Consider the following 91,740-nt stretch of genomic DNA (forward strand, 5'->3'; position numbering starts at 1 on the left):
GCAGCCCGGTCCCCTTACTTCAACCAGCCTTTGCGCTGCGCATCCCGCAGATGTTGCTCCATGTGGTGCCACAGCTCGGGGTGCACGTCAGCGATCGATGCATTGCGCGCCAGCACCTGCTCCAGGCTGATGCCGTTTTCTACCCAGCTCTGGCCTTCGTTGTGCAGGTTCATCAGCATCGGCATGGTGCGATCCAGCAGTAAGGCAAAGCGCGCATCGGCGCTTTCGCCGTCTTCATATTCCTGCCATAAAGCGGTGAAATACTCGCGCTGAGCCTCCGGCAACATGCCGAACAGACGGTGTGCCGCCGCCACTTCCTGATCGTGGATCGCCGCGCGGGCCGCCAGATCGTAGACCAGCACGTCGCCGGCGTCGATTTCCACGATGTCATGCAGCAGCGCCATCTGGATCACGCGCTGAATGTCTACGTCATTACCGGCGTAGGGTGCCAGACTCATGGCGGCGATGGCGAAATGCCAGCTGTGTTCGGCGGAGTTTTCCTGGCGCTGGGTGCCCAGTACCTTGGTGCGGCGTTGTACGCCTTTCAACTTATCGATTTCCATCAGGAACTGGATGACCTGGGTCATTGAACCGAAATCTAACGCGGGTACAGCGGATGACATGGTGTAAACCTCAAGGTGGGTGGGTTGAAGCCTGACGATTGTAGACCAGCGGGCGGGGGATTTCGATGGTTACACGCGTTCACATTTTTATTTTAGCGTACACGTGTACACTGGAATTATTCTCAGTTAAGCTGCTTTGCGTTAATTTCGCACAAAGCAGGGCATTTTGAGGGGTTGCGCGTTATGGGGAAAACGGACGTAGTGAAAACCGGGGCCGATAAGATCGTCGCCGCGGCTTATCCGTGGGCGGAAGAGATCGCCAACAGCATCAGCCACGGCATCGGGCTGGTGTTCGGTATTGTCGGCCTGGTGTTGCTGCTGGTGCAGGCGGTGAATACCGGCGCCGATGCGACGGCCATCACCAGTTATAGCCTGTATGGCGGCAGCATGATCCTGCTGTTTCTCGCTTCTACGCTGTACCATGCGATTCCGCATCAAAAGGCCAAGCATTGGCTGAAAAAATTTGACCACTGCGCCATTTATCTCCTGATTGCCGGCACTTACACCCCGTTCTTGCTGGTAGGGCTGGATTCGCCGCTGGCGAAGGGCCTGATGGCGGTAATCTGGGGGTTGGCGCTGCTTGGCGTACTGTTCAAGCTGGCCTTCGCCCACCGTTTTGAAGCGTTGTCGCTGGTGACCTACCTGACGATGGGCTGGCTGTCGCTGATCGTGATTTATCAGCTGGTTACGCGGCTGGAGGCCGGCGGCGTCACGCTGCTGGCGATCGGCGGAGTGGTCTACACCCTGGGCGTGATTTTCTACGCCTCCAAGCGCATTCGCTTTGGCCACGCCATCTGGCACGGCTTCGTGCTCGGCGGCAGCGCCTGCCACTTCATGGCGATCTACCTGTACGTCTAAGCGTTGCCGCTACATCTGAATGCGTATTGAACAGGCGCCTCTTTTGTTTTAAAAAAGAGGCGCTTGCTTCTTTCGGGTATCCAGCAAGCCCGTTCTTTCATTTCTGAGCCCGCATACTCTTTCTCTAACCTGTTCAGGACTCATTACGATGATCGTTCGCTTATCCAAAGCGCTGCTGGTCTGCGCTATCGCCTTGTTTGCTTCGCTGGTGGCCTTCGGTAACCTCACCGACTACGGCTCCAATTTCGCCTTCGTGCGCCACGTCTTTATGATGGACACTCTTTTCCCCGACGCCACTATCGGCTACCGCTCGATACAGACGCCGTGGCTGCATCACGCCGGCTATATTTTCATCATTGCGCTGGAGAGTCTGACCGCGCTGCTGTGTTGGATTGGCGGCCTGCGCCTGCTGGGCGGCCTGAAACTGCCTGCCAAAGCTTTCAACGGCCGAAAACAATGGGCGGTAGCGGGCCTGACGCTGGGCTTCCTTACCTGGCAGGTCGGTTTTATGTCGATTGGGGGGGAGTGGTTCGGCATGTGGATGTCGCAGCAATGGAACGGTGTGCCGAGCGCGTTTCGCTTCTTCGTCACCATCATCCTGGTGCTGATCTACCTGGTGCAGCGCGATGGGGAGTTGGACGAGTAGTTAAGACGGCCGCAGGCAGGGCACCTGCGGCCGGCGGGTTATTTCTCTTCGGCCAGCGAGTAGGGCAACGGTTTGATCGCCAGCTGGCTGGCGGCATCGTCGCGTACCCGCAGCTTGCTGTCGGCATCCAGATCGTTGTTCATCACCACCTGCACCCACAGCGTGCCGTCGGCCAACTGACTCGACGCCAGTACGGTGCCGGTGCGGCGCCAGTTTTCCCCCAGCTGCAGCTCCAGATCTTCCGCCGCCTGCGGGGCGCGGGCGGCTTTACCTTCCAGCCAGTAGAGCGCACGCTTATTGGCGCCGCGGAACTTGGCGCGCGCCACCATCTCCTGACCGGTATAGCAGCCCTTGCTGAAGCTGATGCCTTCCAGCGCCTGGAGGTTGGTGGCCTGTGGGATCAGCTGCGCGCTGTTGGCGGCGTCGATAACCGGATAACCGGCCTCGATCTCCAGCGCCAGCCACTGGCCGCTGTCATTCAGCTCCGCCTGATCGTGCAGTTTGCCGATCAGCTGTTCGGCAACGGCGGGGCGAGTCACCAGCAGAAAACGCTCCGCCGGCGCATTGAAGTGCAGCAGCGTGGTCTCGCCTTCCTGCACCACCGGGTGCTCGGCGCTCGGCAGCGTGGCGAACAGGCCCGCCAGCGCGGCGCGCGCCTGGAAACCGGCGACGCCCAGCAACACCGCGTCATTGTCGGCGGCGATGGTGACTTTGGAGAACACCGCATATTTTTTGATTTCAGCCAGCTGGCTGTCCAGCACGCTGCGGCGCTCCAGATAGGCGAAGCCTTCGCCACGGCGGAACAGACGCAGGTTGCTCCACATTTTGCCCTTGGCGTCGCAGTGGGCGCACAGCACGTGTTGATCGGCCGCCAGCGCGTCGATGTCCGCCGTCACCTGGCCCTGAAGATATTTCACCGTGTCCGGCCCGTTCAGCGTCACCAGCGCCCAATCTTCCAGCGAGATCAGCGTCAGGGGAAGATGGGTGGAAGCGGAGGGCTGACGGGGTGGGAATGGAATGTTATGCGCCATAGTAAGTTCCTGCTCAACGTTTAGCTTACCTGAAGGGTATTGAACCCATGGTAAAAGAGGCGGCGGGCTTTGCAAACTGTTATTCGCGCCGCGGTGCCGGGGGGCGCTTTTTTTGGCATTTTGCGCTTTATTGCGTTTTCCACCTCCAAGCGGCTTCCCGGCGTGTATGTCAAATTGTTACTCTATAGGCTTGCGGCCAGGGCGCCCTTGCAGACAGATCCCCCGGCTGATGGAATTATATTGCGACGGCGTTGCCATACAGTGTGTCATTTGAACCCTGCGCTGGCGCTGCCGCGCTGAAAAGAGGTGAGTCATAACAACATGGATATTAACAACAAAGCACGTATTCACTGGGCTTGCCGCCGTGGCATGCGCGAGCTGGACATCTCCATCATGCCGTTCTTCGAATACGAATACGACAGCCTGAATGACGCGGACAAGGCGTTGTTCATCCGCCTGCTGGAGTGCGACGATCCCGATTTGTTCAACTGGCTGATGAATCATGGCGCGCCGCAGGACAGCGAGCTGCAAAGAATGGTGACCCTGATCCAAACGCGAAATAAAGACCGTGGCCCAGTGGCGATGTGATATCCGCATTTCCTGGCGCACCCAGCTGTTTTCCCTGTTGACCCACGGGGTTCTGATCCTGCTGATCCTGATTTCGCCCTGGCCGGAAGGCTTTGGCCCGCTCTGGCTGGTGCTGCTGACGCTGGTGGTGTTTCAGTGCATTCGCAGCCAGAAGCGCATCGCGGCGGTGCAGGGTGAACTGCGGCTGCTGGCCGACCGGCGCTTCAGCTGGCACGGCCGCGAATGGCAGCTGGCGAAAAAACCCTGGATGCCGGGCTACGGCATGCTGTTGACGCTGCAGCCGATGGAGGGCAAAAAGCGCCGCCGGCTGTGGCTGGCTTCCGACTGCATGGGTAAGGAGGAGTGGCGCCATCTGCGGCAGCTGTTGCTGTATCCTCCGGCGGGTGACGGCGAGGAGCACTGATGAAACCCGTACTCTGGTTGGTGGAAGATGAACCCAGCATTGCCGATACGCTGGTTTACACGCTGGAGAGCGAAGGCTTCGAGGTGCGCTGGTTCGAACGCGCAGAGCCGGCGTTGCAGGCGCTGGCGCAGGGCGCGCCCGCGCTCGCTATCCTCGATGTCGGTTTGCCGGATATCAACGGCTTTGAATTGTGCCGCCGCCTGCTGGCTCAGGCGGCCGATCTGCCGATTCTGTTTCTTACCGCCCGCAGTGATGAAGTGGATCGCCTGATCGGGCTGGAGATCGGTGCCGATGACTATGTTGCCAAACCGTTCTCCCCTCGCGAGGTCAGCGCCCGGGTGCGTACCATTTTGCGCCGCCTGCATAAGCAGCAGCGCCTGCACCAGAGCGCGCTCTACCATTTCGGCGCTTTCGTCCTCGACGAAGACGCCGCCATCATCTGCTATCACCAGCGGCCGCTGCCGCTGACCCGTTACGAATACCTGCTGCTGAAAACTCTGCTGTTGGCACCCGGACGGGTGTTCTCGCGGCAGCAACTGATGGAAAGCGTCTGGGCGCAGGCGGAAGAAAGCCTGGATCGCACCGTCGATACCCACATCAAAACGCTGCGTGCCAAGCTGCGTGCGGTTGAGCCGGGTGAACCGCCGATCCACACCCACCGGGGATTGGGCTACAGCGTGAGCCGCCAGCCATGAAAATTGGCCTGCGTCTGCTGCTGGGATATTTTCTGATCGTGGCGGTGGCCGGGTATTTCGTGCTGAGCATTTTCGTCCAGGAAGTTAAGCCCGGCGTGCGGCGCGCTACCGAAGGCACGCTGGTGGACACCGCCAACCTGCTGGCGCAGATCGCCCGTCAGGACATGCAGCGCGGCGATGCGGCGCATGGCCAACTGGCGCAGGCGTTTATGCAGCTGAATCAGCGGCCGATCGGCGCCAACATTTCCGGCATCCGCAAGGATCGCAGTGAATACCACGTCTATCTTACCGATGCGCGGGGCAGGGTCATCTTCGATTCCGCCGGTCGCGCGCTGGGGCAGGATTATTCGCGCTGGAATGACGTTTATCGAACGCTGCGCGGCCAGTACGGCGCCCGCAGCACCCGCAGCGATCCGCAGGATGAAAACAGTTCGGTGATGTATGTGGCCGCGCCGGTGATAGAACAAGGGCGCATTATCGGTGTGCTCACCGTGGGCAAACCCAACAGCACCATGGCGCCGGTGATCAAACGCAGCGAACGGCGCATTCTGTGGGCCGGTGCATTGCTGCTGGGGATCGCGTTGCTGATCGGGGCGGTATTTGTGTGGTGGATCAACCGTTCGATAGGCCGGCTGGTGCGCTATGCAGACGGAGTGGCGCAGGGGGAAAACGCGCCGCTGCCCAAAGTGGGCGGCAAGGAGCTGACGCAACTGGCGCAGGCGTTGGAGAGCATGCGCCTTAAGCTGGAAGGCAAAGCTTATATCGAACAGTATGCGCATACCCTGACGCATGAGTTGAAAAGCCCGTTGGCGGCGATCAGGGGCGCGGCGGAGCTGTTGCAGGAACTGCCGCCGCCGGAAACCGCCCGGCGTTTTCTCACCAACATCGAGCAGCAAAGCGCGCGTATCCAGCAGCTGGTGGATAAACTGCTGGTGCAGGCGCGGCTGGAGAGCCGGCCTGAAATGGAGACGGCGCCCATCGCTATCGCGGCGTTGATCGACCAGGCGGTGGCGGGCAAAGAGGCGCAGGCGACGCAGCGCGGCGTCAGGTTGCAACTGGAGACGTTGGCGGAGGTGACGCTGAACGGCGATGCGTTGCTGATCAGCCAGGCGCTGACCAACCTGCTGGACAACGCGATCGACTTTACCCCGCCGGGCGGTTGCGTCAGCGTGCGAGGCGAACGGCGGGAACAGCATTACTGCATTAGCGTCTGCGACGACGGCAGCGGCATTCCTGACTATGCGCTCGATAAGGTGTTCGAGCGTTTTTATTCGCTGCCGCGCGCCGAACGCCCGAAAAGCAGCGGGCTGGGCCTGAACTTCGTGCAGGAAGTCGCCCGTCTGCATCATGGCGGCATTCACCTGCGCAACCGCCGGCCGCACGGGCTGGAAGCGACGTTCATGTTATCGCTGTGACTTCACCTTCCCTTCACATAACCACATTCTGATTTCACCTGCGGGTTTTATCGTGACCTCATTACCTACAAGGAGTGAGCATGATGAAATCGGTACTTTTCTGGAAAATAACCACGTTGCTGGGATTGATGTTGGTGATGTTGATTCCCATCGCCCAGCTGATGAGCGTGATCGACGAACGCAGCGGCTATCGGCAAAGCGTGGTCGGGCAGGTGAGCGACAGCACCAGCGGGGCACAGCGCGTGCTCGGCCCGTTGATTGTCATTCCTTATGTCGAACGAGAAGAGAAGAAAGACGAGAAAGGGCAAACGGTGGTGCAGCGGGTGCAGCATTACCGCTATTTGTTGCCGGAGTCGCTTCAGGTGCAGGGGGCGCCGAATGTGGAGGTGCGCAAGCTGGGTATTTATCAGACGCAGGTTTACCAAGGGCCGCTGAACTTCAAGGTGCGTTTCGGTCAGCCTGAGCTGACGGATTTGCAACGCGCCAACGTGACCGTCGGCCAGCCGTTCTTACTGGTAGCGCTGAGCGACTCTCGCGGCATCAAGAGCATTTCCCCGCTGGCAACACCGCAGCCGGTGGCCTTTGAGCCGGGCACCGGTGTGGGATCGTTGCGCCAGGGGATCCACGCACCGCTGACGCTGGCGGCGCTGCAACAAAAAGAGGGACTGAACGCCGATTTCACCCTGACGCTGGCGGGCACCAGCAGCCTGTCGCTGGTGCCGCTGGGGCGCAGCAGCGAACTGCAGTTGCAAAGCAACTGGCCGCATCCGAATTTCCTCGGCAACTTCCTGCCGGACGAACGCAAGGTGACGGAGCAGGGGTTTAGCGCTCGCTGGCGCAGCACCTGGTTTGCCAACAACATCAACAGTGCGTTCTATTACGATGATGGCATTATCGACGAGGATAAGCTGCCGGCCTTCAGCGCCAGCCTGGTCGAACCGGTCGATCACTATCAGCTGACCGAGCGCGCAGTCAAATACGCGCTGCTGTTTATCGGGCTGACGTTTATGGCGTTCTTCCTGTTCGAAACCCTGACCGGGCTGCGAGTGCACCCGATTCAATATCTGTTGGTCGGTGCGGCGCTGGTGCTGTTCTACCTGATTCTGCTGGCCTTTTCCGAACACCTGGGGTTCGCTCTCGCTTACCTGGCGGCCAGCATCGCCTGCAGCGGGCTGATCGCCTTCTATCTGAGCGCAGTACTGCGCGGCAAGTTGCGCGGTGCGCTGTTCGCCGCGAGCTTATTGTTGTTGTACGGCGTGCTCTATTTGCTATTGCAGTCGGAGGACAATGCGTTGGTGCTGGGGGCAGGGCTGCTGTTCGCCATTCTGGCGGGCATCATGCTGTTGACGCGCAAGTTGGACTGGTATCAGGTGGCCGATCCGGCGCGTCTGACAAAGGAAATGCCTGCCAGCGAAGAAGAACCACGTTTCCGGCTGTGGAAATAAGCGGGGAAATCGGGCGCGTTGAGCGCCCGATAGCGGTTACAGCAGCGGCTCCATTTCCAACAGGATCTGTTCGCACCATTGCTGCAGGCGCTCTTCGCTCAGATCGTATTGGTTGACCTCATCGAGCGCCAGGCCGACGAAGTGTTTGCCGTCGGCGCTCAGCGGTTTGGGGCTGGTGAACTCGAAGCCCTCAGTCGGCCAGAAGCCGATGAACTGTACGCCCAGCGGCGCGATGTGATCGTGCAGCATGCCCAGCGCGTCGAGGAACCATTCACCGTAACCGAGCTGATCGCCCATGCCGTACATGGCGACGATCTTGCCTTTCAGATCCAGCGCCGGCAGCTGCGGCCAGATCGCTTCCCAATCTTCCTGCAACTCGCCGAAATCCCAGGTTGGGATGCCGAGGATCAGAATGGAATACTCCTCCATCAGCTTGGGCGAGACGTCTTTCAGGTTGTGCAGGTCGACCAGGTCCTCACCCAGAATCTCACGGATTTTTTCCGCCGCCATCTCGGTGTAGCAGGTGCTGGAGCCGTAAAACAGACCAATCTTCATGTGTAAACCGTTACGTTGCTGTTTAGAGAATTGCAGCGAGTATACCTGATTTGCGCCGGCTTAAGGCATAATGGCGCGGGTGGAAATGCAACAAAGAGAGGACCGCGTGCAACAGCAAGACAATGCGCTGATTGAACAATTCCTGGATGCGCTGTGGCTTGAGCGCAATCTGGCGGAAAATACGCTGGCCTCTTACCGGCTGGATTTACAGGCCCTGGGCGCCTGGCTTGGCCAGCAAAACACCACCTTGCTGCAGGCGCAGGCGTTGGATCTGCAGGCGTTTCTCGCCGAGCGGGTGGACGGCGGCTACAAGGCCACCAGTTCCGCGCGCTTGCTGAGCGCCATGCGTCGCCTGTTTCAGTATCTGTACCGCGAAAAACTGCGTGCCGACGATCCCACTGCGCAGCTGGCTTCCCCCAAGCTGCCGCAGCGTTTGCCGAAGGATCTGAGCGAGGCGCAGGTCGATGCGCTGCTGCAGGCGCCCTGCGTCGATCAGCCGCTGGAGCTGCGCGACAAGGCGATGCTCGAAGTGCTGTACGCCACCGGGCTGCGAGTTTCCGAACTGGTGGGGCTGAGCATCAGCGACGTCAGCCTGCGCCAGGGCGTGGTGCGGGTGATCGGCAAGGGCAACAAGGAGCGGCTGGTGCCGCTGGGCGAAGAGGCGGTTTACTGGATCGAAAATTATCTGGAGCATGGCCGCCCTTGGCTGGTCAACGGCCAGACGCTGGATGTGCTGTTCCCCAGCACCCGCTGCCAGCAAATGACCCGACAGACGTTCTGGCATCGCATCAAACACTATGCGATCCTTGCAGGCATCGACAGCGAGCGTCTGTCGCCGCACGTGCTGCGGCACGCGTTCGCCACCCATTTGCTGAACCATGGGGCCGATCTCCGTGTCGTACAGATGTTGTTAGGGCACAGCGATCTCTCGACCACGCAAATTTATACTCATGTAGCGACCGAACGACTGAAACAGCTACATCAACAGCATCACCCGCGCGCCTGAGCGGCGGGTTCGAAAGGATTGGAACAATGAAAAAAGGTTTAATGCTGCTTTCTCTGCTGGTGGCTTCGGTGGCCGGCGCCGCCCATGCCGATGATGCAGCGATCAAAAAAGCGCTCGCCGGTCTGGGCATCCAGCAGGCGGACGTGCAGCCTTCGCCGGTCGCCGGCCTGAAAACGGTGCTGACCGACAGCGGCGTGCTGTACGCTTCCGAAGACGGCAAGCACATTCTGCAAGGCCCGCTGTTCGACGTCAGCGGCAAAGAGCCGGTCAACGTGACCAATCAGCTGCTGAGCACCAAGCTGGACGCGCTGAAAGATCAGATGATCGTTTACAAGGCGCCGAAAGAAAAACACGTGATCACCGTGTTCACCGACATCACCTGCGGGTACTGCCACAAGCTGCACCAGCAGATGAAAGAGTACAACGATCTGGGCATCACCGTGCGCTACCTGGCGTTCCCGCGCCAGGGGCTGGCCTCCCAGGCTGAAAAAGACATGAAGTCAATCTGGTGCACCGCCGACAAGGCCAAGGCGTTTGACGCCGCCATGAAGGGCGACGCCATCTCCCCGGCGACCTGCAAAACCGACATCAGCAAGCATTACGAGCTGGGCGTGCAGTTCGGCATTCAGGGCACGCCGGCGATCATCCTGGAAAACGGCATGATGATTCCAGGCTATCAGGGGCCGAAAGAGATGGCCGCCATGCTGGACGCGCACCAGGCCGCTACCAAAGCCGGTGGTTAATCGCCGGTGAGTATCAAAACGCAACTACGCCGCCGCCCGGCGGCGGACGACACGCATCTGCCCGCCAGTTTGCCGCCGTTGCTGCGGCGGCTTTACGCCCTGCGCGGCGTGCAGGCTGAGCAAGAGCTGGAGCGCGGCGTCAAGGGCATGCTGCCCTGGCAACAGCTGGACGGCATCGACGCCGCGGTCAGCCTGCTGCAACAGGCGCTGGCTGACGGCCGCCGCATCATGGTGGTGGGCGATTTCGACGCCGACGGCGCCACCAGCACTGCGCTGACGGTGTTGGCGCTGCGCAGCATGGGCGGCGCTGCCGTCGACTATCTGGTGCCGAACCGCTTCGAAGACGGTTACGGCCTGAGCCCCGAAGTGGTGGAACAGGCGGCGGCGCGCGGCGCGGAGCTGATCGTCACCGTCGATAACGGCATCTCTTCCCACGCCGGCGTCGACGTGGCGCACGCCAAGGGCATGCAAGTGCTGGTGACCGATCACCACCTGCCGGGCGAGACCCTGCCGGCGGCCGAAGCGATCGTCAATCCCAACCTGCGCGGCTGCGCCTTCCCGTCCAAGTCGTTGGCCGGGGTGGGCGTCGCGTTCTATCTGATGCTGGCGCTGCGCGCCCGCCTGCGGGAGAGCGGCTGGTTCGAGCAGCGCGTCCTGGCGATGCCCAATCTGGCGGAACTGCTGGATCTGGTGGCGCTGGGCACCGTGGCCGACGTGGTGCCGCTGGACGCCAACAACCGCATTCTGGTGTACCAGGGGTTAAACCGCATCCGCGCCGGCAAATGCCGCCCAGGCATCCGCGCGCTGCTTGAAGTGGCCAACCGCGACGCCCGCCAACTGGCAGCCAACGATCTCGGTTTCGCCCTCGGCCCACGGCTCAACGCCGCCGGCAGGCTGGACGACATGTCGATCGGCGTGGCGCTGTTGCTGAGCGACGACATTGCTCAGGCGCGCATACTGGCCAACGATCTCGATGCGTTGAATCAGACGCGCCGCGAAATCGAGCAGGGCATGCAGGTGGAGGCCTTGCAGCTGTGCGATCAGCTGGAGCGCACCAGCACCGAGCTGCCTTACGGGTTGGCGATGTATCACCCGGAATGGCATCAGGGCGTGGTGGGCATCCTCGCTTCGCGTATCAAAGAGCGTTTCCACCGTCCGGTGATCGCGTTCGCGCCGGCGGGCGACGGCATCCTGAAAGGCTCAGGCCGTTCGGTGCCCGGCCTGCACATGCGCGACGCGCTGGAGCGGCTGGATATGCTGAACCCTGGGCTGATGATGAAGTTCGGCGGCCACGCGATGGCGGCCGGGCTGTCGCTGGAAGAAGCCAAATTCGACGAGTTCCGCCAGCGTTTCGGCGAGCTGGTGGGGGAGTGGCTCGATCCGGCGATGCTGGAAGGGGTTATCTGGTCTGACGGCGAACTGGCGATGCAGGAGCTGTCGCTGACGACGGCGGAGCTGCTGCGCGAGGGCGGCCCGTGGGGCCAGGCGTTCCCGGAACCGACCTTCGACGGCAAGTTCCGCATTCTGCAGCAGCGGTTGGTGGGCGAGAAACACCTGAAGCTGATGGTGGAGCCGCTCGGCGGCGGCCCGCTGCTCGACGGCATCGCTTTCAACGTGGACACCACGCTGTGGCCGGACAGCAGCGTGCGCGAAGTGGAATTGGCCTACAAGCTCGACGTCAATGAGTTTCGCGGCAACCGCAACGTGCAGCTGTTGATCCAGCATCTTTGGCCGCGCTGAAGTGAAATTGCGTTCATGCGCCGGCAAGTGGCCGGTGCATGAACGCACCATCAGTTTCGTGGCGAGATGATCAGGCTGGCGACCCCTTTCTGCTCTATAATTTCCAGCATTCTTAGCGCGGAACCCTGAGGTTTTACCGCGTTGCGTTCCCATTTTTGTACGCTGGTGGTCGACATGTTGACCACGGCCGCCAGATCGGCCTGGCTTAGGCCAAGCCGCTTGCGCAGCATTTTGATGCGTGCACCGTCCATTTGCTCACGCTGTTCACGCTGGGTATTTTGCTCTTGCGCCTGTACGCGCGCATCGATGTTGCGCATCGTATCGTCTGACACGGCGCCTACCTCATGGAAACGTTGCGCCATTTTTTGCAGCCTGAGCAGGCGATTTTCAGTCATCGCATTTCACCTCTCGCAGGTAACCGCTATCGATGGCTCGTTTGATAATTTCCGGCGGCATGGCGAGAAAGTCCCTGAGAGTCATCGTGGTGACTATAGTCTTAATGGCTACCTTGCTCAATACTTGAACAGCTTAGCGGCGTAGTGGGCATAAGTAATAAAACGCTGACGAAATTCCAGCTCATCCTGCCACCCGCTTTGCTACCCGATCGCCACAAAAACTGACCAACTCGCTATAAACTGCCGCCCGGATCCGTTAGAATTAGCGGTTCCAATGGCATTCCGCCATCGACGACATCAACGTAAAAGAACGAAACCATGTTTGAAATTAATCCGGTAAAAAACCGAATTCAGGACCTGTCCGAGCGGACTGCGGTTCTTAGGGGGTATCTTTGACTATGATGCCAAGAAGGAACGCCTAGAAGAAGTCAACGCCGAGCTGGAGCAGCCGGACGTTTGGAACGAGCCTGAGCGCGCACAGGCGCTCGGCAAAGAGCGCGCCGCGCTGGAAGCCATCGTTGAAACCATCGATCAACTGCAGCAGGGCGGCGAAGACGTCAGCGGGCTGCTGGAACTGGCGGTGGAAGCCGACGATGAAGAGACCTTCAACGAAGCGGTCGCCGAGCTGGATCAACTGATCGCCAAGCTTGAGCTGCTGGAATTCCGCCGCATGTTCTCCGGCGAATACGACAGCGCCGACTGCTACCTGGACATCCAGGCCGGCTCCGGCGGCACCGAGGCGCAAGACTGGGCCAGTATGCTGCTGCGCATGTACCTGCGCTGGGCCGAAGCCAAAGGCTTCAAAACCGAAGTGATCGAAGAGTCCGACGGCGACGTCGCGGGCCTGAAATCGGCCACCATCAAGATCATCGGCGACTACGCGTTCGGCTGGTTGCGCACTGAAACCGGCGTGCACCGCCTGGTGCGCAAGAGCCCGTTCGACTCCGGCGGCCGTCGCCACACCTCGTTCAGTTCGGTGTTCATCTACCCGGAAGTGGACGACGATATCGATATCGATATCAACCCGGCGGATCTGCGCATCGACGTGTACCGTGCCTCCGGTGCGGGCGGTCAGCACGTCAACAAAACCGAATCCGCCGTACGTATTACTCACCTGCCAACCAACATCGTGGTGCAGTGCCAGAACGATCGTTCTCAGCATAAGAACAAGGATCAAGCGTTTAAACAGCTGCGAGCCAAGCTGTACGAGTTTGAGATGCAAAAGAAAAATGCTGATAAACAGGCGATGGAAGACAACAAGTCCGACATCGGCTGGGGCAGCCAAATCCGTTCTTACGTGCTGGATGACTCCCGCATCAAGGATTTGCGCACCAACGTCGAAACGCGTAACACGCAGGCCGTACTGGATGGCGACCTGGATAAATTCATTGAGGCAAGTTTGAAAGCCGGGTTATGAGGAATAGAAATGTCTGAACAACAAGTACAGGGCGCCGATCAGGCGCTGGATCTCAATAACGAACTGCAGTCCCGCCGCGAGAAACTGGCCGGCCTGCGCGAGAACGGCATTGCGTTCCCGAACGACTTCCGTCGCGATTCCACCTCCGACAAACTGCACGCCGCGTACGGCGATAAAGACAACGAAGAGCTGGAAGCGCTGGGCGTAGAAGTGACCGTTGCCGGCCGCATGATGACTCGCCGCATTATGGGCAAGGCGTCCTTCGTTACGCTGCAGGACGTGGGCGGCCGCATTCAGCTGTACGTCGCGCGCGACGACCTGGCTGAAGGCGTGTACAACGACCAGTTCAAAAAATGGGACCTGGGCGATATCCTCGGCGCGCGCGGCAAGCTGTTCAAAACCAAGACCGGCGAACTGTCGATCCACTGCACCGAACTGCGTCTGCTGACCAAAGCGCTGCGCCCGCTGCCGGACAAATTCCACGGCCTGGCGGATCAGGAAACCCGTTACCGTCAACGTTATCTGGATCTGATCGCCAACGAAGAATCGCGCAACACTTTCAAAGTGCGTTCGCAGGTGATGTCCGCTATCCGTAACTTCATGGTGGAACGCGGCTTCATGGAAGTCGAAACCCCGATGATGCAGGTGATCCCGGGCGGCGCGTCCGCGCGTCCATTCATCACGCACCACAATGCGCTGGATATCGACATGTACCTGCGCATCGCGCCGGAACTGTATCTGAAGCGTCTGGTGGTCGGCGGCTTTGAGCGCGTGTTCGAAATCAACCGCAACTTCCGCAACGAAGGCGTTTCTCCGCGTCATAACCCAGAGTTCACCATGATGGAACTCTACATGGCTTACGCGGATTACAAAGACCTGATCGAACTGACCGAGAGCCTGTTCCGCACCCTGACCGAGAAAGTGCTGGGCACCTCTCAGGTGCAGTACGGCGACGAAGTGTTCGATTTCGGCAAGCCGTTCGAGAAGTTGACCATGACCGAGGCGATCAAGAAATACCGTCCGGAAACCGATCTGGCTGATCTGGCCGACATGGGCAAAGCGGTGGCCATCGCCGAATCCATCGGCATCAAGGTTGAGAAGAGCTGGGGTCTGGGCCGCGTCGTGACCGAGATCTTCGAAGAAGTGGCGGAAAGCCATCTGATTCAGCCGACCTTCATCACCGAGTACCCGGCTGAAGTGTCGCCGCTGGCGCGCCGCAACGACGTTAACCCGGAAATCACCGACCGCTTCGAGTTCTTCATCGGCGGCCGTGAAATCGGCAACGGCTTCTCCGAGCTGAACGACGCCGAAGACCAGGCGCAGCGTTTCGCCGATCAGGTGAACGCCAAAGACGCCGGCGACGACGAAGCGATGTTCTACGACGAAGACTACGTCACGGCGCTGGAGCACGGCCTGCCGCCGACTGCCGGCCTGGGCATCGGTATCGACCGCATGGTGATGCTGTTCACCAACAGCCACACCATCCGCGACGTGATTCTGTTCCCGGCGATGCGCCCGCAGAAGTAATCGCGTTTAGCGTGCAACAACCGGTGCAGGCAGCTGCGCCGGTTTTTTTTCGCCCACGGGACTTAACCGCTTAAAACATCGACAGTTACGCGCCATCTCCGCTTGCCCGCCGCCGATAACCGGTTATAATGCCTGTCGCACACCGATGCGGGTGTAGTTCAATGGTAGAACGGCAGCTTCCCAAGCTGCATACGAGGGTTCGATTCCCTTCACCCGCTCCAAAATCTCCTTATGTATCATTTCATTAAGTTATAACCACTTTCAGAAAAGACGATTTCTCACCGAACCGCATTACCGTTTGGGTGTCGAGTTGGCTTGTGATCATCTCACCCCCTGGTCCTGCGTTTTGGCGCGATAAACAATGCGCCACCCAAGCCTGACGCGGGTGTGAGCCGCCGTCGCTGCCCACAGAGCGCTATTGCCGCTTAACTCCACTTCTGTTTAGCCCCTGATGGCAGGCGGTCGTCGGTTTCTCCGCCGGCGCGATCGCACTCTTTCGGCAGCAGGAAGGTGATGGTGCCTGCCAGCAGCAGCGATACGGCCAGCGCGCAAACCGCGACATTCTGCCCATACAGATAAATCATGACGCCCACCAGATAGGGGCCGCAGAACCCACCGAGATTGCCCAGCCCGTTGATCACCCCGCGTGCGCTGCCGGCGACTTCTGCCGACGCAATACGCCCGGGAATGGACCAGAATGGACTGGTTGCCGCTTTAAGGAAGAAGCCGCATACCACCAGCGCGATATAAGCGGCCACCACATGCTCATGCAGAATTACCGAGGCCACCAGCGCCGCCGCAAAACAGTACAGGGAGATCCTCACCCATAAACGGCGTTTACCGCTGCGATCGCTGAACAGCGAAATCACATAAATCCCCGCCAGAGTGGCAATAAACGGCAGGATCGCCAGCACGCCAACATTAGCCATGCTGCCGCCGGTCAGGTTCTTCAAGATGGTGGGCAGCCACAACGTATAACCATAGTCACCGGTTTGGTAGAAGAAATTCAGCACGACCAGGCGCATCAATCCTTTGTTACGGAACACGGCTTTGAGCGGCGCTTTGGCCGCCGGCGCCATCCCTTCTCGCGCTTTGCGCTCCCGGGCCAGCTCGGTCAATAGGTATTCGCGTTCCTTGGCCGGTAGCCAACGCGCTTCTTCCGGGCGGTCACTGATCACCAGCCACCAAATAGTCAACACCACGATCGACAATAAGCCTTCGATAATGAACAGCCAGCGCCAGTCGAGGGCGGCAATAATCGCGCCGGAAACCGGGGCGGTCAGCATCCCTCCCAATGGCGCAAACATCATGACAAAGGCATTGGCCCGGCCCAGTTCTTTTTCCGGGAACCAATTGCTTACCATGGTCAGCACCACCGGCAACATCCCACCTTCGGAGACCCCGAGAATAAAACGCAGCGCGAGCAACTGATATTCATGGGTGACAAACCCGGTAGCGATAGAGACAATCGCCCAGGCCACGAGCGACCAGGCAATAAAACGTTTGCCGCTACCGTAAACCGCCAGCCGTCCGCCGGGAATCTGCAGAAATAAATAACCAATAAAAAAGATACCGCTGGCCACGCCAGCCATCTGGCTGGTAATGCCTAAATCCTGTTCCATGCCGCCCGGCAGAGCAAAGCTGATATTAACGCGATCCATAAATGAAATAATGCAGGTGATAAGGATCGGCGCGATAACCCGCAGCCAGCGAGTTCCTGGTATTTTATCGGTCATAGTAACGCCTCGATGATATCCGCCACGATAAGCGGATATTTTGTTAGGCTGAATAAAAATGATGGTTCGCCATTCAGGCGATCATTTTTATTGAATTAAGCCAGGAATATCCTGATGGGAAAAATAACCAGCCAGATTATCCAAAACGGATTGGCTCATTCCCTGGCGGGTTTCTACGGTAGCGCTGGCCACGTGGGGCTGCAGCAGAACATTCTCGAGAGCCAAGAGCGCCGCCGGTACATGGGGTTCGTTTTCAAATACGTCCAGAGCGGCCCCGGCGATAACATGATTTTGTAACGCCGTTATCAGCGCCGGTTCATCGACCAGGCTGCCGCGGGCGATATTGATAAGCCAGGCGCGATCGGGCATGGCGGCAAATACGCTAGCATCAATAATCCCGCGGTTCTCCGCACTGCCAGACGCCGCGATCACCAGAAAATCACTCTGTGCTGCGAGTGCGTGCAGATCGGCGCACCACTGATAGTCCAGGCCGCCTTTGCGCTGGCGATCGGTATACAGGACGGTCATATCAAAGCCTTTGGCTCGTCGGGCGATGGCTTGGCCGATGTTCCCCATGCCAAAAATGCCGATGCGTTTGCCGCTCACTTTGGTCGCCAGCGGCGGCTGCGTCGTTTCCCAGCGGCCTTCACGCACAAAGCGGTCCCCTTGGCACAGGCGGCGGCTGGCGGACAGCAGCAGCCCCATCGCAAGATCGGCCACATCATCGGTCAGCACGCCGGCGGTGATCCCGACGCGGATATCACGCTCCCGGGTGTAGTTGAGATCGATAGCGTCTGTGCCCACCCCAAAGACGGCAATCATGCCGGCCTGCGGCAGCTGTTCCAGCGTCTCTCGGGTGACCCCCACATCGCCACGGGTGACCACCGCCCGAACCTCTGCGCCATGGCGAGCCAAAAAGGCCGGAATGTCAGATTGTTCATAGAGACGGAATACCCGGTAACTGGCGTCCAACGCGATCTGTAAAGCGTCCATGACCGGCGCGATAAGTAAAACGGTAGGTTGAGTGTCAGTATGCATGGTTGCGATCCTGTCTGAAAACAAAATGGGATATCCTGTATCAGACGTTTTTTTACCGCTTGTTTTTGCGATCTGCATCACGCCAAAGAGTGTTAAAAAACCGTGTTACTGCTGGCGTGATCTGGTGTGCAATTTCATTATTTCTGTCAGTTATTATCAGGGGAAATAAGCACATTATGCCGGTGGCCGGGTCAGTGAAACCTATCAACCCTGTTGGAATCGGTGAATATCCAGCGATTATCTGCTGTGGATCACAGGATAGGTAACGTCGTTTCGTAACATGCCATTAAGTGATTTTTGTCATGTTTTTAAGCAGCTAAAAGCCGTGAGATAGGCCGGCGCTTATTCCGTCATGTCAAAGACGATCCCGCAACGGCTCAGACTGCCGGCGGAAAACCTCCCTCATCTACCACCTGAATAATGGTGCACGAGTGCTATTTCAGATGTTGCACAAGGGCTCGCCCCTCTCGTAAATACGGCTAACGTTTGGCGTTTAAATATTGCGTCGGGTCGAATCCATTTACGACATAAATTACGCCGAGTTATTTTCCGGGTAATTCGTCGCGCGTTTTTATTATGTCATTAATGCACCGTGAGTTTATCGTCGGTGCAAAAAACGGCAACGCCATAACACCTTGATCTTTTAATGCTATTCCTCATTTAGATGCCATTTTTCATTTTGGTTTGCATGCATTCTGATACATATTAAAAAAAACTATACAGAAACATAATTATTTTGGAGCTAACTATGTCGTTGCAAACCGTGCTTACCCGCAGGGAGGCGCTGGCAAAAATGGTGGGCGTAATCGTCACCGCCAGCCTGTTACCTTATTCAAATATCACCTATGCGGAACGGGCTCAGATTGCCGCTTCGCCCATTGAATACGCGCAATTCTTGCAAATTTCGAGGAAGATTACGGCGTTCGACGATCTGGACGTCACGCTCTCCGCCCGCTATTTTTCTGCACTGCGCGAGCATTTTCCGCAGCTGAACCCACAGCTCAACGCCCTGTTCATCCTGAGCCAACAAACCACAGATGCGGAAGCCTTTAACCGAAAGGCGATCGAGCAGGGGCAGAGTGAGCTGATCCAGGCAATTGTGACCGCGTGGTATACCGGAACCGTAGATCCTTCAAACGCCGAACATGGCCAGCTGATCGCCTATAAAGAGGCGCTGATGTACCGCACGGTGCAGGATGCTTTGATTGTGCCGACCTGGTGTAATTTTGGCCCCCTGTGGTGGACCGGCCTGCCGCCGGGCGTGACCCGCCAGCCCGCCATTCCCGCAACAGATTTGCCTGCCTTATTTGCCGAAAAAGATAAGGAGCCCGCGTGAAAAGCCCAATCATAAATGCTGCCGGCGATGCTGAAGCCGATGTCGTCATCGTCGGTTCCGGCATCGTGGGCGGCCTGATGGCGGATACTTTGGTGAGCCAGGGATATTCGGTGCTGGTGCTTGAAGCCGGCCCGCGCATTGAGCGTGCTCAGGCGGTGGAAAACTGGCGCAATATGCCGCTGCACAACCGTGCGGGGTCGGACTTCCAGGGACTTTACCCTCAATCGGAGTACGCCACCGCACCGCTCTATTTCCCGGAAAACGACTATATCAAGCTGACCGGCCCCAATGGATCTGGTTTTAAGCAGGGCTACTTGCGCGTGGTGGGGGGAACCACCTGGCATTGGGCCGCCTCCTGCTGGCGCAATCACCCCAATGACTTTCGCATGAAATCCCTCTACGGCGTAGGGCGAGACTGGCCGATTTCCTACCAGGAAATCGAACCGTGGTACGCCAAAGCCGAAGAGGAGATCGGCGTTGCCGGCCCGAACAACCCGGAGTGGCAGTCCCCTGCGGAACGCAGTGGGCCTTACCCGATGGACATGGTGCCCTGGGCCTACGGCGACCGGCGTATCGCGGAGATTGTAAATCCTCACGGTTTCAAATCGGTGCCCATTCCGCAAGGTCGCAGCACTCGGCCCTGGAATGGGCGGCCCACCTGCTGCGGTAACAACAACTGCCAACCGATCTGTCCGATCGGAGCGATGTACAACGGCATTCACCACGTTGAACGGGCCGAACACAAAGGGGCGAAGGTGATCCCCGAAGCGGTGGTGTACAAAATCGACACCGACGACAATAACCGCGTCACTGCCGTCCATTGGTACGACACCACACACAGCTCTCATCGGGCGATCGGCAAAGCGTTCGTTCTGGCCTGCAATGGGATTGAAAACCCGCGCCTGCTGCTGCTGGCGGCCAACGAAAAGAACCCGAACGGCATCGCGAACAGTTCGGATCAGGTGGGGCGCAACATGATGGACCACTCCGGCCTGCACTGTTCCTTCCTGGCGCGTGAGCCTCTGTGGGTTGGCCGCGGTCCGGCGCAGAGCAGCTGCATGGTGGGGTATCGCGACGGCGCCTTCCGCAGCGACCATTCCGCCAACAAGATCATCATCAATAACATCAATCGGGTGATCCCATCCGCCCTGGAGGTGCTGAAAACGGGCAAGGTCGGCAAGGCGCTGCAGGAGGAAGTGCGCGACCGCGCCAGCCGCTCGGTGGATCTCTCCATCAGCCTGGAACCGCTGCCGGATCCGAATAACCGCCTAACGCTGAGCCCAACCCGCAAAGACAAACATGGCCTGGCTTGCCCGGACATCCACTACGACGTCGGCGACTACGTGCGCAAAGGGCTGGAAGTGGTCAAAACTCAGCTGCGCCAGATCGGCGACTTGTTTGATGCGCAAGAGTTTGTGATTAACGACAAGCTGAATGCCAACAACCACATTATGGGCGGCACGATCATGGGCAGCGATCCCAGCAACTCGGTGGTGGACGGTAACTGCCGTGCTCACGATCATGACAATCTTTGGATCCCGGGCGGAGGCGCGATGGTTTCGGCCAGCGTCGTCAACACCACGTTGACGATGGCGGCGCTTGGGCTTAAGGCGGCCAATGACGTACTGCGCGCCCTGGAGAGCAAATGAATAAAGTAACCCACTCGTTGGCGGCGGCGCTGCTGCTGGGATGCGGCCTCGCGGCGCACGCTCGGGACGGCGATCTGATCGCTAAAGGGCAGGCGCTGGCTATCGCCTCGGACTGCATGGCCTGTCATACGAATGCGCAGCAGCAGGGCAAACCTTTTGCCGGGGGATATGGCATCGCTTCCCCGATGGGCACCATCTACGCCACCAATATTACCCCATCGGTGAAATACGGCATCGGTGGCTATTCCGAAGCTGAGTTTGCCGACGTGCTGCGATCCGGGATCCGCAAAGATGGCTCGCATCTCTACCCGGCAATGCCTTACACCGCCTACACCCGTCTGAGTGATGACGAGATCCATGCGCTGTATACCTACTTTATGCATGGCGTCGCCCCGGTTGATGAACCGGCCGAGCACTACACCGATCTGCCGTTCCCGTTCAATATCCGTCTCTCCATGGCGGTGTGGAATATGCTCTATTTGGACAATCGGCGCTACGTCGCGGATCCGACAAAGGATGACGCATGGAACGAAGGGGCCGCGCTGGTGCAGGGCCCGGCTCACTGCGGAACCTGCCATACGCCGCGTAATGTGCTGATGGCGGAAGACAACTCGCGTTTCCTGATGGGGGCTTCGCTGGGCGCCTGGTACGCGCCAAATATCACCGCCGATCGTCAGGAGGGCATCGGCAGCTGGAGCGAGCAGGAGTTGATGGACTATCTGAAAACCGGCCGGGTGGAAGGGCGCGCGCAAGCGGCGGGGCCGATGGCCGAGGCCGTTGAGCACAGCTTCCAATACCTTACCGACCGGCAGCTGCGGGCGATAGCGATTTACCTGAAGAGCGTGCCTGCGCAGGGCGACGATCGTCAGAGCGCCAGTCTTAGCCTGGCGCACTACAACGTCGAGCGCAACCTGCGCGGCGTGAACTCGCCCAACGCCAACCACACGCTCAATAGCGGCGAGGCGCTTTACAGCGGTTACTGCGCCAGTTGCCATCAGCCGGACGGCAGCGGCAGCCTTAACCAGGCCTACCCATCGCTGTTCAATAACTCCACCACGGCAGCGAGCAACCCGTCAAATTTGATAGCCGTTATTCTGCAGGGGGTCGATCGCCGGGTTGACGGTAAGTATGTGTTGATGCCGAGCTTTGGGGCCGGTTCTTACATCGGCGAGCTGACGGATAAGCAGGTTGCCGATATTGCGAACTTCGTGCTGCAGAAATACGGCAACAGTAGGCTGAGCGTGACCGAGGCCGACGTGGGTGAAGTGCGCGCCGGGGGGCCGAAACCGCTGTTGGCACGCGCGCAGCCGATGATTTTGCCGGGTATGGCCGGCGGCGCTATAGTCGTCATCCTGCTGATACTATTTTGGCTCCGTCGCCGTAAGGCGCGTTAAGGGGAGGGAACGGCCAGGTGGGCGACGCCGCCTGGCTGAAGTTGAACGGCGCAAGGCGGGCTTTTCCGCAGACGAAACCGGCAGGGCAAGTTATATCGTCTCCCCCATCGACAGGCGATAGTGGAGATCGACGTGCTCAATGGTCGGCAGCCCTTTGATTTTCTTTATGATGATCTCTGTCGCCACTTTCCCCATTTCATACCGTGGCGTCAGTACGCTGGCCAGTTTGGGAGTAATGACCTGCCCGATCTCAAGACCGTGAAATCCGGCAATGGCGATTTGCGCGGGGACGCGGATGCCGTTTGCCAGGCACTCCTGCAGCACCCCCACGGCCAGATCGTCATTGGTGCAGAGAATACCGTCCATATCCGGGTACATTTGGCTCGCGAGCGTCATCATGCCTGTCCCGATCGAAATGGAAGAGACCTTATTGGGGGAAATGCGCCCGGTAGGCAAATCCTGATTCGCCATCGCCTGGCAGTATCCCGCATAGCGCTGTTCATCGCGGATATCAGACATTGAACCAAAATAGATAATGCGCTTTTTACCGCTAGCCAGCAGCATGGTGGTCATGTCATAGCCGGCTTTGACATTGTCAAAACCCACGTTAATTCGATCTGCGTTGCCCGATAGCCCCATAATTTCGGCAACGGGTATCTTCGCCGCCCGCAGGAATTTTTCCGCCCGCAGGCTATGGACCGACTCGGTCAGCAGCAGCCCTTTGATCTTAAAAGCCAGAATGGCGGCAATTTGCTCCTCTTCACGTTTGCTGTTGTAGTCATAATTGACCACCAGCGTCTGATAGCCCTGCACAGACGACACGGATTCAATGCCCGCAAGCACGTCAGCAAAGATCAGATTGTTAAAGGAAGGGACCAGAACGCCGATCAGGGGAGGGCTGTTGGCAGAGAGGGTCGGGTTGTCAGGATCGGCCTGATAGCCGACGTCCTCGATCACGCTGGCAATGCGCGCCGCCGTTTCTGGTTTCACCCTCTCCGGCGTGCGCAGATAGCGACTGACCGTCATTTTGGTGACACCCGCCAGTACAGCTATGTCATTTAACGTAATTCGCTGCGACTTCACCATTGATTCTCATCTGACCCAGACCGTGTTTGTCATTATGCCGACTGCCGAGTCAAAAGAGAATGAGTGCAATGTGCTGTCTCCGGGCGTCGGGCGGCTACCGCAAGATGCGCCGTTCTCGCTATCTTTTCCATGCCATACCGGCATTAATAGGCTCTTTTCCTCGCAGATCATGACGGTTTGATATCAAGGGAGGAAAAGGCCATTTACCCCTTTGCGGCCCGCCCAATGGGGTGAGCGAGCCGATGCTGCGGTTAACTGAGGATATCTTCGGCGATCGTCTCGAACAGCGTGTCGATCTCGCCCTGGGTGTTGTAGTGCATCATGCCGATGCGCAGCACGCCGCCCTCTTGCAGCCCCAACTGCTGAACCAGGCCCAGCGCATAGAAATGCCCGCTGCCGGCGCAGATATTGTGCTGTCCCAGGCGGCGGGCGATCGCGTCAGGCGTATGGCCATCGAAGGTCAGGGCGAAGGTCGGCGTGCGACGTGTGCTGTCCGCCTGCGGATTACCGTAGAGCCGGATGCCGTCGAGCGTCTCCAGCCGTTGCAAAAAGTGGCGGCACAGCGCCTCTTCGTGCCGGTGGTAAGCGGCGAAGCTCTCCTGTAGACGCTGTCTTAACGGCGCGCCGGGCGTGCCCCATTGCGCCAGATAATCGATCGCCGCCGTGACGCCTGCCAGCGCCTCGAAGCTCTGCGTGCCGGTCTCGAAACGGCCGGGGCCGACGTCGGTGGCCGGTTCGACTTTGTACGGCTGCAGACGCTGCAGCCACTGCGGCGCGATATAGGCCATGCCGACGTGCGGGCCGAAGAACTTGTAGGCGGAACAGACCAGGAAATCACAACCCAACGCCTGTACGTCGATCAGGTTGTGCGGCGCATAGTGTACGGCGTCGACATACACCTGCGCGCCTACCCGATGTGCGGCTTCGACGATGGTTTTGATATCGACGATGCTGCCGGTGACGTTGGAGGCGTAGCTGACCGCCACCAGGCGGGTGTTGGCGTTGATGCGTTCACACACTTTCGCGGCGTCGAGGGAACAGTCGGCGTGCTCCAAGGCTATCTGATGCACCACAGCGCCTTTATCGGCGGCGGCTTGCCGCCAGCTGGAGACATTGGCGTAGTGATCCAGCGCGGTGACGATGACCTCATCGCCGGCCTGCCAGTCACGGCTGATAGTGCGGCTGAGGTGAAAAGTCAGCGTGGTCATGTTCATGCCGAAGACGATGTTGTCGGGTGACGGCGCATTTAACAAGGCGCGCACCGATTCCCGCGCCTGGTCCATCACCTCGCCGGTGACGCGGCTGGAGAAGTAGTGGCCGCCCAGGTTGGCGTTGTATTTCCCCAGGTAGTCCGTCATTTTTTCCAGCACGCCCCGTGAAACCTGCGCACCGCCGGGGCCGTCGAAAAAAATCACCGGCTTGCCGTCGATCTGCTGAGACAGGGCGCTGAACTGGCTTCGGGCGAGCTCGGGCGTAAAGATCATGCTTTCTCTCCCCGGGCGGTGAGGACGAAGAGATCCAGGTAGCCTTCTTCTTGCGGGCTCACGGCGTTGATCGGCGTGGCGTTATGCCACAGTTTGCTGTCCGCCAGCAGCACGGCCTCGCCGTCCGCCAGCGCTTTTTTAAAGAAGGGATCGTGATGGCTGTCGTCGTACAGCATGATTTCGCCGCCGACGATGTTGTGCCGGTGAATGGCGATCATGGCGATATGGTCGAAACCGTCCTGGTGGATGCCTTCCGGCGCCACCAGCGTATCTTTCTGGATGGCGACCACGCGCATTTGGTGGATCTCTATCTCGGTGCCTTCCGGCAGCTCGTTATTTTCGGCGAACAGGTTGCACATCTCCGCCATGCCGGCGCTCTGCAGCACTGCGCTGTCGATAGGTTCGAAGCGGCGCACCACGTTGCCCTGGAAGTGGTTGATCTGATCGGACTGCATGAAGGTGCGCGGCCCCACTTCAGCGACGTTGGGGTTGAGATATTTGACGACCGAATAACGGCGCAGGCGATATTTGCCATCGGCGTGTTGCGTGTGGGGCAAGAAGGAAAACGAAGGCATCAGTTGTTGGGTGGCTTGTGGGCTTAGTACAGTCATACTTATTACGTTTTCGTGTTTCTGTAACATAATCACCTCTAATAATAATAATTTCTGATGTTGTAGGGGGTAATTCGATTGAATTGTAGACGACTCTATAACCAACGCAATTTGAGGTTGGCGAGGTGTGATGGCGGTCGTAAAGCTGGATGAACGCGAAGAGCGGAAGGGGCGTACCAGGAGGGGGCGACACGGCGCGGCCTATTCCCCGCGCAGCAGCTGGCACGGGGTGACTGCATGGTCGAAACGGTCAGAAGGTTTCGAAATAGAGCTCGCGCAACAGCCAGGAAATTTCATTATTGGTGCGGTTCAGGGTATCGATTCTGTGAACCCCTTTCGCTTCGGCGCGCAGATCGAGCAGCAGATTACGAATCTGCTGAAACAGTGGGGTTTGCGGGCTCGGCTTGGCTAACTGTTGTCCGCACAATTTGATACCGGCGTCGCAACCGGTGGCGATGTCCGCCAGGCAGCATGGGCAGACGGTTTGTTGACGCGCCATATTGCGGCATTGCTGCCCGATTACCTGATTGAAGTGGCGCAATTGCAGGCAAACTTCACGTGAGTTCAGCGGGTTGGAATGGGTAGTCATCGGCTTCAGCTCCCTTGTCTTCACCTATATTGGCACTTACCGATGAAGATAACCACGGACAAGCTGCGGGGGTATCGCGTTGTTTTGCCTGGAAACGGCGGAGAAGAGGAGGCGAAGTGACGGCCCGCCGGCGGCGGGCCGGTAGGGTCAGGCGCGTTTGAACAGGTTCGCCGCCTGGAACAGCGCAAAGGAGCTGACCAGCATCTCGATGCCGACGATCGCCGTCACCAGCGTGACCGATGCCGCCGGGCCTGAGCCGATCAGCATCCAGGCGATGATCAAATCGAGTACGCCAATGACGTACTGCAACCAGTTGCCCGGCAATCCGCGGCGCATATAGCCGGCCACCAGACGCGCGATGCCGCCGAGCGCGAACAGCACGGCAAGGTACACCGCCAGCGCCAAAATACCCGCCAGCGGGCTGGTGATGAACACATAGCCGATAATCAGGTAGGCCACGCCCAGTAAAATGCCGCCGATCATCGGCCAGGTATTCTGCGCCCGATTGGCGATCATGGCGATAATCAGCCCGGCGCCGCTCAACAGCAGCAGGACGCCCACCACGATGCTCAACGCCGCGCCGGAGGCGAAAGGATTAACCAGACACAGTATGCCGCCGGCCAGCAGCAGGAAGGCGATGATCAGCAGGGTGGTGCGTTGCTTTTTGAGCAGATCTTCGCTCAGGAGAGGCAGATTATTGCGGTCGAGGTTCAACATGACAGTACTCCATTTCGTCGTTGGGTAATAAATCAGTCATCCTTACCTGTTTAGCATAGACCGTCTGGGGGTTTTTGACTGACCCGGCGCAAATGTTACACTGTGCGGCTGACGCGCATCAGAACCGAAACGACGACCGAGGACAGGATTTGAGCACAGGAAGCAAACTGGCAGGGTGGCGCCGCATCGCGGTGTGTCTGACATTGGGGCTGCTGTTGGCCGGGTGTTCGGGTAAAAACACCTACAACCGCGACTACGACAAACTGCCGAAGGGCAGCTACACCGGCAAGTCCTACACCGTCAAACGGGGCGATACGCTGTATTACATCGCCTGGATCACCGACAGCGAAGTCAGCGATCTGGCCAGAATCAACAAGATACGCGCGCCCTATAATCTGGAAGTGGGGCAGAAACTGCGGCTGAGCGGCGGCGCGCCGACCAAAACCGCCGCCACGCGCCGTAAAACCTCTTCTTCTTCTGCCGCGATTGCCAAGCAGACGCCGCCGCCGGGCGCCGCTCGCTGCTGGCGCTGGCCGACCAGCGGCCGAATCGTGCAGGCATACTCCAATTCAGATGGCGGCAACAAGGGCATCGACATTGCCGGCAAACGCGGCCAGCCGATCTACGCTTCCGCCAAAGGCAAAGTGGTGTACGTCGGCAACCAGCTGCGCGGCTATGGCAACCTGATCATGATTAAGCACGGTGAAGACTTTATCACCGCCTATGCGCACAACGACACTACGCTGGTGCGCAACGGCCAGGATGTGAAAGCGGGGCAGAAGATCGGCACCATGGGCAGCACCGGCACCGATTCGGTGTTCCTGCATTTCCAGATTCGCTACCGCGCCACCGCGCTCGATCCGCAGCGTTATCTGCCGCCGCAGGGTTCGTCGCCATCCTGTTAACGCCAATCAGGCTCCTTGCGGAGCCCTAGCCTGTTGACCAGGGAGGAAAAAGCGTGGTTTTTCCTCCCTGGTGGTGATCAGCCGAAAATCAATACATTGATTTTCCTTATTTTTTATAGGTTGTCTTCTGTAAGCCCGGCAACGGCATCAGATTTGCCATTAATTTCAGGCTCCTTGCGGAGCCTGAGATGAGTTATTTCAGCGGCAGATAAAGATCGGTCACCAGTTCATATTCCGCCACCTCGTGCACGAAGTTGTGGTAGTGGAAATAGAGCGGGAAATCGCGCAGTTCCTCGCCGCTGGCCGGCAACCACTCGCGGTACAGATAGTGGGCACTTTCCGAGAGCCCATCCAGCGAGCCGTGATGGCGCAGCACCGCGCAGCGCCCGGCCGGCAGCGTGCCGTTCACCACGCCGAAGGCGTTGTCCTCCGGGATCGGCGTAGTGACTTCGCCGCAAATGAAGAAGTGGAAGTCCTGCGCTTCGGTGATGGCCGGATCGTGCGGCGCGATGCCGTAAGTGCGGCTGCTTCTGACCGGCGACAGGCCGCTGGTTTTGCGCCACTCGATAAAGCGTGCGGCGGTTTCGTTGACCAGCGCGGGTGGGCCGCTATGTTCGATCATCGCCACCGGCGTGGCCGGAAAATCGACAATATCTACCTTCATGGGTTGTTTCCTTTTGTGTTTCGGTTCGGGAAAGCGCTGTTGCCAATCGATCCAGGCCGGCTGTTTGCGAAACTGGCTCGGCGTTTGGCTGAACGCCTGTTTGAAGGCGCGGCTGAAGGACTCCGGGTTCTGAAAACCGGCGTCCAGCGCGATGTCAATCACCGGCTCCAGCGGGTTATACGCCAGGCGGTACGAGGCGCGTTTAAGCCTCATCCACTGGATATAACGCCACACCGAGATGCCACAATACGCGCTAAACTGGCGTTGAAAATGAAAGCGCGAAAAATGGGCCACTTCGCTCAGTTTTTCGACGGTGAGCGCCTCGTCCAGGTGGCGGTCGATATAGTCAAAGACCTGCGCAAAGCGTTTTGCATACGAGTGGGTCATGTGATTGTCTCCTCCATGCCTGAACTTTGCCCGAACCGCCGCCGCGTCTCCTGACGGATGATGCTGAGTTGCCATTGCAGGAAAACGGGATGGCCGCGGCGTTCGCTGCCGGCCAGGCCAAAATCATAACCCCGCGCGGCCGTGCGCCGCGAGCCCGACCGAGAAGATGAATATTACATGATGGATCGTTCCCGTTTGCTGAAATTCCTGCTGCCCTATCTGTGGCCGAAAGACAACCCGCGGCTGCGTTGGTATCTGGTGGTGGCCTTCGTGTTCATGGTGGCGGCCAAGGTCAGCACCACGCTGGTGCCGCTGGCCTACAAAGCGATGGTCGATGCGCTGAGTGGCGAGACGGCGAAAATGCTGGCGGTGCCGCTGGGGCTGATCGTCGCCTACGGCGTAGCGCGAGTGGGCGGCGCGCTGTTTGAAGAGCTGCGCAACGTGATGTTTATCCACGTCAGCCAGAACGCCACGCGCCTGTTGGGCGTGCGGGTGTTTCGTCAGCTGCACGCGCTGAGCCTGCGCTTCCATCTGGAACGCCAGACCGGCGGGCTGTCGCTGTCCATTGAGCGCGGCACCCAGGCGGTGTCCACCGTGCTGTCGCGGCTGCTGTTTTCTATCGTGCCGATCCTGTTCGAACTGACGTTGGTCACGGCGATTATGTGGCACATGTTGAACGGCTGGTTCGCGTTGGCGATCCTGACGACGGTCGGCTGCTACATCCTGTTCACCGTGCTGGCGGTGAGCTGGCGCACCCGCTTTCGCCGCGAGCTCAACAAGGCCAATGCCGACGCCAACAGCAAATCCATCGACAGCCTGCTGAACTATGAGACCGTGAAGTACTTCGGCAATGAAGAGTTCGAGGCCGAGCGTTTCGATCTGTCGCGCAGGCTGTATGAATACGCCGCCATCAAGAACCAATTCAGTTTTACCGCGATTAACCTGGGGCAAACCGCCATTATCTCGATCGGGCTGATCGTGATGATGACGATGGCGGCGCAGGGGATTACGCGGGGGACGATGACGGTCGGCGACTTCGTGCTGGTTAACGCTTACCTGTTGCAGCTGTATCAGCCACTGAACTTCTTTGGTTTCATCTACTCGGAGGTGCGTCAGGCGCTGATCGACATGGAGAACATGTTCGATCTGCTGCAGGAGAAGCGCGAAATCGTCGACAGTCCGGATGCGCAGCCGCTGCGGCTCGATCGCGGCGAAGTGCGGTTCGATGCGGTCAGCTTCGGCTACGACGTGCGTCGGCCGATCCTCAAACAGGTGAGTTTTGCCATACCGGCGGGCCACACGGTGGCGGTGGTCGGCGCCTCCGGCGCGGGCAAGTCCACGTTGTCGCGCCTGCTGTTTCGCTTTTACGACGTGCAGGGCGGCGCCATTACCCTCGACGGCCAGGACATTCGCCAGCTGACCCAGGCCAGCCTGCGGCAGGCGATCGGCATCGTGCCGCAGGATACGGTGCTGTTCAACGATACGCTGCGCTACAACATCGGCTATGGCAAAACCGGCTCCAGCGATGAAGAAATAGAGCGGGCGGCGCGGCTGGCGCATATCCATGATTTTATTGTCGGTCTGCCTGACGGTTACGATACCCGGGTGGGCGAGCGTGGGCTGAAGCTGTCGGGCGGTGAAAAGCAGCGGGTGGCGATCGCGCGCACCATCCTGAAAAATCCGGCCATTCTGGTGTTCGACGAGGCGACCAGCGCACTCGATACCCAAACCGAGCGTGAAATCCAGGGCCATCTGCGCGAGGTGAGCCGCAACCACACTACGCTGGTGATCGCCCATCGGCTCTCCACCGTGGTGGACGCCGATGAGATCATCGTGCTGGAGGCGGGAGAAATCGTCGAGCGCGGGGGGCATGAGGCGCTGCTGGCGGCAAACGGCCGCTATGCTGCGATGTGGCAAACCCAGTACAGCGAAGATCCCGAACTGAGCTGACGCCGCCGTTTACTCCGCCGACGGAGCGGCCTGCAGCCGTTGTATCACGTAGTCGCAGGCGATGCGGTAATCCTGCTGCAGATCGGTTTCATCCCCGGCCAGGCTGCCGCGCAGCCAGAGGCCATCGATCATCGCCGCCAGCCCGCGCGCTGCGTCGCGCGCCTGCTGCAGCGGCAGCTCGCGGCGGAACTGGCTGCAAATATTGGAATAGAGCCGCCGATCGTTGGCGCGCTGCAGGCGGCGCAGCACCGGCTGATGCATGCTGGCGGCCCAGAAATCGAGCCAGGCGCGCATGGAAATGGCGTTGGTTTGGCTGGGGTGGAAGTTGCCCTGAATGATGGCGCACAGCTGCGACTGGCTGTCGCTCGCCGCCTGAGCGCGGCACTCGGCCACCGCGTCGCGCAAATCGCGCAGGATCTTGCGCATGGTGGCGCTCAGCAATCCCTCCTTATCGCCAAAATAGTGGCTGACGATGCCGGTCGACAGTCCGGCTTCTTTCGCCACCTGCGACAGGGTGACGCCGGCCAGTCCCACCACGCTGATAGCCTCGAAGGCGGCGTTAATCAGCTGTTCCTTGCGCTGCTCAGGAATGTCTCTGCGGTACATATTTTCCTCAACTGATAGGCCAATCACACTTTGGATTTGATTGATTGAACGGTCAATCAATACTCTATATGCTGCAAAAATGTCAAATAAATGACGATTAAATGCTAAATAAAAGTTGCATTTAAATCGTCAGTCTTTCGCCTCATGGAAGCCTGCCAATGACAATAAAAACTCCTCCATCGCTTGACGAAGAACCTGTCAGATTGAACGCCCCGGTATTTTTCGGCTCTGCAGCGGTGATATTGCTGCTGGGGGCGTTGATTGTGCTGTTTCCCGCCGCCAGCAAACAGTGGCTGAATGTTGCGCAGAACTGGGTGGCCGACGTGTTCGGCTGGTATTACATGTTGTTGATGGTCGCCTGCATGGCGTTCGTGTTCTGGCTGGCGCTGTCGCGCTTTGGCCACATTCGCCTCAGCCAGGATGACGAGCCACCGCAGTTCAGCTACCCCTCCTGGGTGGCGATGCTGTTTTCGTCGGGCATCGGCATTGCGCTGGTGTATTACGGCGCCTATGAGCCGCTGGATCACTTCCTGTCGCCACCGGAAGGCAGCGGCGGCAGCGTGCAGGCGGCGCGACAGGCGATGGCGCTCACCTTCCTGCACTGGGGGCTGCACGGTTGGGCGCTGTATGCGCTGATCGCCACTGCGCTGGCCTATTTCGCCTATTGCCGCGGTTTGCCGCTGGCGCTGCGTTCCGCACTGTATCCGATCTTCGGCGAGCGCATCCACGGCGGCGTCGGCCATCTGGTGGACAGTTTCGGCATTCTGGTGACGGTCATCTCGATGGTAACCAACCTGGGGATCGGCGCGCTGCTGGTGAACTCGGGGCTGTTTTACCTGTTCGATATCCCGCAAAGCACCGGCGTGCTGTTGGCACTGATCGTGGTGATGATGGTGGTGGCCACGTTGGCGGCGATCACCGGCGTCGAGAAGGGCATTGCCATGCTGTCGAACATCAACGTCGGCTTCCTGTGCCTGCTGCTGCTGTTCGTGTTTCTGGCCGGCCCGACGCTGAACCTGCTCAACGGCATGTTGCAGAACGTCGGGGATTATCTGACTTCGCTGGTCAGCCGCAGCTTCGATATGTACCTGTACGGCAAGGCGCGCCAATGGCAGGGCGCCTGGACGCTGTTCTATTGGGCCTGGTGGGTGGCGTGGGCGCCGTTCGTCGGGCTGTTTATCGCGCGCATTTCCAAAGGGCGCACCATCCGCGAACTGATCTTCGGCGTATTGTTGATCCCGCTGGGATTCACGCTGGCGTGGCTGTCGATCTTCGGCAATACCGCCATCAGCCTGGTACTGGAGGGCGGGCAGGCGATCCTGGGGCAGGTGGCGCAAAGCGATCCGCCGATGGCGGTGTTCAAGCTGTTCGAATACCTGCCTTATACCCAGCTGACCGCCGGTTTCGTGGTGGTGATAAGCTTCGTGCTGTTTCTGACGCCGGTCGATTCCGGCACGCTGATGATAGCCAACCTCTCCTGCCAGGGCGGTTCCGCCCACGATGACGCGCCGGCCTGGCTGCGGGTGTTCTGGGCGGCGGTCACCACGCTGGTGTGCGCCGGGCTGTTATACGCCGGCAGCTTCAGCGCGATGCAGACCGCAGTGGTGCTGTGCGGCCTGCCGTTCTCGGCGGTGATCGTGCTGTATATGCTTAGCCTGCGCAAGGACCTGTGCGGTTACGCCATGAAGCCGGCGCTCCCCTGAGGCGGATTATTCGTCCGCGCGCGGCCGGTGATGCACGTACTCGACAATCGTGCCGTCCGGCAGGCGCGCATTGAAACAGGCGCCGGTGGGCACCTCCACCGGGCCGAAGAAGATCTCGGCCCCGGCGGCCAGCAGCCGCCGGTGGTAAGGATAAATGTCATCGACCAGCAGCGTGCCGACGGTGCTGCGGAAAGGGCGCAGCTGCTCTTCCGACCCTTCCAGAATCAGAAACGGCCCCACCGCCGCCAGCACCAGCCGATGCTCGGGAAAGTCGAAGCGCATATCCGCTTCCACGCCGTGCAGCTGCTCGTAGAACGCGATGGCACGGTCAATCTCGCCTTCGTCGACGTAGACCCGAATCAGCACGCGCGGCTCGCGCCGCGATGAAGAGTCGGCGGTTTTGCGCCAGAAACCGGCTTCGGTCAGTTTTGCCGTCATGTTCATCTCCTTGCGGGGTGTCTGCCGCTTATCATGCCGCCATTTTCCATCCGAGTTTGGATCGAGTTGGCATAAGCTAGCCGCGCCGGTAATAACCTGTTCACTGGGCATGAAAGAGGGAGCTCTGTTTGTGATTCTTGTCACGGCCTGCGCTTTTATTATTATTCAACATTGATAATGTCATCGCGTGATTATTGATTAACACAATGGAGTTAATCGTTCGCATCATGGTCGCTATAAAGCAAACAGATTCAAATAATAAAGAGGATGGGATTGTAAGGCCGATGAAAGGGAAGATACCGACTATTTATAAGAAAGGATTAAGTTTTGTTTATTAACGTATTTATAAATCACGTGGCTTTGGTTTCTTTTATAAAAAGAAAAAGTGCCGAATAAATTTGGTTTATTTATTAAAAACAAAAAGTTGATTTATTTTCATGTCGTTCACGCGCGGTGAAAAATGCCTGGTTCGTTCTCCCGGCGCCGTTTTCAACGGCCGTTTGACATGTCCGCAGCTTGCGATAATTTTATGTCATTAACATGTTAATGAGTTGTTGTTGTGACGGATGGCCAAATTCTCCCTTGGCCGAACGCTTAACGCACTTATGCCATGGCGGGTCGCCATTCATAAGTTAACTTATGGACCAATGACGCTATGAATACATCGCCAGGGCCACGCGGAACATTAAGTGAAGAGAACCGGTTGCTGATTATTTTATTTTTTGTCTTCGGCTGCGTGTTCGTCGATCGCCTCACCATCTCGTTTCTGTTTCCGATGATTGCCGCCGACCTTAAGCTGAGCAACGTGCATCTCGGCACGCTGTCGGCGGTGTTGGCGTTAACCTGGGCGCTGTCCGGCGCGGGATTGGGGGCTATCGCCGATCGCTTTAATATCCGCAAACCGATGCTGATCCTGTCGATCCTGGTGTTTTCGCTGTTCTCCGCGCTGTCGGGGCTGGTCAGCGGCTTTGCCATGTTATTGATCTTCCGAGCGCTGATGGGGATCGCCGAAGGGCCGGTGTTGCCGATCGCCCAGTCGCTGATGGTGGAAAAATCGCAGCCGCAGCGCCGCGGTTTCAACATGGGTTTGATCCAGGGCGCGGCGCCGGGGCTGCTGGGCGGCATTATCGCGCCGCCGCTGATCATCTATCTGGCGCAGAAGTGGGGCTGGAGCATGGCGTTTCATCTGACCGCCGTGCCGGGCATCATTCTGGCGTGGCTGATCTATCGCTATGTGAACGGTAAAAAGGATCCCGCCTTTATCGCCGCGCCGGCGGCCGGCAAGGCGGCGGACAAAGCCGCTTACGGCGAGCTGTTCAAAATCAAGAACGTGGCGCTGTGCATTCTGATCTCCTGTGTGTTCGTCACCTGGTTCATGATCATCATTACCTTCACCCCTAACTTTTTGGTGACCGACCGCGGCTTCGGCGAAGGCACGATGGGCGGCATCATGAGCGCCATCGGCGCCGCCTGGGTCTTCTGGGGCGTGGCGGTACCGGCGATCTCCGATCGCCTCGGCCGCAAACCGACGCTGATCTTCTTTTCGCTGTTGGCGGTGTGCTGCCCGCTATTCCTGAGCTACGTCGACAACCCGTGGCTGCTGGGCGTACTGGTGTTCCTGTCTTATACCGGCCTTGGGTGCTTCACGCTGTTTATGGCCACCATCCCCTCTGAAACGGTGTCGCCGGCCCGTATCGCCACCGCGTTGGGGCTGGTGATGGGGATCGGCGAGGTGATTGGCGGCTGTCTGGCGCCGTTCATCGCCGGGCTGATCGCCGATCGCTACGGGTTGGTCAGCGTGATGTGGCTGGCGGCTGCCGGCGCCGTCTGCGCCGGCGTACTGAGTTGTTTTCTCGATGAAACGGCTCCTGCCGTGGTGAACCGCAGAGCGGTGAAACCGGCGGGCGTCGTCGACGTTTAAAGCGGCTTTCATCCCATTAATCAAGGAGAGCGAAGATGTCAGCAGAACCATCCGTACTGAATCAAAATGCCGAACCGGACTGGAAGAATTACGACGATTTCGCGCGCGGCATCGACACCAACCGGCTGCCGGGCACTCAGGACTGGCGCGGCAAAACGTTGCAGATCGCCTTTGAAGACCGCGGGGAAATCACGCTGCGCTTCAGCGCCGATCGGCAGCGGGTGCTTTGGGCCTGGGGCGGGGAGAGCGGCGAGGACGCTTATGAAGAGGTGCAAACCTCCGCCGCACGCTATTTCTTCAATATTCCGCTGCAGTCGCCGGGCAACGAGTGCCTGACGCTGGTACTCAATCGTGACAGCGGCCGGGCGCTGCTGGTGCGCAGCACGCTGTTGCCGGAACTGACGGTGGAAAAGGGCTCGCGCCTCAAGCAAAGCTTCCACGTCGGCCGGATTGCCGGCATCGCACCGGGCGGCGTTGCGCCGCATCTGACCCGCGAGCTGATCGGCTATCGTACGCTGAACGTCTACAGCCCCAACCATTACTACGAACACTTCTACGTCAACACCGAGCGCTATGCCTGGCAAAACCTGCGTGGCGAACAGTTCGGTCACGGCGACATGGACTATGCCACCTACTACAAGTTTGAGGACGAGATGTTCCTGTTCACCTTCCGGGAAAAGATTATCCCGGTGTGCTCGGTATTCTTCTTCGATTTTATCTCCGGGCGCTGCACCGGCACCTTCCTCGGGCTGGACGCCGCCGGCCGGGTGTTGGTGTCCCCGGCCGGGGCATTCATCAGCAAGATGAGCTACAACGCCTACCCGGAGGGCGTGCAGCCGCTGTGAGTCAGGCGTTTCTGACCAGCGATCCGGCGTTGATCTCCGCGATGGATTTCGCGCCGGTGAGCGTCATGGCCACGCGCATTTCCTTGTCGATCAGATCCAGCAAGTTAGCGACGCCGGCTTCGCCGGCCGCCGCCAGCGCATAGACGAAGGCGCGCCCCAGCAGCACGCTGTCGGCGCCCAGTGCGATCATGCGTACCACGTCCAGGCCGCTGCGGATGCCGGAGTCGGCCAACAGGGTAATGTCGCCTTTCACCGCGTCGGCGATCGCCGGCATGGCGCGCGCGGTCGACAGCACGCCGTCCAGCTGGCGGCCGCCGTGGTTGGAAACGATGATGCCGTCGGCGCCGAAGCGCACGGCGTCTTTGGCGTCCTCCGGATCCAGAATGCCTTTGATGATCATCGGGCCGTCCCAGAATTCGCGGATCCACTCCAGATCTTTCCAGGAAATCGACGGATCGAAGTTGGCGCCCAGCCAGCCGATGTAGTCTTCCAGGCTGGTCGGTTTGCCGCGGTAGGCTGAAACGTTGCCCAGATCGTGCGGCTTGCCGAGCAGGCCGACGTCCCAGGCCCACTGCGGATGGGTAAACGCCTGCAGCACGCGGCGCAGGGCGGCGTGAGGGCCGCTCATCCCCGAATGGGCGTCGCGATAACGGGCGCCCGGCACCGGCATGTCGACGGTGAACACCAACGTTTTCACGCCGGCGGCCTTGGCGCGCTCCAGCGCGTTGCGCATAAAACCGCGATCTTTGAGCACGTAGAGCTGGAACCACATCGGCCGATCGATCGCCGGCGCCACCTCTTCGATCGGGCAGACCGACACGGTGGACAGGGTGAACGGAATGCCTTTTTGGGCAGCGGCGCGCGCGGCCTGCACTTCACCGCGGCGGGCGTACATGCCGGTCAGCCCCACCGGCCCCAACGCCACCGGCATCGCCAGCTGCTCGCCGAACAGCGTGGTTTCCAGGCTAAGTTCGGACATATTGCGCAGTACGCGCTGGCGCAAGGCGATATCGGCCAGGTCTGCGGTATTGCGCTTCAGCGTATGCTCCGCGTAGGCCCCGCCGTCGATATAGTGAAACAGAAACGGCGGCAGTTTGGCCTGGGCGGCAGCCCGGTAGTCGGTTGACGCGGAGATGATCATAGTGTTTACCTTCTTGTCTTGCTTGCGATAACGAGTTGTCGGTCAGAGCGTGAGGATCGCCGCCATACCGGCCGCAATCCCGCCGTACGCCAGCATCGGCAGCACGGTCTTTCTGATGATTTTTCCTTCGGCGTTGCCGATCCCGAGAATCGAGCAGACCGCGATAATATTGTTCAGGCACACCATGTTGCCCATGGCGCCGCCGACGGACTGCAAGGCCAGTGTCAGATTGACGTCGAGGCCGCTGCTCTGGGCGATCGACTGCTGAATGCCGCCGAACGTCAGGTTCGAGACGGTATTGGAACCTGAGAAGAACGATCCCAGCGCGCCGAGGAATGACGAGAACAGCAGCCAGCTGTCGCCGGTCAGCGCCGCCAGCGCTTTGCCGATCAGGATCACCGGCGCGTTGTCGCCGCCCTGCATCATCAGGTTGACCATCACCAGCGCGCCGAACAGGGCGATAAAGGGCCGTGCGATGCGCCCGCCGGTTTCACTGAACATCTGCCGCACCTGGCCGCCATTCAGCCGGAACAGCGGAATGCACAGCAGCACCACCAGCAGGAACGGGATCAGCGCCGGGACATACAGCGTTTTGTAGCCGGCGGCGGCGGAGGTGCCCAGCACCTGTTGCAGTTCGACGATCAGCGCCCGGCTGACGCGCAGCTCCCCGAGCCAGCCGAGATTTTCCTGCCACAGCAGCGCGGTGTTGTTGAGCAGCGCCTTGAGGCCCAGTTGGTGAACGCGTGTCACTATCAGAATAGCAATCAGCAGCAGGGTCGGGGTCATGGCCTTGACCACCTGCAAGAACGGCACCGCTTGCTCGGTGCTCTGCGGTTTGTCGCTGCTGGCGAGGCCGATGCCGCCGCGCGCCAGCAGCACCGACAGCGCCAGGCCGATCGCGCCGCCGACCAGCGCCGGGAACTCATAGTTCACCTGGGCCAACAGCAGATAGGGCACGGTGCAGCTCAGTACGCTGAGCAGGATAAACGGCAGATTGCGGCGGATATCCCGCCAGGAAACGATAAAGCGCAGCGCCAGCAAAGGAATGACGAAACCGGCGACAAAGTGGATCAGCGCGGTTTGTCGGCCGATCTCCAGCAGGCTGGCGTCCGACAGGCCGAGATTGGCGAAGCCGAACCAGGTGGGGGTGCCCACGGCGCCGAAGGAGACCGGCACCGAGTTCATCACCAGCGTCAACAGAGCGACGCGCAGCGGGTTGAAGCCCAGCCCGACCAGAATCGGCGCGGCGATGGCGGCCGGGGTGCCGAAGCCGCTGGCGCCCTCAATCATAAAGGCGAACGCCCAGCCGATAATCATCAGCTGGGCCACGGGATTGGGGCTGATGGTTTCCAGCCAGCGGCGCACCACGTTTTCCGCGCCGCTTACCTGCATCAGTTTGTTGAGCAGGATGGCGCCGGCGATGATGGTGATCGGCGTCAGCGTCGACACCAGCGCGGTGATGATATGGGCATGCAGCAGCCGCAGCGAGGCATCGAACCACAAGAGCTGTACGGCGTACACCACGGCGGCCGTCAGCGGCAGGGCGAGGTAAGAGGGCACGCCATTCCTTTTGGTCATCATCCAGATCAGCAGGATGATGGGCGCAATACTGAAAAGCAGGGGCATAAGATCCTCAGGGTTATTATTTTTATGGGCAGAGAGATGTAGCTGAAAGGTTAATTACCGCAACATTTTTATTCTAATCACAACGTTGGCGACGATGCCATGCGGTAATTTTTTAACATCAGCGAACGGCGCCGCCGGCGGGGAAAACGTCGGTGTGAGGGGTTAAATTAATGTGTTTAAAATCAGACTAATAGAAGTGGTTTTTGTGTGATGAATGCGCGAGTTCACATTAATTAAGCGGTAATGTTCAATAGATTATGTCCAAAAACGCCGTAATCCCCATGGCATTTTCCGGCCATGGAGAAATAATCAGAGCAGAAAACTCAAAAGTAATGGCTGATATTTTGGTAGGAACCGATGATATGTTCGATCAGCAGGCGAGTTTTTAACGGCAGATTGCGGGTGTAAGGATAGACGGCGTAAATGCCCAGCACCTTGCCGCAGTGGCCGGCCAAAATCTCCGTCAGTTTTCCGTCCTGCAAGTCTTCGTACACCATGCAGCGCGGCACCATGGCGATGCCGTGACCGCCGATTACCGCTTTGCGGATCGCTCGCGCATTGTTGGCCGACAGGTTGCCGTTAACCTGCAGCTCGTAGATGTCGTTGCGCCCTGGCCGCTTCATCAGCCAGTTGGCGGTGCCGCTCTCCTGGTAGGTGTAGGTCAGGCAGTTGTGGCTAAGCAGATCGTCGGCGCTGCGCGGTTCCGGGTGGCTTTCCAGGTAGCCCGGCGAGCAGACGATCACCCAGCGGGAATCGAAGATCGGCCGGGCAATCAGGCTGGAGTCCGGCATGGTGCCGGTCCGGATCGCCAGATCGATGCCTTCTTCCACCAGATCGACGAAGCGGTTTTCCAGCCGCATTTCGACCTTTAGGCTGGGATGCTGGGCGCAAAATTCCGCCACGCTTTCGCTCAGCAGCAGCTCGCCCGAAATGGTTGGCACCGACATGCGGATGGTGCCGGTCAACTCTTCGCTCTTTTCGCTGACGGCGTACAGCGCCTCCTGCACTTTGGCGCCGATCTCTTTGGCCTGCTGGTAGAGCGCCTGGCCGCTTTCGGTCAGCGTCAGGCTGCGGGTGGTGCGGTACAGCAGGCGGGCACCCAGCGATTTTTCCAGCCGCCCGATGCGTTTACTGACCACCGAGCTGGTGATGCCGGCGCTCTCCGCGGCCTTGCTGAACGACCCGCAGTCGACAATCAGGGCAAACAGAATCAGGTCGTTGGCGTATTCGTGAGTGGCGAGCATAATCGGCTGTTCCCTTCAGCGGCAAGTGGCGCCAGTGTAAGTCTCTCGTTTCAATAAGCAATCATCAAAATGCCCCCGACGCCGAAATCAGAGGCTGCGCGAACAATGAGAATTCGTCTTGATCTCATTCTCGCGCCGCTTACAATGCCTGCCAGATCGCGACTTCAGAGGTTTTTTCATGGAACTGCTACGGGTGGTTTATCACCAGTATCGTTGGCCCTTTCTGGCGGTGATGGCATTGACCATGACCAGCGCTGGCTTAGGCATCGGTATCATTGCATTTATCAATCAATACCTGATGGACGCCGGCGGCGATGCATTGGCCGTGCTGCCGATGTTTCTTGCCCTGCTGGCATTGCTGATGGCGGTCACGCTGGGCTCGCAATTGGCGCTGACGACCTTGGGCCATTACTTCGTCTACCGCCTGCGCGGGCAGTTAGTGAAGCGCATCCTGGATACCGATATTGAACGTCTCGAACAGCTAGGCAGCGCTTCATTATTGGCCAGCCTGTCCAGCGATGTGCGCAATATCACCGTCGCCTTCGTGCGCTTGCCCGAACTGGTGCAAGGGGTGATTTTAACCCTGGGATCGGCGGCCTATCTGGGATGGCTGTCACCGAAAATGCTGGCGGTGACGGCGGTTTGGGTCGCCATCACCGTGGTGGGCAGCGGTTGTCTGGTCTCGCGGGTTTATCGCCATATGGCCAGTTTGCGCGAGTCAGAAGAGCGTCTCTATCATCATTATGAATCGGTGATTGACGGTCGTAAGGAACTGACGTTGAACCGCAAGCGAGCGCAGGCGCTGTACGAACAGGCCTATCAGCCTGATGCGCAAGCTTACCGCTACCATATCATTCGCGCTGATACCTTCCATCTGAGTGCGCTCAACTGGTCAAATATCATGATGTTGGGGGCGATCGGGCTGGTGTTCTTTATGGCCAACAGCCTGGGATGGGCGAACTCGACGGTAGCCGCCACGTATTCCCTGACGTTGCTGTTCTTGCGCACGCCATTACTGCAGGCGGTCGGAGCGTTTCCGACGCTGGTCAGCGCCGAAGTCGCCTTCAACAAGCTGAAGACGCTGCGCCTGGCCGAGTACCAACCGGCGTTCCCTGCCGCCACCGGCCGTGCCTGGCAGACGCTGGAACTGCGCGACGTGGTTTTTCACTATGCGGATACGGAACAGCAGCCCGGTTTTGCCGTCGGGCCGCTCAATCTGACGCTGCGGCGTGGCGAGCTGGTCTTTTTGATCGGTGGCAACGGCAGCGGCAAGTCAACGCTGGCGATGCTGCTGACCGGGTTGTACCGGCCGGTGAGCGGGCACATCGTTGTGGATGGCATCGCCCAGACCGCAGCGGATATGCCGGATTATCGTCGGCTGTTTTCGGCGATTTTCACCGATTTTCATCAGTTCGATCGCTTGCAAGGGCCGGAAGGTGGCGAACCCGATGCGGAGTTGGTCGCCGTCTGGCTCGAGCGCTTGAATATGAAAAGCAAACTGCAGTTCGACGGCGACAGGGTGACCAACCCGCAGCTGTCGCAAGGGCAGCGCAAACGTCTGGCCCTGCTGCTGGCGGTGGCGGAACAGCGCGATATCCTGCTGTTGGATGAATGGGCCGCGGATCAGGATCCGCAGTTCCGGCGTATTTTTTATCGCGAGCTGTTGCCAGAGTTGCGCGCGTTAGGCAAAACGGTATTCGCCATCAGCCATGACGACCACTATTTCGAACACGCCGATCGGTTGCTTGAGATGCGCTCCGGCCAGCTGCGCGAACTGACCGGCTGCGAGCGTGAACACGCCAGCCGAGACTCCGTCAGTCGAATTGGCTAATCCTCGCCGGCCCGGGCGAAACCCAAACGGGCCGGCGCTTCTCCTCATGCGATTCAGTACGTCGCTTCATTTTCATCCTCTTCTTCAGCGTCGCCTGTTGCCGATTTGGCTTATGACCAGTCAAATGATTTAGTGACTAATTATTTACCAGTGGTTTAATTTTAGCCATTAAAGGTGTGACACACTGTATGTTCGTTCGCCTATCAATACGCGTTATCGGCTGCCGATAACAGTGGTATCCACGGTGCCGTGCTCATTGATACTGCAATGCAGGTATTTGGGTAGCAGTGATTTTTTAAATATCCATAGGAACAAACTACTTTATCGATCGTTAAAACAGATCAATAATCATCGTTTGAATGGTTTAATCTATTGGTTAGGGGCGCTGTGGTGAGCAAGGATGGATCAAATATCAAACGTAAGGCATGGCTATGCGTGTTTATCGGTTGTGGGCTGTTCTGGCTGCTAACCGCTGCCGTGATTTACTGGCTACTGATTAAGTAAGCTGAGCAGGAAGACGATTGGTGAACAAAAAGCAGGCTAAAAATCGTGAGGGCGCTCGGCGTCGCGCGCAGTCCAAAATTCCGCCTTCATGGGTGCTGAGCGATGAGCAGCGCGCCTTCATTGAAGATTTGTGGCAGGATAACGCCCCTGAGGCGGAGCGACCTATCGCCCAGCGGCGCTAACCGATCAGGCGGCTACGGCCGGCCAATGCGCCGAACAGCATTTGCAGGAGAGTCAGACAGAGCAACACGATCAGCGGCAAACGCCAGCCTTCCGTCAGGTCATGCAGCAGGCCGAACAGGGTGGGGCCCAAGGCCGCCAGCAGATAACCGACGGATTGCGCCATACCCGATAACAGCGTCGCCTGGTGATGATGCTGACTGCGCAATCCGAAGAACGACAGCGCCAGCACCAGCGAACTCCCCGCGCCCAACCCCGCGAACGTCAACCACACCAGCGAGCTGGCGGGTTGCACCAATAATCCCCCGACGCCGATAAAGATCAGCAGAGAACTGCCCAGCGCGATCGCTCGCTGATCGCGCGCCCGCGGCAAAATCACCACCATCACAAAGTTGGCGACGATCGCCACCACCTGATACACGAACAGCTCGAAGCCCGCCTGCTGAGCCGAGGTGCCGTGGCTGGCGGCAAAGGCGCTGAACCAGCCGATAATGGTGTAAAAAGCAATAGATTGCAGCCCCATGAACATCGCCACCTGCCATCCCAGCGCACTGCCCCAGGGAGAACGATAGCGTTGCGGCTCCGTCGACAGCGGCTCTTTGACTGCGGGCGTGGCGGGGCGTCGCAGCTGTGGCAGCCACACCAGCAGCGCCAGCAGCGCGGGCAACCCCCAGCACAGCAAAGAGAACCGCCAGCCGAGATCGCCCAGCGAAGCCAGCGGCACCGCCAGGCCGGAGGCGATGGCGGCGACCAGCGACATCACCGCCGCATAGGCGGCGATCATGGCGGCGGCGCGATGTGGGAAATCTCTTTTCACCAGCGTCGGCAGCACTACGTTGGCGAGGGCGATGGCGGCGCCGATCAGGATGCTGCCCAGCCACAGCATGGCGTCTTGCGGCAGGGAACGCAGCGCAATGCCGCAAACCAGCAGCGCGAGGGCGAGGCCCAGGGTGCGCTCGATGCCGATGCGTTTCGCCAGCGCCGGGGTCAGCGGCGAAAGAACGGCGAACAGGATTAGCGGCAGCGAGTTGATCAGGCCGGCGGCGGTGGCGGATAACGCCAGCTGTTGCTGGATCTGCTCCAGCAGCGGGCCCACGCTGGTCAGGGCGGCGCGCAGGTTGGCCGCGATCAGCATGATGCCGACGATCAGCAGTACCGGGCGATGTAAACGGCGGCGCGGGGTTAAGCTGGATGATGGGGATGAAGCGGGTTGCGGCATGGGTTCCTCGCACCAGGGCATGCAGTCAATCAGCGCTGCATGGCGTGATGCGTTGATTGACGTTAACGCTTACGTACCGCCAAATTGGCGGTATCCGATCGCAAGTGTAGGGAAGATGCTTCACGCTGACAAGGGGAGGGGCCGGCGCGATAGGGGCGGTTAATCCCCGTCGGTGACAGGATAATTGCCATTATGTGATCCTGGTCACTGAGTGAACTAAAAGTCCTGGCGCGGGGCGGGCCATGCGCCGCTTTCACTTCTCTCTCCCCTCATGCGGCTGCTCTCCGGCGTGCGCGCTTGTCATGGCATTTCACTTTGCCTCCATTCCGCTTCCTGACTTTTCGATCTGTTTCGATTCGAAAGGTTTTTTGGCGATTTTTTTGCTAAAACGGGGCTGTAAGCCCGATCACAATTTCATTGCTTTCGCTTTGCTGTAATGCCAGCGCAGTAGAGCGAAAGCCATCTTCTCCCCGGCGATGCCGGAAACCTGAGGACCGCAGCTCATGCCAGTGAATACCGCAAAGCGACGTGAACACATCATCGATCTGTTATGCGAGCACGGCAGCGTGCGCGTGGAGCAGCTCAGCAAACAGTTTGCGGTATCCACGGTGACGATCCGCAACGATCTGCGCTTTCTGGAACGAAAAGGGTGTGCGCTGCGCGCTTACGGCGGCGCGATGCTCAATCAGCAATTCGCTTTCGATCGGCCGTTGCGGGACAAAGGGCGGTTGAATCGCGACGTCAAAACGCTGATCGCCAACGCGGCGGCCGGCTATGTGCGCGACGGCGATGCGCTGATCCTCGATTCCGGTTCCACCACCGCGCAGATCGTGCCGTTCCTGAAGGGGCGGCGCGATCTGGTGGTGATGACCAATGCGCTGAACATTGCCTACGAGCTTTCGGGAAACGACGGGGTGGAGGTCATGGTGCTGGGGGGCAGCGTGCGCCGCAACTCTTACTCGCTCTACGGTCCGGCTGCCGAGCAGCAATTGCGTCAGTACCGATTCGACAAGCTGTTTTTGGGCGTCGACGGGTTCGATCTGAGCGCCGGCATCACCACGCCTCACCCCGGTGAGGCGCACCTCAATCGCGTAATGTGCGAGGTGGCACGCGAGATTATCGCGGTGGCGGATGCCAGCAAATTTGGTCGCAAGAGCTTTTGCATGATTCGCGAAGCCGGACAAATCCATCGGCTGATCACCGACAGCCGTCTTCCGGACGATTACGAGCGGGCGTTAACCGAGCTGGGCGTGGAGGTCATCATCGCCGATCGGTAGCAGGGCGCCTGCATGGGGGCTTCATGCAGCAGTTGTTACAGCTTGTCGAGCAGCACAAGGCCGGTATGCCGGTCGGGATCTTTTCCGTCTGTTCCGCCCATCCCTGGGTTCTGAAGGCCGCGTTGCGGCAGGCCAAAGCCCGTGGCACGCCGGTGTTGGTGGAAGCGACGTCCAACCAGGTCAATCAGTTCGGCGGCTATACCGGCCAAACGGCGACCCAGTTTCGCGATGCGCTGTGGCGGCTGGCGGATGAGGTTGGTCTGGCGCGCGAGCGCGTGTGGCTGGGCGGCGACCATCTGGGGCCCAACGCCTGGCAAGATCGCCCGGCTCAGGAAGCGATGACGCTGGCGGAAACGTTGATCGACGATTACGTCCGCGCGGGATTTCGCAAAATTCATCTCGATTGTTCCATGTCGTGCGCCGATGATCCCTCGCCTCTGGGGGATGCCGCTGTCGCCGAGCGGGCCGCGCGTTTGTGCGCGGTGGCGGAACGCGCCTGGGCGCAGAGCGGCGGCGAAGCGCCGGTCTATGTGATAGGCACCGAAGTGCCGGTGCCGGGCGGCGCGCAGGAAGCGCTGGCGGGCCTGCAGGTCACCACGCCGCAGGCGGTGGCGCAAACCCTGGAAACACACCGTATCGCCTGGCAAAAGGCCGAGCTGAACGATGCCTGGCAGCGAACCATCGCGCTGGTGGTGCAGCCGGGCGTCGAGTTCGATCACCACAGCGTCGAACGTTACCAGCCGCAACGCGCCGATGCACTGAGCCATTTCATCGAACGGCAGCCGGGCATGATCTATGAAGCGCACTCCACGGACTACCAACCGCCGCAGGCCTATCGCCAGCTGGTGCGCGATCATTTCGCCATCCTGAAGGTGGGGCCGGCGCTGACCTTTGCGCTGCGCGAAGCGCTGTTCGCCCTCGATCGCATCGAACGCGAATGGCTGGGGGAACGCCAGTCGGCGCAGCTGTGCGCCACGCTGGAACAGGTGATGCGCGAGCAGCCGCAACAGTGGAGCCGCTATTACCACGGTACGCCGCACCAGCAGTACCTCGATCGCCACTACAGCCTGAGCGATCGGGTGCGTTACTACTGGCCGCAGCCGCAGGTGCAGCAGGCGGTCGACGGCTTGCTGGACAACCTGCGCCGCAGCCCGGCGCCGCTGGCGCTGCTCAGCCAGTATCTGCCGGATCAGGCGCGGGCGCTGAACGCCGGCGAATTGAGCGCCGATCCGCAGGAGTGGGTGCTGCATAAAGTGACGCAGGTGCTCGACGATTACCACGCCGCCTGCTATCCGGAGGGCCGCTGACATGCCGAACATTTTAATGACCCGCATCGACAATCGCCTGGTGCACGGCCAGGTGGGCGTGACCTGGACCAACACTCTCGGCGCCAACCTGGTGGTGGTGGCCAACGACGAGGCCGCCGCCGATCCGGTGCAGCAGAACCTGATGGACATGGTGGTGGCGGAAGGGGTGCAGACCCGTTATTTCACGCTGCAGAAAACCATCGACGTGATCCACAAGGCGGCGGATCGACAGAAGATCTTTCTGGTATGCAAAACGCCGCAGGACGTGTTGACGCTGGTGCGCGGCGGGGTGCCGATCCGTTTCGTCAACGTCGGCAATATGCATTTCGCCGAGGGGAAGCGGCAGGTGCACAAAACGGTGTCGCTGGACGACGGCGACGTGGCCGCGTTCCGCGCGCTGGCGGCGCTGGGCGTGGAGTGCGAAGTGCGCCGGGTGCCGGATGAGGCGGGCGAGGCGATCGGCAAACTGCTCTTTTGAGCCTGGGGGGAAGCATGTTGACGGATGCGTTATTGATTGCGCTGTTGGCCGGGTTGGCGGGGGTTGACCTGTTCGACGGCCTGACCCACTTCCACCGGCCGGTGGTGATGGGGCCGCTGGTGGGGCTGATTTTGGGCGACGTCTACACCGGCTTGCTGGTGGGCGGCACGCTGGAGCTGGTGTGGATGGGGATGGTGCCGCTGGCGGGCGCCCAACCGCCGAACGTGGTGATCGGCGGGGTGATCGGCACCGCGTTCGCCATTCTGACCAAGGCCGATCCTAAAGTGGCGATCGGCGTGGCGGTGCCGTTCTCGATAGCGGTGCAGGGCTGCATCACGCTGCTGTTTACGCTGTTCTCACCGATGATGCACCGCTGCGATCGTATGGTGAAAGAGCTGAACTGGCGCGGCATCGAACGGGTGAACTACCTCGGTATCAGCATTCTGTTCATCTTCTATTTCGTGGTGGCGTTCCTGCCGATTTACTTCGGCGCCGATGCGGCCAGCGCCATGGTGCAGAAGGCGCCGGGCTGGCTGCTGGACGGACTGGCGGTGGCGGGCGGCATGATGCCGGCAATCGGTTTCTCGCTGCTGATGAAGGTGATGATGAAAAAAACCTACGTGGCCTATTTCATTCTCGGTTTCATCTCGGTCACGTTTCTCAAACTGCCGATTCTGGCGGTGGCGCTGGGTGCCCTGGCGATCGCTCTGATCGACTTCTTCAACACGCAACGCGGCGCGGCAGAGGCGACGGCTCGGCCCGCTCCGCAGGAGGACGCCGAAGATGGCATTTAACGATTCCGACGATCTGCTGGCGCAAAAGGCCGAGCAGCGCATGGCGCAGGCGCTGGCCACCAGCCAGGTGGAGCAGGACGATTACCTGGACAGCCAGCCCGCCGAAGCGCTGACGCGCGGCGACATCAACCGCATGGCCTGGCGTTCGCTGCTGCTGCAGGCATCGTTCAACTACGAGCGCATGCAGGCCGGCGGCTGGCTGTATCAGCTGATCCCCGGGCTGCGCAAGATCCACCGCAACCCGCAGGATTTGGCCAATTCGATGAAGATGCACATGGAGTTTATCAATGTGCACCCGTTCGACGTCACCTTCCTGTCCGGCCTGGTGCTGGCAATGGAGCAGAACAAGGAGAAGATCTCCACCATCCGCGCGGTGAAAGTGGCGCTGATGGGGCCGCTTGGCGGCATCGGCGACGCGCTGTTTTGGTTGACGCTGCTGCCGATCTGCGCCGGGATAGGCGCTTCGTTGGCGCTGGAGGGCAGCCTGTTCGGGCCGATCGTCTTCCTGCTGCTGTTCAACCTGTTCCACTTCGGCCTGCGTTTCGGGCTGGCGCACTACGGCTACCAGGCCGGCACCAGCGCGCTGGCGCTGCTGAAGACCCACACCCGGCGTATTTCGCACGCCGCCTCCATTGTCGGCATGACGGTGATCGGCGCGCTGGTGGCCTCGTATGTGCATCTGTCCACGCCGCTGGTGATGCATGCCGGCAAGGCCAGCGTGGCGCTGCAGACCGACGTGCTGGACAAGCTGATGCCCAACTTACTGCCGCTGTGTTTCACGCTGCTCATTTTCTTCCTGATGAAGCGCGGATTCTCGCCGGTGAAGCTGATTGGCGTCACCGTAGTCATCGGCGTAGCGGGCAAATTTATCGGCATTTTGTGAGGAGCGGAATATGCCAGGCATTGTGATTACCGGCCACGGCGGCTTCGCCAGCGGGCTGTTGCAGGCGGTGGAACAGGTGGTGGGGCCACAGCCGCACTGCGCGGCGGTCGATTTCCCCGAACAGATGAGCACCGCGCAGCTCAGGGAGGCTTTGCGTTCGGCGCTGGTCGCAGTGGCGCAGCCGGACGGCGTGGTGTTTCTCACCGACATGCTCGGCGGCTCGCCGTTTCGCAGCGCCTGCGAGCTGGCGGATGCGCAGGGGGATTGTGAAGTGCTGACCGGCGTGAATATGCAGCTGGCGGCGGAAATGATGCTGGAGCGCGACGGGTTGAGCCTGGATGAGTTTCGCGAGGTGGCGCTGGCGTGCGGTAAACGCGGCCTGACCAGCCTGTGGCATGAGCGCCGCCGGGTGAAATGCGAAAACGTACAGGCCGACGGCATCTGAACGAAAACCGGGCGCGCTCGCGCCCGGCTTCGTGAGTTATGCCGGCAACGGGCTCTGCGCCAGGCGCGCCGGTTGGTCTTCGCCGCGGCTGAAGCGCCAGCAGGTCTGGTGATATTTCGCCACGCTGTTGCGGTGCGCCACGCTGATCAGCGTCACGTCCGGCAGTTCATCCACCAGCAGGCAGTACATCAATTGCTCGGTTTCATCGTCCAGCGCGCTGGTGGCTTCGTCAAGGAACAGGAGGCTCGGGCGTATCAGCAGGGCGCGGGCGAAGGCCAGCCGCTGTTGCTCGCCCGGCGACAGGCGATGGCTCCAGTTGGCGGAGGTGTCCAGCCAGCGCTGCAGGTGTTTCAGGCGGCAGTTTTCCAGCACCCGCATCAGCTGCGCGTCGCTGTATTCTGTCGCCAGGCTCGGATAGCTCAACGCTTCGCGCAGCGTGCCGATCGGAATGTAGCTGCGCTGTGGCAGGAACAGCGTGTTGGCGTTGGCCGCCAGCCCGATGGCACCCGCGCCGTAAGGCCAGATGCCGGCGATGGCTCGCAGCAGCGTCGACTTGCCGCAGCCGGAAGGGCCGACGATCAGCAGGCGATCGCCGCGTTGCAGCGTCATCTCGGCGCCGGTCAGCAGCGGCTGGCCGTCGGGCAAGTTCAGGCTGAGATTGTCCAGCGTTAACGGATGGACGACCTCTTCCCGCAGCTGAATGCCGCGCGGCTGATGATGCACCTGATCGACGGCGGCATTGAAGCCCGCCAGACGGTTGACGCAGGCTTTCCAGGTCGCCAAATCGTTGAAAGCGTCGATAAACCACGACAGCGCCCCCTGCACCTGGCCGAAGGCCGAGGCGATCTGCATCAGGCCGCCCATCTGGATGGCGCCGGAGAAGTAGCGTGGCGCCGCCACCAGCAGCGGAAACACGATGGCGAACTGGCCGTAGAAGTTGGTGGCGATGTTCAGCCGCCGGGTGATGCGCATGATCGCCCACCAGTTGCTGCGAATGGTATCGAAACGGTCGCCCAACTGCTGTGCCTCGCGCGGTTCGCCGTGGTACAGCGCGATGGCGTCATTGTTTTCACGGATGCGGATCAGGCCGAAACGGAAGTTCGCCTCGTACCGTTCCTGGTTGAAGCCCAGCATGACCAGCGGTTTACCGACCCACCAGATCAACAGCGATCCCAACACCGCATACAGCAGCGCGAACCACACCATATAACCGGGCAAGGTGATGGCGTGCTGGCCGAGTGCGAAGGTCATCGGCCCGCTGACGTGCCATAAAATGTCGATAAAGGAAAACAGCGTCACCAGGCTGGAGAGCAGCCCGAGCGACAGCGACAGGGTATATTGGGTCAACACGTTGAGATCTTCGGCGATACGCTGATCGGGGTTATCGACGATCTGCTGCTGCTCGGTGTGGTAATACGCCTGATGCGCCAGCCATTTATCCATGAACTTTTCCGTCATCCAGCGCCGCCAACGCATCTGCAGCCCCTGGGTCAGGTAGATTTTATAGACCGCCAGCACGATGAAGATCAGCGCCAGATAGGTAAAGCGCCACAGCTGTGCCTTGAACACTGGGTAGTTCTTGTTCTGCAGCGCATCGTAGAACACCTGGTTCCACTGGTTGATCTGCACGCTGATATAGACCAGGCCAAGCGACAGGACGACGATGGCGATCAGCATCATCCAGGCGCGCCATCGCTCCTCTGACACCCAAAAGGGTTTGATCAGCTGCCAAACGGCGTGTTTCTGCAAGGGGGTTGCGTTCATAGCGGCTCATTAATTGCGGCATTTTGTTCAGCATGGGCCGCGGGCCGGTAACAAACAAACCGTGACTGTAAGCAGTTTTGACTCCGCTAACCGTTTGAAATAATACGGTTGAATCGCCGGCGGCCATGCAGGCGATCGCAATTGCGGCATACACTCCGGCGCCGGGCGGTTATACTGGCGCCGAATTTTTGCAGAAAGGATAAACGATGAAGGCTTGGTTTCCCCTGTTGCTGACCTGCGGCGTCTTCGCCAGCGTCCGAGCCTGGGCGCACATTGACGAGCCGGACATTGCTGCCGACTGCCAAAAGGTGGCGAGCTACGCCGAACTGGGAAAAAAGGCCTATCAGCGGCAGGATTACGCCAAAGCCGCCGACATCTTTCGCGATCAGGCGGCCTGGAGCGAATTTTGCGGCCTGAGCGAGCAGGCGGTTGCCACGGCTTACAACAACGTGGCGCTGTCGCTGATGCACGCCGGCGAATTGCTCAAGGCGCAGGCCTATCTGGCGCTGGCACCGCACGACGATAAATCGCAGCACAACCTGAGCCTGTTGCGTCAACGTCTGGCGCAGCGGCCGCAGCCGCAGGGGCCGGGCGGCGTGTATTGGCAATACGCCGGGCGCGGCGTGTGGAGTGAAGTGGTGGTTAAGCCGCAGGGCGAGCGCTGGCTGATCGATTTTTCCGGCTACGCGATGCCGCAGATGGGGCTGTATTACGGGCCGAACATGGGGGACTTTTCCGCGGAGCTGCCGATCGCACACGGCAAGGCCGTCTACCACCAGCACGAGTCGGACAGCGCGCAGGTCTGCGACGTGACGATGGAGTTCGGCGAGCAAGCGTTGGAAATGCACACGCGGGGCGATTGCGGGTTCGGTCACAACGTGCGGGCGGAAGGGCGGTTCGTGCGGGTAGAATGACCCGCCCCGACGACCGGGGCGAGCAGGGTTACGCCAGTGCGGCGGCGCCCAGCAGATTCTTCCAGGCTTCCACATTGCCCAGATAATTGCCGGCCGGCAGCAGATGCAGGCGGCCATCACTATCCTGCAGTGCAAAGGTCGGGAAGCCCTGGCCTTGCACTTTGGCCAGCAGCGCCCGGCTTTCCGCGATATGTTGCGCGGTCGGCGCGCCGCTGTTGAAGCGCATTTCGGCGATAAACGCCGCCGAAGGCAATCCCAGCTCTTTCGCCAACGCTTCCAGCACCGGCGTGTCGGCGATGCGACGGCCTTCCTGATAGTGCGCCTGCTGAATGCGGTGCAACATGTCCAACCCGCGCCCCGCCAGCTTTTCCGCCGCCAGGATAGCGGTGATCGGCGGCTCGGAATCCATTACCGCCGTGGTGTCGCGCAGCAGACCGTTGAAATAGGCTTCACCGAACGGCTGGCCCGTCATTTCGGCGATGCGTTTGTCGTGCGGAATGACGTAGTTGCGCCATTCGTCGGTAATCTGACGGCGGTTGTTGCCGGTCATCATGCCGCCGGCGTGCGGCACGACCTTGAGCCCTGGGAGGCTCTGAGCCGCTTTCACCAGCGGCGCGGCGCCGTAGCACCAACCGCACAGCGGATCGAAAATGTAATGCAAAGTGGTTTCGGTCATCTTAGCTCCTCGCCTGGCGCGGCGGTTCGCCGCCGCGCCAGGACTGGTTCAATCACGCTCGGGCGCTTATTGCGGCCACTTCATCTCGCCTTTCAGCACTTTCGCGCTCAGTTCCAGACTCGATTCGTCTTTCAGCGTCGGGTAGTGCTTTTTCATCGCTTCAATCAGCGCGGCGGAATCCTTGGCCTTAGGTAGCTCGGCTTCCAGCGTGGTCAGGTATTTCTGAGTGAAATGCACCGATGCCAGCGTCTGCGCTGCACCCGGCAGGAAGTGGCCCGGCACGACGACCTGCGGCTTCAGCGCTTCGATGTTTTTCAGCGTCTGCTGCCAGTGCTGGCGCGATTCCACGCTCTGGTTGTCGGCGATCCACGGATGGATATTGTCCCCGGCGACCGCGACACCGCCCACTACCGCTTTCAGCGCCGGGATCCAGACGAAGGTGCGATCGGGAGTCGGGCCGTTCAGACCTTTCACTTCCACTTTTTGGCCGTCGATGGTGAAGCTGTCGCCCTGCAGCGGCTGCGGCACGATCACGGTTTTAGGCGCGTTGTCTTTCAGGATTGGGCCCCAGTAGGCGACTTTACCGTCTTTGGTGGCGTTGATGTCCTTGATGGTGCCCGGCGAAGCGATGATTTTCGCCTCCGGGAAGGCGGCCTTAATCACGTCCAGACCGAAGTAGAAATCCGGATCCGAATGGCTGATGTAGACGGTGGTCAGTTTTTTGCCGGTCGCCTTGATCTTTTTCACCAGCTCTTCGGCATCGTTGCGCTGGAACTGAGCGTCGATCAGCGCCACTTCGTGTTTGCCGCTGACGATCTCGGAAGACACCGGGAACACGCTTTTCTCGCCCGGGTTATACACTTCCATGGTCAGGGTGTCGGCAGCGGTGGCGTAAGCGCTCAGGGTGGCGACGCCGGTGAAGGCCAGAGTTAACAGTGATTTCTTAAACATGGGCAGAGGTCCTTAGGTATCGGTTAATGTTGTAATGATGTTAGGTTGCATAAAGCGATAGAAAAACCGGATAATAAGCAATTATTCGTTGCATAAATCGGACTAATCATGGATCGCATTACCGCCGCTGAGGTTTTTGTCACCATCGTCGATCGCGGCAGCATGATCGCCGCCGCGGAAACGCTGGAGATGTCACGTGCGATGGTGACGCGCTATCTGGCGCAAATGGAGCAATGGGCCGGAGCGCGTTTACTGCATCGCACTACCCGTAAGCTTAGTCTGACCGACGCCGGTGAGCGCACTCTTGAGCGATGTCGGCAAATGTTGGCGTTGGCGGGGGAGATCGATCTGGTGGAGGAAGGGCAGAGCGATGAGCTGCGTGGCCTGCTGCGCATCACCTGTTCGCAGTCGCTGGGGCAAACGGCGCTGGTGGGGGCCGTCGCTCAATATCTGAAGCGTCACCCGCAGGTGGCGGTCGATCTGCAGATGAACAACCGGGCGGTGAATCTGGTGGAGGAACGCATCGATCTGGCGCTGCGCATCACCAATGAGCTGGATCCCAATCTGATCGCCCGGCCGCTGTCCAGCTGCGCGTCGGTGGTGTGCGCCGCGCCGGCTTATCTGGCGGCGCACGGCACGCCGCGTCAGCCGCAGGATCTGGCGTTGCACAACTGTCTGACCTACTCCTATTTCGGCAAAAGCCTGTGGCATTTCGACGCGCAGGGGGTGAAATCGGCGGTGGCGGTCAGCGGTAACCTGAGCGCCAATGAGTCGGTGGTGTTGATGGCCGGCACGGTGCAGGGCGCAGGCATTTCCATGCAGCCCTATTATTCGGCGGCGCCGCTGCTGGCCAGCGGCGAGCTGGTGGAACTGTTGCCGGGCTATCGGCCGCAGTCGATGGGCATCTACGGCATCTACACTTCACGTCGACAAATGCCCGCTACCCTGCGCACCATGCTGGACTTTCTGGTGGAGTGGTTCGCCAGCGATCCGCAGTGGCAGGCGACGCTTCGCTGATGAAATTAACAATGCGGTAACATTTGCACACATTTTTCATCGTCAGCGCATTCAAGCGCTTAGCGCCCAGCGCTGAATGATTTGTGCGCTGTCCGCCTGTCTCTGCTGGTCTTCGCTCTGCGCCGCGTGCTATTTCTGTGGGGCGAAAAGCGAGAATAAAACTTATTAATTATAGGGTTAAGTATTATCCCTCCGCTTGGAACATCTCATCTGACCCCGCTTGTTCGGGCCGCCCTGCGGGTGGCCCGGGATTATGCTTGTTTATTGAATAGCCCTGAGCGTCTGACGCCGGGCTGTGTTGACCGGGAGCGTTACCCATGCCTGTTTCTTTGCTCGCACTGGCATTAAGTGCATTTGCCATCGGCACCACCGAATTCGTCATTATGGGGCTGCTGCCTGACGTGGCGGGGGATCTGCAGGTGTCGATCCCGTCGGCCGGCTGGCTGATCAGCGGCTATGCGTTGGGCGTGGCGATTGGCGCGCCGATCATGGCGCTGTTGACCGCCAAACTGCCGCGCAAGAATACGCTGCTGCTGCTGATGGTGATCTTCATCATCGGCAATGTGATGTGCGCGTTGGGATACAGCTATAACTTCTTGATGCTGGCGCGCATCATCACCGCACTGTGTCACGGCGCGTTTTTCGGCATCGGCGCCGTGGTGGCCGCCAATCTGGTGGCGCCCAACCGACGGGCTTCGGCGGTGGCCTTGATGTTCACCGGCCTGACGCTGGCCAACGTGCTGGGCGTGCCGCTCGGCACCGCCTTGGGGCAGGCGTTGGGCTGGCGTTCCACCTTCTGGGCGGTGGCGCTGATCGGCGTGCTGTCGTTGTTGGCGCTGTATGCCAAGCTGCCTGCGTTAAAAGATGAGGCGCCGACCGATCTGAAAAAAGAGCTGGCGGCGTTGCGCGGCGGCGGCATTTGGCTGTCGCTGTTGATGACGGTGGCGTTCGCCGCCTCAATGTTTGCGCTGTTCACCTATATCGCGCCGTTGCTGACCGAAGTGACCGGTGTCTCGGCGAGCGGCGTAAGCTGGACGCTGCTGCTGATGGGCGTAGGCCTGACGGTGGGCAATATCGTTGGCGGTCGCTTGGCTGACTGGCGGTTGGCGCTGACGCTCAGCTGCACTTTCCTGGCTATTGCGCTGTTCGCCGCCTTGTTCCACTGGACCAGCCATGCGCTGGTGCCGGCGGAAATGACTCTGTTCCTGTGGGCCGCCGCCGCTTTCGCCGCGGTGCCGGCGCTGCAGATCAACGTGGTGACTTACGGCAAGAAAGCGCCGAATCTGGTTTCCACACTGAATATTGCGGCGTTTAACGTCGGCAATGCACTCGGCGCCTGGGTAGGCGGAGCGGTGATTGCGCAGGGGCTGGGGTTGACCCGCGTTCCTCTGGCGGCGGCGGCGATAGCGCTGCTGGGGCTTCTGCTGTGCCTGGTGACCTTTAAACGCGCCAAGCGCCCGGCTAGCGCCTGATCGCCGCGTCGAGCCGAGCGGGGAAACCGGCCGCCTGCTGATGCAGATGGTCGATAAAGGCCGTGACCAGCGCAGAAGAAGGGCGATGCAGCGGCCGGATCAGGCTGACGGTGAACGGTACCTCGATGCTGAACGGCCGCACGTGCACCCCGCTGCCGGCATAGTCGAGCGCCGTCAACGGGTTGACGATCGATACGCCCACGCCGGCCCTCACCATGGCGCACACCGATGCTGCGCTGTGGGTCTCCATCACCATGCGCCGTTCGACGCCCTGTTCGGCGAACAGCGCATCCAGCAAGTGACGATAGCTGTCGGTGCTCGACAGGCTGATAAAGTTTTGCCCGGCGAAATCCTGCGGCGTCAGCTGGTCTTTCGCCGATAAAGGGTGACCCGCCGGCAGCACGCAGACTTCGTTCAACGTCATCAGCGTCATTCGCTCGGTACCCGCCGGCGTCAGGGCGGTTTCCGTCAGCCCAAGGTCGTGGCGCTGGGCCGACAGCCACTCCTCCAACAGCGGTGACTCCTGCGGGATCACGCTGAAGCTGACTTCCGGATAACGTTCGATAAAGGGCCGACACACCGCCGGCAGCAGCGATTGAGAAAATACCGGCAGGCACAGGATCGACAGCTGCGCCTGCTGAAACTGGCGAATGCCGGCGGCGGCGTTGACGATGCGATCGAGGCCGTAATAGGAGCGTTGCACTTCTTCGAACAGCCGCAGCCCCTGCACGGTAGGGGACAAACGCCCCCGCACCCGGTCGAACAGCTGCAGCCGGATCAGTTTCTCAAAGCGCGCCAGCTCGCGGCTGACGGTCGGCTGCGAGGTTTGCAGCAGGGCCGCCGCTTCGGTCAGGTTGCCGGTGGTCATCACCGCCCGAAAGATTTCGATCTGTCGCAAAGAGATGTTGTGCATGGCGAGGCTGCTCGGCTGGGGAAGAAAGCCATATCATAAATGAATAGACTACGGCTAAATAGATATTTTCCAGTCGATTCAGCGTGCGGCACTATGGCTTTATCCGCCGTTACTTTCGAATTGGGAATATCGCCATGCCACGCCCGTTGCACGACACCTCCACCGCGTTGAACGCCGCTAACCTGCTGGCCTTGCCGCAGCGTTTCGGTTGCCCGGTCTGGGCCTATGATGCCGACATCATCAGCCAGCGCATCGCTCAGCTGCGCCACTTCGACACCATCCGCTTCGCGCAGAAGGCCTGTTCGAACATTCATATTTTGCGCTTGATGCGCGAGCAGGGCGTGAAGGTGGATTCGGTATCGCTGGGTGAAATCGAGCGGGCGCTGCAGGCCGGTTTTCAGCCGGGCGGCGAACCGAGCGAGATCGTCTTTACCGCAGACGTGCTGGATCACGCCACGCTGGCGCGCGTCAGCGAATTGAAGATCCCGGTCAACGCCGGTTCCATCGACATGCTGGATCAACTCGGTCAGGCTTCTGCGGGGCACCCGGTGTGGCTGCGCATTAATCCGGGATTTGGCCACGGCCACAGCCAGAAAACCAACACCGGCGGCGAGAACAGCAAGCACGGCATCTGGTATGCCGATCTGCCGCAGGCGGTGGAGAAGATCCGCCGCTATGGCCTGAAGCTTGTCGGCGTGCATATGCATATCGGTTCCGGCGTCGATTACCAGCATCTGGAGCGAGTTTGCGACGCGATGGTGCAGCAGGTGATCGATCTCGGCCATGACATCAGCGCCATTTCTGCCGGTGGCGGCCTGTCTATCCCCTATCAGTACGGCGAAGAAGCGATCGATACCGAGCACTATTTCGGTTTGTGGAACCGGGCGCGTGAGCGCATCGCCGCGCATTTGGGGCACCCGGTACAGTTGGAGATTGAACCCGGGCGTTTCCTGATGGCGGAGGCAGGCGTGCTGGTGGCCGAAGTGCGGGCGGTGAAAGACATGGGCAGCCGCCACTTCGTGCTGGTGGACGCCGGCTTTAACGATCTGATGCGGCCGGCGATGTACGGCAGCTACCACCATATTTCGCTGTTGCCGGCCGATGGCAGCGACACGTCGGGGCAGCCGCTGCGCGAAACGGTGATCGCCGGGCCGCTGTGCGAATCCGGCGACGTGTTCACCCAGCAGGCGGGCGGCGGCGTGGAAACCCGCGAGCTGCCGCCGGTGCAGATCGGCGATTATCTGGTGTTCCACGATACCGGCGCATACGGCGCGTCGATGTCTTCCAACTACAACAGCCGTCCGCTGTTGCCTGAAGTGCTGTTCGAAAACGGCGAACCGCGTTTGATCCGTCGCCGCCAAACCATCGAAGAGCTGATCGCGCTGGAGCTTATCTGATAAGCGGGCGGGCGCCTGGCGCCCGCTTCACAGCGTCATGCGGCGGTGCTGGCCATTGGGCAATTGCACGTCCAGCGACAGCGTGCCGCCCATCGCCTCGATATAGCGTTTGAGTGACGACAGTTTTATTTCGCTGCCGCGCTTTTCCAAATTGGCGACGGAGGGTTGGCTGATGCCGAGCCGCTTCGCCAATTCAACCTGAGAGACCGCCAGCTCTTCCCGCAGCATCGCCAGCCGCAGCTCGAAAATTTCCTTGTCCGCTTTTTGCCTGGCTGCGCTAACGACGGCGGGATCGAGCTTGTCGATCAATTGGGATAAAGGTTTAGCCATCTGCACTACCTCCGGGTGGCCAGATAATGTGAAAACTCCATGGCGGCGATGGGCAACATGCGCTGGTAAAAGCGCTTGTCGCCGGTTTTATCGCCACCGCACAACAGCACCGCTTGCCGCTGTGGGTCAAAAGCGAAAAACACTCTGAAAGGGCGCCCGCGATGTTGAACGCGCAGCTCCTTCAACTGCCGGGCCGCGTCGGAAAAATGCAGCGTATCGGCGTGCGGCCGCGCCAACTGCGGGCCGAACGTCTGTAATTTGAAGATTGCCGCCAGGATGCTGGTTTGCTGGGCGTTGTTCAGCGCTAAAAACCAGTCGTCGAACCGTTCGACGGTCACCACTTGCCACATGATTCGCTCCGAATATAGCGTTTATGCTATATAGTGTAAAGGTTATTATTCGAACAATATGCACGAACGCAGGGAGCGGAAAAAATCAACAGTCGGGAAATGCGGAGGGCTGCGCAATATGAACGCATGGGTGACGGCTCACCCATGCAGCGATGTCATTACGGCTGTTCGTGCGCGTTGTTGAGGGTGGCGACCGAGTGGCGGCGCACCAGCGTCGGGCTGAACATGTTGGTGACTTCCGGCAGCGGCTGCCGATTGGCCAGCGCCAGCGCCAGCTCAGCCGCCTGGGTGGCCATCGCCACGATCGGGTAGCGAATGGTGGTCAGGCGGGGCCGCAGATAGCGCGAAATCAGCACGTCATCGAAACCGATCAGCGAAATTTGCCCCGGCACGTCGACGCTGTTATCGCTCAGTACTGACAGCGCGCCGGCGGCCATCGGATCGTTGTAGCAGGTGATGGCGGAGAACGAGCGGCCGCGGCCGAGCAGCTCGGTCATCGCCTGTTCGCCGCCGATCTCGTCCGGCTCGCCGTAGGCGATCAGCTTTTCATCCACCGCAATGCCATGCTCTTGCAGCGCGTCGAGATAGCCTTGCAGGCGATCGGTGGCGTCGGAAATCTGGTGGGTGGAGCAGATGATGGCAATGCGCTGATGCCCTTGCTGGATCAGATGGCGGCTCGCCAACCAGGCGCCGTAGCGATCGTCGAGCGCCACGCAGCGCGCTTCAAAACCCGGCAGCGTGCGGTTGATCAGCACCATGCCGGGGATTTGTTGCATCCAGTCGCAAAGCTCCCGATCGCTCAGCCTTTTGGCGTGCACCACCAGGGCTTCGCAGCGGTGCCGCACCAGCTGTTCTATCGCCTGGCGCTCTTTTTCGGCGTCGTGGTAACCGTTGCCAATCAGCAGAAAATTGCGGGTGGCGTAGGCCACCTGTTCGACCGCTTTGACCATCGCGCCGAAAAAGGGATCGGAAACGTCGGAGACGATCAGGCCCAGCGTCTCGGTGGATTGCTGCGCCAGCGCCCGCGCGTTGGCGTTGGGGTGATACTGCAGCTGTTCCATGGCGGCCAGCACCGCGGTGCGCGATCCTTCGCTGGCCTTGGGGGAATGGTTTATCACGCGGGATACCGTGGCCACGGAAACACCCGCCAGCCTGGCAACATCCTTTATCGTAGCCATATCAGTCAACACATCCTGGGTAATCGCTTACATCCCCCAGTCTTGCGGAAAAAAACCGAGGCTGCAAGCGGTGTCGTGCGCAACTTGTGGCGGCCGTTGCAGAATCTCTTCGTGGCTGCGCGCATAACCACCACCGGCCGAACGATAGCGCAATTTGTACGTTGGCGCTGGCGACAGGCTGAGGTAACGTCTGTGGATTCCGATTTGCGCCGAGAACGCCATGTCCATTAAACGCTATTCGCAGCTCGCCCATTGGGGCGCCTATACCGCCGTGGTTGAAGACGGCCGGCTTATCCGTTGTGAACCCTTCGTCGACGATCCTGACCCTTCGCCGCTGCTCGATTCCATCGCGCCGATGGTTTATTCCGACAAGCGCATCCGCAAGCCGGCGGTGCGCCGTTCGTGGCTGCAAAAGCGCGAAGGCAGCGATCGCACGCTGCGCGGCAGAGAAGATTTCATCGAGGTGGACTGGGATTTGGCGCTCGATCTGGTGGCGGAGGAAAACCGTCGGGTGCGCGACCGTTACGGCGCTTCCGGGCTGTTTACCGGCTCATACGGTTGGTCATCGGCCGGGCGACTGCACCATGCGCGTTCGCTGGTGCGGCGGTTCTACTTCAGCGGCGGCGGCGGCGTCGATCAGCAGGGCAACTACAGCTGGGGCGCGGCGCAGTTCTTCCTGCCGTATGTGATCGGCACTTTCTCGCCGCTCACCGGCCGGGTCACCAGCTGGCCGAGCGTGGTGGAACACTGCGAACTGTTTGTGGCGTTCGGCGGGCTGGCGCTGAAAAACGCCCAGGTCTCTTCCGGCGGCGCGGCGGAGCATGCGCTCAAGCCCTGGCTGCAAAAGCTGGCGCGCAAGGGCACGCCGGTGATCAACATCAGCCCGATGCGCGACGATTGCCCCGAGTTCGTCAATGCGGAATGGATCCCGATCCGGCCGAATACCGACGTGGCGCTGATGTTGGCGCTGGCTTACGAAATTCAACGGCTGGGCGCTCAGGACGAAGCCTTCCTGCATAGCCACTGCGTGGGTTATCAGCAGCTGGCGGATTACCTGAACGGCGCCGGCGACGGCGTGGCGAAAACCCCCGTCTGGGCCAGCGCCATCACCGGCATTCCGGCAGCCCGCATCGCGCTGTTGGCGCGGCAGCTGATCGGCGTGCGCAGTTTCATCACTTGTTCTTACTCGGTGCAGCGCGCGCACCGCGGCGAGCAACCCTATTGGATGATGATCGCACTGTCGGCGATGCTGGGGCAGGTGGGGTTGCCGGGCGGCGGTTTCTCGTTCGGCCACGGTTCGATGAACGGCGTCGGCAACCCGCGCGTGGACACGCCCGCGCCGACCATGCCGGTCGGGGACAACCCGGCCGGGCTGGCGATCCCGGTGGCGCGCATCTGCGATATGCTGCTGCACCCCGGCGAAGCCTATCAATTTTGCGGCGAGACGCGGCACTACCCGGATATTCATTTGGTGCACTGGGCCGGCGGCAACCCATTCCATCATCATCAGCAGTTGAATCGGCTGGTGGAGGGCTGGCAGAAGCCGGACACGGTGATCGTCCAGGATATCTGGTGGACGGCGGCGGCCAAGATGGCGGACATCGTTCTGCCGGTCACCAGTTCGCTGGAGCGTAACGATATCGGCGGCTCGTCGCGCGATCGCTACGTGCTGGCGATGCATCAGGCCATTGCGCCGCAGCACCAGGCGCGCAACGATTTCGATATCTTCGCCGATCTGGCGGAGCGTCTCGGCTATCGCGAACGCTTCACCGAGAACCGCGACGAACGGGCCTGGATCGAAGAGATCTACCGGCAATGCGGCGTAGCGCAGCAGCGCGCCGGCGTCGCCTGGCCGGAGTTTGAGGCGTTTTGGCGGCAGGGCTATGTCGAACTGCCCGCGCCCGCCAAAGAGTTTGTGTTTTTCGACGCGTTCCGCGCCGATCCGCAGGCCAATCCGTTGCAAACGCCCAGCGGCAAGATTGAACTGTTCAGCGAGCGGATCGCCGGTTATCGCTATCAGGATTTCGCCCCGCATCCGCAGTGGCAACCGCCGGTGGAGTGGTTGGGGGCACCGCAGGCCAAAAACTGGCCGCTGCATCTGATCTCCATCCAACCGAGCGATCGTTTGCACAGCCAGATGGATCCGGCGCCGCTGGCGCAGGGGAACAAAACCGCCGGACGCGAAACCCTGTATATGCATCCGGACGACGCCGCGCCGCGCGGTGTGCTGGACGGCGCCGAAGTGCTGGTCAGCAACGCGCGCGGCGGTTGCCTGGCGGGGGTATCGCTGACCGACGGCGTAACGCGCGGGGTGGTGCTGATGGCGACCGGCGCCTGGTTCGATCCGGGCGTTGGCGCGCAGCGTCAACCGATTGAACAGGCGGGCAACCCGAACGTGCTGACGCTGGATATCGGCACCTCGCCGCTGACGCAGGGGCCGAATGCCATGAGCTGTCTGGTGGAGGTTAGCGCTCGCTGAGCGAGGCGTACCCGATCGCGTACCTGTAGAGGGGGCTCTGCGGCGATTATTTATCTTTTGGTCGCCGTGAAGGTTTAAGTTTCATTGAGTTATTACAGCCGGTCGCGGGAAATTTACAGCTGGTTGCATTTGGAGCAGAACTCTTGCGATTCGGCGGTAGTTTCCTGCACGGCATCTCTCTAGAGTAGGTGATCCCAGAGGTATTGATTGGTGAGAAATCAGCGTGCCTTGCATGCTGAAGCCATTTTCAATTGCACCAACCTACGCGGATGCGTAGGTTTTTTTTTGCCCGCCATATAGTATTCTTTTCCCTACAACGATTTACGCCTCCATGGCCAAGGGAGAAGGGCATGATATTTTCACTGCTGCGCGCGCTGTTTCGCCTGTTGTTTCGGGTACGGGTCGAAGGGGACGTCCAGCACTTCGAACGGCAAAAACTGCTGATTACGCCGAACCACGTCTCTTTTCTTGACGGCGTGCTGTTGGCGCTGTTCCTGCCGATTAAACCGGTGTTTGCGGTTTACGCCAGCATCGGCGAGAGCTGGTTTATGCGCTGGCTGCGGCCTTACATCGATTTTGTCTCGCTCGACCCCACCAAGCCGATGGCCATCAAGCAGCTGGTGCGCATGGTCGAGCAGGGGCGGCCGATCGTGGTGTTCCCTGAAGGGCGCATCACCGTGACCGGTGCACTGATGAAAATCTACGATGGGGCGGCGTTTATCGCCGCCAAATCGGGTGCCACTGTGGTACCCGTGCGGATCGACGGCCCCGAATTCAGCCCGTTCGGCCGCATGGCCGGGGTGTTCAAGATCCGCTGGTTCCCGCGAATCAGCATCCGCATCTTGCCGCCGACCACGCTGCCGATGCCGGAGGCGCCGCGTGCGCGCGAACGCCGTGCGCTGGCGGGCGATCGGCTGATGCAGATCATGATGCGGGCGCGGATGGATACGCGTGAACCGCAAACTCTGTTCCATGCCTTGCTGGCGGCGCAGCACCGCTACGGGCGCCGCAAGCCCTGCATCGAAGACATCGCTTTCAAAGAAGACAGTTACCAGACGCTGATCAAGAAATCGCTGGGCGTCAGCCGCATTCTGCAGCGCTTTACCGCCGAAGGGGAGCACGTCGGGCTGCTGTTGCCGAATGCCACCATCACCGCGGCGGCGATCTTCGGCGCTTCGCTGCGCAACCGTATTCCGGCGATGCTCAACTACACCGCCGGCGCCAACGGCCTGAACAGCGCGATGCTCGCCGCCGGCATCAAGACCATCGTCACCTCGCGTCAGTTTCTGGAAAAGGGCAAGCTGACCCACCTGCCGGAGCAGGTGACGCAGGCCAACTGGGTGTATCTGGAGGATCTGAAAGACACAGTTACGCTGGCGGACAAGCTGTGGATCCTGCGGCACTTGCTGCAGCCGCAGCGCGCGGTGTTGCCGCAACGCCCGGAGGATGCGGCGCTGATCCTGTTCACTTCAGGTTCTGAAGGCCACCCCAAGGGCGTGGTGCATTCGCATGCCAGCCTGCTGGCCAACGTAGAACAAATCCGCTCCATTGCCGATTTCACGCCGCGCGACCGCTTCATGTCCTCGCTGCCGTTATTCCATTCGTTTGGCCTGACGGTGGGGCTGCTGACGCCGCTTCTCACAGGCAGCCGCATTTTTCTCTACCCCAGCCCGCTGCATTACCGCGTGGTGCCGGAGTTGGTATATGACCGCAACTGCACGGTGTTGTTCGGCACGGCGACCTTCCTCAACAACTATGCGCGCTTCGCCCATCCGTATGATTTTGCCCGCCTGCGCTACGTGGTGGCCGGTGCAGAGAAACTGGCGGACAGCACCAAACAGATCTATCAGGATAAATACGGCATTCGCATCCTGGAAGGCTATGGCGTGACCGAGTGCGCGCCGGTGGTGTCGATCAACGTGCCGCTGGCGACCAAGGTAGGCACCGTCGGCCGCATCATGCCGCAGATGGAGGCACGTCTGATCGCGGTGCCGGGGATCGACAACGGCGGCCGCCTGCAGCTGAAGGGGCCGAATATCATGAAAGGCTATCTGCGGGTTGAGCGTCCCGGCGAACTGGAACCGCCGGCGGCGGAAGATGCCAACGGCGTGCTGCAGCCGGGCTGGTACGACACCGGCGATATCGTCAGCCTGGATGAGCAGGGCTACTGCACCATTCGCGGGCGCGTGAAGCGCTTCGCCAAGCTGGCGGGCGAGATGGTGTCGCTGGAGAGCGTCGAACTGCTGGCGCAGCGGCTGTCGCCGGAAAAATTGCATGCCGCCACGGTCAAAAGCGACAGCAGCAAAGGCGAGGCCTTGGTGCTGTTCACCACCGATCCCGCCATCACCCGCGAGGCGTTGCTGCGGGTGGCGCGTGAACTGGGCAGCCCGGAGCTGGCGGTGCCACGCGATATCCGCCTGCTGAAAACGTTGCCGGTGCTGGGCAGCGGCAAACCCGATTTCGTCACCCTGCGTCACATGGCCGAACAGCCGGAGAGTGCCTGATGAATCCTTCGACCGAGTCCCCTTTGTTGTCACGCGGCATGATCGCGGTGATCAGCGCGCAGTTCCTCTCGGCGTTCGGCGACAATGCGTTGCTGTTCGCCACGCTGGCGTTGATCAAACAGCAGCTTTATCCGGACTGGAGCCAGCCGATCCTGCAGATGGCCTTTGTTGCCACCTACATCATTCTTGCGCCGTTTGTCGGCCAGGTCGCCGACAGCTTCGCCAAAGGGCGGGTGATGATGTTCGCCAACGCCCTGAAACTGGCGGGGGCGTTGGTGATCTGCTTTGGGTTCAACCCGTTCCTCGGCTACAGCCTGGTCGGGGTAGGCGCTGCCGCATATTCACCGGCCAAATACGGCATTCTGGGCGAGATCACCAGCGGCGAGAAGCTGGTCAAGGCTAACGGCCTGATGGAAGCCTCGACCATTGCCGCCATTCTGACCGGCTCGGTGGCCGGCGGCATGCTGGCGGATTGGCATGTGGTGGCGGCGCTGGCGGCCTGCGCCTTGGTTTACGCGGGGGCGGTGGTTGCCAACCTGTATATTCCGCGTCTGGCGGCGGCGCGCCCGGGGGCCTCCTGGCGCCCGCGGGCCATGACGAACAGCTTCTTTACCGCCTGCGTTACGCTATGGCGCGATGGGCAGACGCGTTTCTCCCTGATCGGCACCAGCCTGTTTTGGGGTGCCGGCGTGACGCTGCGTTTTCTGCTGGTGCTGTGGGTGCCGGTGGCGCTCGGCATCGCCGATAACGCCACGCCGACGCTGCTGAACGCCATGGTGGCCGTCGGCATCGTGGTGGGCGCTGGCGGTGCCGCGCGTTTCATTACGCTGAAGACGGTGAAGCGCTGTATGCCGGCTGGGATCCTGATCGGCGTCGCGGTCGCGGTATTCGCGCTGCAAACCACCATGCTCAATGCCTATGTCTTGTTGGCGATCATCGGCATGCTGGGGGGCTTCTTCGTGGTGCCGCTCAATGCGCTGCTGCAGGAGCGGGGCAAGCATTCGGTCGGCGCCGGCAATGCGATCGCGGTGCAAAATCTGGGTGAAAACGCCGCCATGTTGCTGATGCTGGCGCTGTATTCGCTGGTGGTGAAGCTGGGCGTGCCGGTAGTGGGCGTCGGCGTCGGATTTGGCGTGGTGTTTGCGCTGGCGATTAGCGCACTGTGGTGGTCGCAGCGGCGGTGAAACGGGGCGCAGCGCAGGCTGCGCCCTCGCTGTATTAAGGCGCCGGAATGGTAAACCGGGTATGGATCTCTTCAAGCGCCTGCAGCACGTCCTCATCCAATACCACATCGAGGCTGCCGAGGTTGATTTTCAACTGCTCCACCGAGGTGGCGCCCAGCAGGGTGCTGGCGACGAACGGCTGTTGGCGCACGAAGGCTAAGGCCATCTGCGAAGGATCCAACCCGTGTTTTTTGGCCAGCGCCACGTATTCGGCGATCGCCAGCTGGGTTTGCTGCCCTGAATAACGGTTGAAGCGGGTGAACAGCGTATTGCGCGCACCGGCCGGTTTTGCACCGTTGAGGTATTTACCGCTCAGGGTGCCGAACGCCAGGCTGGAATAGGCCAGCAGCTCCACCCCTTCGTGCTGGCTGATCTCGGCCAGGCCAATCTCAAAGCTGCGGTTCAGCAGGCTGTACGGGTTTTGAATCGACACGATGCGCGGCAGCTCGTGCTTCTCCGCCAGCTGCAGGTAGCGCATCACGCCCCAGGGCGTTTCGTTGGAAACACCGATATAGCGAATTTTGCCGGCGCGCACCTGTTCGGTCAGCGCTTCCAGCGTTTCCAGCAGCGTGACCGTGGCTTTGTCATCGGTGTATTGATAATTGAGTTTGCCAAAGCAGTTGGTGGCGCGCTGCGGCCAGTGCAATTGGTAGAGATCGAGATAGTCGGTATTCAGCCGCTTGAGGCTGGCGTCGAGCGCGGCGCGGATGTTTTTGCGATCCAGCGCCTGCTGCGGACGGATGTTGCTGTCGGTGCCGCGCACCGGGCCCGAGACTTTGCTGGCCAGGACGATTTTTTCGCGGTTGCCGCGCGCCTTGATCCAGCTGCCGATATAGCTCTCGGTCAGGCCCTGGGTTTCCGGGCGGGGCGGCACCGGGTACAGTTCGGCGGTGTCTATCAGGTTCACGCCTGCGGCCAATGCATAGTCCAGTTGCGCATGGGCGTCGGCTTCGCTGTTCTGTTCGCCAAAGGTCATGGTGCCCAGTCCCAGCACGCTCACTTCTAAAGAACTGTGGGGAATACGGTGGTATTGCATTAACGGCCTTCCTTTCTTGTTAGCGCTGACGGGCCGCGCGGCCCGGTAAAACAGGAGCCCAATGTCAGAAGACGGCGCGAAGTCCGTCGGGCGGCGATGTCGCCTTTCCTGACTATAACCAAGCGGTGAAGATGGGGGAAGCGGATTCCGTGCGGACACGAATGAGGGCTACCGCGCTTGAATGGGCGATAGCCGGCGAGCGGTAATTAGCGTTCGATAACTTGAGAAACCTGATCGCCGTTGATCTGGCGGTGATTGCCTTTTTCATCTTTATAGCTGATGAGGCCGGTGTCTTTGTCGATCTCCGGTTTGCCCTGCGTCAGGATCATGTTGCCATCCTTGGTCGCCATTACGTAGTCGCTGGAACATCCCGCCAAACCGGCGGCCATGACCAGCGCAGACACTGCCATTACCCACTTTTTCATCCTGCGGATCCTCGATTGTGCAGAAAACATTGTTATTTCAAGATTAGCAAACTCTCGGCGAAGGGCGTCTCAGATAAGTCTTTATCTGATAAGAAAAAGTGAAATGAGAGGTCAACGAAGGGACGAAAGCCGCCGGGGGCGGCTTTCGTATAGGGTTTATTCCGGCGAGCGGTTTTTCTTGCTGCGCATCAGATTGAGCGCTTCTACCGACATGGAGAAGAACATGGCGAAGTAGATGTAGCCTTTCGGCACGTGCACCTGGAAACTTTCCAGCATCAGCGTGAAGCCCACCAGGATCAGGAACGCCAGCGCCAGCATTTTTACCGACGGATGGCGATTGACGAATTCACCGATCGGCCGGGCGGCGAACATCATCACGCCGACGGCGATCACCACCGCCGCCATCATGATGAACAGGTGGTCGGAAAGGCCCACGGCGGTAATCACCGAATCCAGGCTGAAGATAATATCGAGCAGCATGATCTGCACGATAGCGCCGAAGAAGCTGTGCACCTTGGTGTGGTGTTCTTCCTCCGAACCTTCGATAGTTTCGTGGATCTCTTTGCTGGCTTTCCAGATCAGGAACAATCCCCCCAGCAGCAGAATGAGATCGCGGGCGGAAACGGCGTGATCCAGTACGGTGAACAGCGGGTGCGTCAAGCGGATCACCCAGGCGATAGAGGCCAACAACGCCAGACGCATCAGCATGGCGGCGGCCAGACCTAGTCGGCGAGCTTTGTTCTGTTGCGCTTTAGGCAGCTTGGCCACCACCAGCGACAGAAAAATGATGTTATCAATACCCAGTACGATCTCAAGAATGGTTAGCGTGCCTAACGCTAACCAGGCATTGGGATCCATAATCCATTCGAACATTGCCCGGCACACCTTAATACTTAATAAATGCAAAGCGTGAATTATACGCGTTTATCGTGGCGCTGACAGGGTTAGCTAAACCAGAGTTAAACGAAATCGCTTAGATCGAGAAATGTCTTGCCAGCAATGCGCCGGTAAAACCCTTTTTCAGATAGAAACCGCGCGGCAGCGTCATGATGGGTTGCCCCTGCTCGCCGATGGCTTCGGTGAGCGCCTTGCTGTTGGCCGCTTTGGGTCGCAGTTGCAGCACCTCGCCGTGGCGTGCGGTGATGTGCTCTACGTGGCCGAGTACGATCAGATCCATCAACTCTTCCCAATCGCGGCGCAGCCTCTCTTCTTCTGCGGCGCTCGGGCTCCACAGCAGCGGCGAACCGACGCGGCGTTCGGCCAGCGGGATTTGGCGCTCGCCTTCAACCGGGATCCACAGGACGCGCGCCAGTTTGTGGCGAACGTGGCTGCTGGCCCAGGTAACGCCGCTGTTGCCGGTGAGCGGGGCCACGCAGACGAAAGTGGTCTCCAGCGGTTTGCCTGCGGCGTCGACAGGGATGGTTTTCAGCTCGATGCCCAGTTCGGGAAAATCCTGCTCCGGCTTGCTGCCGGCCATGGCGCCGAGGTACAACTCCAGCAGCATGCCCACCCAGCCCTTATCGCGTTTCAGATCCTTGGGGATCGGTAACTGTGCGCGGGCGGCCAGTTCACCGAAGCTGAAGCCGGCCAGCGCCTGAGCGCGCTCGAACAGCTGCCGTTCATTTTCCGGCGGGGGCGGCAAAGGGGATAAAAACGCCATAAATCAAGCCTGTCGAATTTGGTTGAAAAATGTACTGCGATTATACACGGCGGACGATGGCCGCTATCGCCTGGGGAAAAGAATAATAGTAGCATGATTTTACATGACTTTTTTTCTTTCCCGATGTGAGCGGCAATGCGCGTGCGGGGCTTGTTCACCTGAAGCCACCGACAATAAACAGGATCTTACACCTATTTATCCACAGATTTATGGGATAACCCAAATTTTTACCGATCACTGGTTCAATTTACAGCCTTGACTCGGGCGGGTTTTTACGAATTTGTCCGTTTTGTGCGTAACTTGCCCGGATAATCTGTGGATAAAAACGGCGTTGGTGGATCTTTCGCCAGGGTAAGATCCTTACCGTGCATAGATCACATTTTTGCCCTGTACATAACTGCGATTCATTGGTTAACTTTTTGTTTTTAAACTTAATGTCTGTTTTTGGCGATAAAGGTCGATTTTAGGGTTTGAGAGTTTTACCGGCTTATCCCTCGAGTTCTGCACACACCTATCCACAGAAAAAGTGAATAAAACCGCTCTGAAATGCTGGGGTATGTTTATAACTTTGCCCATATCTGTGAGTTATCCCAATGTTATCCGGCCTGCAGCACCGTAAAGCAGTGGTTTACCGCCTGTAGCTTGTGTGAAACAATCAGGATATCTATGCGAATTTAAGCTTATCGAGGTAGTCCGGTGATCGATGATGATGGCTACCGCCCGAATGTTGGTATCGTAATCTGTAATCGTCAGGGGCAGGTCTTATGGGCCCGCCGTTACGGTCAGCACTCCTGGCAGTTTCCCCAAGGTGGGATTAACCCTGGTGAAACTGCGGAGCAGGCGATGTACCGTGAGCTGTTCGAAGAAGTGGGGCTGAATAAAAAGGATGTGCGCATCCTGGCTTCGACCCGCAACTGGTTGCGCTATAAATTGCCGAAACGTTTGGTGCGTTGGGACACAAAGCCGGTTTGTATCGGCCAAAAGCAAAAATGGTTTTTGTTGCAGCTACTGTGCAATGACGCTGATATCAACATGCAGCGCAGCAGCACGCCGGAGTTCGACGGTTGGCGCTGGGTGAGCTTCTGGTATCCGGTGCGCCAGGTGGTGTCGTTTAAACGCGACGTCTACCGCCGGGTGATGAAAGAATTCGCCGTGACCGTGATGCCGATGCAAGAGCAAGCGGCGCCGCGGCAGGCTCCCGCTTATCGCCGAAAGAGAGGTTAAGTTAAGCAGACTATGCTCACGCGCTTGCGAGAAATTGTAGAGAAGGTGGCCGCGGCGGCCAGTCTGACGGATGCGCTGGATCTGCTGGTCAATGAAACCTGTCTGGCGATGGACACTGAAGTCTGTTCCATCTACCTGGCGGATAATGACCGTCGCTGTTATTACCTGATGGCCACGCGCGGGCTGAAAAAGCCGCGCGGGCGCACTATCGCATTGGCGTTTGACGAGGGCGTCGTCGGGTTGGTCGGCCGCCGGGCCGAGCCCATCAACCTGGCCGATGCCCAAAGCCACCCCAGCTTCAAATACGTTCCGCAGGTGAAAGAGGATCGCTTCCGATCCTTCCTTGGGGTGCCGATCATTCATCGGCGCCAGCTGTTGGGGGTGTTGGTGGTGCAGCAGCGTGAGCTGCGCCAGTTCGACGAAAGCGAAGAGTCATTCATGGTGACTCTGGCCACGCAGATGGCCGGGATCCTTTCACAATCGCAGTTGAATGCTATTTTCGGCCAGTATCGCCAAACGCGCGTGCGCGCGCTGGCGGCCTCGCCAGGCGTAGCCGTAGCGGAAGGGTGGCAGGACAGCAGCCAACCGTCGCTCGATCAGGTTTACCGCGCGTCGACGCTGGACACCGCCAGCGAACGCGAACGCTTGACGCTGGCGCTGGAAGAGGCCGGCGCGGAATTTCGCCGTTTCAGCAAGCGTTTTGCCGCCAGCTCGCAAAAAGAGAGCGCGGCGATCTTCGATCTTTATTCTCACCTGTTAAACGACGCCCGCCTCAAGCGCGAACTGTTCGCCGAAATCGACAACGGTTCAGTGGCGGAGTGGGCGGTGAAACAGGTGATAGAAGCCTTTGCCGAGCAGTTCGCCAAATTGCAGGACACCTACATGCGCGAGCGCGGCAGCGACCTGCGCGCGCTCGGCCAGCGCCTGCTGTTCCATCTCGACGACACCACTCAGGGCGCCACCCAGTGGCCAGCGCGTTTCGTGCTGGTGGCGGATGAACTGACCGCGACATTGCTGGCCGAAGTGCCGCAGGATCGCCTGGTAGGCGTGGTGGTGCGCGACGGCGCCGCCAACTCGCATGCGGCGATTTTGGTGCGGGCGATGGGGGTGCCGACGGTGATGGGCGCCGACATCCAACCTTCTCTGCTCAGCCAACGGCTGCTGATCGTCGACGGTTATCGCGGCGAACTGCTGGTCGATCCTGAGCCGGTGTTGGTGCAGGAATATCAGCGGCTGATCAGCGAAGAGCTGGAGCTGAGCAAACTGGCGGAAGATGACGTCGAGCAACCGGCGCAGCTGAAAAGCGGGGAACGCATTCAGGTGATGCTGAACGCCGGTCTCAGCCCGGAACATGAGCAGCTGTTAGGCGGCCGAGTGGATGGCGTGGGGCTATACCGCACTGAAATCCCGTTCATGTTGCAAAGCGGCTTCCCTTCCGAAGAGGAGCAGGTCGCGCAGTACCAGGGCATGCTGCAGCTTTACCCGAGCAAACCGGTCACGCTGCGCACCTTAGACATCGGCGCCGACAAGCAACTGCCCTATATGCCGATCAGTGAGGAGAACCCTTGTCTGGGCTGGCGCGGTATCCGTATCACCCTGGATCAGCCGGAGATTTTTTTGATTCAGGTTCGCGCCATGCTGCGCGCCAATGCCGGCACCGGCAATCTGGGCATTCTGCTGCCGATGGTCACCAGCCTGGAAGAGGTCGACGAGGCCAAACGCCTGATTGACCGCGCCGGGCGCGAGGTGGAAGAGGTGCTCGGCTACGGGATACCGAAACCGAAAATCGGCGTGATGCTGGAAGTGCCGTCGATGATTTTCCTGATCCCACATTTGGCCGGGCGCGTTGACTTCATCTCGGTTGGCACCAACGATTTAACCCAGTATCTGTTGGCGGTGGATCGCAACAACACCCGGGTGGCTTCGCTGTATGACAGCCTGCATCCCGCGATGCTGCAGGTGCTTAAGCTGATCGCCGAACAGGGGAAGGCGGCGGGGTTGCAGCTTAGCCTGTGTGGCGAACTGGCCGGTGATCCCATGGGCGCGCTGTTGCTGGTGGGCATGGGCTACCGCAATCTGAGCATGAACGGCCGCAGCGTGGCGCGCATCAAATACCTGCTGCGGCATATCGAGCTGTCCGACGCCGAAGTGCTGGCGCACCGGGTGTTGAACACCCAAATGACCACCGAAGTGCGCCATTTGGTGGCGGCTTTTATGGAACGACGCGGCATGGGCGGGTTGATTCGCGGCGGCAGATAACCGCCGCAGGCGGTAATTTTTTTACAGAACTTTTCCCGCTCAGCCGGACCGGACCGCGTTAAGCCTATGTTATGATGCGCAACCTCAGCGCGGCGCATGCTCGTCGCCCTGCAAACCGCAGCGGTCAACGCTGCCGCTTGAAGGGCGTGGGATAACCTGCGTCGCCGTTTGGCACCTGCCGCCCCCGCATGGGGAAAAATAACAGACATGTTGTGGTGATAGATGAGCAATAGCTATCTGGCGTTTCCTAAATTTGATCCGGTCATTTTCTCCATTGGCCCGGTTTCTCTGCATTGGTACGGCCTGATGTACCTGGTCGGCTTCGTTTTTGCCATGTGGCTGGCGGTGCGCCGCGCCAACAAGCCGGGTAGCGGCTGGACCAAAGATGAAGTGGAAAACCTGCTCTACGCCGGTTTCCTGGGCGTATTCGTCGGCGGCCGCGTAGGCTATGTGCTGTTCTACAACCTGCCGCTGTTCCTGGATAACCCGCTCTATCTGTTCAAGGTCTGGGATGGCGGCATGTCGTTCCACGGCGGTTTGATGGGGGTGATTCTGGTGATGTTCTGGTTCGCTCGCCGCACCAAGCGCACCTTCTTCCAGGTTTCCGATTTTATCGCGCCTTTGATTCCGTTCGGTTTGGGCGCCGGCCGCCTCGGCAACTTTATCAACGGCGAGCTATGGGGCCGCGTGACCACCGACACCCCTTGGGCGATGCTGTTCCCAAGCTCGCGCAGCGAAGACGTGGCTCTCGCCGCCGCCGATCCTTCCCTGCTGCCGCTGCTGAATCAGTACGGCGTGCTGCCGCGCCATCCGTCGCAGCTGTATGAGCTGCTGCTGGAAGGCGTGGTGCTGTTTATCATTCTGAACCTGTTCATTCGCAAGCCGCGGCCGATGGGCGCCGTATCGGGCCTGTTCCTGATCGGTTATGGCGCATTCCGCATCATCGTCGAAGCGTTCCGCCAGCCGGATGCTCAGCTCGGCCTGTTTGACGGCGTGATCAGCATGGGGCAGATCCTGTCCATCCCAATGGTGGTGGCCGGTGTTATTATGATGATTTGGGCGTACCGTCGTCGCCCGCAGCAACAAGTGTCGTGAGGGACAAATGAAACAGTATCTGGATTTGATGAACAAGGTGCTCGCCGAGGGCACCCCTAAAGCCGACCGTACCGGCACTGGCACGTTGTCGATTTTCGGCCACCAGATGCGTTTCAATTTGCAGGAAGGTTTCCCGTTGGTGACCACCAAGAAATGTCACCTGCGTTCGATCATTCATGAGCTGTTATGGTTCCTGAACGGCGATACTAACATCGCCTACCTGCGTGACAACAAGGTCACCATCTGGGACGAGTGGGCCGATGAAAACGGCGATCTCGGCCCGGTTTACGGCAAACAGTGGCGCGCCTGGGGCGCGGCGGACGGCCGTCAGATCGATCAACTGAGCAACGTGCTCCAACAGCTGAAGCAAGATCCGGACTCGCGCCGCATCATCGTTTCCGCCTGGAACGTCGGCGAGCTGGACCAGATGGCGCTGGCGCCGTGCCACGCGTTCTTCCAGTTCTACGTGGCGGACGGCAAGCTCTCTTGCCAGCTGTACCAGCGTTCCTGCGATGTGTTCCTTGGCCTGCCGTTCAACATCGCCAGCTATGCGCTGTTGGTGCACATGATGGCGCAGCAGTGCGATCTGGAAGTGGGCGACTTCGTCTGGACCGGTGGCGATACTCACCTGTACAGCAATCACATGGAGCAGACTCAGCTGCAGCTGACGCGTGAACCGCGCCCGTTGCCGAAGCTGGTGATCAAACGCAAGCCGGCTTCGCTGTTCGATTACCGCTTCGAAGACTTCGAGATCGAAGGTTACGATCCGCATCCGGCCATCAAGGCGCCGGTCGCGATCTGACCTTAACCGCATCACACCAGGGGGCGCACGATTGCGCCCCCTTTTTTTATCCGCATTGCGCGCCGCGCCGCATTTTATTGTCGCCACTTGTCGCTACAGAAAAAACCTTGCGCAGCTTGCCGCAAGGCTTGCGCATACGGCTTTACCGCCTTGTGGCCCTCCGTACACTGGCCGCATGAACGAAAATACGCTATCGAACATCGACGATCGCCAGCGCGGCATGACGCTGATTGAGCTGCTGGCGGCGCTCCTGATCGCCGGCATGCTCACCGGTTGGGGCGTCGGCCAATGGCGCCACCATCAGCAAGCGCTGCGGCTGGAGCACACCGGCCAGCAGCTGCTGGCGTTTTTACTGCGATTGCAGGCGGAGGCTAACGGGCGCAACCGCACGACGCTGCTGTGGTTCAAGCACGGCGCCCCCTGGTGCCTGGGCGGTGGTGCGCCGCCGCCGGATTGCGCTTCCGCCGAGGGGCCGGTCTTTTCATCGCCTTATCCCGACGTCGTTTTGAGGGGCTACACCGGCAAAGAGATCGGGTTTTACGGTTTGCGCAATACCGCCCAGGCGGGGCACATTCTTCTCAGTAACGATGCTGGCGGCCTGCGGCTGGTGCTGTCCGCGCGGGGAAGGCTGCGTTTGTGCAGCGAAGGGCATCGGATAAGGGGCATCGGGCTATGTTGACCTTAGAACGCGGTTTTACTTTGCCGGAGGTGATGCTGGCACTGGTGTTCGGTAGCGTGATCGCGCTCGGCGCGGCGAAAACCTACCCGCTGCTGCGCCAGCAAAACGTGGCCGTCGGCCAGCATTTCCGGCTGGAGTCAACGCTGCGGCAGCTGACGTTCAACATCGAGAAAGACCTGCGCCGCGCCGGTTTTTGCGCCGGACAGTGCGCCGGGCGTCCGCTGTTGATCGGTCAGGCAGCGGGAGAGGCGGCGGGGAGCTGCGTCATCGTCGCCTACGACATCACGCGCAGCGGGCAATGGCTCACGTCGGGTGAAGATGCGGGCTACTTCGGTTATCGGCTACGTAATGGCGGCTTGGAAGGGCAGCGCGGCGTAAACCAATGCGATGGCGGCGGCTGGGAGCGGTTGCTCGATCGTGACGAAGTGCGCATTGAGCGGTTTCATGTGGCGATCGGACGGGGGGAGCACGGGGCCGTGTTGGCCCGTTTGAGCCTGGCGGGGCGCTCTGTCGGCGATGCGCGTATCGGGCGCAGCCTGAACGGGAGCGTTGAGATGGCGGCGTTGCCATGAACCGGCGTACTCAGCAAGGCGGCAGCACCCTGGCGGCGGTGATGTTGCTGCTGGCGTTGGGGCTGATGTTGCTCAATGCTCAGCATCGGCAATTGGACAACGCTCTGTTGCTGGCGGCCGATCAGCAACGTTACCTCCAGGCTTACAATCAGGCCGCTTCGGCGCTGAGTTGGAGCATGATCCAGCGCTGGCCACGCGCCGATTTGGCTACAGGGGCCTGGTCATGCCGACAACGCGCGGAACTGACGGCCTGCGCCCGGTTATCTGCCAGAGCGGGCGTAGTGATGGTGCGCGGCCGGGGCGAGATGCGCGGCGGTGAGCCGTTATGGCTTTATCAGTTGGGTGCGTTTGAGGGGGCGGAGGTTGCCAGCAGGATCTTGGCGCAGCCCGGTGGCCGGCTGGATTTTTGCCCCGAGAAAAGGCTGGCCGACTGTGACGGCTAATGCTCGCGTACGGCGGATATCCCGCAACGGCTTCAGTTTGCCGGAGGTGCTGGTGGCGGCTTTGCTGTTCTCGGTGTCGCTGCTTGGCTTGTTACAGTATCATCAGGTGCTGTTGCAGTCGTTCCAGCGCCAGTGGCACTACCGGCAAGCCTGGATATTGGCGCACCAGCAGCTTGAAGCGTTTGCCGTCACCGGGCGGCTCGATGCTGAACCGTCGCCGGAAGGCTGGCGACGCGAGACGGCGCTCGAGGGTGCTGATGTGGGGTGCCGCCGATTGACGGTCAGAATACAAACGCCGCAGCGGCAGTGGGCGACGCTGAGTCGCTGGTATTGCACCCGTTTTTGAGCCGGTACGTATCTTGTTTTAAAGGAGCCTTCATGTTCACGGTTTATCATTCCAATCAGCTGGATTTATTGAAAACGCTGACCAGCGCGCTGATAGCCAGAGATCCGTTGGCCGATCCTTTTCAACAGGAAGTGGTACTGGTGCAGAGCCCCGGCATGGCGCAATGGCTGCAAATGCAGCTGGCGGAACAGTTCGGCATCGCCGCCAATGTCGCGTTTCCGCTGCCGGCGACCTTCATTTGGGACATGTTCACCCAGGTATTGCCGGATATCCCGAAAGAGAGCGCCTTCAGCAAGGACGCCATGACCTGGAAGTTGATGTGGCTGCTGCCGGATATGCTGACCCAGCCGGCGTTCGCGCCGCTGCAGCACTATCTGACCGATGACGGCGACAAGCGTAAAATCCACCAGTTGGCCGGCCGGGTAGCTGACCTGTTCGACCAATACTTGGTTTACCGCCCGCAGTGGCTGGAGAGCTGGCAGCGCGGCGAGCGCATCGACGGTCTGGCGGAGGCGCAGCAATGGCAGGCGCCGCTCTGGGTGCGCCTGGTGGAATACACGCGCGAGCTGGGGCAACCTGAATGGCATCGCGCCAATTTGTACAGTCGCTTTATCCACGCGCTGGAGCAGGCGACAACGTGCCCGGCCGGTTTGCCGCCGCGGGTGTTTATCTGCGGTATTTCAGCGCTGCCGCCGGTTTATCTGGAGGCGCTGCAGGCGCTGGGGCGGCATATCGATATCCACCTGATGTTCACCAACCCCTGCCGCTACTATTGGGGCGACATTCAGGATTACGCTTTCCTGGCCCGCTTGCAGAGCCGCAAGCGTCGTCACTACCATCAGGCGCGCGAACAGGGGTTGTTTCGCGAGCCTGGCGACGCGGCGCATCTGTTTGACGCCGAAGGGCAGCAGCAGCTCAGCAACCCGCTGCTGGCCTCCTGGGGCAAGCTGGGGCGCGATCACCTCTATTTGCTGTCGCAGATGGAGGGGGCGCAAGAGGTCGACGCCTTTGTCGATATCCCGGCCGATACCATGCTGCACGCCGTTCAGCGCGATATGCTGGAGCTGGAAGACCATGCGGTAATCGGCATTACGGCGGATACGCTGGAAAGCAGCTTCAGCAAGCGCCCGCTCGATCCGCAAGACCGTTCCCTCAGCCTGCACGCCTGTCACAGCCCGCAGCGGGAAGTGGAGGTATTGCACGATCGGCTGCTGACCATGCTGGCGGAGGATCCCTCGTTGACGCCACGGGATATCATCGTGATGGTGGCGGATATCGACAGCTACACGCCTTACATTCAGGCAGTGTTCGGCAATGCCCCCGCCGAGCGCTACCTGCCGTTCGCCATTTCCGACCGTAAGGCACGCCAGGCGCATCCGGCGCTGCAGGCGTTCATTTCTCTGCTCGATCTGCCGCAAAGCCGCTTTACTTCGGAGCAGGTGCTGGCGCTGCTGGAGGTGCCGGCCCTGGCCGCCCGTTTCGCCATTGGCGAAGAGGGGTTACGCCTACTGCGCCATTGGGTGGGTGAATCCGGCGTACGCTGGGGCCTGGACGACGATAACGTGCGCGAACTGGATCTGCCCGCCACTGGCCAGCATACCTGGCGCTTCGGCATTACGCGCATGCTGCTCGGCTATGCGATGGACAGCAATGCCGGCGATTGGCAGGGCATTTTGCCTTACGACGAGTCGAGCGGATTGGTCGCCGAACTGGCGGGACAACTGGCGGATCTGCTGGCGCAGCTCAGCCATTGGCGGCAAATCTTGAGCGAGGCGCGCTCGCTCGACGCGTGGCTGCCGCTGTGCCGGCAACTGCTGGATGCTTTCTTCGTTGCGGACAGCGACACCGAAGTGGTGCTGGCATTGATCGAGCAGCAATGGCAGCAGGCCATCAATTTTGGCCTGGCGGCCCGCTATCCCGATGAGGTGCCGTTGACCATTCTGCGCGACGATCTGGCGGCGCGGCTCGATCAGGAGCGCATCAGCCAGCGCTTCCTCGCCGGGCAAATCAACTTCTGCACGCTGATGCCTATGCGCTCCATTCCGTTCAAGGTGGTGTGCCTGCTGGGTATGAACGACGGCGTGTATCCGCGCACGCTGCCGCCGCTGGGCTTCGATCTGATGGCGCAACAGATCAAACGCGGTGACCGCAGCCGCCGCGATGACGACCGCTATCTGTTCCTGGAGGCGATTCTGTCCGCGCAACAGCGGCTGTATATCAGCTTCATCGGCCGTTCCATCCAAGACAACAGCCCGCGCTATCCTTCAGTATTGGTGACCGAGCTGCTGGAGTACCTCGAACAAAGCTATTGTCTGCCGGGAGATGAAGAGCTCAGCGCGGACGACAGCGCCCAACGGGTTGGCGAGCACTTGTTGACGTGGCACGCGCGCATGCCGTTCGCCGCCGAGAATTTCTTGCCGGGCTCGGAGGAGCAAAGCTATGCCGCCGAGTGGTTGCCCGCCGCCGACGGGCGTGGCGCGGCGCATCCGGCCTTTAACCAACCGCTGCCCGCCGAGGCGTTGCAGCAGGTCTCGTTGGATGAGCTGCTGCGGTTTTACCGTCATCCGATTCGCGCCTTCTTCCAGCTGCGGTTGGGCGTCAGTTTCATCCTGGAAGAGACCGAACTGCCGGACGAAGAGCCCTTCACGCTGGATAATCTCAGCCGCTACCAATTCAACAGCCAACTGCTGAATACCCTGATCGACGGCGACGATCCCGAGCGGCTATTCCAGCGGGTGCGCGCCGCCGGCGGCTTGCCTTATGGCGCTTTCGGCGAAATCTATTGGCAAAAGCAGCAGGAAGAAATGAGCGAACTGGCCGAGCAGGTGCGTGCGGAGCGCACACCGAGCCATAGCCTGGAGCTAGATATCGAGATAGCCGGCGTGCGCCTCAGCGGCTGGTTGCATCAGGTGCAGGATGACGGCCTGCTGCGCTGGCGGCCCGCCACGCTATCGGCGGTGGACGGCATATTGCTGTGGTTGGAGCATCTGGTGTACTGCTGCGCCGGCGGCACCGGCGAGAGCCGCATTTACGGCCGCAAGAACTCCGCCTGGCGCTTTGCCGCGCTGGCGCCTGAAGATGCGCAAGCGCAGCTGGCGGAACTGCTGGCGGGCTATCAGCGCGGTTTGTGTCAGCCGCTGTTGCTGCTGAACAAGAGCGGCTGGGCATGGCTGAGTCAGTGCTATCAGCCGGAAACACAGCAAATCGACTGGGAGGAAGAAGCGCAAATTAAGGCCCGCGCCAAATTGCTGCAGGCCTGGCAGGGCGATCAGCGCATTCCCGGCGAAGGGGAAGATCCCTACGTGCAGCGAGTGTTCCGACAGTTAGACAATGACTACTTAGCGCAAATACTGGCCGAAACAGAGCGTTATCTGCTGCCGGTGGCGCGACATAACCTGGGGTAACAATCCCCCGGTGGTGCTGTGCGGCGCGAGGTGGTAAAAATAACGAAGGTTATATTCAACCATTGGGGTGATTCCCGGTCTTACATAACGTACAGGCATATACCCGCCGTTTCTCAGGCCGACATACTGGCGGAGAACTCGGCGAGTACAGATTTGGTTATGTGATTTTGATGCACGTCGCCAACGTCAGGGAGTGGGCGTAGCGACGTCGGAATAGGGGTTTATTTTGGATATGCGCAGACAGTTGGCCCGTATCGCCGGGCTGGTATTATTGGCTATGTGTTGGGCACCGTTGAGTTGGGCCGCGCAAGGATGGCAACCGCTGGCGGAGAAGATCAACAAGAGCGAGCACGATCCGCGCCAGTACGAGGCGATCAAGCTGGCTAACGGTATGACGGTGCTGCTGGTGTCAGACGCCCAGGCGCCGAAGTCGCTGGCGGCGCTGGCGTTGCCGGTCGGTTCTCTCGAAGATCCGAACAGCCAACTGGGGTTGGCGCACTATCTGGAGCATATGGTGCTGATGGGCTCCAAACGCTATCCAGAGCCGGAAAACCTGTCCGAATTCCTGAAAAAGCACGGCGGCAGCCACAACGCCAGTACGGCCTCTTATCGCACCGCCTTCTATCTGGAAGTGGAAAATGACGCGTTGGAGCCGGCGGTCGATCGCATGGCCGACGCCATTGCCGAGCCGCTGCTCGATCCGGGCAACGCCGATCGCGAGCGCAACGCGGTGAATGCCGAATTGACGATGGCGCGTTCGCGCGACGGCATGCGTATGGCGCAGGTCGGCGCGGAAACTCTTAACCCGGCGCACCCAAGCGCGCGCTTCTCCGGCGGCAATCTCGACACGCTGAAAGACAAGCCGGACAGCAAGCTGCATGATGAACTGACCGGCTTCTATAAGCGCTACTATTCCGCCAACCTGATGATGGGCGTTTTGTACGGCAATCAGCCGCTGTCGCAGCTGGCTGACATTGCGGCGAAAACCTTTGGCCGCGTGCCGAATCACGACGCCAGCGTGCCGCCGATCACCGTGCCGGCCGTCACGCCGGAACAGCAAGGTATCATCATTCACTATGTCCCGGCGCAACCGCGCAAGCAGCTGAAGATCGAGTTTCGCATCGATAACAACAGCGCCGCGTTTCGCAGCAAAACCGATACCTACATCAGCTACCTGATCGGCAACCGCAGCAAGAACACGCTGTCCGACTGGCTGCAGAAACAGGGGTTGGCGGACGCCATCAATGCCGGCGCCGATCCGATGGTGGATCGCAACGGCGGCGTCTTCGCCATCAGCGTTTCCCTGACCGACAAAGGCCTGGCCAAGCGCGACGAGGTCGTCGCCGCCATCTTCAATTACCTGAAAATGCTGCGCAGCGAAGGCATCAAGCAGAGCTACTTCGATGAAATCTCGCATGTTCTGAACCTGGACTTCCGTTATCCCTCGATCACGCGCGACATGGACTATATCGAATGGCTGGTGGACACCATGCTGCGCGTGCCGGTTGAGCATGCGCTGGACGCGCCTTACCTGGCCGATCGCTATGATCCTAAGGCGATCGCCGAACGCCTGGACGCCATGACGCCGCAAAATGCGCGCATCTGGTTCGTCAGCCCGGATGAACCGCACAACAAGACGGCCTATTTCGTCAATGCGCCTTACCAGGTCGACAAAATCACGCCGCAGCGTTTCACGCAGTGGCAGCAACTGGGCAGCGGCATTTCCCTGTCATTACCGGCGCTCAACCCGTACATTCCGGATGACTTTACCCTGACCAAGCCGTCGCACGAGTTCAAAAAGCCGGAAATGGTGGTGGATAAACCCGGTCTGCGCGTGCTGTACATGCCGAGCCGCTACTTTGCCGACGAGCCGAAGGCCGACGTCACCGTCGCTTTCCGCAACGCCAAAACCATGGATTCCGCGCGCAACCAGGTATTGTTCTCGCTGACGGATTATCTGGCCGGTCTCGCGCTGGATCAACTGAGTTATCAGGCGTCGGTCGGCGGGTTGAGCTTCTCGACCTCACCGAATAACGGCCTGATGTTTAACGCCAACGGCTTTACCCAGCGTCTGCCGCAGTTGCTGACGGCGCTGATCGAGGGCTATTCCAGCTTCACGCCGACGGAAGATCAGCTGGCGCAGGCCAAGTCCTGGTATCTGGAGCAGTTGGACGCCGCCGAGAAGGGCAAGGCGTTCGAGCTGGCGATTCAGCCGGTGCAAATGGTTTCACGCGTGCCGTACTCCGAGCGCAGCGAGCGCCGCGAAGTGCTGAAGACGCTGACGCTGAAAGACGTGCTGGCCTATCGCGACAGCCTGCTGGCCGAGGCCACGCCGGAGCTGCTGGTGGTGGGCAACATGAGCAAGCAACAGGTCGATACGCTGGCGTCGACGCTGAAACATCGTCTGGGCTGTACCGGCATCGAATGGTGGCACGGCGAAGACGTGGTGGTGGACAAGGATCAGCTGGCCAACCTGCAACAGGTGGGCAGCAGCACCGATTCGGCGCTGGCGGCGGTCTACGTGCCGACCGGCTACGACGAAGTGACCGGCATGGCCTACAGCTCGCTGCTGGGGCAGATCATTCAGCCGTGGTTCTACAGCCAGCTGCGTACTCAGGAGCAATTGGGGTATGCGGTCTTCGCCTTCCCGATGTCGGTGGGGCGCCAGTGGGGCGTCGGCTTCCTGCTGCAGAGCAACAGCAAACAGCCGGCCTACCTGTACCAGCGCTATCAGGATTTCTACCCGAAAACCGAGAAGCGTCTGCGTGAAATGAGCGAGGCCGATTTTGAACAATACAAACAGGCGCTGATCAATGAACTGAAGCAGCGGCCGCAAACGTTGAGTGAGGAAGCCAGCCGGTTCGCCAACGATTTCGATCGCGGCAATTTCGCTTTCGATACCCGGCAGAAGCTGATCGCGCAGGTGCAACAGCTGACGCCGGCCAAACTGGCGGATTATTTCCATCAGGCGGTGATCCAGCCGCAAGGGCTGGCGGTGCTGTCGCAGGTCAGTGGCAGCGGGCAAGACAAAGCGGACTATGCGGCGCCTAAGGATTGGGTCACCTATCCGAACGCCTCTGCATTGCAGCAGATCCTGCCGCGCAAAGTGGCGACGCCATGACGGAAATCGCCCCGCAAAGGCTGGAGCCGCTGACGTTACCGCTGTTCGGCGAACGCCTGATCGAGGCGTCGGCGGGCACCGGCAAAACCTTCACCATCGGCGCGCTGTATCTGCGTTTGCTGCTGGGGTTGGGCGGTGAAGCGGCGTTTCCCCGTCCGCTGACGGTCGAAGAAATCCTGGTGGTGACCTTTACCGAGGCCGCCACCGAGGAGCTGCGCGGGCGCATCCGCGACAATATTCACGGGCTGCGCATCGCCTGCGTGCGGGGTAAAGACGCAGAATGCAAAAATCTGCTATTTATCGAATTGATGGAAGAAATCGACGATTTGAGCGACGCCGCCTCACAGTTGCTGGCGGCGGAGCGGCAAATGGACGAAGCGGCGATCTACACCATCCACGGTTTTTGCCAACGGATGTTGACCCACAACGCTTTCGAGTCCGGCATGCTGTTTGAACAAACGCTGGTGCAAGACGAATTGCCGTTGCGGCGGCAGGCCTGTGCAGATTTCTGGCGCCGTCATTGCTATCCGTTGCCGCTGGGCGTGGCGCGTGCGATCAGCCAGGAGTGGAGCGGCCCGGAAGCGTTGCTGGCAGATCTTGCCGGTTATCTGCACGGCGAAGCGCCGGCGCTGCGTCGGCCGCCGAAAGACGAAGAAACCGTATTGATGCGCCATGAGCAGATCGTTGCGCGCATCGACGCCATCAAGGCGCAATGGCGGGCGGCGGCGGGCGATCTGGAGGCATTGATCGCCCAGTCCGGCGTCGATAAGCGCAGCTACAGCAGCAAGCACCTGCCGAACTGGCTGAACAAGGTCGGCGAATGGAGCGGGCAGGAAACCCAGGATTACCAGTTGCCGAAGGAGTTAGACAAGTTTCGCCAGTCGGTGCTGTTGGAGAAGACCAAGAAAGGCGAACCGCCGCGCCATGCGCTGTTTACAGCGATCGACGAGCTGTTCGATGAGCCGTTGACGTTGCGTGATTTAATCATGGCGCGTGCCCTCAGCGAAATCCGCACCTCCATTCAGCAGGAAAAGCGCCAGCGCGCCGAGTTGGGTTTTGACGACCTGCTCAGCCGGTTGGACGGCGCCCTGCAAAGCGGCGGTGGCGAACAGCTGGCGCAGGCGATCCGCCAGCGTTACCCGGTGGCGATGATCGATGAATTCCAGGATACCGATCCGCAGCAATACCGTATTTTCCAAAAGCTTTACGTCGGCCGGCCCGATTGCGGCCTGCTGTTGATCGGCGATCCCAAGCAGGCTATTTACGCCTTTCGCGGCGCCGACATCTTCACCTACATGCGTGCGCGTTCAGAGGTGAGCGCCCACTATACGCTGGAGACCAACTGGCGCTCGTCGCCGTCGATGGTCGCCAGCGTCAATCACCTGTTTTCTCAGGTAGAAAAACCTTTCCTGTTCGGCCAAATCCCCTTTATCGAGGTCAACGCGGCGGAAAAGAACCAAGGGCTGGCGTTTGAGCTGCACGGCAAGCCGCAACCGGCGATGCAGTTCTGGCTGCAGCAGGGAGAAGGCACGGGTGTAAGCGATTACCAACAGCTGATGGCGCGCCTGTGCGCCACGCAAATTCGCGACTGGCTTAGCGCCGGGCAGCAGGGGCTGGCGCGGCTGCATGGCGGCAAGGAATCTCGGTCAGTACAAGCCTCCGATATTACGGTGCTGGTGCGCAGCCGGAATGAAGCGGCGTTGGTGCGTGATGCGCTAAGCGCATTGTCCATTCCGTCGGTCTACCTGTCCAACCGCGACAGCGTGTTCGACACCCCGGAAGCCAAAGACCTGCTGTGGTTGCTGCAGGCGGTGTTGGCACCGGAGCAGGAACGCACGCTGCGCAGCGCTATGGCCACCGGGCTGATGGGGCTGGATGCGCCGACGCTGGACGGCCTGAGCCGCGATGAGCGCGCCTGGGACGCGCTGGTTAACGAATTCGATAATTACCGCACGCTTTGGCTGCGTCGCGGCGTATTGCCGATGCTGAGCGAGGTGATGAAAGCGCGCCAGCTGGCGGAGAACCTGTTGGCCAGCCCCGGCGGCGAGCGGCGTTTGACCGATGTGCTGCATCTGGGAGAGCTGTTGCAGGAAGCGGCGGCGCAGCTCGACAGCGAGCATGCGCTGGTGCGCTGGCTGGCGCAGCAGATCGCCCAGCCCAATCGCCAGTCCGACAATCAGCAGCTGCGGCTGGAGAGCGACCGGCATCTGGTGCAGGTGATCACTATTCACAAGTCCAAGGGGCTAGAGTTCGATCTGGTGTGGTTGCCGTTCGTCGGCAATTTCCGCCAGCAGCAGCAGGCGCTGTATCACGATCGCCACAGTTTCCAGGCGTTGCTGGATCTCGATGCCAATGAAGAGAGCCAGGCCTGGGCGGAGGAGGAGCGCTTGGCGGAAGACCTGCGTCTGCTGTACGTGGCGCTGACCCGCTCGGTGTACCACTGCAGCATCGGCATCGCGCCGTTGTTCCAGGGCACGCGCAAGAAGCAGGGCGATACCGATCTGCACCGCAGCGCATTGGGTTATCTGGTGCAGGGCGGGCAGCCCGGCGACGCCGTGTATCTGCAGGAGCGCCTGCAGCAATTGGCGGGTGGCGGCATTGCGCTGTCGCTGGTTGAATCGCCGGACGAAGCGCCCTGGCAGCCCCAGACGGCGTTGGCCGAAGCGCTGGCGGCGAAAAGCTTTACCCGGCGGATCCAGGATTTTTGGCGGGTGACCAGCTATACCGGTTTGCAGCAGCACGGCGCGAGCCTGATGCAGGATCTGCTGCCGCGTCTGGATATCGACGCCGCCGGCGAGCGGGGGGAAGAAAGTGAGCCAGCGCTTACACCGCATACTTTCCCGCGCGGCGCGACGCCCGGCACCTTCCTGCACAGCCTGTTTGAAACGCTGGACTTCACCCAGCCGCTCGACGAACAGTGGCTGCTGGAACAGCTGCAACAGCAAGGGTTCGCTGAACACTGGCAGCCGATTTTGCTGACGTGGATGCAGGTGTTGCTCAACACGCCGCTCGATGGCAGCGGCGTGACGCTGGCGGCGCTAACGCCGCAGCACAAGCAGGCGGAGTTGCAGTTCTATTTGCCGATTAACCGGCTGTTGCAGGCGCAGGAGCTCGATGCTCTGGTGAAGCGTTACGATCCGCTTTCCGCTCGCTGCCCGGCGCTGGATTTCCATCAGGTGCAGGGCATGCTGAAAGGCTTTATCGACCTGGTGTTCTGTTGGCAGGGCAAATACTACCTGCTGGACTACAAGTCCAACTGGCTGGGGGAAGACAGCAGCGCTTATACCCGGCCGGCGATGGAGCAGGCGATGGCGGAGCATCGTTACGATCTGCAATACCAGCTCTACACGCTGGCGTTGCATCGCTATCTGCGTCATCGGCTGCCGGATTATGATTACCGGCGCCACTTCGGCGGGGTGATTTATCTGTTCCTGCGCGGCGTGGATGCGGCGCACCCGGGCAACGGCATTTTCACCTGTCTCCCCGAATTTGAGCTGGTGGCGGGAATGGATCGCTTGTTCAGCGGCGAAGCTGCGGCGGCGGAGGAAGAATCATGATCGCACTGCTGGAGCAGGCGGTGGCGCTTGGCGCGCTGCGGCCGCTGGACGTGCAGTTTGCCCGCGTGGTGGCGAGCGAAGACGAACCCGATATTTTGCTGGCCGCTGCCTGCCTGAGCGCAGAGGCAGGGGCCGGTCACGTCTGCCTGATGCTGGATCAACTGCAGGCGGACACCCTGTTTGAAGGGCGCCAGCCGGCGCTGGCGCTGGCGATGTGGGAAACCGCCGGGCGACCGGATAGCGCGCGTTGGCAACAGCGTTTGGCGGCCAGTGCGGCGGTCGGAGACGGCAGCGGCGCTACGCCGTTGGTGCTGCGCGGGCCGCGTTTATATCTGCAGCGCATGTGGCAAAACGAAGGCGAAGTGGCGGCGTTTATCGGCGGTGAAGGCGAATCGCTGGCGGTGCCGGAGGCGGAGCTGCGTGCCATTCTCGATCGCTTGTTCGGCGCGGCGAGCGACGAGCCCGACTGGCAGAAAATCGCCGCCGCGGTGGCTGCAACGCGGCGCATTGCGGTCATTTCCGGCGGGCCGGGCACCGGTAAAACCACCACCGTCGCCAAACTGTTGGCGGCGCTGGTGCAGCTCGATGAAAGCGCCCGCTTGCGCATTCAGCTGGCGGCGCCGACCGGCAAAGCGGCGGCGCGCCTGACGGAGTCGCTCGGCAGCGCCAGCCGTCAGCTGGCGCTGGCCCCGGCGCAGCAGGCGCTGTTCCCGACCGAGGCGGCGACGCTGCACCGTTTGTTGGGGGCGCAGCCGAACAGCCAGCGCATGCGCTATCACCGCGGCAACCGGCTGCATTTGGATGTGTTGGTGGTGGATGAGGCCTCGATGGTCGATCTGCCGATGATGGCGCGCCTGATTGCCGCGCTGCCCGACCAGGCACGGGTGATTTTCCTTGGCGACCGTGACCAGCTGGCCTCGGTGGAGGCCGGTGCGGTGTTGGGGGATATTTGCCGTTTTGCCGAGCAGGGATACAGCGATGCGCGCGCGGCGGAGCTGAGCCGCCTGACCGGTTGTGCGATCGAAGGGCAGCAGGCTGACGCGGAAGCGGCGGTGCGTGACAGCCTATGCCTGCTGCGCAAGAGCTATCGCTTCGATGCCCGCTCCGGCATCGGCCAACTGGCGTTGGCGGTTAACGCCGGTGCCGGGGATCGCGCGCTGGCGGCACTAAACGGCAGTTTCGGCGATGTCGCGGGCTATGCGCTGGCGACGAGTGAAGAGTATCAGGCGCTGTTGGATGCCTGCGTAGCGGGCTATCGCGATTCTCTGCGGCTGACCGCCGAAGGCGCGGACGCGGCGACGGTGCTGGCGGCCTTTGGCCGTTTCCAGGTGCTGTGCGCGTTGCGTGAAGGGCCGTTCGGCGTCGCCGGCCTGAACGAGCGCATTGAGCTCGGGTTGCAGCGCGCCGGTCTGATCGACCGCAAGCCGGGCGTGCTCGGCCGCTGGTACCGAGGGCGGCCGGTGATGATCGGCCGCAACGACAGCGCGCTGGGGCTGTTCAATGGGGATATCGGCATTACGCTGCCGGATGAGCAGGGGGAACTGCGCGTGCATTTCCAACTGCCGGACGGCAGCATCAAATCGGTGCAGCCGAGCCGTTTACCGGCGCATGAAACCGCCTATGCCATGACGGTGCACAAGTCCCAGGGATCGGAGTTTGACCATACGGTCCTGGTATTGCCGAATCACTTCTTGCCGGTGCTGACGCGCGAGCTGGTTTATACCGCGATCACCCGTGCGCGCAAGCAGCTCTCGCTGTACGCTACGGAGGCGGTGCTGTTGCGGGCCATTCGCACGCCGACCCAGCGTCGCAGCGGGCTGGCTGAACGGCTGCAGACAGCGGAATAAGCGGCAAGAGGGCGCGGCAATGAATGGCCGCGCCCGCAGGGATTACAGATCGGCCAGCAGGATTTTGGAACGGCGCTGGTAGTTGTACAGCGCCTGTTTTTGCATCGGCAGCACGTCGACCTCCGCCGGAGTGAATCCGCGCTCCTGGAACCAGTGGATGCTGCGGGTGGTCAGTACGAACAGCTTCTTCAACCCCATCTGCCGCGCCTGGTTTTCTACCCGCTGCAGCAGCATTTCGCCGCGCGAGGAGCTGCGGTAATCGGGATGCACCGCCACGCAGGCCATTTCACCGATTTTTTCCTCCAGGAACGGGTACAGCGCCGCGCAGGCGATAGTCAGGTTATCGCGTTCGATAATGGTGAATTTGTCGATCTCCATCTCCAGCTGTTCACGCGAACGGCGCACCAGGATGCCCTGCTGCTCGAGCGGCCGGATCAGCTCCAGGATGCCGCCGATGTCGTTGATCGTCGCCCGGCGCACCTGTTCGGCACTCTCCATCACGATTTGGGTGCCGATGCCGTCGCGCGAGAACAGTTCCTGCACCAGCGCACCGTCTTCCTGATAGCTGATCAGGTGGCTGCGGCGCACGCCGCTGCGGCAGCCTTTCACCGCGCCGCGCAGGAAACGCACGGTGCCGGAATGGTAATCGCCGCCTTCCTCCAGCTCTTCAAGGCGCTTTTGCGCATCGTTGGGGAACAGCTCGGAAAGGATATTGCCTTCGGCATCGGTTACGCCCTGCGAGGAGCAGAAACCGATCATTTTTTCCGCTTTCAGCTTGATCGCCAACTGGGTAGCCACTTCTTCTGACGTCAGATTGAAGCTCTCGCCGGTGACCGAAACCGCGACCGGGCCGATCAGCACGATGGCGTTGCTGTCGAGCTGACGGTGGATTGCGTCTTCATCGATGCGGCGAATGCGGCCGCTGTGGCAGTAGTCGATGCCGTCATCGACGCCCAGCGGCTGCGCGATGATGAAGTTGCCGCTGACCACGTTGATATGCGCGCCCTGCAGCGGCGTGTTGTTGAGGCTCATCGACAGCCGGGCGGTGATGTCGAGCTGCAGCAGGCCGGCAGCCTGCTTGACCAGTTCGAGCGTATGGGCGTCGGTCACGCGGGTGTGTTTGTGGTAGATCGGCTCATAGTTATGCTGAGCCAGATTGGCGTCGATTTGCGGCCGCGCGCCGTAAACCACCACCAGGCGAATGCCCAGGCTATGCAGCAACCCGATATCGTTGACGATGTTGGAGAAATTCTCGTGTTCGATGGCTTCCCCGCCGAGCATGATGACAAACGTCTTGCCGCGGTGGGCGTTGATATAGGGGACTGAGTGACGGAATCCTTGCACCAGCTCTGTACTACGTTCCTTCACGGCCAAACCTCTTTGCATATTTATACGGTATTTTTGTATTTTTATTCTTTTATTGTGCCGATGGCAAGTGGGAAATCGTCATGAAGAGTGTGCTAAGGGCGCTAAATCGTTAATAAATTGAAAAACCATAAAAAGATTTTCTGATGACAGGGCTGGAATGATTGGTTAAAGTTTTCGGCATCCCCATTTCATTGGTGTTTTTTTCATCTGTTGTAAACAGCTATTACTGCCGGAGCCGCATGCCAAACTCTAATCACAATCTGGGCCGCCGTCGTTTATTACAGGGCGTTGCCGCCAGCTGGTTGCTGAGTGTGAGTCGTACGGGCTTCGCCGCATCATCGCACGTGATCGCCGTGCGCGTCTGGCCATCCTCCACCTATACCCGCGTCACGTTGGAATCCAACGTCGAACTCAAATACAAGCAGTTCGCCCTGACCAATCCCGATCGCGTGGTGGTGGATATCGAAGGCGTTCACCTCAACAGCGTGCTGAAAGGCATCGCCGGGCAGGTGCGCGCCGACGATCCTTATCTCAAGCAGGCGCGCGTCGGCCAGTTTGATCAGAATACCGTGCGGCTGGTGCTGGAGCTCAAACAAAGCGTCAGCCCGCATATTTTCACGCTGGCGCCGGTGCCGGAGTATCGCAACCGTCTGGTGATGGATCTCTATCCGACCAAGGTCGGCAGCGGCGGTGAGGAGTATGATCCGCTACTGGCGTTACTGGAAGATTACAACAAGGGCGATCTGGAGCGCACGCTGCCGCCGGAAGCGCCGCAGGCCGGCAAGGCGGGGCGCGATCGGCCGATCGTCATCATGCTGGATCCTGGCCACGGCGGCGAAGATCCCGGTGCGATCGGCAAGTACAAGACGCGCGAGAAAGACATCGTGCTGCAGATTGCCCGCAAGCTGAGCGCCATGATCAAGCGCGAGCCGAACATGAAGGTGTTCATGACGCGCAACGAAGACGTGTTTATCCCGCTTAAGGTGCGCGTCGCCAAGGCGCGCAAGCAGCGTGCGGACCTGTTCGTTTCGATTCACGCCGATGCCTTTACCAGCCGCGCGGCGCGCGGTTCATCGGTGTTCGCGTTGTCCACCAAGGGCGCCACCAGTTCGGCGGCCAAGTTCCTGGCGCAGACACAGAACGCGTCGGACCAAATCGGCGGCGTCAGCAAGAGCGGCGACCGCTATCTCGACCACACCATGTTCGATCTGATCCAGACCGCGACCATCAACGACAGCCTGAAGTTCGGCAAGGAAGTGTTGAATCGGATGGGCAAAATCAACCGGTTGCACAAGAATCGCGTCGATCAGGCCGGTTTTGCGGTGTTAAAGGCGCCGGATATCCCGTCGATCCTGGTGGAGACGGCGTTTATCAGCAACATCGAAGAAGAGCGCAAGCTGCGCACCAGCCATTTCCAACAGCAGGTGGCGGAGTCGATTCTGGCAGGCATCAAGGCTTATTTCGCCAACGGCGGCGCGCTGGCGAGCCGATAACGGCAGGGCCGGGCGCGAGTCCGGCTATTTTCGCGGATTGCAGATACAAAAAAACACCCGTCAGGGTGCTTATCTGTTGTCATCAAGAGTTGGTTGCGGGGGCCGGATTTGAACCGACGACCTTCGGGTTATGAGCCCGACGAGCTACCAGGCTGCTCCACCCCGC

79 protein-coding genes, 1 tRNA gene and 1 pseudogene are annotated in these 91,740 nt (G+C 60.2%); 50 read left to right on the plus strand and 31 right to left on the minus strand.

Translation table 11 applies throughout. From position 1 onward, the window contains the following. Window positions 1-14 precede the first annotated feature (14 nt). A complete protein-coding gene (locus AC6BYQ_RS20950) occupies window positions 15-623 on the minus strand; it encodes an HD domain-containing protein (RefSeq protein WP_498057491.1) in 609 nt (202 codons plus the stop codon). Between the two features lie 183 nt (window positions 624-806). Here AC6BYQ_RS20950 and trhA point away from each other — a divergent pair, with 183 nt between their 5' ends. Both trhA and AC6BYQ_RS20960 read left to right on the plus strand, forming a co-directional pair. Continuing rightward, a complete protein-coding gene (trhA, locus tag AC6BYQ_RS20955; protein WP_019455655.1) occupies window positions 807-1,481 on the plus strand; it encodes a PAQR family membrane homeostasis protein TrhA in 675 nt (224 codons plus the stop codon). A 148-nt stretch (window positions 1,482-1,629) separates the two neighbouring features. Further along, window positions 1,630-2,127: a DUF2165 family protein gene (locus tag AC6BYQ_RS20960; RefSeq protein ID WP_435981769.1), complete on the plus strand. Its 498-nt coding sequence runs from the start codon at window positions 1,630-1,632 to the stop codon at window positions 2,125-2,127. 38 nt (window positions 2,128-2,165) lie between these two features. On the opposite strand, the gene ygfZ is transcribed toward AC6BYQ_RS20960, so the two are convergent. Then, window positions 2,166-3,158, minus strand: coding sequence for a tRNA-modifying protein YgfZ (gene ygfZ / locus AC6BYQ_RS20965; protein ID WP_154747448.1), 993 nt, complete (start codon window positions 3,156-3,158; stop codon window positions 2,166-2,168). 321 nt (window positions 3,159-3,479) lie between these two features. Between ygfZ and sdhE the strand changes: the two genes are divergently transcribed. The 5 genes from sdhE to creD all read left to right on the plus strand — a co-directional run bounded on the left by sdhE (window position 3,480) and on the right by creD (window position 7,704). Then, window positions 3,480-3,746: an FAD assembly factor SdhE gene (sdhE, locus tag AC6BYQ_RS20970; protein WP_019455657.1), complete on the plus strand. Its 267-nt coding sequence runs from the start codon at window positions 3,480-3,482 to the stop codon at window positions 3,744-3,746. Next, window positions 3,727-4,149 (plus strand): protein YgfX, encoded by a 423-nt coding sequence (locus AC6BYQ_RS20975; RefSeq protein ID WP_019455658.1) that lies wholly within the window; start codon window positions 3,727-3,729, stop codon window positions 4,147-4,149. Before sdhE ends, AC6BYQ_RS20975 begins: the two co-directional genes overlap by 20 nt. Further along, complete coding sequence (gene creB / locus AC6BYQ_RS20980) at window positions 4,149-4,844, plus strand: two-component system response regulator CreB (protein ID WP_498057492.1); 696 nt, start codon at window positions 4,149-4,151, stop codon at window positions 4,842-4,844. Before AC6BYQ_RS20975 ends, creB begins: the two co-directional genes overlap by 1 nt. Beyond that, window positions 4,841-6,259: a two-component system sensor histidine kinase CreC gene (gene creC / locus AC6BYQ_RS20985; RefSeq protein ID WP_498057493.1), complete on the plus strand. Its 1,419-nt coding sequence runs from the start codon at window positions 4,841-4,843 to the stop codon at window positions 6,257-6,259. The genes creB and creC overlap by 4 nt, the downstream gene beginning before the upstream one ends. Before the next feature lie 80 nt (window positions 6,260-6,339). Further along, on the plus strand, window positions 6,340-7,704 hold the full coding sequence (gene creD / locus AC6BYQ_RS20990) for a cell envelope integrity protein CreD (protein ID WP_498057494.1): 1,365 nt from the start codon (window positions 6,340-6,342) through the stop codon (window positions 7,702-7,704). A 36-nt stretch (window positions 7,705-7,740) separates the two neighbouring features. Here creD and fldB read toward each other — a convergent pair whose 3' ends face one another. Continuing rightward, window positions 7,741-8,259 carry a flavodoxin FldB gene (gene fldB / locus AC6BYQ_RS20995; protein ID WP_019455662.1) on the minus strand — a complete coding sequence of 173 codons (519 nt, stop codon included), beginning with the start codon at window positions 8,257-8,259 and terminating at the stop codon, window positions 7,741-7,743. An 85-nt stretch (window positions 8,260-8,344) separates the two neighbouring features. Here fldB and xerD point away from each other — a divergent pair, with 85 nt between their 5' ends. The 3 genes from xerD to recJ are packed head-to-tail and all read left to right on the plus strand — an operon-like array spanning window position 8,345 to window position 11,748. Next, window positions 8,345-9,265, plus strand: coding sequence for a site-specific tyrosine recombinase XerD (gene xerD, locus AC6BYQ_RS21000; protein ID WP_154747450.1), 921 nt, complete (start codon window positions 8,345-8,347; stop codon window positions 9,263-9,265). Window positions 9,266-9,291: 26 nt separating this feature from the next. Next, window positions 9,292-10,008: a bifunctional protein-disulfide isomerase/oxidoreductase DsbC gene (dsbC, locus tag AC6BYQ_RS21005; protein ID WP_063917967.1), complete on the plus strand. Its 717-nt coding sequence runs from the start codon at window positions 9,292-9,294 to the stop codon at window positions 10,006-10,008. A gap of 6 nt (window positions 10,009-10,014) precedes the next feature. Beyond that, entirely contained in the window at window positions 10,015-11,748 is a 1,734-nt protein-coding gene (gene recJ / locus AC6BYQ_RS21010) for a single-stranded-DNA-specific exonuclease RecJ (RefSeq protein WP_498057495.1), read from the plus strand. A gap of 50 nt (window positions 11,749-11,798) precedes the next feature. Here recJ and AC6BYQ_RS21015 read toward each other — a convergent pair whose 3' ends face one another. Together AC6BYQ_RS21015 and AC6BYQ_RS21020 are read right to left on the minus strand one after the other, a co-directional pair. Beyond that, on the minus strand, window positions 11,799-12,143 hold the full coding sequence (locus AC6BYQ_RS21015; protein ID WP_154747451.1) for a helix-turn-helix domain-containing protein: 345 nt from the start codon (window positions 12,141-12,143) through the stop codon (window positions 11,799-11,801). Next, window positions 12,136-12,219: pseudogene (locus AC6BYQ_RS21020) on the minus strand (type II toxin-antitoxin system RelE/ParE family toxin); the annotation flags it as partial. The gene AC6BYQ_RS21015 and the pseudogene AC6BYQ_RS21020, both read right to left, overlap by 8 nt. 242 nt (window positions 12,220-12,461) lie before the next feature. On the opposite strand from AC6BYQ_RS21020, the gene prfB reads away from it, so the two are divergent. The 3 genes from prfB (at window position 12,462) to AC6BYQ_RS21035 (ending at window position 15,308) form a co-directional block, all read left to right on the plus strand. Beyond that, a protein-coding gene (gene prfB, locus AC6BYQ_RS21025) for a peptide chain release factor 2 (RefSeq protein ID WP_139285605.1) occupies window positions 12,462-13,560 on the plus strand; the annotation gives its coding sequence in 2 pieces (ribosomal slippage) (window positions 12,462-12,536 and window positions 12,538-13,560; 1,098 coding nt in all). 9 nt (window positions 13,561-13,569) lie between these two features. After that, window positions 13,570-15,087, plus strand: coding sequence for a lysine--tRNA ligase (gene lysS, locus AC6BYQ_RS21030; RefSeq protein WP_019455668.1), 1,518 nt, complete (start codon window positions 13,570-13,572; stop codon window positions 15,085-15,087). A gap of 147 nt (window positions 15,088-15,234) precedes the next feature. Continuing rightward, window positions 15,235-15,308 (plus strand) — tRNA-Gly (locus AC6BYQ_RS21035). Between the two features lie 204 nt (window positions 15,309-15,512). Here the strand turns inward: AC6BYQ_RS21035 and AC6BYQ_RS21040 are convergent. Then, complete coding sequence (locus AC6BYQ_RS21040) at window positions 15,513-16,823, minus strand: MFS transporter (protein WP_019455669.1); 1,311 nt, start codon at window positions 16,821-16,823, stop codon at window positions 15,513-15,515. Between the two features lie 87 nt (window positions 16,824-16,910). Then, window positions 16,911-17,861 (minus strand): 2-hydroxyacid dehydrogenase, encoded by a 951-nt coding sequence (locus AC6BYQ_RS21045; protein ID WP_498057516.1) that lies wholly within the window; start codon window positions 17,859-17,861, stop codon window positions 16,911-16,913. A 748-nt stretch (window positions 17,862-18,609) separates the two neighbouring features. Between AC6BYQ_RS21045 and AC6BYQ_RS21050 the strand changes: the two genes are divergently transcribed. The 3 genes from AC6BYQ_RS21050 to AC6BYQ_RS21060 are packed head-to-tail and all read left to right on the plus strand — an operon-like array spanning window position 18,610 to window position 22,240. Then, entirely contained in the window at window positions 18,610-19,197 is a 588-nt protein-coding gene (locus AC6BYQ_RS21050) for a sugar dehydrogenase complex small subunit (protein ID WP_019455671.1), read from the plus strand. Further along, the gene (locus AC6BYQ_RS21055) at window positions 19,194-20,846 is read left to right on the plus strand and encodes a GMC family oxidoreductase (protein ID WP_019455672.1); all 1,653 of its coding nucleotides are present in this window, start codon (window positions 19,194-19,196) and stop codon (window positions 20,844-20,846) included. The genes AC6BYQ_RS21050 and AC6BYQ_RS21055 overlap by 4 nt, the downstream gene beginning before the upstream one ends. Continuing rightward, complete coding sequence (locus AC6BYQ_RS21060) at window positions 20,843-22,240, plus strand: c-type cytochrome (protein WP_498057496.1); 1,398 nt, start codon at window positions 20,843-20,845, stop codon at window positions 22,238-22,240. Before AC6BYQ_RS21055 ends, AC6BYQ_RS21060 begins: the two co-directional genes overlap by 4 nt. 90 nt (window positions 22,241-22,330) lie before the next feature. On the opposite strand, the gene AC6BYQ_RS21065 is transcribed toward AC6BYQ_RS21060, so the two are convergent. The 5 genes from AC6BYQ_RS21065 to AC6BYQ_RS21085 form a co-directional block, all read right to left on the minus strand. Continuing rightward, entirely contained in the window at window positions 22,331-23,323 is a 993-nt protein-coding gene (locus tag AC6BYQ_RS21065; protein ID WP_025160221.1) for a LacI family DNA-binding transcriptional regulator, read from the minus strand. A 254-nt stretch (window positions 23,324-23,577) separates the two neighbouring features. Then, a complete protein-coding gene (locus AC6BYQ_RS21070; RefSeq protein WP_498057497.1) occupies window positions 23,578-24,810 on the minus strand; it encodes a cysteine desulfurase-like protein in 1,233 nt (410 codons plus the stop codon). Next, window positions 24,807-25,421 (minus strand): 2OG-Fe dioxygenase family protein, encoded by a 615-nt coding sequence (locus tag AC6BYQ_RS21075; RefSeq protein WP_230329007.1) that lies wholly within the window; start codon window positions 25,419-25,421, stop codon window positions 24,807-24,809. The genes AC6BYQ_RS21070 and AC6BYQ_RS21075 overlap by 4 nt, the downstream gene beginning before the upstream one ends. Window positions 25,422-25,671: 250 nt before the next feature. Continuing rightward, window positions 25,672-26,010, minus strand: coding sequence for a hypothetical protein (locus AC6BYQ_RS21080; protein ID WP_074056032.1), 339 nt, complete (start codon window positions 26,008-26,010; stop codon window positions 25,672-25,674). A gap of 147 nt (window positions 26,011-26,157) precedes the next feature. Continuing rightward, the gene (locus AC6BYQ_RS21085) at window positions 26,158-26,727 is read right to left on the minus strand and encodes an HdeD family acid-resistance protein (RefSeq protein ID WP_498057498.1); all 570 of its coding nucleotides are present in this window, start codon (window positions 26,725-26,727) and stop codon (window positions 26,158-26,160) included. A 149-nt stretch (window positions 26,728-26,876) separates the two neighbouring features. On the opposite strand from AC6BYQ_RS21085, the gene actS reads away from it, so the two are divergent. Beyond that, complete coding sequence (gene actS / locus AC6BYQ_RS21090) at window positions 26,877-27,632, plus strand: amidase activator ActS (RefSeq protein WP_498057499.1); 756 nt, start codon at window positions 26,877-26,879, stop codon at window positions 27,630-27,632. A gap of 193 nt (window positions 27,633-27,825) precedes the next feature. On the opposite strand, the gene AC6BYQ_RS21095 is transcribed toward actS, so the two are convergent. Next, complete coding sequence (locus AC6BYQ_RS21095; protein ID WP_019455681.1) at window positions 27,826-28,683, minus strand: AraC family transcriptional regulator; 858 nt, start codon at window positions 28,681-28,683, stop codon at window positions 27,826-27,828. Window positions 28,684-28,863: 180 nt separating this feature from the next. On the opposite strand from AC6BYQ_RS21095, the gene AC6BYQ_RS21100 reads away from it, so the two are divergent. Continuing rightward, entirely contained in the window at window positions 28,864-30,633 is a 1,770-nt protein-coding gene (locus AC6BYQ_RS21100; RefSeq protein ID WP_498057517.1) for an ABCB family ABC transporter ATP-binding protein/permease, read from the plus strand. 9 nt (window positions 30,634-30,642) lie between these two features. Here the strand turns inward: AC6BYQ_RS21100 and betI are convergent, their stop codons facing one another. Further along, the gene (gene betI / locus AC6BYQ_RS21105) at window positions 30,643-31,239 is read right to left on the minus strand and encodes a transcriptional regulator BetI (RefSeq protein ID WP_063917958.1); all 597 of its coding nucleotides are present in this window, start codon (window positions 31,237-31,239) and stop codon (window positions 30,643-30,645) included. Between the two features lie 158 nt (window positions 31,240-31,397). On the opposite strand from betI, the gene AC6BYQ_RS21110 reads away from it, so the two are divergent. Beyond that, window positions 31,398-32,942: a BCCT family transporter gene (locus AC6BYQ_RS21110; RefSeq protein ID WP_025160226.1), complete on the plus strand. Its 1,545-nt coding sequence runs from the start codon at window positions 31,398-31,400 to the stop codon at window positions 32,940-32,942. Between the two features lie 6 nt (window positions 32,943-32,948). Here AC6BYQ_RS21110 and AC6BYQ_RS21115 read toward each other — a convergent pair whose 3' ends face one another. After that, a complete protein-coding gene (locus AC6BYQ_RS21115; protein WP_019455685.1) occupies window positions 32,949-33,380 on the minus strand; it encodes a VOC family protein in 432 nt (143 codons plus the stop codon). 703 nt (window positions 33,381-34,083) lie between these two features. Here AC6BYQ_RS21115 and AC6BYQ_RS21120 point away from each other — a divergent pair. Together AC6BYQ_RS21120 and AC6BYQ_RS21125 are read left to right on the plus strand one after the other, a co-directional pair. Further along, window positions 34,084-35,301 carry an MFS transporter gene (locus tag AC6BYQ_RS21120; RefSeq protein ID WP_197668320.1) on the plus strand — a complete coding sequence of 406 codons (1,218 nt, stop codon included), beginning with the start codon at window positions 34,084-34,086 and terminating at the stop codon, window positions 35,299-35,301. 35 nt (window positions 35,302-35,336) lie between these two features. Continuing rightward, entirely contained in the window at window positions 35,337-36,146 is an 810-nt protein-coding gene (locus AC6BYQ_RS21125; RefSeq protein ID WP_498057500.1) for a MoaF C-terminal domain-containing protein, read from the plus strand. Window position 36,147: 1 nt separating this feature from the next. Here AC6BYQ_RS21125 and lldD read toward each other — a convergent pair whose 3' ends face one another. The 3 genes from lldD to AC6BYQ_RS21140 all read right to left on the minus strand — a co-directional run bounded on the left by lldD (window position 36,148) and on the right by AC6BYQ_RS21140 (window position 40,157). After that, the gene (gene lldD / locus AC6BYQ_RS21130; RefSeq protein ID WP_498057501.1) at window positions 36,148-37,287 is read right to left on the minus strand and encodes an FMN-dependent L-lactate dehydrogenase LldD; all 1,140 of its coding nucleotides are present in this window, start codon (window positions 37,285-37,287) and stop codon (window positions 36,148-36,150) included. 42 nt (window positions 37,288-37,329) lie between these two features. Then, window positions 37,330-38,913, minus strand: coding sequence for an L-lactate permease (locus AC6BYQ_RS21135; protein WP_498057502.1), 1,584 nt, complete (start codon window positions 38,911-38,913; stop codon window positions 37,330-37,332). Between the two features lie 323 nt (window positions 38,914-39,236). Further along, the gene (locus AC6BYQ_RS21140; RefSeq protein ID WP_019455690.1) at window positions 39,237-40,157 is read right to left on the minus strand and encodes a LysR family transcriptional regulator; all 921 of its coding nucleotides are present in this window, start codon (window positions 40,155-40,157) and stop codon (window positions 39,237-39,239) included. Window positions 40,158-40,335: 178 nt separating this feature from the next. Here AC6BYQ_RS21140 and AC6BYQ_RS21145 point away from each other — a divergent pair, with 178 nt between their 5' ends. The 3 genes from AC6BYQ_RS21145 to AC6BYQ_RS21155 all read left to right on the plus strand — a co-directional run bounded on the left by AC6BYQ_RS21145 (window position 40,336) and on the right by AC6BYQ_RS21155 (window position 42,674). Beyond that, the gene (locus tag AC6BYQ_RS21145; protein WP_025160229.1) at window positions 40,336-41,988 is read left to right on the plus strand and encodes a multidrug ABC transporter permease/ATP-binding protein; all 1,653 of its coding nucleotides are present in this window, start codon (window positions 40,336-40,338) and stop codon (window positions 41,986-41,988) included. A 387-nt stretch (window positions 41,989-42,375) separates the two neighbouring features. Continuing rightward, on the plus strand, window positions 42,376-42,492 hold the full coding sequence (locus tag AC6BYQ_RS21150; RefSeq protein WP_071532867.1) for a YmiA family putative membrane protein: 117 nt from the start codon (window positions 42,376-42,378) through the stop codon (window positions 42,490-42,492). A gap of 20 nt (window positions 42,493-42,512) precedes the next feature. Then, window positions 42,513-42,674, plus strand: a complete 162-nt coding sequence (locus AC6BYQ_RS21155; protein WP_162832803.1) for a YciX family protein — start codon at window positions 42,513-42,515, stop codon at window positions 42,672-42,674. Here AC6BYQ_RS21155 and AC6BYQ_RS21160 read toward each other — a convergent pair. After that, window positions 42,671-43,891, minus strand: a complete 1,221-nt coding sequence (locus AC6BYQ_RS21160; RefSeq protein WP_019455693.1) for a CynX/NimT family MFS transporter — start codon at window positions 43,889-43,891, stop codon at window positions 42,671-42,673. The two genes, AC6BYQ_RS21155 and AC6BYQ_RS21160, sit on opposite strands and share 4 nt — an antisense overlap. Before the next feature lie 503 nt (window positions 43,892-44,394). On the opposite strand from AC6BYQ_RS21160, the gene agaR reads away from it, so the two are divergent. From agaR to agaF, 6 genes are read left to right on the plus strand one after another with little or no spacing between them, the layout of a single operon-like run. Beyond that, window positions 44,395-45,168, plus strand: a complete 774-nt coding sequence (gene agaR / locus AC6BYQ_RS21165; RefSeq protein WP_004931804.1) for a transcriptional repressor AgaR — start codon at window positions 44,395-44,397, stop codon at window positions 45,166-45,168. Between the two features lie 23 nt (window positions 45,169-45,191). Beyond that, window positions 45,192-46,475 carry a D-tagatose-bisphosphate aldolase, class II, non-catalytic subunit gene (locus tag AC6BYQ_RS21170; RefSeq protein ID WP_019455695.1) on the plus strand — a complete coding sequence of 428 codons (1,284 nt, stop codon included), beginning with the start codon at window positions 45,192-45,194 and terminating at the stop codon, window positions 46,473-46,475. A 1-nt stretch (window position 46,476) separates the two neighbouring features. Further along, the gene (agaV, locus tag AC6BYQ_RS21175; protein WP_019455696.1) at window positions 46,477-46,953 is read left to right on the plus strand and encodes a PTS N-acetylgalactosamine transporter subunit IIB; all 477 of its coding nucleotides are present in this window, start codon (window positions 46,477-46,479) and stop codon (window positions 46,951-46,953) included. Between the two features lie 14 nt (window positions 46,954-46,967). Beyond that, a complete protein-coding gene (agaW, locus tag AC6BYQ_RS21180; RefSeq protein WP_019455697.1) occupies window positions 46,968-47,747 on the plus strand; it encodes a PTS N-acetylgalactosamine transporter subunit IIC in 780 nt (259 codons plus the stop codon). Beyond that, the gene (locus tag AC6BYQ_RS21185) at window positions 47,737-48,630 is read left to right on the plus strand and encodes a PTS system mannose/fructose/sorbose family transporter subunit IID (RefSeq protein WP_015378934.1); all 894 of its coding nucleotides are present in this window, start codon (window positions 47,737-47,739) and stop codon (window positions 48,628-48,630) included. The genes agaW and AC6BYQ_RS21185 overlap by 11 nt, the downstream gene beginning before the upstream one ends. Window positions 48,631-48,640: 10 nt before the next feature. Continuing rightward, window positions 48,641-49,075 (plus strand): PTS galactosamine/N-acetylgalactosamine transporter subunit IIA, encoded by a 435-nt coding sequence (gene agaF, locus AC6BYQ_RS21190; RefSeq protein ID WP_019455699.1) that lies wholly within the window; start codon window positions 48,641-48,643, stop codon window positions 49,073-49,075. A gap of 36 nt (window positions 49,076-49,111) precedes the next feature. Here the strand turns inward: agaF and AC6BYQ_RS21195 are convergent, their stop codons facing one another. Further along, a complete protein-coding gene (locus tag AC6BYQ_RS21195; RefSeq protein WP_498057503.1) occupies window positions 49,112-50,839 on the minus strand; it encodes an ABC transporter ATP-binding protein/permease in 1,728 nt (575 codons plus the stop codon). Between the two features lie 206 nt (window positions 50,840-51,045). On the opposite strand from AC6BYQ_RS21195, the gene AC6BYQ_RS21200 reads away from it, so the two are divergent. Further along, a complete protein-coding gene (locus AC6BYQ_RS21200; RefSeq protein WP_019455701.1) occupies window positions 51,046-51,753 on the plus strand; it encodes a hypothetical protein in 708 nt (235 codons plus the stop codon). A gap of 28 nt (window positions 51,754-51,781) precedes the next feature. Here the strand turns inward: AC6BYQ_RS21200 and AC6BYQ_RS21205 are convergent, their stop codons facing one another. After that, a complete protein-coding gene (locus tag AC6BYQ_RS21205) occupies window positions 51,782-52,429 on the minus strand; it encodes a DsbA family protein (RefSeq protein WP_015378930.1) in 648 nt (215 codons plus the stop codon). A gap of 66 nt (window positions 52,430-52,495) precedes the next feature. Next, window positions 52,496-53,380, minus strand: coding sequence for an MBL fold metallo-hydrolase (locus AC6BYQ_RS21210; protein WP_019455702.1), 885 nt, complete (start codon window positions 53,378-53,380; stop codon window positions 52,496-52,498). A gap of 108 nt (window positions 53,381-53,488) precedes the next feature. Between AC6BYQ_RS21210 and AC6BYQ_RS21215 the strand changes: the two genes are divergently transcribed. Both AC6BYQ_RS21215 and AC6BYQ_RS21220 read left to right on the plus strand, forming a co-directional pair. Continuing rightward, window positions 53,489-54,397 (plus strand): LysR family transcriptional regulator, encoded by a 909-nt coding sequence (locus AC6BYQ_RS21215; protein ID WP_019455703.1) that lies wholly within the window; start codon window positions 53,489-53,491, stop codon window positions 54,395-54,397. 317 nt (window positions 54,398-54,714) lie between these two features. Continuing rightward, window positions 54,715-55,869, plus strand: coding sequence for an MFS transporter (locus tag AC6BYQ_RS21220; protein ID WP_154747467.1), 1,155 nt, complete (start codon window positions 54,715-54,717; stop codon window positions 55,867-55,869). On the opposite strand, the gene AC6BYQ_RS21225 is transcribed toward AC6BYQ_RS21220, so the two are convergent. Continuing rightward, window positions 55,859-56,782: a LysR family transcriptional regulator gene (locus AC6BYQ_RS21225; protein WP_019455705.1), complete on the minus strand. Its 924-nt coding sequence runs from the start codon at window positions 56,780-56,782 to the stop codon at window positions 55,859-55,861. The two genes, AC6BYQ_RS21220 and AC6BYQ_RS21225, sit on opposite strands and share 11 nt — an antisense overlap. Window positions 56,783-56,916: 134 nt before the next feature. Here AC6BYQ_RS21225 and lysA point away from each other — a divergent pair, with 134 nt between their 5' ends. Then, complete coding sequence (gene lysA / locus AC6BYQ_RS21230; protein WP_498057504.1) at window positions 56,917-58,179, plus strand: diaminopimelate decarboxylase; 1,263 nt, start codon at window positions 56,917-56,919, stop codon at window positions 58,177-58,179. A 27-nt stretch (window positions 58,180-58,206) separates the two neighbouring features. Here the strand turns inward: lysA and AC6BYQ_RS21235 are convergent, their stop codons facing one another. The 3 genes from AC6BYQ_RS21235 to galR form a co-directional block, all read right to left on the minus strand. After that, window positions 58,207-58,509, minus strand: coding sequence for a helix-turn-helix domain-containing protein (locus AC6BYQ_RS21235; RefSeq protein WP_025160230.1), 303 nt, complete (start codon window positions 58,507-58,509; stop codon window positions 58,207-58,209). A 5-nt stretch (window positions 58,510-58,514) separates the two neighbouring features. Further along, window positions 58,515-58,859 (minus strand): type II toxin-antitoxin system RelE/ParE family toxin, encoded by a 345-nt coding sequence (locus AC6BYQ_RS21240; RefSeq protein ID WP_033652133.1) that lies wholly within the window; start codon window positions 58,857-58,859, stop codon window positions 58,515-58,517. A gap of 158 nt (window positions 58,860-59,017) precedes the next feature. Beyond that, complete coding sequence (gene galR / locus AC6BYQ_RS21245) at window positions 59,018-60,037, minus strand: HTH-type transcriptional regulator GalR (RefSeq protein WP_498057505.1); 1,020 nt, start codon at window positions 60,035-60,037, stop codon at window positions 59,018-59,020. 220 nt (window positions 60,038-60,257) lie between these two features. On the opposite strand from galR, the gene AC6BYQ_RS21250 reads away from it, so the two are divergent. The 3 genes from AC6BYQ_RS21250 to lplT all read left to right on the plus strand — a co-directional run bounded on the left by AC6BYQ_RS21250 (window position 60,258) and on the right by lplT (window position 66,204). Next, window positions 60,258-62,516, plus strand: a complete 2,259-nt coding sequence (locus AC6BYQ_RS21250) for a molybdopterin guanine dinucleotide-containing S/N-oxide reductase (RefSeq protein ID WP_498057506.1) — start codon at window positions 60,258-60,260, stop codon at window positions 62,514-62,516. Between the two features lie 350 nt (window positions 62,517-62,866). Further along, on the plus strand, window positions 62,867-65,020 hold the full coding sequence (gene aas, locus AC6BYQ_RS21255) for a bifunctional acyl-ACP--phospholipid O-acyltransferase/long-chain-fatty-acid--ACP ligase (RefSeq protein ID WP_498057507.1): 2,154 nt from the start codon (window positions 62,867-62,869) through the stop codon (window positions 65,018-65,020). After that, window positions 65,020-66,204 carry a lysophospholipid transporter LplT gene (gene lplT, locus AC6BYQ_RS21260; protein WP_019455712.1) on the plus strand — a complete coding sequence of 395 codons (1,185 nt, stop codon included), beginning with the start codon at window positions 65,020-65,022 and terminating at the stop codon, window positions 66,202-66,204. Before aas ends, lplT begins: the two co-directional genes overlap by 1 nt. A gap of 34 nt (window positions 66,205-66,238) precedes the next feature. On the opposite strand, the gene AC6BYQ_RS21265 is transcribed toward lplT, so the two are convergent. From AC6BYQ_RS21265 to mutH, 4 genes are all read right to left on the minus strand, one after another. Continuing rightward, window positions 66,239-67,279, minus strand: a complete 1,041-nt coding sequence (locus tag AC6BYQ_RS21265) for an NADP(H)-dependent aldo-keto reductase (protein WP_498057508.1) — start codon at window positions 67,277-67,279, stop codon at window positions 66,239-66,241. 206 nt (window positions 67,280-67,485) lie between these two features. After that, on the minus strand, window positions 67,486-67,704 hold the full coding sequence (locus tag AC6BYQ_RS21270) for a YgdI/YgdR family lipoprotein (protein WP_019455714.1): 219 nt from the start codon (window positions 67,702-67,704) through the stop codon (window positions 67,486-67,488). Between the two features lie 156 nt (window positions 67,705-67,860). Then, entirely contained in the window at window positions 67,861-68,577 is a 717-nt protein-coding gene (locus tag AC6BYQ_RS21275) for a TerC family protein (RefSeq protein ID WP_019455715.1), read from the minus strand. Window positions 68,578-68,677: 100 nt separating this feature from the next. After that, window positions 68,678-69,364 (minus strand): DNA mismatch repair endonuclease MutH, encoded by a 687-nt coding sequence (gene mutH / locus AC6BYQ_RS21280; RefSeq protein ID WP_019455716.1) that lies wholly within the window; start codon window positions 69,362-69,364, stop codon window positions 68,678-68,680. Between the two features lie 696 nt (window positions 69,365-70,060). Here mutH and rppH point away from each other — a divergent pair. The 12 genes from rppH to recD all read left to right on the plus strand — a co-directional run bounded on the left by rppH (window position 70,061) and on the right by recD (window position 88,713). Next, window positions 70,061-70,588 carry an RNA pyrophosphohydrolase gene (gene rppH / locus AC6BYQ_RS21285; RefSeq protein WP_025160232.1) on the plus strand — a complete coding sequence of 176 codons (528 nt, stop codon included), beginning with the start codon at window positions 70,061-70,063 and terminating at the stop codon, window positions 70,586-70,588. Window positions 70,589-70,600: 12 nt separating this feature from the next. Beyond that, window positions 70,601-72,847 carry a phosphoenolpyruvate--protein phosphotransferase gene (gene ptsP, locus AC6BYQ_RS21290; RefSeq protein ID WP_019455718.1) on the plus strand — a complete coding sequence of 749 codons (2,247 nt, stop codon included), beginning with the start codon at window positions 70,601-70,603 and terminating at the stop codon, window positions 72,845-72,847. Between the two features lie 222 nt (window positions 72,848-73,069). Next, complete coding sequence (gene lgt / locus AC6BYQ_RS21295; RefSeq protein ID WP_019455719.1) at window positions 73,070-73,942, plus strand: prolipoprotein diacylglyceryl transferase; 873 nt, start codon at window positions 73,070-73,072, stop codon at window positions 73,940-73,942. A 7-nt stretch (window positions 73,943-73,949) separates the two neighbouring features. After that, window positions 73,950-74,744, plus strand: a complete 795-nt coding sequence (thyA, locus tag AC6BYQ_RS21300) for a thymidylate synthase (RefSeq protein WP_016929918.1) — start codon at window positions 73,950-73,952, stop codon at window positions 74,742-74,744. Between the two features lie 175 nt (window positions 74,745-74,919). Continuing rightward, window positions 74,920-75,423, plus strand: a complete 504-nt coding sequence (locus tag AC6BYQ_RS21305) for a prepilin peptidase-dependent protein (protein WP_019455720.1) — start codon at window positions 74,920-74,922, stop codon at window positions 75,421-75,423. Then, window positions 75,417-75,995, plus strand: coding sequence for a prepilin peptidase-dependent protein (locus AC6BYQ_RS21310; RefSeq protein WP_498057509.1), 579 nt, complete (start codon window positions 75,417-75,419; stop codon window positions 75,993-75,995). The genes AC6BYQ_RS21305 and AC6BYQ_RS21310 overlap by 7 nt, the downstream gene beginning before the upstream one ends. Beyond that, window positions 75,992-76,438, plus strand: coding sequence for a YgdB family protein (locus AC6BYQ_RS21315; RefSeq protein WP_498057510.1), 447 nt, complete (start codon window positions 75,992-75,994; stop codon window positions 76,436-76,438). The genes AC6BYQ_RS21310 and AC6BYQ_RS21315 overlap by 4 nt, the downstream gene beginning before the upstream one ends. Next, entirely contained in the window at window positions 76,428-76,784 is a 357-nt protein-coding gene (locus AC6BYQ_RS21320; RefSeq protein WP_498057511.1) for a prepilin-type N-terminal cleavage/methylation domain-containing protein, read from the plus strand. Before AC6BYQ_RS21315 ends, AC6BYQ_RS21320 begins: the two co-directional genes overlap by 11 nt. 32 nt (window positions 76,785-76,816) lie before the next feature. Further along, window positions 76,817-80,188 carry an exodeoxyribonuclease V subunit gamma gene (recC, locus tag AC6BYQ_RS21325; RefSeq protein WP_498057512.1) on the plus strand — a complete coding sequence of 1,124 codons (3,372 nt, stop codon included), beginning with the start codon at window positions 76,817-76,819 and terminating at the stop codon, window positions 80,186-80,188. A gap of 232 nt (window positions 80,189-80,420) precedes the next feature. Beyond that, window positions 80,421-83,309 (plus strand): insulinase family protein, encoded by a 2,889-nt coding sequence (gene ptrA, locus AC6BYQ_RS21330; protein ID WP_498057518.1) that lies wholly within the window; start codon window positions 80,421-80,423, stop codon window positions 83,307-83,309. Beyond that, window positions 83,306-86,866 (plus strand): exodeoxyribonuclease V subunit beta, encoded by a 3,561-nt coding sequence (gene recB, locus AC6BYQ_RS21335; RefSeq protein WP_498057513.1) that lies wholly within the window; start codon window positions 83,306-83,308, stop codon window positions 86,864-86,866. Before ptrA ends, recB begins: the two co-directional genes overlap by 4 nt. Then, on the plus strand, window positions 86,863-88,713 hold the full coding sequence (gene recD, locus AC6BYQ_RS21340) for an exodeoxyribonuclease V subunit alpha (RefSeq protein WP_498057514.1): 1,851 nt from the start codon (window positions 86,863-86,865) through the stop codon (window positions 88,711-88,713). Before recB ends, recD begins: the two co-directional genes overlap by 4 nt. Before the next feature lie 42 nt (window positions 88,714-88,755). Here recD and argA read toward each other — a convergent pair whose 3' ends face one another. Beyond that, window positions 88,756-90,099 carry an amino-acid N-acetyltransferase gene (gene argA / locus AC6BYQ_RS21345; protein WP_154747479.1) on the minus strand — a complete coding sequence of 448 codons (1,344 nt, stop codon included), beginning with the start codon at window positions 90,097-90,099 and terminating at the stop codon, window positions 88,756-88,758. 221 nt (window positions 90,100-90,320) lie between these two features. Here argA and amiC point away from each other — a divergent pair, with 221 nt between their 5' ends. Beyond that, window positions 90,321-91,574, plus strand: a complete 1,254-nt coding sequence (amiC, locus tag AC6BYQ_RS21350; protein ID WP_019455729.1) for an N-acetylmuramoyl-L-alanine amidase AmiC — start codon at window positions 90,321-90,323, stop codon at window positions 91,572-91,574. The last annotated feature ends 166 nt before the right edge of the window (window positions 91,575-91,740 follow it).

The sequence above is a fragment of the Serratia sp. LTN-2 genome (assembly GCF_059740205.1).

What these genes read in the sequence shown, in the direction of transcription:
- AC6BYQ_RS20950 (WP_498057491.1), bottom strand. Translation starts at nt 623, where the DNA reads ATGTCATCCGCTGTACCCGCGTTAGATTTCGGTTCAATGACCCAGGTC.
- trhA (WP_019455655.1), top strand. Translation starts at nt 807, where the DNA reads ATGGGGAAAACGGACGTAGTGAAAACCGGGGCCGATAAGATCGTCGCC.
- AC6BYQ_RS20960 (WP_435981769.1), top strand. Translation starts at nt 1,630, where the DNA reads ATGATCGTTCGCTTATCCAAAGCGCTGCTGGTCTGCGCTATCGCCTTG.
- ygfZ (WP_154747448.1), bottom strand. Translation starts at nt 3,158, where the DNA reads ATGGCGCATAACATTCCATTCCCACCCCGTCAGCCCTCCGCTTCCACC.
- sdhE (WP_019455657.1), top strand. Translation starts at nt 3,480, where the DNA reads ATGGATATTAACAACAAAGCACGTATTCACTGGGCTTGCCGCCGTGGC.
- creB (WP_498057492.1), top strand. Translation starts at nt 4,149, where the DNA reads ATGAAACCCGTACTCTGGTTGGTGGAAGATGAACCCAGCATTGCCGAT.
- creC (WP_498057493.1), top strand. Translation starts at nt 4,841, where the DNA reads ATGAAAATTGGCCTGCGTCTGCTGCTGGGATATTTTCTGATCGTGGCG.
- creD (WP_498057494.1), top strand. Translation starts at nt 6,340, where the DNA reads ATGATGAAATCGGTACTTTTCTGGAAAATAACCACGTTGCTGGGATTG.
- fldB (WP_019455662.1), bottom strand. Translation starts at nt 8,259, where the DNA reads ATGAAGATTGGTCTGTTTTACGGCTCCAGCACCTGCTACACCGAGATG.
- xerD (WP_154747450.1), top strand. Translation starts at nt 8,345, where the DNA reads ATGCAACAAAGAGAGGACCGCGTGCAACAGCAAGACAATGCGCTGATT.
- dsbC (WP_063917967.1), top strand. Translation starts at nt 9,292, where the DNA reads ATGAAAAAAGGTTTAATGCTGCTTTCTCTGCTGGTGGCTTCGGTGGCC.
- AC6BYQ_RS21015 (WP_154747451.1), bottom strand. Translation starts at nt 12,143, where the DNA reads ATGACTGAAAATCGCCTGCTCAGGCTGCAAAAAATGGCGCAACGTTTC.
- lysS (WP_019455668.1), top strand. Translation starts at nt 13,570, where the DNA reads ATGTCTGAACAACAAGTACAGGGCGCCGATCAGGCGCTGGATCTCAAT.
- AC6BYQ_RS21040 (WP_019455669.1), bottom strand. Translation starts at nt 16,823, where the DNA reads ATGACCGATAAAATACCAGGAACTCGCTGGCTGCGGGTTATCGCGCCG.
- AC6BYQ_RS21045 (WP_498057516.1), bottom strand. Translation starts at nt 17,861, where the DNA reads ATGCATACTGACACTCAACCTACCGTTTTACTTATCGCGCCGGTCATG.
- AC6BYQ_RS21050 (WP_019455671.1), top strand. Translation starts at nt 18,610, where the DNA reads ATGTCGTTGCAAACCGTGCTTACCCGCAGGGAGGCGCTGGCAAAAATG.
- AC6BYQ_RS21060 (WP_498057496.1), top strand. Translation starts at nt 20,843, where the DNA reads ATGAATAAAGTAACCCACTCGTTGGCGGCGGCGCTGCTGCTGGGATGC.
- AC6BYQ_RS21070 (WP_498057497.1), bottom strand. Translation starts at nt 24,810, where the DNA reads ATGATCTTTACGCCCGAGCTCGCCCGAAGCCAGTTCAGCGCCCTGTCT.
- AC6BYQ_RS21075 (WP_230329007.1), bottom strand. Translation starts at nt 25,421, where the DNA reads ATGACTGTACTAAGCCCACAAGCCACCCAACAACTGATGCCTTCGTTT.
- AC6BYQ_RS21080 (WP_074056032.1), bottom strand. Translation starts at nt 26,010, where the DNA reads ATGACTACCCATTCCAACCCGCTGAACTCACGTGAAGTTTGCCTGCAA.
- AC6BYQ_RS21085 (WP_498057498.1), bottom strand. Translation starts at nt 26,727, where the DNA reads ATGTTGAACCTCGACCGCAATAATCTGCCTCTCCTGAGCGAAGATCTG.
- AC6BYQ_RS21095 (WP_019455681.1), bottom strand. Translation starts at nt 28,683, where the DNA reads ATGACCCACTCGTATGCAAAACGCTTTGCGCAGGTCTTTGACTATATC.
- AC6BYQ_RS21100 (WP_498057517.1), top strand. Translation starts at nt 28,864, where the DNA reads ATGGATCGTTCCCGTTTGCTGAAATTCCTGCTGCCCTATCTGTGGCCG.
- betI (WP_063917958.1), bottom strand. Translation starts at nt 31,239, where the DNA reads ATGTACCGCAGAGACATTCCTGAGCAGCGCAAGGAACAGCTGATTAAC.
- AC6BYQ_RS21110 (WP_025160226.1), top strand. Translation starts at nt 31,398, where the DNA reads ATGACAATAAAAACTCCTCCATCGCTTGACGAAGAACCTGTCAGATTG.
- AC6BYQ_RS21115 (WP_019455685.1), bottom strand. Translation starts at nt 33,380, where the DNA reads ATGACGGCAAAACTGACCGAAGCCGGTTTCTGGCGCAAAACCGCCGAC.
- AC6BYQ_RS21125 (WP_498057500.1), top strand. Translation starts at nt 35,337, where the DNA reads ATGTCAGCAGAACCATCCGTACTGAATCAAAATGCCGAACCGGACTGG.
- lldD (WP_498057501.1), bottom strand. Translation starts at nt 37,287, where the DNA reads ATGATCATCTCCGCGTCAACCGACTACCGGGCTGCCGCCCAGGCCAAA.
- AC6BYQ_RS21135 (WP_498057502.1), bottom strand. Translation starts at nt 38,913, where the DNA reads ATGCCCCTGCTTTTCAGTATTGCGCCCATCATCCTGCTGATCTGGATG.
- AC6BYQ_RS21140 (WP_019455690.1), bottom strand. Translation starts at nt 40,157, where the DNA reads ATGCTCGCCACTCACGAATACGCCAACGACCTGATTCTGTTTGCCCTG.
- AC6BYQ_RS21145 (WP_025160229.1), top strand. Translation starts at nt 40,336, where the DNA reads ATGGAACTGCTACGGGTGGTTTATCACCAGTATCGTTGGCCCTTTCTG.
- AC6BYQ_RS21160 (WP_019455693.1), bottom strand. Translation starts at nt 43,891, where the DNA reads ATGCCGCAACCCGCTTCATCCCCATCATCCAGCTTAACCCCGCGCCGC.
- agaR (WP_004931804.1), top strand. Translation starts at nt 44,395, where the DNA reads ATGCCAGTGAATACCGCAAAGCGACGTGAACACATCATCGATCTGTTA.
- AC6BYQ_RS21170 (WP_019455695.1), top strand. Translation starts at nt 45,192, where the DNA reads ATGCAGCAGTTGTTACAGCTTGTCGAGCAGCACAAGGCCGGTATGCCG.
- agaV (WP_019455696.1), top strand. Translation starts at nt 46,477, where the DNA reads ATGCCGAACATTTTAATGACCCGCATCGACAATCGCCTGGTGCACGGC.
- agaW (WP_019455697.1), top strand. Translation starts at nt 46,968, where the DNA reads ATGTTGACGGATGCGTTATTGATTGCGCTGTTGGCCGGGTTGGCGGGG.
- AC6BYQ_RS21185 (WP_015378934.1), top strand. Translation starts at nt 47,737, where the DNA reads ATGGCATTTAACGATTCCGACGATCTGCTGGCGCAAAAGGCCGAGCAG.
- agaF (WP_019455699.1), top strand. Translation starts at nt 48,641, where the DNA reads ATGCCAGGCATTGTGATTACCGGCCACGGCGGCTTCGCCAGCGGGCTG.
- AC6BYQ_RS21195 (WP_498057503.1), bottom strand. Translation starts at nt 50,839, where the DNA reads ATGAACGCAACCCCCTTGCAGAAACACGCCGTTTGGCAGCTGATCAAA.
- AC6BYQ_RS21200 (WP_019455701.1), top strand. Translation starts at nt 51,046, where the DNA reads ATGAAGGCTTGGTTTCCCCTGTTGCTGACCTGCGGCGTCTTCGCCAGC.
- AC6BYQ_RS21205 (WP_015378930.1), bottom strand. Translation starts at nt 52,429, where the DNA reads ATGACCGAAACCACTTTGCATTACATTTTCGATCCGCTGTGCGGTTGG.
- AC6BYQ_RS21210 (WP_019455702.1), bottom strand. Translation starts at nt 53,380, where the DNA reads ATGTTTAAGAAATCACTGTTAACTCTGGCCTTCACCGGCGTCGCCACC.
- AC6BYQ_RS21215 (WP_019455703.1), top strand. Translation starts at nt 53,489, where the DNA reads ATGGATCGCATTACCGCCGCTGAGGTTTTTGTCACCATCGTCGATCGC.
- AC6BYQ_RS21220 (WP_154747467.1), top strand. Translation starts at nt 54,715, where the DNA reads ATGCCTGTTTCTTTGCTCGCACTGGCATTAAGTGCATTTGCCATCGGC.
- AC6BYQ_RS21225 (WP_019455705.1), bottom strand. Translation starts at nt 56,782, where the DNA reads ATGCACAACATCTCTTTGCGACAGATCGAAATCTTTCGGGCGGTGATG.
- lysA (WP_498057504.1), top strand. Translation starts at nt 56,917, where the DNA reads ATGCCACGCCCGTTGCACGACACCTCCACCGCGTTGAACGCCGCTAAC.
- AC6BYQ_RS21235 (WP_025160230.1), bottom strand. Translation starts at nt 58,509, where the DNA reads ATGGCTAAACCTTTATCCCAATTGATCGACAAGCTCGATCCCGCCGTC.
- AC6BYQ_RS21240 (WP_033652133.1), bottom strand. Translation starts at nt 58,859, where the DNA reads ATGTGGCAAGTGGTGACCGTCGAACGGTTCGACGACTGGTTTTTAGCG.
- galR (WP_498057505.1), bottom strand. Translation starts at nt 60,037, where the DNA reads ATGGCTACGATAAAGGATGTTGCCAGGCTGGCGGGTGTTTCCGTGGCC.
- AC6BYQ_RS21250 (WP_498057506.1), top strand. Translation starts at nt 60,258, where the DNA reads ATGTCCATTAAACGCTATTCGCAGCTCGCCCATTGGGGCGCCTATACC.
- aas (WP_498057507.1), top strand. Translation starts at nt 62,867, where the DNA reads ATGATATTTTCACTGCTGCGCGCGCTGTTTCGCCTGTTGTTTCGGGTA.
- lplT (WP_019455712.1), top strand. Translation starts at nt 65,020, where the DNA reads ATGAATCCTTCGACCGAGTCCCCTTTGTTGTCACGCGGCATGATCGCG.
- AC6BYQ_RS21265 (WP_498057508.1), bottom strand. Translation starts at nt 67,279, where the DNA reads ATGCAATACCACCGTATTCCCCACAGTTCTTTAGAAGTGAGCGTGCTG.
- AC6BYQ_RS21270 (WP_019455714.1), bottom strand. Translation starts at nt 67,704, where the DNA reads ATGAAAAAGTGGGTAATGGCAGTGTCTGCGCTGGTCATGGCCGCCGGT.
- AC6BYQ_RS21275 (WP_019455715.1), bottom strand. Translation starts at nt 68,577, where the DNA reads ATGTTCGAATGGATTATGGATCCCAATGCCTGGTTAGCGTTAGGCACG.
- mutH (WP_019455716.1), bottom strand. Translation starts at nt 69,364, where the DNA reads ATGGCGTTTTTATCCCCTTTGCCGCCCCCGCCGGAAAATGAACGGCAG.
- ptsP (WP_019455718.1), top strand. Translation starts at nt 70,601, where the DNA reads ATGCTCACGCGCTTGCGAGAAATTGTAGAGAAGGTGGCCGCGGCGGCC.
- lgt (WP_019455719.1), top strand. Translation starts at nt 73,070, where the DNA reads ATGAGCAATAGCTATCTGGCGTTTCCTAAATTTGATCCGGTCATTTTC.
- thyA (WP_016929918.1), top strand. Translation starts at nt 73,950, where the DNA reads ATGAAACAGTATCTGGATTTGATGAACAAGGTGCTCGCCGAGGGCACC.
- AC6BYQ_RS21305 (WP_019455720.1), top strand. Translation starts at nt 74,920, where the DNA reads ATGAACGAAAATACGCTATCGAACATCGACGATCGCCAGCGCGGCATG.
- AC6BYQ_RS21310 (WP_498057509.1), top strand. Translation starts at nt 75,417, where the DNA reads ATGTTGACCTTAGAACGCGGTTTTACTTTGCCGGAGGTGATGCTGGCA.
- AC6BYQ_RS21315 (WP_498057510.1), top strand. Translation starts at nt 75,992, where the DNA reads ATGAACCGGCGTACTCAGCAAGGCGGCAGCACCCTGGCGGCGGTGATG.
- recC (WP_498057512.1), top strand. Translation starts at nt 76,817, where the DNA reads ATGTTCACGGTTTATCATTCCAATCAGCTGGATTTATTGAAAACGCTG.
- ptrA (WP_498057518.1), top strand. Translation starts at nt 80,421, where the DNA reads ATGCGCAGACAGTTGGCCCGTATCGCCGGGCTGGTATTATTGGCTATG.
- recB (WP_498057513.1), top strand. Translation starts at nt 83,306, where the DNA reads ATGACGGAAATCGCCCCGCAAAGGCTGGAGCCGCTGACGTTACCGCTG.
- recD (WP_498057514.1), top strand. Translation starts at nt 86,863, where the DNA reads ATGATCGCACTGCTGGAGCAGGCGGTGGCGCTTGGCGCGCTGCGGCCG.
- argA (WP_154747479.1), bottom strand. Translation starts at nt 90,099, where the DNA reads ATGCAAAGAGGTTTGGCCGTGAAGGAACGTAGTACAGAGCTGGTGCAA.
- amiC (WP_019455729.1), top strand. Translation starts at nt 90,321, where the DNA reads ATGCCAAACTCTAATCACAATCTGGGCCGCCGTCGTTTATTACAGGGC.